Origin of the sequence: Chryseobacterium oncorhynchi, from assembly GCF_002899895.1 — a bacterium.
Classification (GTDB): domain Bacteria; phylum Bacteroidota; class Bacteroidia; order Flavobacteriales; family Weeksellaceae; genus Chryseobacterium; species Chryseobacterium oncorhynchi.
Window position 1 is genome coordinate 519,043 of the sequence record NZ_PPEI02000002.1, and the last position, 115,343, is coordinate 634,385.

113 protein-coding genes and 1 riboswitch (2 of these 114 only partly in view) are annotated in these 115,343 nt (G+C 35.2%); of the genes, 52 read left to right on the forward strand and 61 right to left on the reverse strand.

Annotated elements, in window-relative coordinates:
* From C1638_RS07985 to C1638_RS08010, 6 genes are all read left to right on the forward strand, one after another.
* A protein-coding gene (locus C1638_RS07985; RefSeq protein WP_165826512.1) for a helix-turn-helix domain-containing protein crosses the window boundary here: on the forward strand, nt 1–251 show its end. The gene continues 1,477 nt to the left of window position 1, outside the view; only the last 251 of its 1,728 coding nucleotides appear in the window; its start codon lies beyond the left edge, outside the window; its stop codon occupies nt 249–251.
* Between the two features lie 251 nt (nt 252–502).
* The gene (locus C1638_RS22295; protein WP_165826513.1) at nt 503–667 is read left to right on the forward strand and encodes a hypothetical protein; all 165 of its coding nucleotides are present in this window, start codon (nt 503–505) and stop codon (nt 665–667) included.
* Between the two features lie 917 nt (nt 668–1,584).
* Entirely contained in the window at nt 1,585–2,229 is a 645-nt protein-coding gene (locus C1638_RS07995) for a hypothetical protein (protein ID WP_109619855.1), read from the forward strand.
* A gap of 52 nt (nt 2,230–2,281) precedes the next feature.
* Complete coding sequence (locus C1638_RS08000; protein ID WP_165826514.1) at nt 2,282–2,806, forward strand: TlpA family protein disulfide reductase; 525 nt, start codon at nt 2,282–2,284, stop codon at nt 2,804–2,806.
* Nucleotides 2,793–3,155, forward strand: coding sequence for a cysteine peptidase family C39 domain-containing protein (locus tag C1638_RS08005; RefSeq protein WP_109619860.1), 363 nt, complete (start codon nt 2,793–2,795; stop codon nt 3,153–3,155). Before C1638_RS08000 ends, C1638_RS08005 begins: the two co-directional genes overlap by 14 nt.
* A 20-nt stretch (nt 3,156–3,175) precedes the next feature.
* Complete coding sequence (locus C1638_RS08010; RefSeq protein ID WP_109619862.1) at nt 3,176–4,912, forward strand: peptidase domain-containing ABC transporter; 1,737 nt, start codon at nt 3,176–3,178, stop codon at nt 4,910–4,912.
* 65 nt (nt 4,913–4,977) lie between these two features.
* Here the strand turns inward: C1638_RS08010 and C1638_RS08015 are convergent, their stop codons facing one another.
* The 6 genes from C1638_RS08015 to C1638_RS08040 all read right to left on the reverse strand — a co-directional run bounded on the left by C1638_RS08015 (nt 4,978) and on the right by C1638_RS08040 (nt 13,331).
* Nucleotides 4,978–5,682: a class I SAM-dependent methyltransferase gene (locus C1638_RS08015; protein ID WP_109619864.1), complete on the reverse strand. Its 705-nt coding sequence runs from the start codon at nt 5,680–5,682 to the stop codon at nt 4,978–4,980.
* Nucleotides 5,683–5,830: 148 nt separating this feature from the next.
* Nucleotides 5,831–8,044 carry a TonB-dependent receptor gene (locus C1638_RS08020; RefSeq protein WP_109619866.1) on the reverse strand — a complete coding sequence of 738 codons (2,214 nt, stop codon included), beginning with the start codon at nt 8,042–8,044 and terminating at the stop codon, nt 5,831–5,833.
* 189 nt (nt 8,045–8,233) lie between these two features.
* Nucleotides 8,234–9,826 carry an MFS transporter gene (locus C1638_RS08025; protein WP_109619867.1) on the reverse strand — a complete coding sequence of 531 codons (1,593 nt, stop codon included), beginning with the start codon at nt 9,824–9,826 and terminating at the stop codon, nt 8,234–8,236.
* Nucleotides 9,827–9,948: 122 nt separating this feature from the next.
* Complete coding sequence (locus C1638_RS08030) at nt 9,949–11,061, reverse strand: HlyD family secretion protein (protein ID WP_109619869.1); 1,113 nt, start codon at nt 11,059–11,061, stop codon at nt 9,949–9,951.
* Between the two features lie 24 nt (nt 11,062–11,085).
* Nucleotides 11,086–12,396 carry a TolC family protein gene (locus tag C1638_RS08035; protein ID WP_109619872.1) on the reverse strand — a complete coding sequence of 437 codons (1,311 nt, stop codon included), beginning with the start codon at nt 12,394–12,396 and terminating at the stop codon, nt 11,086–11,088.
* 89 nt (nt 12,397–12,485) lie between these two features.
* Nucleotides 12,486–13,331, reverse strand: coding sequence for a helix-turn-helix domain-containing protein (locus tag C1638_RS08040; RefSeq protein ID WP_076354143.1), 846 nt, complete (start codon nt 13,329–13,331; stop codon nt 12,486–12,488).
* A gap of 72 nt (nt 13,332–13,403) precedes the next feature.
* Between C1638_RS08040 and C1638_RS08045 the strand changes: the two genes are divergently transcribed.
* Nucleotides 13,404–13,877, forward strand: coding sequence for an Mpo1 family 2-hydroxy fatty acid dioxygenase (locus C1638_RS08045; protein WP_109619874.1), 474 nt, complete (start codon nt 13,404–13,406; stop codon nt 13,875–13,877).
* On the opposite strand, the gene C1638_RS08050 is transcribed toward C1638_RS08045, so the two are convergent.
* Nucleotides 13,874–14,941: a DUF2891 domain-containing protein gene (locus tag C1638_RS08050; RefSeq protein ID WP_109619876.1), complete on the reverse strand. Its 1,068-nt coding sequence runs from the start codon at nt 14,939–14,941 to the stop codon at nt 13,874–13,876. The genes C1638_RS08045 and C1638_RS08050 overlap by 4 nt on opposite strands.
* Before the next feature lie 137 nt (nt 14,942–15,078).
* Here C1638_RS08050 and C1638_RS08055 point away from each other — a divergent pair, with 137 nt between their 5' ends.
* On the forward strand, nt 15,079–15,954 hold the full coding sequence (locus C1638_RS08055) for a DUF4349 domain-containing protein (protein WP_109619878.1): 876 nt from the start codon (nt 15,079–15,081) through the stop codon (nt 15,952–15,954).
* 138 nt (nt 15,955–16,092) lie between these two features.
* On the opposite strand, the gene C1638_RS08060 is transcribed toward C1638_RS08055, so the two are convergent.
* From C1638_RS08060 to dnaA, 4 genes are all read right to left on the reverse strand, one after another.
* A complete protein-coding gene (locus C1638_RS08060) occupies nt 16,093–17,895 on the reverse strand; it encodes a lytic polysaccharide monooxygenase (protein WP_109619880.1) in 1,803 nt (600 codons plus the stop codon).
* A gap of 489 nt (nt 17,896–18,384) precedes the next feature.
* Entirely contained in the window at nt 18,385–19,083 is a 699-nt protein-coding gene (locus C1638_RS08065; RefSeq protein WP_109619882.1) for an SAM-dependent methyltransferase, read from the reverse strand.
* Nucleotides 19,084–19,101: 18 nt separating this feature from the next.
* Nucleotides 19,102–19,572: a low molecular weight protein-tyrosine-phosphatase gene (locus tag C1638_RS08070; protein WP_109619884.1), complete on the reverse strand. Its 471-nt coding sequence runs from the start codon at nt 19,570–19,572 to the stop codon at nt 19,102–19,104.
* Between the two features lie 111 nt (nt 19,573–19,683).
* On the reverse strand, nt 19,684–21,138 hold the full coding sequence (dnaA, locus tag C1638_RS08075) for a chromosomal replication initiator protein DnaA (RefSeq protein ID WP_109619886.1): 1,455 nt from the start codon (nt 21,136–21,138) through the stop codon (nt 19,684–19,686).
* 136 nt (nt 21,139–21,274) lie between these two features.
* On the opposite strand from dnaA, the gene C1638_RS08080 reads away from it, so the two are divergent.
* From C1638_RS08080 to C1638_RS08100, 5 genes are all read left to right on the forward strand, one after another.
* Nucleotides 21,275–21,682, forward strand: a complete 408-nt coding sequence (locus C1638_RS08080; RefSeq protein ID WP_076354132.1) for an acyl-CoA thioesterase — start codon at nt 21,275–21,277, stop codon at nt 21,680–21,682.
* 144 nt (nt 21,683–21,826) lie between these two features.
* Entirely contained in the window at nt 21,827–22,675 is an 849-nt protein-coding gene (gene pheA, locus C1638_RS08085; protein ID WP_109619888.1) for a prephenate dehydratase, read from the forward strand.
* Between the two features lie 362 nt (nt 22,676–23,037).
* Nucleotides 23,038–23,748 carry a hypothetical protein gene (locus C1638_RS08090; protein WP_109619890.1) on the forward strand — a complete coding sequence of 237 codons (711 nt, stop codon included), beginning with the start codon at nt 23,038–23,040 and terminating at the stop codon, nt 23,746–23,748.
* A 110-nt stretch (nt 23,749–23,858) separates the two neighbouring features.
* Nucleotides 23,859–26,084 (forward strand): DUF2339 domain-containing protein, encoded by a 2,226-nt coding sequence (locus tag C1638_RS08095; protein WP_109619891.1) that lies wholly within the window; start codon nt 23,859–23,861, stop codon nt 26,082–26,084.
* Between the two features lie 113 nt (nt 26,085–26,197).
* Nucleotides 26,198–26,620: a hypothetical protein gene (locus tag C1638_RS08100; protein WP_109619892.1), complete on the forward strand. Its 423-nt coding sequence runs from the start codon at nt 26,198–26,200 to the stop codon at nt 26,618–26,620.
* Between the two features lie 52 nt (nt 26,621–26,672).
* Here the strand turns inward: C1638_RS08100 and C1638_RS08105 are convergent, their stop codons facing one another.
* The gene (locus C1638_RS08105) at nt 26,673–27,950 is read right to left on the reverse strand and encodes a replication-associated recombination protein A (RefSeq protein ID WP_109619893.1); all 1,278 of its coding nucleotides are present in this window, start codon (nt 27,948–27,950) and stop codon (nt 26,673–26,675) included.
* Nucleotides 27,951–28,053: 103 nt separating this feature from the next.
* Here C1638_RS08105 and yidD point away from each other — a divergent pair, with 103 nt between their 5' ends.
* Both yidD and lgt read left to right on the forward strand, forming a co-directional pair.
* Nucleotides 28,054–28,305 (forward strand): membrane protein insertion efficiency factor YidD, encoded by a 252-nt coding sequence (yidD, locus tag C1638_RS08110; RefSeq protein WP_185140415.1) that lies wholly within the window; start codon nt 28,054–28,056, stop codon nt 28,303–28,305.
* 426 nt (nt 28,306–28,731) lie between these two features.
* Nucleotides 28,732–29,598 carry a prolipoprotein diacylglyceryl transferase gene (gene lgt / locus C1638_RS08115; RefSeq protein WP_109620624.1) on the forward strand — a complete coding sequence of 289 codons (867 nt, stop codon included), beginning with the start codon at nt 28,732–28,734 and terminating at the stop codon, nt 29,596–29,598.
* A gap of 109 nt (nt 29,599–29,707) precedes the next feature.
* Here lgt and C1638_RS08120 read toward each other — a convergent pair whose 3' ends face one another.
* Nucleotides 29,708–31,225 (reverse strand): NAD(P)H-hydrate dehydratase, encoded by a 1,518-nt coding sequence (locus C1638_RS08120; protein WP_109619894.1) that lies wholly within the window; start codon nt 31,223–31,225, stop codon nt 29,708–29,710.
* A 234-nt stretch (nt 31,226–31,459) separates the two neighbouring features.
* Between C1638_RS08120 and mscL the strand changes: the two genes are divergently transcribed.
* Entirely contained in the window at nt 31,460–31,840 is a 381-nt protein-coding gene (gene mscL, locus C1638_RS08125) for a large conductance mechanosensitive channel protein MscL (RefSeq protein WP_109619895.1), read from the forward strand.
* A gap of 72 nt (nt 31,841–31,912) precedes the next feature.
* On the opposite strand, the gene C1638_RS08130 is transcribed toward mscL, so the two are convergent.
* Both C1638_RS08130 and C1638_RS08135 read right to left on the reverse strand, forming a co-directional pair.
* Nucleotides 31,913–32,872 (reverse strand): D-2-hydroxyacid dehydrogenase, encoded by a 960-nt coding sequence (locus C1638_RS08130; protein ID WP_109619896.1) that lies wholly within the window; start codon nt 32,870–32,872, stop codon nt 31,913–31,915.
* A gap of 83 nt (nt 32,873–32,955) precedes the next feature.
* Nucleotides 32,956–33,366 (reverse strand): LNS2 domain-containing protein, encoded by a 411-nt coding sequence (locus tag C1638_RS08135; RefSeq protein ID WP_109620625.1) that lies wholly within the window; start codon nt 33,364–33,366, stop codon nt 32,956–32,958.
* 357 nt (nt 33,367–33,723) lie between these two features.
* On the opposite strand from C1638_RS08135, the gene idi reads away from it, so the two are divergent.
* The 3 genes from idi to gcvT are packed head-to-tail and all read left to right on the forward strand — an operon-like array spanning nt 33,724 to nt 35,792.
* Nucleotides 33,724–34,233 (forward strand): isopentenyl-diphosphate Delta-isomerase, encoded by a 510-nt coding sequence (gene idi, locus C1638_RS08140; protein WP_109619898.1) that lies wholly within the window; start codon nt 33,724–33,726, stop codon nt 34,231–34,233.
* Nucleotides 34,234–34,235: 2 nt separating this feature from the next.
* Nucleotides 34,236–34,706, forward strand: coding sequence for a hypothetical protein (locus tag C1638_RS08145; protein WP_109619900.1), 471 nt, complete (start codon nt 34,236–34,238; stop codon nt 34,704–34,706).
* Nucleotides 34,707–34,715: 9 nt separating this feature from the next.
* Nucleotides 34,716–35,792: a glycine cleavage system aminomethyltransferase GcvT gene (gene gcvT / locus C1638_RS08150; RefSeq protein ID WP_109619902.1), complete on the forward strand. Its 1,077-nt coding sequence runs from the start codon at nt 34,716–34,718 to the stop codon at nt 35,790–35,792.
* A 61-nt stretch (nt 35,793–35,853) separates the two neighbouring features.
* On the opposite strand, the gene C1638_RS08155 is transcribed toward gcvT, so the two are convergent.
* Both C1638_RS08155 and C1638_RS08160 read right to left on the reverse strand, forming a co-directional pair.
* Nucleotides 35,854–36,042 carry a hypothetical protein gene (locus tag C1638_RS08155; RefSeq protein ID WP_076354106.1) on the reverse strand — a complete coding sequence of 63 codons (189 nt, stop codon included), beginning with the start codon at nt 36,040–36,042 and terminating at the stop codon, nt 35,854–35,856.
* 111 nt (nt 36,043–36,153) lie between these two features.
* On the reverse strand, nt 36,154–36,510 hold the full coding sequence (locus tag C1638_RS08160) for an arsenate reductase family protein (RefSeq protein WP_109619904.1): 357 nt from the start codon (nt 36,508–36,510) through the stop codon (nt 36,154–36,156).
* Nucleotides 36,511–36,630: 120 nt separating this feature from the next.
* On the opposite strand from C1638_RS08160, the gene C1638_RS08165 reads away from it, so the two are divergent.
* From C1638_RS08165 to C1638_RS08180, 4 genes are all read left to right on the forward strand, one after another.
* The gene (locus tag C1638_RS08165) at nt 36,631–37,098 is read left to right on the forward strand and encodes an acyl-CoA thioesterase (protein ID WP_076354102.1); all 468 of its coding nucleotides are present in this window, start codon (nt 36,631–36,633) and stop codon (nt 37,096–37,098) included.
* Between the two features lie 103 nt (nt 37,099–37,201).
* A riboswitch (Fluoride riboswitch) is annotated at nt 37,202–37,269 on the forward strand.
* A 31-nt stretch (nt 37,270–37,300) separates the two neighbouring features.
* Nucleotides 37,301–38,608, forward strand: coding sequence for a voltage-gated chloride channel family protein (locus C1638_RS08170; RefSeq protein ID WP_185140416.1), 1,308 nt, complete (start codon nt 37,301–37,303; stop codon nt 38,606–38,608).
* A 120-nt stretch (nt 38,609–38,728) separates the two neighbouring features.
* Complete coding sequence (locus C1638_RS08175; RefSeq protein WP_109619906.1) at nt 38,729–39,604, forward strand: LysR substrate-binding domain-containing protein; 876 nt, start codon at nt 38,729–38,731, stop codon at nt 39,602–39,604.
* Nucleotides 39,605–39,816: 212 nt separating this feature from the next.
* Nucleotides 39,817–40,752 (forward strand): YeiH family protein, encoded by a 936-nt coding sequence (locus C1638_RS08180; protein WP_109619908.1) that lies wholly within the window; start codon nt 39,817–39,819, stop codon nt 40,750–40,752.
* An 80-nt stretch (nt 40,753–40,832) separates the two neighbouring features.
* On the opposite strand, the gene C1638_RS08185 is transcribed toward C1638_RS08180, so the two are convergent.
* From C1638_RS08185 to C1638_RS08220, 8 genes are all read right to left on the reverse strand, one after another.
* Nucleotides 40,833–41,015 carry a hypothetical protein gene (locus C1638_RS08185; protein ID WP_076354094.1) on the reverse strand — a complete coding sequence of 61 codons (183 nt, stop codon included), beginning with the start codon at nt 41,013–41,015 and terminating at the stop codon, nt 40,833–40,835.
* 169 nt (nt 41,016–41,184) lie between these two features.
* Complete coding sequence (locus C1638_RS08190) at nt 41,185–42,426, reverse strand: MFS transporter (protein ID WP_109619910.1); 1,242 nt, start codon at nt 42,424–42,426, stop codon at nt 41,185–41,187.
* 73 nt (nt 42,427–42,499) lie between these two features.
* Nucleotides 42,500–44,065, reverse strand: coding sequence for a ribonuclease Y (gene rny, locus C1638_RS08195; protein ID WP_185140417.1), 1,566 nt, complete (start codon nt 44,063–44,065; stop codon nt 42,500–42,502).
* Nucleotides 44,066–44,295: 230 nt separating this feature from the next.
* Nucleotides 44,296–44,583, reverse strand: a complete 288-nt coding sequence (locus C1638_RS08200) for a cell division protein ZapA (protein ID WP_109619914.1) — start codon at nt 44,581–44,583, stop codon at nt 44,296–44,298.
* Nucleotides 44,583–44,885, reverse strand: coding sequence for a hypothetical protein (locus C1638_RS08205; protein ID WP_106916342.1), 303 nt, complete (start codon nt 44,883–44,885; stop codon nt 44,583–44,585). The genes C1638_RS08200 and C1638_RS08205 overlap by 1 nt, the downstream gene beginning before the upstream one ends.
* A 138-nt stretch (nt 44,886–45,023) precedes the next feature.
* Entirely contained in the window at nt 45,024–45,806 is a 783-nt protein-coding gene (gene porT, locus C1638_RS08210) for a type IX secretion/gliding motility protein PorT/SprT (protein WP_109619916.1), read from the reverse strand.
* A gap of 3 nt (nt 45,807–45,809) precedes the next feature.
* On the reverse strand, nt 45,810–46,541 hold the full coding sequence (gene ubiE, locus C1638_RS08215) for a bifunctional demethylmenaquinone methyltransferase/2-methoxy-6-polyprenyl-1,4-benzoquinol methylase UbiE (RefSeq protein ID WP_076354082.1): 732 nt from the start codon (nt 46,539–46,541) through the stop codon (nt 45,810–45,812).
* Nucleotides 46,542–46,544: 3 nt separating this feature from the next.
* The gene (locus C1638_RS08220) at nt 46,545–47,114 is read right to left on the reverse strand and encodes a hypothetical protein (RefSeq protein ID WP_109619918.1); all 570 of its coding nucleotides are present in this window, start codon (nt 47,112–47,114) and stop codon (nt 46,545–46,547) included.
* A gap of 101 nt (nt 47,115–47,215) precedes the next feature.
* On the opposite strand from C1638_RS08220, the gene C1638_RS08225 reads away from it, so the two are divergent.
* Both C1638_RS08225 and C1638_RS08230 read left to right on the forward strand, forming a co-directional pair.
* Entirely contained in the window at nt 47,216–48,283 is a 1,068-nt protein-coding gene (locus tag C1638_RS08225) for a 3-oxoacyl-ACP synthase III family protein (protein WP_109619919.1), read from the forward strand.
* Nucleotides 48,284–48,352: 69 nt separating this feature from the next.
* Nucleotides 48,353–49,558, forward strand: coding sequence for a metallophosphoesterase (locus C1638_RS08230; RefSeq protein ID WP_109619921.1), 1,206 nt, complete (start codon nt 48,353–48,355; stop codon nt 49,556–49,558).
* Between the two features lie 113 nt (nt 49,559–49,671).
* On the opposite strand, the gene C1638_RS08235 is transcribed toward C1638_RS08230, so the two are convergent.
* Together C1638_RS08235 and C1638_RS08240 are read right to left on the reverse strand one after the other, a co-directional pair.
* A complete protein-coding gene (locus C1638_RS08235; protein WP_109619923.1) occupies nt 49,672–50,424 on the reverse strand; it encodes a polysaccharide deacetylase family protein in 753 nt (250 codons plus the stop codon).
* 84 nt (nt 50,425–50,508) lie between these two features.
* Nucleotides 50,509–51,474: an NAD-dependent epimerase/dehydratase family protein gene (locus tag C1638_RS08240; protein ID WP_109619925.1), complete on the reverse strand. Its 966-nt coding sequence runs from the start codon at nt 51,472–51,474 to the stop codon at nt 50,509–50,511.
* Nucleotides 51,475–51,683: 209 nt separating this feature from the next.
* Here C1638_RS08240 and ggt point away from each other — a divergent pair, with 209 nt between their 5' ends.
* A complete protein-coding gene (gene ggt / locus C1638_RS08245; protein ID WP_109619927.1) occupies nt 51,684–53,372 on the forward strand; it encodes a gamma-glutamyltransferase in 1,689 nt (562 codons plus the stop codon).
* A 163-nt stretch (nt 53,373–53,535) separates the two neighbouring features.
* Nucleotides 53,536–54,816 (forward strand): dicarboxylate/amino acid:cation symporter, encoded by a 1,281-nt coding sequence (locus C1638_RS08250; protein WP_109619928.1) that lies wholly within the window; start codon nt 53,536–53,538, stop codon nt 54,814–54,816.
* A gap of 145 nt (nt 54,817–54,961) precedes the next feature.
* Here C1638_RS08250 and C1638_RS08255 read toward each other — a convergent pair whose 3' ends face one another.
* From C1638_RS08255 to C1638_RS08285, 7 genes are all read right to left on the reverse strand, one after another.
* Nucleotides 54,962–55,813, reverse strand: coding sequence for a diacylglycerol/lipid kinase family protein (locus C1638_RS08255; protein ID WP_109619930.1), 852 nt, complete (start codon nt 55,811–55,813; stop codon nt 54,962–54,964).
* Between the two features lie 44 nt (nt 55,814–55,857).
* Nucleotides 55,858–56,685 (reverse strand): RsiV family protein, encoded by an 828-nt coding sequence (locus C1638_RS08260; protein WP_109619932.1) that lies wholly within the window; start codon nt 56,683–56,685, stop codon nt 55,858–55,860.
* Nucleotides 56,686–56,782: 97 nt separating this feature from the next.
* Nucleotides 56,783–58,723, reverse strand: coding sequence for a transglutaminase-like domain-containing protein (locus tag C1638_RS08265; protein WP_109619934.1), 1,941 nt, complete (start codon nt 58,721–58,723; stop codon nt 56,783–56,785).
* Between the two features lie 2 nt (nt 58,724–58,725).
* A complete protein-coding gene (locus C1638_RS08270; protein ID WP_109619937.1) occupies nt 58,726–60,618 on the reverse strand; it encodes a DUF3857 domain-containing transglutaminase family protein in 1,893 nt (630 codons plus the stop codon).
* Nucleotides 60,619–60,938: 320 nt separating this feature from the next.
* Nucleotides 60,939–61,361 (reverse strand): DUF5684 domain-containing protein, encoded by a 423-nt coding sequence (locus C1638_RS08275; RefSeq protein ID WP_076354059.1) that lies wholly within the window; start codon nt 61,359–61,361, stop codon nt 60,939–60,941.
* An 83-nt stretch (nt 61,362–61,444) separates the two neighbouring features.
* Complete coding sequence (gene gyrB, locus C1638_RS08280; protein WP_109619939.1) at nt 61,445–63,379, reverse strand: DNA topoisomerase (ATP-hydrolyzing) subunit B; 1,935 nt, start codon at nt 63,377–63,379, stop codon at nt 61,445–61,447.
* A gap of 157 nt (nt 63,380–63,536) precedes the next feature.
* Nucleotides 63,537–64,937: a T9SS type A sorting domain-containing protein gene (locus tag C1638_RS08285; RefSeq protein WP_109619941.1), complete on the reverse strand. Its 1,401-nt coding sequence runs from the start codon at nt 64,935–64,937 to the stop codon at nt 63,537–63,539.
* Nucleotides 64,938–65,267: 330 nt separating this feature from the next.
* Here C1638_RS08285 and C1638_RS08290 point away from each other — a divergent pair, with 330 nt between their 5' ends.
* Genes C1638_RS08290 through C1638_RS08300 form a run of 3 tightly spaced genes read left to right on the forward strand, consistent with a single transcriptional unit; the run spans nt 65,268 to nt 68,131 of the window.
* On the forward strand, nt 65,268–66,611 hold the full coding sequence (locus C1638_RS08290) for a cytochrome ubiquinol oxidase subunit I (RefSeq protein ID WP_109619943.1): 1,344 nt from the start codon (nt 65,268–65,270) through the stop codon (nt 66,609–66,611).
* Nucleotides 66,608–67,612 carry a cytochrome d ubiquinol oxidase subunit II gene (locus tag C1638_RS08295; protein ID WP_109619944.1) on the forward strand — a complete coding sequence of 335 codons (1,005 nt, stop codon included), beginning with the start codon at nt 66,608–66,610 and terminating at the stop codon, nt 67,610–67,612. The genes C1638_RS08290 and C1638_RS08295 overlap by 4 nt, the downstream gene beginning before the upstream one ends.
* A gap of 6 nt (nt 67,613–67,618) precedes the next feature.
* Nucleotides 67,619–68,131 carry a ClbS/DfsB family four-helix bundle protein gene (locus C1638_RS08300; RefSeq protein WP_109619946.1) on the forward strand — a complete coding sequence of 171 codons (513 nt, stop codon included), beginning with the start codon at nt 67,619–67,621 and terminating at the stop codon, nt 68,129–68,131.
* Nucleotides 68,132–68,201: 70 nt separating this feature from the next.
* On the opposite strand, the gene lysS is transcribed toward C1638_RS08300, so the two are convergent.
* The 4 genes from lysS to C1638_RS08320 all read right to left on the reverse strand — a co-directional run bounded on the left by lysS (nt 68,202) and on the right by C1638_RS08320 (nt 71,660).
* Complete coding sequence (lysS, locus tag C1638_RS08305) at nt 68,202–69,899, reverse strand: lysine--tRNA ligase (RefSeq protein ID WP_109619948.1); 1,698 nt, start codon at nt 69,897–69,899, stop codon at nt 68,202–68,204.
* A 238-nt stretch (nt 69,900–70,137) separates the two neighbouring features.
* On the reverse strand, nt 70,138–71,064 hold the full coding sequence (gene rlmF / locus C1638_RS08310) for a 23S rRNA (adenine(1618)-N(6))-methyltransferase RlmF (RefSeq protein ID WP_109619950.1): 927 nt from the start codon (nt 71,062–71,064) through the stop codon (nt 70,138–70,140).
* A 3-nt stretch (nt 71,065–71,067) separates the two neighbouring features.
* Nucleotides 71,068–71,439, reverse strand: coding sequence for a c-type cytochrome (locus C1638_RS08315; protein ID WP_109619952.1), 372 nt, complete (start codon nt 71,437–71,439; stop codon nt 71,068–71,070).
* A complete protein-coding gene (locus C1638_RS08320; RefSeq protein ID WP_109619954.1) occupies nt 71,439–71,660 on the reverse strand; it encodes a hypothetical protein in 222 nt (73 codons plus the stop codon). Before C1638_RS08320 ends, C1638_RS08315 begins: the two co-directional genes overlap by 1 nt.
* A gap of 135 nt (nt 71,661–71,795) precedes the next feature.
* Between C1638_RS08320 and C1638_RS08325 the strand changes: the two genes are divergently transcribed.
* The 12 genes from C1638_RS08325 (at nt 71,796) to C1638_RS08380 (ending at nt 82,284) form a co-directional block, all read left to right on the forward strand.
* Nucleotides 71,796–72,437 (forward strand): hypothetical protein, encoded by a 642-nt coding sequence (locus C1638_RS08325; RefSeq protein WP_109619956.1) that lies wholly within the window; start codon nt 71,796–71,798, stop codon nt 72,435–72,437.
* A gap of 251 nt (nt 72,438–72,688) precedes the next feature.
* Nucleotides 72,689–74,113: an anthranilate synthase component I family protein gene (locus C1638_RS08330; RefSeq protein ID WP_109619958.1), complete on the forward strand. Its 1,425-nt coding sequence runs from the start codon at nt 72,689–72,691 to the stop codon at nt 74,111–74,113.
* A gap of 44 nt (nt 74,114–74,157) precedes the next feature.
* Nucleotides 74,158–74,766: an anthranilate synthase component II gene (locus C1638_RS08335; RefSeq protein ID WP_109619960.1), complete on the forward strand. Its 609-nt coding sequence runs from the start codon at nt 74,158–74,160 to the stop codon at nt 74,764–74,766.
* A 102-nt stretch (nt 74,767–74,868) separates the two neighbouring features.
* Nucleotides 74,869–75,855: an anthranilate phosphoribosyltransferase gene (gene trpD, locus C1638_RS08340; protein WP_109620630.1), complete on the forward strand. Its 987-nt coding sequence runs from the start codon at nt 74,869–74,871 to the stop codon at nt 75,853–75,855.
* Nucleotides 75,856–75,894: 39 nt separating this feature from the next.
* Nucleotides 75,895–76,668 carry an indole-3-glycerol phosphate synthase TrpC gene (trpC, locus tag C1638_RS08345; RefSeq protein WP_109619963.1) on the forward strand — a complete coding sequence of 258 codons (774 nt, stop codon included), beginning with the start codon at nt 75,895–75,897 and terminating at the stop codon, nt 76,666–76,668.
* A gap of 61 nt (nt 76,669–76,729) precedes the next feature.
* Nucleotides 76,730–77,440, forward strand: coding sequence for a phosphoribosylanthranilate isomerase (locus C1638_RS08350; protein ID WP_109619964.1), 711 nt, complete (start codon nt 76,730–76,732; stop codon nt 77,438–77,440).
* An 11-nt stretch (nt 77,441–77,451) separates the two neighbouring features.
* Nucleotides 77,452–77,997 (forward strand): GNAT family N-acetyltransferase, encoded by a 546-nt coding sequence (locus C1638_RS08355; protein ID WP_109619966.1) that lies wholly within the window; start codon nt 77,452–77,454, stop codon nt 77,995–77,997.
* A gap of 4 nt (nt 77,998–78,001) precedes the next feature.
* Nucleotides 78,002–79,180, forward strand: coding sequence for a tryptophan synthase subunit beta (gene trpB, locus C1638_RS08360; protein ID WP_109619968.1), 1,179 nt, complete (start codon nt 78,002–78,004; stop codon nt 79,178–79,180).
* A gap of 84 nt (nt 79,181–79,264) precedes the next feature.
* A complete protein-coding gene (gene trpA, locus C1638_RS08365) occupies nt 79,265–79,999 on the forward strand; it encodes a tryptophan synthase subunit alpha (protein WP_109619970.1) in 735 nt (244 codons plus the stop codon).
* Nucleotides 80,000–80,030: 31 nt separating this feature from the next.
* Nucleotides 80,031–80,759 carry a lipoyl(octanoyl) transferase LipB gene (lipB, locus tag C1638_RS08370; protein WP_076354021.1) on the forward strand — a complete coding sequence of 243 codons (729 nt, stop codon included), beginning with the start codon at nt 80,031–80,033 and terminating at the stop codon, nt 80,757–80,759.
* 193 nt (nt 80,760–80,952) lie between these two features.
* On the forward strand, nt 80,953–81,903 hold the full coding sequence (locus tag C1638_RS08375; protein WP_123838360.1) for a protein-glutamine glutaminase: 951 nt from the start codon (nt 80,953–80,955) through the stop codon (nt 81,901–81,903).
* Nucleotides 81,904–81,972: 69 nt separating this feature from the next.
* On the forward strand, nt 81,973–82,284 hold the full coding sequence (locus tag C1638_RS08380) for a hypothetical protein (protein WP_109619974.1): 312 nt from the start codon (nt 81,973–81,975) through the stop codon (nt 82,282–82,284).
* Between the two features lie 31 nt (nt 82,285–82,315).
* Here the strand turns inward: C1638_RS08380 and C1638_RS08385 are convergent, their stop codons facing one another.
* Nucleotides 82,316–83,068, reverse strand: coding sequence for an SDR family oxidoreductase (locus C1638_RS08385; protein WP_109619975.1), 753 nt, complete (start codon nt 83,066–83,068; stop codon nt 82,316–82,318).
* 298 nt (nt 83,069–83,366) lie between these two features.
* Between C1638_RS08385 and C1638_RS08390 the strand changes: the two genes are divergently transcribed.
* The 3 genes from C1638_RS08390 to C1638_RS08400 are packed head-to-tail and all read left to right on the forward strand — an operon-like array spanning nt 83,367 to nt 84,889.
* Nucleotides 83,367–83,999, forward strand: coding sequence for an NAD(P)H-dependent oxidoreductase (locus C1638_RS08390; RefSeq protein WP_109619977.1), 633 nt, complete (start codon nt 83,367–83,369; stop codon nt 83,997–83,999).
* 29 nt (nt 84,000–84,028) lie between these two features.
* On the forward strand, nt 84,029–84,463 hold the full coding sequence (locus tag C1638_RS08395; RefSeq protein WP_109619979.1) for a MarR family winged helix-turn-helix transcriptional regulator: 435 nt from the start codon (nt 84,029–84,031) through the stop codon (nt 84,461–84,463).
* On the forward strand, nt 84,464–84,889 hold the full coding sequence (locus C1638_RS08400; RefSeq protein WP_076553953.1) for an organic hydroperoxide resistance protein: 426 nt from the start codon (nt 84,464–84,466) through the stop codon (nt 84,887–84,889).
* Nucleotides 84,890–84,971: 82 nt separating this feature from the next.
* On the opposite strand, the gene C1638_RS08405 is transcribed toward C1638_RS08400, so the two are convergent.
* The 9 genes from C1638_RS08405 to C1638_RS08445 all read right to left on the reverse strand — a co-directional run bounded on the left by C1638_RS08405 (nt 84,972) and on the right by C1638_RS08445 (nt 94,424).
* Nucleotides 84,972–85,601, reverse strand: coding sequence for a peptide deformylase (locus C1638_RS08405; RefSeq protein WP_109619981.1), 630 nt, complete (start codon nt 85,599–85,601; stop codon nt 84,972–84,974).
* A 176-nt stretch (nt 85,602–85,777) separates the two neighbouring features.
* Complete coding sequence (locus C1638_RS08410) at nt 85,778–86,650, reverse strand: ChaN family lipoprotein (RefSeq protein WP_109619983.1); 873 nt, start codon at nt 86,648–86,650, stop codon at nt 85,778–85,780.
* 128 nt (nt 86,651–86,778) lie between these two features.
* A complete protein-coding gene (locus C1638_RS08415) occupies nt 86,779–87,807 on the reverse strand; it encodes a hemin-degrading factor (RefSeq protein WP_109619985.1) in 1,029 nt (342 codons plus the stop codon).
* A 4-nt stretch (nt 87,808–87,811) separates the two neighbouring features.
* Nucleotides 87,812–88,462 (reverse strand): class I SAM-dependent methyltransferase, encoded by a 651-nt coding sequence (locus C1638_RS08420; protein WP_109619987.1) that lies wholly within the window; start codon nt 88,460–88,462, stop codon nt 87,812–87,814.
* A gap of 2 nt (nt 88,463–88,464) precedes the next feature.
* Nucleotides 88,465–89,238: a heme ABC transporter ATP-binding protein gene (locus C1638_RS08425; protein ID WP_109619989.1), complete on the reverse strand. Its 774-nt coding sequence runs from the start codon at nt 89,236–89,238 to the stop codon at nt 88,465–88,467.
* Entirely contained in the window at nt 89,238–90,278 is a 1,041-nt protein-coding gene (locus C1638_RS08430) for a FecCD family ABC transporter permease (RefSeq protein ID WP_109619991.1), read from the reverse strand. Before C1638_RS08430 ends, C1638_RS08425 begins: the two co-directional genes overlap by 1 nt.
* On the reverse strand, nt 90,262–91,140 hold the full coding sequence (locus C1638_RS08435) for a heme/hemin ABC transporter substrate-binding protein (RefSeq protein ID WP_109619993.1): 879 nt from the start codon (nt 91,138–91,140) through the stop codon (nt 90,262–90,264). Before C1638_RS08435 ends, C1638_RS08430 begins: the two co-directional genes overlap by 17 nt.
* A gap of 22 nt (nt 91,141–91,162) precedes the next feature.
* A complete protein-coding gene (locus C1638_RS08440) occupies nt 91,163–92,296 on the reverse strand; it encodes an HmuY family protein (RefSeq protein WP_109619995.1) in 1,134 nt (377 codons plus the stop codon).
* A 13-nt stretch (nt 92,297–92,309) separates the two neighbouring features.
* Complete coding sequence (locus C1638_RS08445; RefSeq protein WP_109619997.1) at nt 92,310–94,424, reverse strand: TonB-dependent receptor plug domain-containing protein; 2,115 nt, start codon at nt 94,422–94,424, stop codon at nt 92,310–92,312.
* A 96-nt stretch (nt 94,425–94,520) separates the two neighbouring features.
* On the opposite strand from C1638_RS08445, the gene C1638_RS08450 reads away from it, so the two are divergent.
* Both C1638_RS08450 and C1638_RS08455 read left to right on the forward strand, forming a co-directional pair.
* Complete coding sequence (locus tag C1638_RS08450) at nt 94,521–95,333, forward strand: T9SS type A sorting domain-containing protein (protein ID WP_109619999.1); 813 nt, start codon at nt 94,521–94,523, stop codon at nt 95,331–95,333.
* A gap of 187 nt (nt 95,334–95,520) precedes the next feature.
* Nucleotides 95,521–96,837, forward strand: a complete 1,317-nt coding sequence (locus C1638_RS08455; protein ID WP_109620001.1) for a T9SS type A sorting domain-containing protein — start codon at nt 95,521–95,523, stop codon at nt 96,835–96,837.
* A gap of 118 nt (nt 96,838–96,955) precedes the next feature.
* On the opposite strand, the gene C1638_RS08460 is transcribed toward C1638_RS08455, so the two are convergent.
* From C1638_RS08460 to C1638_RS08470, 4 genes are all read right to left on the reverse strand, one after another.
* Nucleotides 96,956–97,246, reverse strand: coding sequence for a putative quinol monooxygenase (locus C1638_RS08460; protein WP_109620003.1), 291 nt, complete (start codon nt 97,244–97,246; stop codon nt 96,956–96,958).
* Between the two features lie 88 nt (nt 97,247–97,334).
* The gene (locus tag C1638_RS08465; protein ID WP_109620005.1) at nt 97,335–98,222 is read right to left on the reverse strand and encodes a sulfite exporter TauE/SafE family protein; all 888 of its coding nucleotides are present in this window, start codon (nt 98,220–98,222) and stop codon (nt 97,335–97,337) included.
* A 1-nt stretch (nt 98,223) separates the two neighbouring features.
* Nucleotides 98,224–98,346: a hypothetical protein gene (locus C1638_RS22685; RefSeq protein ID WP_262509804.1), complete on the reverse strand. Its 123-nt coding sequence runs from the start codon at nt 98,344–98,346 to the stop codon at nt 98,224–98,226.
* An 88-nt stretch (nt 98,347–98,434) separates the two neighbouring features.
* Nucleotides 98,435–98,842 carry an RrF2 family transcriptional regulator gene (locus C1638_RS08470; protein WP_109620007.1) on the reverse strand — a complete coding sequence of 136 codons (408 nt, stop codon included), beginning with the start codon at nt 98,840–98,842 and terminating at the stop codon, nt 98,435–98,437.
* Between the two features lie 143 nt (nt 98,843–98,985).
* On the opposite strand from C1638_RS08470, the gene C1638_RS08475 reads away from it, so the two are divergent.
* The 3 genes from C1638_RS08475 (at nt 98,986) to C1638_RS08485 (ending at nt 101,034) form a co-directional block, all read left to right on the forward strand.
* Nucleotides 98,986–99,414 (forward strand): DUF4268 domain-containing protein, encoded by a 429-nt coding sequence (locus C1638_RS08475; protein ID WP_109620008.1) that lies wholly within the window; start codon nt 98,986–98,988, stop codon nt 99,412–99,414.
* Between the two features lie 112 nt (nt 99,415–99,526).
* On the forward strand, nt 99,527–100,165 hold the full coding sequence (locus C1638_RS08480; protein ID WP_109620011.1) for a hypothetical protein: 639 nt from the start codon (nt 99,527–99,529) through the stop codon (nt 100,163–100,165).
* A 53-nt stretch (nt 100,166–100,218) separates the two neighbouring features.
* The gene (locus tag C1638_RS08485) at nt 100,219–101,034 is read left to right on the forward strand and encodes a DUF2314 domain-containing protein (RefSeq protein WP_109620013.1); all 816 of its coding nucleotides are present in this window, start codon (nt 100,219–100,221) and stop codon (nt 101,032–101,034) included.
* A gap of 116 nt (nt 101,035–101,150) precedes the next feature.
* On the opposite strand, the gene gldG is transcribed toward C1638_RS08485, so the two are convergent.
* From gldG to kbl, 4 genes are all read right to left on the reverse strand, one after another.
* Nucleotides 101,151–102,821: a gliding motility-associated ABC transporter substrate-binding protein GldG gene (gene gldG, locus C1638_RS08490; RefSeq protein ID WP_109620015.1), complete on the reverse strand. Its 1,671-nt coding sequence runs from the start codon at nt 102,819–102,821 to the stop codon at nt 101,151–101,153.
* A 4-nt stretch (nt 102,822–102,825) separates the two neighbouring features.
* Complete coding sequence (locus C1638_RS08495; RefSeq protein WP_109620017.1) at nt 102,826–103,554, reverse strand: ABC transporter permease subunit; 729 nt, start codon at nt 103,552–103,554, stop codon at nt 102,826–102,828.
* Between the two features lie 60 nt (nt 103,555–103,614).
* On the reverse strand, nt 103,615–104,166 hold the full coding sequence (locus tag C1638_RS08500) for a CopD family protein (RefSeq protein WP_109620019.1): 552 nt from the start codon (nt 104,164–104,166) through the stop codon (nt 103,615–103,617).
* Nucleotides 104,167–104,337: 171 nt separating this feature from the next.
* On the reverse strand, nt 104,338–105,534 hold the full coding sequence (kbl, locus tag C1638_RS08505) for a glycine C-acetyltransferase (protein ID WP_109620020.1): 1,197 nt from the start codon (nt 105,532–105,534) through the stop codon (nt 104,338–104,340).
* A gap of 158 nt (nt 105,535–105,692) precedes the next feature.
* Here kbl and C1638_RS08510 point away from each other — a divergent pair, with 158 nt between their 5' ends.
* A complete protein-coding gene (locus C1638_RS08510) occupies nt 105,693–106,571 on the forward strand; it encodes a cupin-like domain-containing protein (RefSeq protein ID WP_109620022.1) in 879 nt (292 codons plus the stop codon).
* Nucleotides 106,572–106,605: 34 nt separating this feature from the next.
* Here C1638_RS08510 and C1638_RS08515 read toward each other — a convergent pair whose 3' ends face one another.
* From C1638_RS08515 to priA, 3 genes are all read right to left on the reverse strand, one after another.
* On the reverse strand, nt 106,606–108,537 hold the full coding sequence (locus C1638_RS08515) for a M1 family metallopeptidase (protein ID WP_109620024.1): 1,932 nt from the start codon (nt 108,535–108,537) through the stop codon (nt 106,606–106,608).
* Nucleotides 108,538–108,624: 87 nt separating this feature from the next.
* Nucleotides 108,625–110,094, reverse strand: coding sequence for a D-alanyl-D-alanine carboxypeptidase/D-alanyl-D-alanine endopeptidase (dacB, locus tag C1638_RS08520; RefSeq protein WP_109620026.1), 1,470 nt, complete (start codon nt 110,092–110,094; stop codon nt 108,625–108,627).
* A gap of 160 nt (nt 110,095–110,254) precedes the next feature.
* Nucleotides 110,255–112,702, reverse strand: a complete 2,448-nt coding sequence (gene priA, locus C1638_RS08525) for a replication restart helicase PriA (protein WP_109620028.1) — start codon at nt 112,700–112,702, stop codon at nt 110,255–110,257.
* Nucleotides 112,703–112,804: 102 nt separating this feature from the next.
* Between priA and C1638_RS08530 the strand changes: the two genes are divergently transcribed.
* Nucleotides 112,805–113,554, forward strand: coding sequence for a sulfite exporter TauE/SafE family protein (locus C1638_RS08530; RefSeq protein ID WP_109620030.1), 750 nt, complete (start codon nt 112,805–112,807; stop codon nt 113,552–113,554).
* 10 nt (nt 113,555–113,564) lie between these two features.
* On the opposite strand, the gene C1638_RS08535 is transcribed toward C1638_RS08530, so the two are convergent.
* Together C1638_RS08535 and C1638_RS08540 are read right to left on the reverse strand one after the other, a co-directional pair.
* Nucleotides 113,565–114,473 carry an AEC family transporter gene (locus C1638_RS08535; RefSeq protein ID WP_109620032.1) on the reverse strand — a complete coding sequence of 303 codons (909 nt, stop codon included), beginning with the start codon at nt 114,471–114,473 and terminating at the stop codon, nt 113,565–113,567.
* Between the two features lie 137 nt (nt 114,474–114,610).
* A protein-coding gene (locus tag C1638_RS08540) for a beta-mannosidase (RefSeq protein WP_109620632.1) crosses the window boundary here: on the reverse strand, nt 114,611–115,343 show its end. Its footprint extends 1,748 nt past the window's final position; only the last 733 of its 2,481 coding nucleotides appear in the window; its start codon lies off the right edge, out of view; the stop codon is at nt 114,611–114,613.

The following is a 115,343-nucleotide window of genomic DNA, read 5'->3' on the forward strand; positions in this document are numbered from 1 at the left end:
CAGAGGTGATCAATACTCAAAAAGGAAAGAATTTTGCAGCTTATCTCAATGACCTTCGTATAGATTATGTACTAAACAGACTGATAAAAGATAAAAAGTTTCGTTCATACAAAGTAGTGGCTGTCGCAGAAGAATTAGGATATAATAATGAGCAGTCTTTTTCTTTGGCCTTTAAGAAAAAGACAGGCACCACTCTTTCTATATACATTAAAGAAATTGAGAAGCAAATAGTTTCAAAAAAATACAAATAACTAACTAATATTCAATACTTTAAACATCTTATTTTTATAAATACATAACCTTAAATTTACAAATTTAGAGTTCATTTACTTTTTTCATATCCTCCTCTTCTCTAAGTTTGCTTCAGATAAAACACAAAGATTTATTTTTTTGTATGTGTATAGTACAATAAAATGTAAATAAAAATGCTGATCAGCAAAAAAGCCCATGTCAGGGATTGTATGACAAAATTAGTTTTATTAAATTTAAAATATTAAACAAAATGAAAAAATTAAATGTTTCACAAATGGAAAATCTTCAAGGTGGTGCAAATCATTGCTTTAGAAATGGAGTAAAAAGTATATTAGCGGCAGGAGTTGGTGCTTTAGCTGGGTCAATTGGTGCTGCTGCGGCTTTCCTAAGTGTTGTTGACGCAGATTGTTTATAACATATAAAAAACATAAAAATGATAAAAAACCCTATTACCATAGCTTACATATCTATAATATTGATATTGTTTTTATTGATTGATAGTAAATTTTCACATTTCCTTACAGTGAATGAGAGTGTTGGATTAATGGGCTTTACGTGTGTACTTCTTTCATATTTAATATTACAATTAAAAAAAAATGAAAAAACTTAGCATCAAAAATTTAGAAAATATTAACGGTGGTATTAAGTGCTGGTATGTTGGCGCTGTAATGGCAACCTTAAATCCAGTACTAATATATGATATGTATATAGTATTTGGTTCAAGCGCAGTAAACAGTTGCGTTGGATAATTATTAAATTTTGAAGAGAGGTTTAAAAACCTCTCTTCTCCAAAATATCATAGTGCTTGTATTTATTTTGTTACTGTTATTTTTAACAAGATATATGGAAGTTATTGATCATAATCTCACCATTAACAGCGAAAGCTCATGTCAGGGATTTTATAATAAAATTAGTTTTTATTAAAAATAAAAATCTTATATATTGTATTCCATGCAATCTTTTTTCTTGTGGAATATTTGCTTTTTTCAGAAATACTCCACAAAAAAAGTGATGCTTCTTATTTTATGATTCTAGCAGTTATCTTTCCCTGTATTCTTAATTTCATTTCCAAAATTGAAAGAGACAGGTTTTGAGACACATAAGTTTATAACTTATATGTTCAATTTGCTAAAAAGAAAATAAATTTCTAATATCAAACTTTCAATTAAAAATCCCTCAACAGTTATAGAATTTGTTGAAGAAAACATATGTTATTCAGTATCTATAAAATAATACTATTAAATTTTAATTTATAATATTTTATAATTCTATAGTAAGTTTTAGCTTTTGTCTTAAGTAAAAATTTATTTTCAATCTTACATTGTTTTAATTATGAAAAACTTTATATTTTTCGTAGGTATTGTCTTGTGCTATTTTTTGCTTAGCTATTTAGACAGAAATTTCATTACAACCAGTTCAAAAATACTTGATTTTCTATCAAAAGATTACCCTAGCGAAGTTGTACAAAGTTATATGGAAAGTCAAAGAAAATGGTGGTGGGTAAGCTATGTAACAATACCTATATTTATTGGTATTAAAGTTCTATTAGTGGCCTTCTGTCTTAATTTCATAAAACTTCTTGACTTACCCGGTTTAGAAGATATAAAATATTCAGATTTTGTTTTCCTCTCTCTCATGGCAGAAGTTGTATTTATTACTGCTGGATTTTATAAGTTTATCAATTTTTACTGGATAGAAACAGATTATACATTAGAAAACTTACAAACCTACTATCCTATTTCTCTCCTTAATTATCGGGACTATATTTCAACAGATAAATGGTTGGCCTATCCTTTACAATTAGTGAATCTATTCGAGTTATTCTATTGGGGAATTCTGGCATGGGGGATTTGGGAGTTTTCTGATAAAAAAACTAGTTTTCCAAAATCTTTTGGTCTTACAGCACTGACCTATGGCGTTGGCTTATTATTTTGGACAGGAATTGTTTCGTTTCTTATATTAAATGTACAATATTAATTATTATACTTTCTATCTTTTTTTATTGAACATTTTAAATGCACAAAGAAAAATGAAAAAGAAAAACTTAAAATTTTTAGCCATAATTATCCCTTTATTATCAATAGGAGTTATGGCCTATTTACTCTTCATCTTTCAAAAAAAGAAAGAAAAACTAGAAACCTTAAAGAATGTTCCTACATTTAGTCTTAAAACTATTGATGGAATTATCTTTACCCAACAAAATCTAGCTACAGATAGGATTAAAGTTATCTTATATTTTAGCCCTACGTGTCATTATTGTCAGTCTGAAGCAAAAGAATTATCCAACGTATATCATCAATATGAAAATATTCAGTGGATATGGATCGCCAGCGAGCCTCTACATGATATAAAACAGTTTGCTCATCATTACCAACTTGATAATAAATATAATATTTTTTGGTGTCATGATGACATGGCTAAACTCTACCAAAAGCTAAGTATGAAGAGTGTACCTTATTTTTTGGTATATGATAAAAACAACCATCTTATTAAAAGAAACTCCGGGGCAGTAAAACTGGAAAAACTTATAAACACAATTGATGAAAGAGAATAAGCTCATAAAAAAAACATTTTCATTACAAAAAGATCTAACGGATTGTGGTATTGGCTGTCTCCAATCTTTAATGCGATATTATGGAGGAGATATTTCATTGGAGACACTTCGCGAAAAAAGCGGTACCTCTAAAACAGGAACTACGCTATTAGGGTTACATCAATGTGCTAACTCAATCGGTTTTGATGCAGAAGGATGTGAGGCTAATCTTAATGCACTTATAGAACATGGAGAACCCGTTATTTTACATACTATTATAGATCAAAATTTGAACATTATGTTATATGCTATTTTTACAATATTCATGGAAATCATCAATTTCTTATCGGCGATCCTGCCAAAGGGCTAGAATATTGGACAAAAGAATACTTGGAAAAAGTATGGCAGTCTAAGACCTGTCTTACCTTAAAACCTAATGTTCAGTTTCAGAAAAAAACTCAAACTAATTTAGAAAAAAGAAAATGGCTTAAAAATCTTATCCGAGAAGATCAGGAAGCTATTTATACCATTATTTTTCTTGGGATTATTTTTAGTTTATTAGGTATGTCAATGTCTATATTTTCACAGAAACTAATTGATGACATTTTACCCAAGAAAAAAATTTCGCTCCTTATTTTAAGTATTTCGTTTTTAGGATTTGTATTATTTGCTAGAGTCTCTATTCAGGCCTTAAGGGAATTATATATTATCAAACAGAGCAAAACTTTTAATGTGAGAATCAATAAAAAATTTTATTCTTCATTGCTTCATCTTCCAAAAATATTTTTCGACAGTAGAAAGATTGGAGATTTTGTAGCAAGACTAAATGACATACAGAGAATACAAACTGTTATAAAACAATTAATTACCAATACAACAGTAGACATATTAGGGGTGATCATCTCAATAAGTTTTCTTCTATTTTATTCTTGGAAACTTGCTTTAGTTTGTATTATTATTTCACCATTAATTTTTTATATCATCTTTAGTTTTAATAAAAAAATTATTGAATCTCAAAGAAACGTAATGCAATTTTATAGCGTTAACGAGGCTAGCTATATAGATAGCATCAGAGGAATAGAAGTTATTAAAGGGTTTTCTAAACAAGATTTGTTCATTAACAAAAATGAGACTATTTTTAGTTCTTTTCAATCTAAAATTTTTGAACAGGGAAAACTTAGCCTTAAAATTACATTATATTCTGGATTAGCTGTGGTTGTTTTTCTCTTATTAATTCTAGGATTTTCATCTTATAGCGTTTTAAACAATGACATTAAGACAGGGGAATTAATGGCAATTATAGGAATCTCAAGTTCATTACTTTTGTCCATTACCAATTTAGCTCTAGTTACTATTCCCTTACAGGAAGCCAAAGTAGCTTTTGATAGAATGTTTGAATATTCATCACTGGAAAAAGAAAAAATGGAGGGAATAGGAATTACTGAGATTAAATCTATTAATATTCAGAATATTGATTTCAGGTTCAATGGTAGAAAAAAAATACTCAATACAGCTTCCTTTTCCCTACATCAAGGAACTGTAACATGTCTTCTTGGGGAGAGCGGAAGTGGCAAAACAACATTGACAGAGATACTGCAAAAAAATTATCTCCCGGAAAATGGTGAAATTATCATTAATAATGATATTGCTTTAAAAGATATTTCACTGAAAGACTGGCGTAATCTAATAGGTATTGTTCCGCAGAACATTCAGTTATTCAATGGTACTATCTTGGAAAATATAATTCTGAGTGAACGAGCAGATGAAAATCAATTACAAAAACTGTTTTTATTAGGTTTCGATAAATTCGTTAATTCTTTGCCTCAAGGTTTTCTAACACTAGCAGGAGAAGAAGGTATTAATTTATCTGGTGGACAAAAACAATTGATAGGTTGGATGAGAGCTCTATATCATAATCCGCAATTTTTGATCCTAGATGAACCTACTTCATCCTTAGATCAAGAAAACAGAAAGTTCATTTATGATTTGATACAAAAAATGAAAAATGAAAAACTTATTTTTATAATCAGCCATCATTTGGAAGATATAAAAACTATTTCGGATGAAATTTTATTATTAGAGGATACTCAAATTCACCCAATAAGTGAACTTATTTATGATAAATAAATTTAATATGTAATCGATGAGATTACTTCATCTTATACTCGTTATACTCGTAACGAGAGTAATCCTTATTTCTTAGTCAGTTTTGCCAGATAAGCATCCTCATCCTTGAGTATTCTTTGTATTGTAAACCCATTATTTTCAGCGGCATTCTTCAAAGTATTAAAATCAAGATACAGCCATGTAATGGGATCTTCAGACTCGCCTTTATAATGAACTACATACTCCAGTTCTCCATAATAACCACCGGCAGGAATATATACTCCCCCATCCTTATCGCGATCAAACATATAAAGAATATCTGTACTGTCAATTAAAATTTGACCATTTTCATTCAATAATGTTCCTAGTTTTTGAAGATAAGTATCAATTTTAGAAAGCCCCTCAAAGATTCCGGTACCGTTCATTAACAATAAGATGGTATCAAATGTTTCTCCTGAAAAGTTCAGAATGTTTTCACAAACAGCTCTTTTGATTCCTCTCAACTGACAAACTTCAATAGATTTCGGGGAAATATCCAGTGCCAGAACGTCAAGATTTCTATCATTTTGAAGGTACAATGCATGAGAACCCGCTCCTGCTCCAATATCCAATACTTTTCCATTGGAGAGCTCCAGAGCCTTTTGCTCAATATTATTCATGTCTTCAAAATCTCTGAATAAATACTCAACCGGAAGTTCATCCAGTTCAGAAATTGAGGTTTCAGTCTGCAGATCTTCAGGATTTTCGTTGTGATAGTAATCCCAGATTGCTCTGCCCATTAAATCTTTCATAGCGGCAAAGATACGGCTTCAATTGCTAAAGTTCAAAGTTTTGGATTTGGAGTTTATTAAATATAAAATCCGGTTCTAATTAATATCAGAAACCGGATTTGTAGAAAGTATTGAATTCAGATTAAGGCTTTACCCTAACCTTATTTTTTTAAAATTCAAAGGTATAAGACAGGTTGAATGTTCTGCCTCTTCCTTTGTAGTTAAACAATTCAGGAATTCCATAACTGGAGTATAAAACCTGTGAACGCTTGCTCCAGATCGTTTGGTAATCTGTGTTGAATAAATTCTGAATACCAAGATTGAATTTCCCCCAATTGAATCTATATCCCATCATAAGGTCTGAAGTATTATATCCTTCAACCACGTTATTAAGCTCATCTTTTTGTTTGAAGTTCTGCAATGACTGGAATCTAAACGACCAGTTTTTCACATTGTAGCCAATATAAGTAACCAATTTTGATGGCGAAGCACTGGAAATATCCTGTTTCTGCCATTCTCCTTTGTTATCTACCTCAGACTTGATTAAAAGTCCGCTTGCTCCGAAGTAAATACCATTGTTTAGAGAATAGGAGATCTCAGCCTCGATTCCCATATTTCTTAATTTTAAATCGTTGACAAGGATCTGGAATGTCTTTCTGTCCACTGTAACGGTCTTGTCTGAAGTACTTAAAAATCCGGCAACCTGCGCTCTTAACCCGCCTTTGTTCACACGGTATCCCATTTCAAACTGATTGGTCTTGATGGCTTGTAAAGGTTGTTCTTTTACATTAATACTTGAAACAACATCCCAATTCCCTCCATTCAATGCATATTTTCCGATTCCATAGAATTTAGCAGGATCTGCCAAGCTTGCTCCTTGCGAAAACGTTCCCCAAACTTGATGTTGTTCATTGATTTTATATAGTAATCCGGCATTGGCCAATGTTACATTATAGGAACTTTCACCTCCGGGAATTGCAGATGCAGACTTTCCGTATCCCATTGCTACTTGTGTTTGCTGCTCGGATCCTACAAAATCATCCATTTTTACATTCATATGCTGATAACGCACCCCGGCATTAAGCTGTAATTTAGGGAGAATGTTATATTTTGCCTGAGCATATCCTGCATAGCTTTGTGAATGGTTGGTAGGATATCTGCCTAATCTGTATTGTGTTTCATTAATTAACCCGCCACTGGACATTGTTTTACCAATATTATAAACAGATTGATTTCCTTCAAATCTTTCAAAATCGATGTCTGCTCCATAGGTAACGTTAAGTCCTCTCCAAGATTTTGATAATAAAGCTTTTATTCCTGAATAATAGGTATCTTGTTGTGAGGAAGACATGTACGCAATTTTGTCTGTAGCGTTGATAGCTACATTCCCAGGAAAAGGATAAAATCCAAGTTTTTCTCCTCGTGTGGCAAATTGAACATATAAATCCTGTCCGCCAAGAATTCCGTTTCCGTTATAGGTAACTGTTCCCATATAACGTTCTGTTCCTACATTTTTATCGGAAGAAAAGCCATCTCTCATTTCCAGCAGGCTTCCTTTTTTTGTAGTGAAAGCGCTTAGGTTTTCTCCTAAATACAAGCTTTTGTCCCCATTAAACTTGGAGTTGTAATATTGAAGTGAAGCTGTTATTTTATGTTTATTGTTAAACTGATATCCTCCAGTCGCCAAAATGTCGATAGATTGGTTATACTGAAGATCGGTTTGTGTAATATCTGTAAAAAGTTGTTTCTGATCGGCTCCGTATACTCCACCATTTTGTTGGTAGGCTACTCCCAATCTTCCGAAGAATTTCTCTCCTTTTCCTGCAATAGATTGCGCTGCACGGAAATCATGGTCATCTTTTCCCATAAAACCTGTACGTACTCCAAGTTCGGTTTCTCCGCTGATTCCTTTTTTGGACGGTGCTTTTGTAATGATATTGATGATACCACCGGTTGCATTTCCACCGTAGATAGAACTTGCCCCTGAAAGTACTTCTATTCTTTCAATATTAAAGGGATCAATGGCGTCCAACTGACGGCTGATGGCACGGATACTGTTCAATGAAACCCCGTCAATCATTACCAAGGCTGAACGTCCTCTCATATTTTGTCCATAATTGGTTCTTCCCTGAGGACCGATATCCATACTTGGAATAAGAATGGATAACATTTCCTTGATGGGAACTCCACTTTTGGCTTGTTCTTGAATTTTTTCTTTCTGTACTACCCAAACCGTACCTGGAATTTCAGAGATTTTTGTTGGTTTTCTAGATGCCACGATGACAACATCATCAATACCTTTAGAGGCTATAGAGTCTTTTGCTGTTTGGGAAAAGAATAATCCCGATGCCAACAGACCTATGAATGCGTACTGCTTTTTCATTCTTTCAAATCAAAGTTTTATAATCCGGCAAAGATAATTCTTATTTAGAAGCAATAAAAATAAGAAAAGATGAATTTTTTCAGTTTTTTAACAAAAAATTATGGTAAGTATAGCTTAGTACTGACCACAAAACGTAAAATCCCGGTCTAAGAAAGATCCAGGATTTTACTAGTGAAAAACAAGGTATTTTTACATCGCAGGCCCAGCTGCGTCTTTTATTTCTTCTAATAATTTTTTTCGTTCGCGAAGTCTTCTTCTTGCAATAACAGATTTACCGCCAAGAACTCTTACAAATCTGAAATATTTGAATCGTTTTGCTCCAAAATGGTGAGTGATCACATAAAGCAATACTCCAAAACCTGCCAGAATAATATATCCGAATATCTTTTTACTGGCTATAATAATTGCATTCAGCTGAATGGCTTTCATATTGGCAGCAACATTTTGGGGAGAGACGGTCATTCCGTCCATATAAACCGCAAGATCTCCTATGGCAATCACCTGAAAATGGTATTGAAACCATGAATATATTGCAGAAAAGATCCCAACCGCCAAAAAGGTTCTCCATACCAATACCAATCCGATTGCAGCAAGCATGTCATTCATTTCAAGCTTATCCAGTGTATAAAACCATACTGAAATAAACAGGGAACACATTCCGTACCCTTTCAGAAACATGGGTAAATACCAGTTTTCATAATTGAATTCCAGAACCATGGAAAAATACATGATAATTGCATATCCCATCATGGCAGAAAATCCTGAAAATATGTACATCTTCAAAGGTTTTTCTTTTTTAAACCAGAAGATTGCAATGGCTCCTGCTATAATAATCCCAGGAATCATCAGCATACTCAACCAGGCATTCGTTAATAGATCATATCCTAAAACCCCTACTGCAAAAGTATTCTGAAGTGTAGCGGTTCCCAAGAACATCCCCAACCAGAATAGCATAAACAACCCGTGCAGCACATTATTCCTTGTAAAAATCTTAAACGAAAGATAAGGTCTCTTTAATGTTAATTGGCGGATGGTAAGCAATGCAAAACTTACAAATGCCGCAATGCTGGCACTGATAATATTCTTTGAGTTCAGCCAGTCCTGCTGTCTTCCGAAAGAATATACATAGGCAGAAAACATAAATGCAGAAATGAAAAGTATGATACTCAGCCAATCAATATAGTGTAAAGGAACTTTCAGCGCAAAATATTTATCGTGCATAAAAATCCAATGTATAAGAGCCAGAATAAAACATAGAACAGACGTCAGTATGTAAAATTGCTGCCAGTTATAAAGAAGAGCAAATTCTGCTGAATAATAAACGGCTACTTGGTTCATTACGAGTACGAATGTATAGAATACTCCATAGAACATTCCACGGTTTCCGATCATCATCATAAGCGGTAAAAACAGTTCTATAGTTACCATCATCTTCATGAACCCGATAAGCAGGGAGCTAAATACAAAGATCATGGGTTGTAAAGTGGTTGCATTGATGTAGCTTAACAATCCTAAAATTACCAGTAAAGCCACCATTTTATCCCTCACCTTGAATCTCATCTTCATTCTGATGACAATTGGCATACAGGCACCCATCCCGATTGTAGTAGCATAGTTTGCCCACATAAAATATTCTGTCATTGCGCCGGTACCACTCACCAGATAACTGATATTTCCCGTATACACACCACCCAAAGGCATTACCACCGCAAGCAGTAATACAATCAGCAGAAGCTGTACGGGTTTTGGCACCCAATCGCTATATAATCCTTTGTTGTACATGTTTTTTTAGATAATAGATTAGAGATAACAGATTTCAGATAACAGACTCTACATCATCATTTTATAATCAATCCTTTACATTAAGCCTGAAATCTGATGTCTGAAATCTAGTATCTTTTGACTTAGTTAATATTCACATTCATGTTCATCCCGGCACTCAGTTTATCCAGATTTTCCTTTTTATTGGAAGCTGTAAACTCAATTCTTACGGGAATTCTTTGCTGTACCTTGATGAAGTTTCCTGTTGAATTATCCGTTGGTACGCTTGAATATCTTGATCCTGTTGCTGCAGAAATAGCTGTTACTACCCCCTCAAATTTCTGTCCTCCTAAAGCATCTGCTGTCATCGTTATTTTTTCTCCTACTTTAATATGAGGCATCTGGCTTTCCAGGAAGTTAGCTGTCACCCATTTCTGACCATTTAGAACAATGGTAGCTACTTGTTGTCCCGGTTGAATCAATTGTCCTTCAGAAATAGTTCTTCTCCCCATTATCCCATCGTAAGGAGCGGTAATTACTGTATAAGAAAGATTGATTTTTGCCATATCCAAGGCAGATTTTGTTCTGTTAATCTCAGCATCATTAATTCCTAATCTGCTTTTTACTTCTGTAGTGGAAAGATTAGCCGATTGCTTTTGATTTACCAACGTTTCGTAAGCTGCCTTTTGAGCATCATATTCTGTTTTTACCTGATCATATTGTTGCCTTGTTACCGCCTCTGCAGTCAAAAGATTTTTATATCGGTTTAAGTTTTGTTCAGCATTCCAAAGCCTTGCTTTTGCTCCTGCAATATTAGATTGCATCACATTGATATTATTGGAAACCGTATTCACAGAAGAGCTTGTAGCAGACTTTTGAGCCATTGCATTTTGATAAGCTGCTTCAGCCTGTCCCAATTGAGTTAAAATCTCACGATTATCAAGAATAACCAAGGTATCGCCCTTTTTTACTCTTTGGTGTTCTATGAATTTTATGTCTTTAATATAAGCAGAAACTCTTGTGTTGATAGGATTGATAAATTCTTCTACCTGTGCCGCTTCTGTGTATGTTTTATTTCCGATGTGGAAGTATTCACGTATTAACCAAAACAATCCAAAGCCAATCACCAGAAAAACGATAATATTGGAAATGATTGCTCTTATTTTGTTGGTCTTATTCTGCTTCTTTTTGCCGTCTCCGCTTGGTCTTGCCGGAGTTGGTGTTGTATTTTGAGTTGTTTGTTCCTTGTTTTCCATTGTGTTGATTTTCAGTTTTAAAAATTAAAGAGTTCCTGTAGATTTCAAAAGGTTATAGTATTGATACAAAACATTGATCTCTGCATTGGCATAATCCAGCTCTGACTGCAGTTTCTGGTTCTGGGCATCAATCATTTCTGCCTGTACAGCCAATTGATTAAGATATTTGGCTTCAGTAATTTTGTAGTTTTCCTCAGCCAGCCTTTTAGAATCGTCCAGGATATCTGCCTGCTGAATTGCTTCCTGATATTTTGTATAGGCTGCATTCACTCCCATATCTACATTCTGCTGTACCAGAGTCATAGCATCACTCGCCTGATTCTTTTGCAGCTCACCCAGCTTTACTTTTTCCTTTGTTTTATACAGGTTATCTATATTATAACTAAGAGAAACACCTGTCTGCCATCCTCCTGAATACATATCTAAGACAGGGTTTCTCGTAGTAATTGGTCTTTGTAAAGTATATCCACCGAATCCCGCTACCGTTGGCATATTATCGGTTCTTATAATTTCAATGTTCTTATCAGCAACATCTATGTTTTTTTGAGCAGACTTCAACATTGGATTGCTATCATGAGCAAGACTCACATAATAATCCATTCCGATTCCGGCTTCTTTATTGTCCAAATTTTCAGTAGGGACAATTTCCGTATCAGAAGATAAACCTAACGCAATATTTAAATTATAATTAAGGATTTTTTTATTGTTTGAAAGAGTCAGAATACCCTGATCCAGATTTTTAAGGGCCAGTTCCCCACGAATTACTTCGTTTCTGGTTACCATTCCTTGCTGATAGAACTTCTGGATATTCTTCAGACGTTCCTGAGCTAACTTTTTGTTATTCTGAAAAACCTCTTCCTGATTGATAATCTTGTATACATCCAGATAATTTGAAATCACTAAAAATTTCACATCCTGTTTGTTTTTCTCCAGATCCAACTCAGAAAGCTGTTCACGAAGTCCTGCCATTTCAATAGATCTGTTCACCAATCCTCCCTTAAAGATCAGTTGTGTTGCCTGTACGGCATAAGAACTTCCGTAATGTGGCATCGGAACCTTTGTAGAATTTGAAAAGTCTTTATCAATTGCTACGGCATCACCTAAATAGAATTGACTTGTAGAAGCTGTGATAGTAGGCAGCTTCTGAAGCTTTACAACATTGGTGCTCTGCTTTGCAATATCAATATTTTGAGCCGAAACTTTCAGCTGCTGATGATTTTGGACAGCCAATTCGGCCACCTCACCTGCCGTCATCTGTTTAATCTGTTGTGAAAAAAACAGCGCAGGAAAAGCTGCTATCAAAACTGATAGTGCTGTTTTTATTTGCTTTGTCATTTTACCTTGTTTTACAGATGCAAAGTTAGGAGAACAACAAAATCAATCAAATGTTTGATTATTGGAAAAAGATGTTCAAATGTAGGATTTTAGCTTTCAAACTGATGCCTGTATTGTCTAGGACTTACTTCCAGATGTTTTTTAAAAAAGTGAGAAAACGCATACTGATCACTAAAACCAAGGATTGAAGAAATCTCTGAAACCGGCTTACTAGATGAGTTTAAAAGCACTTTTGCCTCATTAATTACAATTAAAGCAATAATATGGCTCGCTGTTTTCCCTGTCACTTCCTTTACAACCGAAGAAAGATGTCTGGTTGTAATCGATTGCCGTTCGGCATAGAACTCCACGGTTCTTTCTGTAAGATGATATTCGGAAAGATCAGTAAGGAATACAAAAACAATCTCTTCCTGTCTAGACATCTGATTCATAGAATTATTGTCTTCCTTGGAGATGATTCCCGCCATCTGATAGCAGAAAACGGAAAAAAGATGTTCTACCATTTCCTTTTTGTACAGCATCTCAGTTTCAGAGTCAAGAATATATTTCAGGAAATTAACACTTTTCCAGACTACTTCCATTTCTTCTTCAGGAAAAGGAACTCCTCTATTCATCTGTTGTCTGAAATAACGATAAGTAATTAATCTGTTGAATTTTAAGGATAAAGCGGAGATGAATTCTCTTTTATAGGAAACCATTCTAGACTGAAAATCATCACTCACCGCCACGACTTCATAAATTGTCTGCGGGTCAGTTACCATAAACATATTGGCAGAAACCTCAAGATCACTAAAGTGCTGACGAAGCTTTATGGTACCGGATTTTATAAAAATAAATGCTGGATTATCAGGACGGAAAGGCTTATCGACAGCTATTCTCTCGAAAATATTACGTTGCGTAAAAATTTCAACTCCGAATTTTTCTAAGGCAGACATATCACAAATGTAAGCAATCTTATCACCGATTACAAAATTTTATTATTTTAGCAGATATCCAATTCCTCCATTATGAGAAAGGTTGATTTATTATTTGTAGAATATAGTAAAAGCCATAGAAACCCCACCAATAAGTTCATTCATTGGATTTGTGTTCCTTTGATTTTCTGTACCATTCTTGGCTTTATTTCCCTTATCCCATCACCCCATTTCTGTCTATCCTACTTCGGATGTATCAGTATTGTGAGTTTAATTGCCATTATCCTGATCAGTTTGTTTTACATCAGACTCTCCTTGTTAATTGCTTTAGTGATGGTTATTATAATGCTTTTGATGGAACATTTCATCTATCTTACCAATATCCATCTTGGTAAACAATCATGGATCGCTTATCTAAGTGTTTTTGTGATGACCTGGATCTTCCAGTTCATCGGACATAAAATAGAAGGAAAGAAACCGTCATTTCTTAAAGATCTTCAGTTCCTTTTAATAGGCCCCATATGGCTTTTGGGCTTTATTCTCAAAAAAATAGGGATCAGGTATTAATCTTCCAAAGCATACACGGCAAAACTGGCTAACCAGTGGTCGCCACCATAGTTCCCTTGAAATAATAGAGGAAGTCCATTGGCTAAAAATACATCTGCTGTTTTCTGAAAGTCTTTTTTCAACGGATGATTAGCAGGAAGCGCTTTTGCTATCCCTTTCATACACCAGGCTTTTGAAAAGGATAATCCTACAAGGTGAACCGTCTGATAATCGCTTAAGTCACTTACCACAGGTATTTGTTCTATATTCTCCAGACTTCTTTTTTCGTAAAAATTATTCAGCCATAGTACAAATTCCTTTTGGGGAAGAACTCTTCGCATGAGGTCTGCAATTTCAAGACTTGGCGAAAAGAAATCTGATCCATCCGGTTCCAGATATGCAGGTGTTTTCTGATCTTTCAGGAAAAAATACTTGGCTTTTTCCATTAGCTGATTTTCAAACTCATTATCTTTATTTGCTCTTGCCCAATCGAGGGCAAAGGCCATTGCGAAAGCTGTATTGGGATGAACACCGGTTCTATTTGGATAGGTTTGTTTCGGAAGATAACTCTTCCATGATGTAAGGATTCGATCAGTCAACGGCTTCAAATTCTGATGCCATATTTTAGCTTTCGGATGATCCCATCGGATAAGTTCTTCATCCAGCTTTAATATCCACGCCCAGCCATAAGTTCTTTCAAATGTACCTGTCAGTTGATATTTTGTGAAATAATCTGCTTCTGTTTGAAGTTTTTCTTTTTGAAACGATTCATCGAGAATTTTTTCAATCTCCTTTGCATTTAGCAAATTGGGTTTTGTCTTCAAAAGTCTGGCCAGCATCCAATGTCCATGAACAGAACTATGCCAATCGAAACAACCATAAAAGCTTGGATGGAGATCTTTAGGCGTTAAAGAAACTTCCCCGGCATTATTGATAATATGCGCTGTTTTGTTCGGGTATTCCTGATTGATACAATGAAGTGGTTTATCTACCAATTTTAGGGCCATATCATCCGTAAGCTTCGGAACTTCCTGGGCATATATCAGAAATGGTGAAAACAAGAATGCTAAAAGAGTTTTTCTCATGTATTAAAAATAGAAAATAATGTAAGCTCTTTCCAACTTTTATTGAAATTAAAGCATCTTTATTATATAAACCAAAATTGTTTTAAAAATTTAACACATTAAAGCATACTTTTTGATAACATTCATAAAAACTGTTCATGAAAAATCTATTTTTGTTACTATTCTGCCTTTCTTTGAGCAATTGCAGTAAATCCGGTTCAAATAAACATTCTGTAAATGCAGAAATCATTGATATTATTCCCGAAAGTAAAGCTAGCTCCTCGTACCAGATTCGTCCACCTAGCGCTATTTCAGAAAAACTTGAAAAGGATACTAAAAGTTCTGATGCGCCCAGAAAAACAGATACAATCTCCAGAAAGATTATTAAAAATGGAGATATGAGAATTCAGATTGGAGATATTAAAAAAGCACAAACACAGGTTAATGACATCCTAAAAAGCAATAAAGCCTATATCCAAAATGAAGAGTTTAAAAATACAGATGTAGATGAAAATCTGGATCTTACCATTCGGGTTCCTCACAAAAATTTTGATGCGCTTGTTAATTCCTTTTCCAATGGCGTGGGTTCTGTCTTATCAAAAAACATTTCCTCTGATGATGTAACGGAGGAATATACAGATGTTTCCATTAAACTAGCCAACAAGAGAATTTATCTTGAAAAATATCGTGATATGCTCAGAAATGCAGCTACTACAAAAGATATGCTTGAGATTCAGGAAAACATCCGGGAGCTGGAAGATGAAATTGATGTATCTGAGGGCAGGCTCCGATTTATTGATGATCGAGTGAATTACAGCACTTTAAATTTGAGTCTGTATAAAGAAAAAGTGAGAAGCTCAGCTACTTCAAAGGTTGGTTTTGGAAGTCGTTTTGTAGATTCTCTAACTGAGGGCTGGAACAGTTTTGTAGGTTTTCTACTGGGAATGGTTTCATTATGGCCTTTCTTTTTGCTTATTCCAATCATTATCGTTCTTTGGAGAAAATGGAGATCAAAGAAAAAAGATAAAAATTGATCTGTTAAAAATCAATAACAATGCAATAATCCTGTTAGCAGCTATTAAATATTTTTCAAAAAAGAGAATTTAAAAATAGCTAAAACAATAAAAAGCCACCTTATCCTAAAGGTGGCTTTTATTTTCTATATTCTTTTATTATTTTCTAATGGTTTTGGTGATACTGCTGCCATCTTTATAAAGGATTTTCACAAAATAGATTCCAGACTGAAGGCGGTTGATATCCATATTGTTCTTTCCTGGATTCATAAAAGTCATTAACTGAAGTCCGTGAGGAGTAATAACATCTACTCTACTAATTTTACCATAGTAGCTTTCAGGTACAAAATTGATCATATGCCCGGATATGGTCACTGAAAGATCATTCTCTTTATTTACAAGAGCTAATGTTTTACAGCTCTGACTTTCATTACAATCGCTTACAATTTTCCAAACAGCATTACTTGCTGGTGCTTCTCCCGGATTAGCATACCATTTGTTTTCCCAGATTTTACAAGCATGGAATACTTTTGTTCCTACTGTTGGATAAGTTTTTGCAGGGTTATATTCTTGTGCTCCACAATAGATCATCGGACCGCTTGATTCACAACCAGGTCCTTCTGTGCATGCACTTACTTCTTCCCATACCATGTTGGTTCCCGGCATTTCTCCCGGATTCGCATACCATTTATTTTTCCATATTTTGCAAGAATAAAAAACTTTTACTCCAGCTGTAGGATATGCATTGACAGCATTATACTGCTCTGCTCCGCAATAGGATTGACCATTCCCTGATGTAACTTTCTTCGTTCTGACTTTTAATTCATTACTCATATCAGAGAGCTGATTGTTCATGGCAACAGATTTAACTGTATAAAGATATTCTGTGTCCTGCGCCAAACCTGTTCGTAAAAAGCTTGTTTGTACCGTTTCTCCTACCTTGATTCCATTTTCAAAAATCTGGTAATTTTTAATTCCCTGGGAGTGGGTAGAAGCCATCCACATGAGTGAAACTGAGTTTTCAGTAACCGCCATTGAGTGGAGGTTGGATGGTGCCGTAGGTTTTTCAAGTGTCCCCTCAGTGTTTGTTTTCACATTGAGTGGCGTGCTTTTTCCTGAAGTAAGCCCAGAAGAACCTTTCGCCTGTACCTCATATGTATAAACCGTATTAGCAGTTAAACCAGTGTCTTCAAATGACGCTCCGCTTACCTGCTGAATATTTTGTCCATTGCGGAAAATATTGTAAGATACAGCATCTGACTGCGGAGTCCAGCTTATTTTAGCAGAAGAACTGGTTACTCCAAACTGTGTTAATCCTGTAGGAGTCGCAGGTGCCGAAACTCCTGTTCCGGAGGTTACGTTAACGTCAATCACATTATAGAATGCATTGACGGTATCTGCTACATCCCAAACTGCTAAAATTATATGATAACCTGTACGGTTAGCAGGAACAGTAATCTGATGAGAAACATTATCTTGTGGTGGTGTCCCATTATGTGCAACAGTACCAATGAGTTCAAGATCCTGACGGGAAAGAGGTTTATTGGGGTCCCAGCCTTGCTTTGTCATGTAATAATGCCATTTTGCAGTCGCGTGATACGCCGAGTATTTCCAGATAAAGGCATTCACACCTGTGGTGATATTGGTTTTCTTCCAACGATCAGCAGTTTGGAGATCCAGTGTAGTGTCTCCTCCTATACTTCCATTAGCGGAAGCAATCTTTCCATCTGCCGGACCCAATGCAGGAAAGCCTTTTGGTGCTTCCAGAGATCCGGGTTCATTAATAATGGATCCATAGATGCTAAATGCTGTAGAATAACCGAGTGTAGCCTTATCCAGACTTCCTTGATATCCTCGTGAGGCCGGACTCATTACATATCCGTGTGCAGACAAATGAATTAAAGAAGGTACCAGTATGGCCAGGATCAGCAATACCGGAAAAAAAATTTTGCGTGTCATCATATTTAAATTTTTGGTGTTGATTTTATCAGATCAATTGTACATACAACTGAATTTTTAAACTATTGTATTCTAAATAATTAAAGAAACACAAAGGATATTAGCTGAAATACATAAAAAAAACAAATTATAAAATATTTAATAAAAATTCAATTAAACAATATATATATGTTAATATTTAAATTTAAAACAAACAATAACAATTCATAACATATTATTATTAACATATATATATCACCATTTAAAACATAAATATATAAAAATTAAATAAATTAATCACATATTATTGAAATAAAATTAATACGAATCAACGCTAAACAGAATGAAAATAGAAAATGAAAGCATAAGCACTCTTAGTTCTATGATTTTTAAGGAATTAAAGAAATATCTTTTTTAAAGACAAAAAAAAAGGCTGGGAGAATTGATCATTCTCTCAGCCTTTATATCTTAAAGACTTTTATCTTCAAAGTTTATAATCTAATGGAGTAAAACTTATTTCCCTAGCACAAATACGGCAGGAATTTTATGAAGTTCCAGCTTTTGTTTTTGCCAGTCTTTTATGGTTTTTGTACTGATAAACTCATGTTCCGGGTCATTGATATTGGCAGCAATACACAGCTTTGTATTAGGTGATAAAAACTTTGTAAGGTCTTCAAAAAGTGCATTATTTCTGTAAGGAGTTTCCATAAAAATCTGTGAATAGCCGGTCTTCTGAACCATTCCTTCCAGATGTTGGATTTGTTTCTTTTTCTCACCTTTATCAATGGGAAGATACCCATGAAATGTAAATTCCTGTCCGTTAAATCCACTGGAAATCAATGCTAAAATAATAGATGATGGTCCTGAAATAGGAATTACTCTAATGTTTTTTTCGTGGCACCACTTTACAATTAAATTCCCTGGATCTGCAATACACGGCAAGCCTGCCTCTGACAGCAACCCGAAGTCCTGCCCTTTCATCATCAGCTCCTGAGCTTCTTTAATATCAGCATTCTCTGTATATTTATCCAACAGGAATAGTTTCAGATCTGCCTGTTTCTTTTCCGGAGCAAAGAATTTAACCACTTTTCTGGCTGTTTTTTCATTTTCTACAAAGAAGTAATCAGTTTGCATGATATAATCCTTTATAACAGGTGAAAAATGAGTGATAGAAGTATTTTCAGATAGGTAAGCTGGAAGTAAAAAAAGCATAGGAAGTTAATTAAAAATTTATGAATTTAAATGATGAGTTTGATTGGTCAGATGGGCTGCTATTTGATGACAACCTGCATCCAATAACTGAAAAACTTTTTCGAAGTCTTCCATTCCACCCCAATACGGATCTGGAACTTCAGTATTTTTATATTCTCCGGCGGCCTCTAAAAACAACGATATTTTTTTTCGTTCTTCTTCATTTTTAGCCTTGGAAATAACATCTTTGTATACACTGGCATCCATGCAATAGATTTGATCAAAAATCTCAAAATCGGCTCTTGTAATAGGTCTTGACTTCTGCTTGGAAATATCAATATTATGATTAGCAGCAGTTTTAACAGCTCTTTTATCAGGATGCTCTCCTTCGTGCATGGAAATAGTTCCGGCAGAGTCTACCAAAAAATCCTGTGGGAGTTTTGCTTTCATTATTCCCTCTGCTAAAGGGCTTCTGCATATATTACCCAGACAGACCATCAAAATTTTCATAATTCTATAATTGAAAGGGGTTAAAAGATATTCTATTGTATGTGACAAAACTAAATAAAAAATGAAGAATACAACGATTCTCCATTTTAAATTATTTTGGTTTAAGAATGATTACTGTTTGATTCTTTCAGTAAGATCCTTAACGTATTTCTTAATTTCTTTATCAATTTTTGAAACATCCTTGATGGTATCACAAGCATACATTACTGTTGAGTGATCCTTACCTCCCATTTCTTCACCGATCTTAGTAAATGTAGAATTGGTGAATGCTTTTGAGAAATACATCGCCAACTGTCTTGGTAATGCGATCTCTCTTTTTCTTGTCTTGGAAAGAAGCTGTTCTTTTTTGATTCCAAAATAGTCGCACACTACTTCCTGAATGTAAGGAATGTTGATTACTTTCTTTTGGTTGGCAGCAATTCTGCTGATAGTTTCCTTTAATAGTTCAAGACTTAAGTCTCTCTTATATACTGTAGAATATGCAATTACCGAGTTGATTACCCCGATTAGCTCTCTTACGTTAGTTTTTGCTTCTGCAGCAAGGAAATCAAGCATGTCTCCCGGAAGAACAATTCCGTCTCTGCTTAACTTATCTTCAATGATTTGTCTTCTTGTAGATAAATCCGGAGATTTTATTTCTGCAGAAAGTCCCCATTTGAAACGGGAAACAATTCTATCCTGAATATCCATGATATCTGCCGGAGCTTTATCTGAAGTTAAGATGATCTGCTTTCCATTCTGATGCAGGTGATCGAAAATATGGAAAAAGCTATCCTGAGTTGCAGATTTTCCTGATAAGAACTGAATATCATCTATAATCAGTACATCTACCATTTGATAGAAGTTTGCAAATTCTGTTTGCTTATGAGCTTTTGCAGCTGAAATAAACTGTTGGATGAATTTTTCTGAAGATAGGTAAAGTACTACTTTGTCCGGAAACTGGTTCTTTACTTCAAGACCAACTGCCTGACCTAAGTGAGTTTTTCCAACTCCATAACCTCCGTATAAAAATAATGGGTTAAATGCTGTAGCTCCTGGTCTTTTAGCAATGGATCTTGCCACAGTAGCTGCAAATTTATTGCTTTCTCCTTCTACATAACTATCAAATGAATAATCTGGTTTCAGATTAGAATCAATATTTACTTTTCTTATTCCAGGGACCACGAAAGGGTTTACAATATTTGCTGAAAATCCTTGTGGCATTGTTTCTTGCGTTTTTGGAGTAGGAACACTTTGTCCCTTCATATTCATGGTAACCGGTTTTTCCTCACCTTTTGGTCTGTTTTCCATTACGGAATACCATAGTTTAACTCCTTTTCCTACATTTTTCTTCAGGGCAGCAGAAAGCAAGGACAAGTAATTATCCTCAATGTATTCCTTGTAAAAATCGCTCGGTACGATAAGTGTAAGGTTATTAGCTACTAACGAAAGTGGCTGTACCTTATCAAATAACATATCGAAAGATTTTTCAAGTTTCTTCAGGTCAGAATTATCTTCAGCTGCGTTCAAGTTATCACGCATAAACTGAAGGCACTTCTGCCATATCATCATTAAATTGTCATCCATTTTTATGCCCTGATTATTCTTTGTTTGTACTGTTTTTTAGAAGGAAGACAAAGGTCCAATATTTTCTTTTCAAAAAAAAATATTGCAGGTATTGATTATTTAAAAATATATTTGTATGTATAATTTAACACCTAAAATGATACACACAACACACTCAATACGAGTACGTTACGCAGAAACAGATCCTATGAAATATGTATACTACGGTAACTATGCTGAATACTTCGAAGTTGGCCGAGTTGAGCTCTTCCGAAGCATAGGAATTTCATACGATGAAATTGAAAACCAAGGAATTTGGTTACCTGTTTCGGAGTACAAAATTAAGTATATCCGACCAGCTTTGTATGATCAAAAATTAGAAATTCATACTTATGTAAAAAAAATTCCGGGGGTAAGAATCGATTTTGAATATGAAATTTACAATGAAGAGCATATCAAAATTACAGAGGCTTCCACTACTCTCTTCTTTCTGGATGCAAAAACAAACAAGGTGATTAAGTGTCCGGATTTTCTGATGGAACTTATTGAAGCCAATTGGAAGTAGCGATGTAACAGGTTGCTGGTTGTAGGGAAAACTATAATTTCTATTATATACAACCATAAATTCTGGACCTTAAACATGATCTATTTGTGATTTAATTCGCACCTTTGTACCTTTATTTTTTAATCATACCTTATATTAATATTTATGAAGATTGCATTTTTGGGGCCTCATGCCAGCTTTACCCAGCTTGCTACTGCACAGCTTTTTCCTAATGATGAGCTATTACCACAAGCCAGCATTCTGGATTGTTTCAATGCAGTGGAAAACGGAGATGTAGCAAAGGCTGTTGTACCCTTGGAAAATTCCATAGAAGGAACTGTTTCCATGACGCTGGATTATTTGTATAAGACACCGTCTATTAAGATTGAGGCAGAAGCAGTAATGCCCATTGCCCACCACCTTATGATTCATCCGGAAAATTCGATTGAGAATATAGAGAGAATTTATTCTCATCCTCAGGCATTAGCCCAGAGCTTTCACTTTCTTGATACACATTATAAGAATATCCCAAAACAGGACTTTTCTTCTACAGCAGCGGCCGCTAAATACGTTTCTGAAAACAAGGATATTAAGATTGCAGCCGTAGCCAATCAGTACGCTGCCAATTTATATGGATTGAAGATCATTAACCGCAACATACAAGATTTTGAGCAGAATCATACCCGATTTATCATCATATCAAAACTACAGAATAAGTACGAAAATGAGACCTTACAGACTCTTGGGGAAAAATCCGGCATGCTCGTTACCCTTCCCGAGGACCACCCTGGAGGCCTTCATCAGGTTTTATCCGTTTTTGCATGGAGAAAAATGAACCTCAGTAAGATTGAATCAAGAACTTTAAAGACAGGATTAGGAAACTACTTTTTCTTTATTAATGTAGAAGGTTCTTGGAATGATATCCTGCACGGGAATGCTCTTAAAGAACTTGAATCCATCAATGCAGATGTTGACTTCCTTGGAAATTATAAAGAATTTCTGCTAGAAAGCTAAAAATAGTTGCATAAATCTACATAATAAAAACACTGTTATTTAAAATAGCAGTGTTTTTTTGTGCTTATTTTGATCCAAAATGCAAAAAATACAAGAATAAATACCTCATCAACAACGTCTTATATTTCATCAAAAATAACCCACATAAAAGTGAGATTTATTTTTTTTAACACCCTTAAATCCATCTATTTATCAGCAATAAGTCATTGATAATTCGTAAATAAATTATGTAATAATATTTATCAAAATATAAACATACGTTTAAGAATATCATATCATAATTGATTAAAAAATAAAAATTTCACAATGTTGGGTATAATTTTTATTGTATATTTGTTAGCAACTAAATAAAAATCTTGATCATGAAAACTAAAATTTACAGCTTAGTATTAGCTTGTGCCACCTTGCCCCTATTTTCACAAGTTGGTATCAACACAGACTCTCCCACAAAAACCTTAGATGTTAACGGAACATTGAGAGTTCGGGATACCCCTGCAGCAGCTACAGTAACTGGATACAATATTTTAGCTCAGGATACAGGGTCCCAAGAAGTCTTTTCAATGGATCCGCAATTATTGATTGCCGCTTCTAATGTTAACCCAAGTATTTATGCGGCTAAGAAAACCACAGGAATCACTCTTTTAAGTCTTGGAATTCTCCCATCATCTTTCCAGCCTGTCAACTTTTTAGTAACAGACCGAAATATAGGTAGTGCTGCCTTATTTACAAATGCTGATGGTTCTTACAATATACCCTCTGCAGGAGTATATGCTGTTGGCTTTGCATTCAGATATGGATCAGGATTACAGGCATCTTTACTATCCGGAGCTCCAGGGATCGGAGTATTAAGAACAAGAGCAGGAGTATCTACCCTAATAGACACTCGTCCTTTTAGCGGTATCAATCTTGCCTTGGCAATCAATCTTACCCTTTCTGATTCAAGCATTAACTCCTTATATTCATTCCAGGCAAATGATAAAGTTTCTTTCGGCCTTACAGATTCCGGGGTTATTAATGCCGGATTATTAGGATCGAGTATTGCTTCATTCTACATCTATAAAGTATCAAATTAATATAAACATATTGTTAGTTATCTATACCGTTAGCCCATTACAACAACTGTAATGGGCTAATTTTTTGACACCTCAATTCAAATTTCTTTATATTTGATAAAAACTATATAATGAATGAATACTTTGCTGTTATACTAATTGTAGTTATTGCCATTGTCTTCAATAACCTGAACACGAAGATCCGAAAACTTGAAAAAGAAATATCAGATCTCAATTCCAAGGTCAATAAAACAACATTACAATCTGAAATAACTCCAGAAGTAACTCCGACTGAAGAAATCATCATTCCTCAACAAATACATCCACAGGAATCTCCTAGGGAGAATATAAAACCTCATGAGAATAAGAATTTACCTCCCACTGAACAAAAGGATTGGCTAAGTCCGGTATTTGAATTCTTAAAGCAGAATATTCTTACCATTATTGGTATTTTCACACTTGTATTAGGAATAGGCTACTTTGTAAAATATGCTATTGATAAAAACTGGATAGGAGAAACAGCAAGAGCCGGAATAGGTTTCTGTACAGCAGCCGGAATAATACTCATCGGACATTTTCTCCGAAAAAATTATAAAACATTTGCATCTATTATAACGGGAGGCGGAATTGCCATTTTATATTTCACCGCCACTATAACTTTTAGGGAGTATCATTTGTTCTCCCAAAATACAGCTTTCATTATCACTTCAGTGATTACAGCTATCTCCATTATTTTATCTTATTACTATAAAAGTGAGGTACTGATTATTATTTCATTGATTGGTGGTTTTACAGCACCATTGATGATCAGCACAGGACAAAGTAACTACCCTTTCCTATTCATTTATCTTACGCTTTTAAATATAGGAATGCTTTCAATAACTTTTCTTCAACATTGGAAAAGCGTGGGATGGACAGCTTATGTCTTCACCACAATTTATCTTTTTTATTGGACTGAAGAAAAACCACAGCTGTTAAGTGTTACTTTTTATATGATCAGTTATGTCATTTTCTACGTATTTGCTCTGCTTGACTATTTCAGAAAAAAGGAACTCTCCACTCTGGATATTTTAATGCTTGTTTTGATTAATTGTTCAAGTGTTATGGGACTTTATTACATCTTTGATCAATTACAATACGAACCTGTCATTATTTTCCCTATTATTTTTGCATTGTTAAATGCAGCTCTTTTCTTTAGGGAACATACAAGAAAAAGTACAGGAACTCCTTATTCTGTTTTTGCTGGAATAACAGTTAGTTTGGTTACTATAGCCATTGCTCTGCAGTTTAAGACCCACCTCATCACAAGTATCTGGGCTATAGAAAGTACATTACTTCTTTTTATTTGGAAAAAAACTGGTCACAAAATCTTCAAAATCTGTTTTCATCTGCTTTTCCCATTAATCATCTTTGCCCAAATCGTTACCTGGGGAGAATATTTCAATGCAGAAAGCCTGAACATAATATTTAACCCTGTATTTTTAACAAGTTTGGTGACTATCACTTCAACGGTAATTAATTTATACTTATTAAGAAATACGGAGAAAGAAACAGAAAAAAGTGACTTTTTTGAAGACCTTACCGCTATAGTTAGCTATGGAGTAATTTACATAGCATTGCTTCTTGAGATCACCTACCATATGCATGATATGCCATGGGGACCTATTAGTAATGTAGGTCTACTATTCACCATTTATTATATTTTTGTCTTATTGATGTTGAGAAAACAGCTGAAAATCAGCAATGATATCCAAACGGGTCTCATGATTATTCTTTGCTTTTTGATGATGATCAATATTTCCGTTTCCACATCGGAAGTAGTTGAGGATATTCTTTCAAAAGAACTTCAACCAGGCTTTTATTTACTACACTTACTTCAGTGGATACCTCTTATGTATGTGTTTTTTAAAATTATCCCCAACACAGAGTTTCACAAATCGAAAATTTCTTACTGGATCATTTCATTGGCACTCATTACTTCGGTAAGCTGTGAACTTCATCACTTCTATGTTTTGACTGTTTCTCAAGATGTCATGAGCTCTTATACAGCAAAAAGACATTTCAACATTCTTTATTTACCCATTATATGGACCATTCTTGCCAGTGTATTTATTTATTTCGGACTTAAAAAAGACATTCAGGAATACAGTAAGATAGGATTTGCACTTGTAGGAATTATGGTTTTAAAACTTTACGGTTATGATGTATGGCAAATGGATAACATTTCAAGAATCAGCGCATTTATTGTATTGGGACTCATATTATTATTAAGTTCATTTACATTTCAACGTCTTAAGAATATCATCAAAAACATGGTTGACAAAAAAGATAAAAATGAAGAAAATACAGACCTATAATGAACACAAAAGCTCTTATCTATAAATAAAATTTAAAACATCTTAAGATCTGATTCACATTTTATAAAAAATAACTATATTTATCACGTTTTTAACAGTTATATATTCCGATTATGAAAAAATTACTCTATTCTTTTTTAATACTGTCATCTGCAACCTTATTTGCACAGAAAAAGCTTGCTGTTGCTGATAATACTATTGGAACAGTAGATCTGTTCAATTCAAAAAAATCCCTTATGCAGGTTTCAAAGGTGTACAACAGTGCAGCAAGTCTTCCTGCAGCCTTGAAAAAATACAGCTCTGTATTCACCAATGGGGTTACTGAATATAAATTCAAAAACGGACATAACGTATTAGATATAATGACACTGGCTGAAATCAACAAGCAGCATGGTATTGCCGAGGACAATCTTGTTTTCATTGACGGATATGAGTTTAAAGATTCAGCAACTAAGATCTTCCCTGAGATTGTCGCAAAATCAGAGAAAAAAGATTACAACGGCCAAACAACATACTACATTTACACAACGAAGTAATTTTTAAACAATACAAAAAAAGGATACTATAAAACAGTATCCTTTTTTTATTTTAATATTTATTATTCCACTTCTTCTTCAGCTCTTCATAGATTTTCTTTTCAGTGGCGTTATTTCCGGGTTCATATAACTTCACATTCCTGATCTCCTGCGGCAGAAAATCCTGATCTACAAAATTCCCCTCATAGGAATGGGCGTATTTATATTCCTTACCATAATCAAGGTCTTTCATCAACTTTGTAGGAGCATTTCTTAAATGAAGCGGCACAGGTAAGTTCCCAGTCTGCTTTACCAAGGCCAAAGCCTCATTGATAGCCATGTACGCCGAATTACTTTTAGGAGACACCGCCAGATAGACTGCGGTTTCGCTCAATATGATCCTTGCCTCTGGATTTCCGATTACATTTACAGCCTGAAAGCAATTATTGGCAATCACCAATGCATTAGGATTTGCCAGCCCTACATCTTCTGCTGCCAGAATAAGCATTCTTCTTGCGATGAACTTAATATCCTCTCCTCCCGCAATCATTCTTGCCAGCCAATACACCGCTCCGTTAGGATCACTTCCACGCATGGATTTAATAAAGGCTGAGATAATATCATAATGTTGTTCTCCATTTTTGTCATAGAGAGCCATTGTTTCCTGAAGGACTTCCAGAACATCTGAATTGATAATTTCCTTGGTATCCGAATTTTTATATTGATTTAAAACCAGTTCTACAGAATTAATCAGCTTTCTGGCATCACCACCGGAATATTGAATTAAAGCTTCTTTTTCAAGAATTTTGAAATCAGTTCCCTCTTCTTTATTATATCTTTCAGAGGAAATATCAATAAGTTCTTCCAGTTTTTCATAGCTCAACGCCTTTAGAACGTACACCTGACTTCTTGAAAGCAGAGCTGAAACCACTTCAAAACTTGGATTTTCTGTGGTTGCTCCTATTAAAACAATCCATCCTTTTTCTACAGCATGCAATAAAGAGTCTTGCTGAGATTTATTAAATCGGTGAATTTCATCAATAAATAAAATTGGAGATTTTCCGGAAAACAAATTCTGCTTCTTTGCATCTTCAATTACATCACGAACATCTTTCACTCCTGAAGAAACCGCCGATAGCTTATAAAACTTCCTGCCCGATTGTTCAGAAATGATTTCTGCCAGAGTAGTTTTTCCTGTTCCCGGAGGTCCCCAGAAAATAAGGGAGTTCAGGGAATTGTTCTCGATCATCTTCCTGATCGTCCCTTTTTCGCCGGTAAGATGTTCCTGCCCCAATACATCCTCTAATGTTTTGGGTCTTAATATTTCGGCTAATGGAATATTTTGATTCAAGGTATTCTTATTTTTTTAAGATCAATATTTCAGATTTCTACGCTCTGAAACTTCTAACAAAATTAAACTAATTTTCATTTTTTTACCCTATTTTTGCATTGTTTTGAAACTTACATTCAATAAAATCATTACATTTCCATTGGTAATTTTGATAAAATTTTACCAGTGGTTCATCTCGCCCCTACTTCCTAAAAATTGCCGTTACGAACCCACCTGCTCTCATTATATGATAGAGTCATTACAGGTTCATGGTGTATTTAAGGGGTTCTGGCTGGGATTCAAAAGAATTTTAAGTTGCCATCCTTGGGGAGGAAGCGGCTATGATCCTGTTCCACCCAAGCATAAAAATCAATAAACGAACTATTAAATCAATAGAAAAATGAGTAATATTTTTTTCAGAATTTACCTAGTAATATTTGCATTGATTACCCAATGTCTTTTTGCGCAGGAATACCCTGGAGGTTTATCTGACGGAGCTTTAGATATCAACGGAAGCAATGTTCCCGTAAAAATCTATTCCACTACAGAACTGGGAGACCTTAATGCTTTTCCTGACAGGGCTATCAACAATAATGTTCTGGTTATCCTTAATGATTCTAATTTTGAGCCTGCTTACTATAATTACAGCGCTTCTACTCTAGCAAGATTCAAGGATTCAAAGTACCAGTTTTTCGACAAGAACTTTAAATTAATTGATTCTCCAGTCACTAAGGACAATATTACGACTTTCAAATATGCTGTAAAATCTGGAAAACCAATCGCTGCTTCAGATAAAGTGGAACTGGAAACATCTTTTAAAATCTGGGATCCGTCAAAAGGACTCCAGCTTGGATCTTTCACGCTGCACTTCTATAGTTTAATGTTTGTTTTTGCATTTGGATTGGGTTATATCTTAATGACCAGAATCTTTAAATTTGATAATGTTAATCAAAAATATTTGGAACCTCTTTTCACTTGGACGTTAATAGGAACGATCCTTGGGGCAAGACTTGGCCACGTTATTTTCTATCAGCCAGAGTTATTTAAAGAAGACTTCTGGAGTGTATTTCTACCCATCAGCACAAAAAATGGATTGAAATTCACTGGGTTCTCAGGACTGGCAAGTCACGGAGCCACTATTGCAATTATTTTTACCACTCTTTATTATTCATTTAAGGTGATCAAGAAAAATCCTTTCTGGGTATATGACAGATTGGGTATTGTAGTTGCCTTGGGAGGTGCATTTGTAAGAATGGGGAATTTCTTCAATTCTGAGATTGTTGGGAAACCTGCTGATCCAAACTCTCCGCTTGCATTACTTTTCCCTCAACAAAGCAGTGAATATGGTCTTACCGTTCCTCGTTACCCAAGTCAGTTATTTGAAGCTGTTGGCTATGTTCTTCTTTTCATCCTACTATGGACACTGTATAGAAAGACAAATAAAAAATATCAACAAGGATGGTTATTTGGATTGTTCTTTATCATCCTTTGGGCTATCAGATTCTTTGTTGAATTCCTGAAAGAGCCTCAAGGTGATGAGTTCATTCAGATTGGAGGTCTTAACACAGGACAGGTTCTTTCTATTCCATTTATGATTGCAGGAGTTATTATTATGATAATCTCTAAGAAATTTAAAATTACAGAGGCAGAAAACGAAAAACCGGAATAGGTTAGAAAAATAAAATCGCAGAAAAACGAAAAGGCAAATTTACAGATATGTGAATTTGCCTTTTTTATTTTAAGTTTTCCAAATATGATTTACTTCAATAAGTCTCTTTTTACAATTTCTTATTTGTCTTTGCATTTAATTCTGCAAAAACGTTTCCTAATTCATCAATAACATCCGTAGGAAGCATAGATTCTTTTGAATACTTTTCTGCAGCAAGATCCGCTGCTTTTCCATGCAGCCAAACTCCTAACATACAGGTATCCTCTACTGAATATCCCTGCGCTAAAAGTGAGGTAAGAATTCCGGTAAGAACGTCTCCGCTTCCCCCTTTTGCAAGGCCCGCATTTCCGGTAATGTTATAGAAAACTTTTCCGTTAGGAGTAATAATCTGGGTATGATGATCTTTTAATACGATATAAATAGTAAGCTCTTTCGCTTTTTCTACGGCCAATTTTAACCTTTTAAAAGAATTCTCTGTTTTACCAAATAACCTTTCAAATTCTTTTGGATGAGGAGTAATAATTGATTTCTCCGGAATGAAAACAAGATTCTCTTCATTCTCAGAAATAATATTCAATGCATCTGCATCCAATACCAATGAAGTGGAATAATTTTTCAAAAAACTCAAAAAGCCTTTTCGTGTATCTTCATGGGTTCCCAGCCCAGGACCAATTCCGACAGTCATGCCCTTATCAAAGTCAAAATGATCAACCCATAATTCTCCTCCTTTCACAAACATAGCTTCCGGACATGAGGTTTGTAATATCTCGTATCCACACTGAGGAGCAAGAGTAAAAGTAAGTCCGCTTCCCGTTTTCAAAGCTGCTTTTGTTGCCAATACTGCAGCTCCTATTTTACCATAACTTCCGCCAACAACAAGAGCTTTTCCATAATTCCCCTTATGCGCAAAGTCATTTCTGGGTTTAAAAATGGATTCAGCAAAATCATCATCTATTACAAAATAGTTGGTTCTTTCGGCCTCTTCGTATTCTCTGTGTAAGCCAATATTTAAAACCTTTATTTTTCCTGCATATTTTCCTGTTTCAGGATGAAGAAAGCTTCGTTTCCAACATTGAAAACTCAGCGTATAATCTGTTTTCAAAATAACAGAATCTTCATGAAGCAATCCATCAGTTGGTAATCCGGAGGGAATATCTATGGATACTTTTATGTTATCTTTTGTATTTAATAGCTCTACAAGCTCTTTATATTCTCCATCCAAAGGTCTGGATAGTCCTGTTCCAAAAAGCGCATCAATAATGATTGTCTTATCATCAAAGCTATATGACTCAATCTGGTTAAAATTTCGGACAGAAATCCCCGATATATCAGCCAATCGCTTTAGATTTACCAAAGCATTTTCTGAAAACTTCCCTTTGAGCTCCTTTACAAATACGTCTACATCAAAGCCTTTCAGATAAAGCATTCTTGCTACAGCCAGTCCATCTCCTCCATTGTTTCCATTACCACAAAACACAACCATTTTTTTATGATTCTTACAATGCTCGGAAATCCAGTTCGCAACCGACATCGAAGCTCTTTCCATGAGCTGAATAGAAGAAATAGGTTCTTGGGAAATGGTAAACTGGTCCCAGCTGCGAATTTGTTCTGCGGTAAAGATTTTCATAGGTAAATCTAACTTTTAAGCAAATTACAAAAGATTTTTCATTACGATAGCACCTCTACAATAAAAATAGAGAGACTTCATTAATGAAATAAATTATGAATACAAATTCACTATTTTCATTAAAATATATGATGCGAAAATCAACTTTTCTAAAACAAAAACTTATAAAAAGTAATGTTTTTTACATTTTTTAATTATATTTTTGTGTGTATACTAATAAAAAAAATATAAATTATGGGATTTGTTAAAGAATTTAAAGACTTTGCCTTTAAAGGAAATGTTCTCGATTTAGCTGTCGGTGTAATCATTGGTGCAGCGTTTGGTAAAATTGTTTCGTCTTTAGTGGAAGATGTAATCACTCCTTTGATATTGAATCCGGCATTAAAAGCAGCTGGAGCAGAAAATATCGCTAAACTGACCTGGAACGGTGTTGCCTATGGAAATTTCCTTTCTGCATTAATCAGCTTCCTGTGTATTGCTATGGTTCTTTTCTGGATCATTAAAGGAGCTAATAAGATCAACAAAAAAGATGCTCCGGCTCCAGCTGGACCTACTGATGATCAAAAATTATTGACAGAAATCAGAGATTTATTGAAAAGTAAAAACAATATATAATTTGTTATTCATCAACGTAAATAAAAAAGCACCTTAATAAAGGTGCTTTTGTTTTTTATCTTCAATTTCCAATTACTGGATCTGTAGAATACTTGAAATCTGCTCTGCCAAGGAAAGTCCTATTCTATCCTGAGCTTCAAGAGTAGAAGCACCAGTATGCGGCGTTAAGGAGATTTTTGAATGGGTAAGAATTTCCTTAGATGGTGTGGGTTCATTAATGAAAACGTCCAATCCTGCGAACTTCACTTTACCAGAATCCAATGCTTCTATTAAAGCTACTTCATCAATTACTCCTCCTCTGGAACAGTTAACAATAGCTACTCCATCTTTCATGATCTCAAACTCATTCTTAGCAATCATATACCCGTCTTTCTGAGCCGGAACGTGAAGAGTAATAAAGTCTGAATGCTTTAGAACATCTTGTAGAGATTCTGTCTCTATATCAACATTGATAAACTGATTGTTATAGAATTTCACTTTAATACTTGCTCTTCCAACATTATTATCTGCAGCAACCACTCTCATCCCCAATCCAAGAGCAATTCTTGCCACCTCTTGTCCTATTCTTCCCATACCGATAATACCGATGGTCTTACCTCTCAATTCAATACCGGCAGTATATGCTTTTTTCAATCCTGCAAATTCTGTATCTCCTACTACAGGCATCTTTCTGTTGGAATCCTGAAGAAACCTTGCTCCTGAAAATAGGTGAGCAAAAACAAGTTCAGCAACTGATTCTGAAGAAGCCGCAGGGGTATTAATGACATGAATACCCTTTTCTCTAGCATAATCCACATCAATATTATCCATTCCTACACCACCTCTTCCGATGATATCAATGGATGGGCAACCGTCTATAATATCTTTTCTTACCTGTGTAGCACTTCTTACCAATAAAGTACGGATCTTGTGCTCGTTAATATAATCCACCAAAAATTCCTGTGGAACTTTTGCTGTAATAACCTCAAACCCTTTCTCTGTTAATGCATCAATTCCAGATTGGTCTAGGCCGTCATTTGCTAAAACTTTCATAAATACAACTATATTTAAAATTGAAAAGATTTAAAAATTAAAGGAAAAGCTCCATTCAATTTTTAAATCTTTTATTATATTTTTTATTCTCCGTCTTCTTTGAAAACTTCAATAGTCACTTGTTTTTCTACCAAGTCTGTAAACCTACCTTTATATCTTGTAGCTCTTACCAAGTGGTTATCTATCCAGTGATAATTTCCACCTCTTGGTTTTCCGCAGAGTACACTGTGGTATTTAAAACCATGCTTATCCAGCCAATCTATGGTGATTTGCTTTAGGTTTTCTGTTCTTGAGGTAAAGAAACAAATCTGATGTCCGTCATCATACCATCTATTAACAGTTTCCAATGCATCCGGATAGGGTTCACAGGTAACCATTCTTTCCGGTTCTTCATTGGGAACGTCATCTGTAATGGTTCCGTCGATATCGATTAAGTAATTTTTAACTCCATCCTTTAGAATAGGACTTATATGCTCTATGTATTCTAATTCCATCATTACAATTTGAGTAACAAAGTTACAGATTTTACAATTATCAGATGTATTAATCTTAGTTTATGTTAAAAATTTACTATAAAAATCGTTATTTAATAAATAATATAAACATTTTATCCATCATTTAGTACAATATGATTAAAATTTTTCATTTGCAAATTTCCTTTTATAGTAAAAATGAGGTTCTTTTTAATGTTCAGATAAAGAATCATTCATTATAGTATATAAAAATTGGTGTAGCTCCCCTAACCTTTTAATTATTTTACGTTATTACCCTTATTTACTTTTCATTATACAAAAGCATGATGTTTATCGAAAAATTTCCAAAATACATTTATTACTCTTACATTTGTAGAAATGGAAGAATTTGTAGTTTTAGTAAATCCTGAGGATGAAGTTTTGGGTTTGATGGAAAAACAGCAGGCTCACATCAATGGCCTTTTACACCGCGCTTTTTCTGTATTTCTATTTAATAGTAAAGGCGAAATGCTTCTTCAAAAAAGAGCTTCTGTAAAATATCATTCTCCCAACCAATGGACCAATGCAGTATGTTCTCATCCGAGAGATGGGGAGACTTATCTGGCAGGCGCTAAACGCAGGCTGAAAGAAGAACTTGGAATTGAAGCAGAACTTTCAGAAAAATTCAGCTTTATCTATAAGGCAGATGTAGGCGGAGGTCTTTGGGAACACGAACTCGACTATGTTTTTATAGGAAATCATGAATCTGATTTTAATTTGAATCAGGAAGAAGTGGAAGAAGTAAGATTCATTTCTCCTCAAGATTTGGATAAGGAGATTTCTGAAAATCCTGAAAACTTTACGGAATGGTTCAAGATCATCCTTGAAGAATATAAACACCATTTTTAACGATGAAAAAAATATTGCTTGTTTCTGCTTTTGTATCGGGAAGTTTGTTTTTTGCGCAAAAGACAAATACCTATGAAAGCCCCAACTATACCATCAATGTTCCGAATGGCTGGAAATCTACTAATGATAGTGATATTGTTAATATTTTTCCTACCAATGAAATTGGAGCTATTACTATTTCCGAATATCATGACCTCAATCTTCCCAAGACCGAAACAAAAAAATTTATTTTGGCTCTTTACAAATCAGAAGATGCAGAAAATAAGGTAAAGGAGAGTAAAAGTAAAAAAGGATATACAGAATATTACTACGAATATTTTGATCAAAAAGATCAACTTTTCTGGATTACCAAGGCCTTTCAAAAAGACAAGGACTTGTTTCTGGTGACCATCAACTGTGGCCAGAAATTCTGGAATGGAAACTATATGACCCTATTCAATGAGACTTTTAATAGTTTTAAAATAAAGAAATAAAAATTAAATATGAAGAAAACAGCCTTGTACGACAAACATGTTTCCTTGGGAGCTAAGATCGTACCTTTTGCAGGTTTTGAAATGCCTGTACAGTATTCAGGAGTAACGGAAGAGCACTTTGCAGTAAGAGAGAAAGCAGGATTATTTGATGTTTCCCACATGGGACAGTTTTTCATCGAAGGTCCGGGTTCTAAAGATCTTTTACAGTATGTAACAACCAATAATGTAGATACTCTTGAAAACGGAAAAGCTCAATATTCATGTCTTCCTAACGAAAACGGAGGAATTGTGGATGATCTTATTGTTTACAAAATGGAGGATGACAAATACTTTGTGGTAGTAAATGCTTCTAATATAGACAAGGACTGGAACCATATTTCAAAATTCAACACATTTGGAGCGAAAATGACCAATGCTTCTGATGATATGTCATTATTGGCTGTTCAGGGTCCTAAGGCGACTGAAATTCTTCAGAAACTTACTGATGTAAATCTTTCTGAAATTCCTTACTATAACTTTACAGTAGGAAGTGTAGCAGGAGTAAATGATGTGATTATTTCAAATACAGGATACACAGGAAGTGGTGGTTTTGAAATCTATTTCAACAACGAAAGTGCTGAAAAACTTTGGGACGAAATAATGAAAGCTGGTGAAGCTGAAGGCATCATTCCTTGTGGATTGGCTTCTAGAGATACTTTAAGACTTGAAAAAGGATTCTGTCTTTACGGAAATGATATCGACGATACTACTTCTCCTATTGAAGCTGGTTTAGGATGGATCACAAAGTTTGATAAGGATTTTGTTTCTAAGGATACTTTTGCTAAGCAGAAAGAAGAAGGGGTGAGCAGAAAATTAGTTGCTTTCGAACTTACAGACAAAGGAGTTCCAAGACATGACTACCCTGTTGTAGATGCTGAAGGAAATGTAATCGGAAAAGTAACTTCCGGAACACAGTCTCCAATGAAAAAGGTTGGTTTAGGTCTTGCGTATGTAGACAAACCTCACTTCAAGTTAGGTTCTGAAATCTTTATTCAAGTAAGAAACAAGAACATTCCTGCAAAAGTAGTTAAGGCTCCTTTTGTATAATCGTTCGAAAATATATAAATGAAAAGAGGCCGGAATTTATTTCCAGCCTCTTTTTTTGTTTTTAATAGCAAATACAGCAGACCTTTCTGTCCGGAGAGCAGGCATCACCTACTCCAGGTGTATTGGATGGTACCCCACCACCAGGCCCGCATAACGTATAGCAGTTAACAATAATAGGTTTTAGCCCTCCGTTAATCTCTTTCAATGCTGATCTGTTAAGATTCTTTGTTTTTAAAAAGTTTTTTGTCATGATTTTATTTTTTGGTAATTATAAAGATAAGTATTTAATAGTTAAACCATTAAAATAAATCACAAGATATAGAAAAAACAATAAATCAAGGAAATATAGAAATCAGGAATTTTATTCATTGATTCCAAAAAATACTCTTAAAGCTTCAACATTATTTTTATCATTTCCAACAAAAATTTCTTTATCTGTAAGGAAAACCGGACGCTTTAGGAATGTATAATGATCTAATAATAGTTCCTTAAAATCCTTTTCCGTTAAAGACTTTATATCTAAACCTCTTAGCTTAATCTGGGTAGACTTTCTACTGAACAACGCATCATACGACTTTGTCATTGTATGCATTTCATCCAATTCCTCTTCGGTGATTGGTTGTTTTTTGATCTCACGAAGTTCCCAGTCTGTAAGGTCAAACTGTGCTAAAATCTTTCTGCAGGTATCACATGTGTTAAGGTAAAATACTTTCTTCATTACTATCTTTAAGTCTGTTATTTGTTAAAATTTGGCTTTATACCCATTTCGTCTTTCAAAAGTAGGATTTAATCTAAAACTTTGGAAATTATTAAATAACTTTATTCAAATTTTATAAAGATGCAGAACAAACCTATTACTTTTCAGTTTATTTCAGAACCATCAGATGTTAACTATGGTGGAAATGTACATGGCGGAAGTGTTATGAAATGGATTGATCAGGCAGGCTATGCGTGTGCCACCACCTGGAGCGGAAATTATTCTGTAACCGTATATGTGGGAGGAATTCGATTTTATGAGCCTATCAAGATAGGTGAAGTGGTAAAAGTGGATGCACAGGTGATCTATACGGGATCTTCCAGTATGCATATTTCCATCAATGTCTTTTCCCGAAACCTAAAGCAGCCTACTTTTGATAAAAAAACACACTGTATCATTGTATTTGTAGCAGTAGATGAGAATGGTAAAAAGCTACCTGTTCCGAAATGGACTCCTGAAACTGAAGAAGAAAGACAAAAAGAACAATATGCTAAGCGCCTAATGGATCTGAGAACACAGATTGAGGATGAAATGAAACCTTTTTTATAAAATTTTAGAGATTAGAGGTGAATATTAAGTGATATATTTCTACTTATTTTCATACAGCTCTTAGATTTTTTTTGAGAAACAGATTCTTCTTTTTATATTTGTAATATCAAAAGGAAATGGTGTTCTTCCTTACCCAACCGCTTTACAAAAGCTGATGACGCCTGATTAATAGATTATTAACCAATAACTAATCAGGATTATTATGTCAAAACATCAATGGACATTGAGTAAAAAAGTAATTTTTCACACTCAGTTTTTCTTCAGAAAATTTCCGGCACTGCCTTATATTTTAAAATGGCTGTTTATTAGTCTTATTATCGGAACATTGGTAGGAACAGCTTCTGCAGGATTTTTACAGTCGTTGGAATGGGCCACCAGTTTCAGAGAAAATCATTTATGGTTAATTGCATTGCTTCCTGTTGCAGGTTTCCTCATTGGACTTTTATACTATTATTTTGGAAAAGATGTAGAGGCAGGAAATAATCTCCTGATTGACAACATTCATGATCCCAAAGAAATTATCCCTTTCAAAATGGCTCCTTTTGTTTATCTGGGAACCATTGCTACCCATCTATTTGGAGGTTCGGCAGGACGTGAGGGAACCGCTCTCCAGATGGCTGGTGCTATTGCAGACCAACTCACGAAGCCCTTTAAGCTTGATAAAAACGAAAGGAAAATATTAATTATCTCAGCAATTGCTGCCGGATTTGGATCTATTTTTGGGACTCCTCTGGCGGGGGCTGTTTTCGGACTAGAGGTCTTTCTGATTGGAAGAATACGCTACAATGCCATATTCCCAGCCTTTGCTTCGGCTATACTTGCAGATTGGGCCACCAACCTTTGGAATGTAAAACACACTCATTATCATATTGATATCATTCCAAAACTAGAGTTCTTACCAATCCTTTATAGTATTTTAGCAGGTATTGCCTTTGGGATTTGTGCAGCTGCATTCAGCAAAACTATTAATTGGGCAGGCTCTCTTTTCAAATCAAAAATTAAATATCCGCCTCTTCGTCCGGTCATTGGGGGAATCATCGTTGCTTTGGCTGTTTTGGCAATGGGCACAACCCGTTATATTGGATTAGGAGTTCCCATCATTGTAGAATCCTTTGAAAAACAACTTCCATTGTATGATTTTGCATTGAAAATGATTTTCACTATCGTTACTCTTTCAGCAGGATTTAAAGGCGGTGAAGTCACTCCCTTATTCTTCATCGGGGCAACCTTGGGGAGTGCATTATCCTTGTTTATTCCGTTACCTTTTGGGTTATTGGCCGGTATGGGTTTTGTAGCCGTATTTGCCGGAGCAACAAATACCCCGTTGGCGTGCATATTGATGGGAATTGAATTATTTGGTGCAGAAAGTGGCGCTTATGTTGCCATTGCATGTGTTGTTTCCTATCTTCTTTCGGGACACAACAGTATTTACACCAAACAGAAAATTGGAGTTGCCAAAAACAGAAGATATGAAAACCAGCAGAATCAATCTGTCTCGGACTTTTTATAAGTTTTATAAAATTATAACCTATCCTCTATTTTTTGAACACTTCCTTTCCAATCCTAATACACTCCGACTCTCAAACGCTAAAATCCCAAATCTTACAACTATAATCCGTATTTTTGCCCCATGTTCGATTACAGGTTAAAAGTTTTCCATACCGTAGCTTCCAGGCTAAGTTTTACTAAAGCTTCTGAGGAGCTTCATATTTCGCAGCCGGCAGTTACAAAACACATTAAAGAAATCGAGGTTCAGCTGGAGACTAAATTATTTGACAGAAAGGGTACTTCCATCCAATTGACACAAAGTGGAAAGATTCTGTATGAATATGCTGAAAAGATCAGAAATATTTACCGTGATCTGGAATTTGAAATCAACCAGATTAATCAACAGCATAAAGGAAAACTTATTATTGGAGCCAGTACTACTGTTGCTCAATACATTCTGCCTGAAATCCTGGCGAAATTCAATGCATACTATAAAGATATTAAAATAGAACTTCTGACCGGAAATACAGAAGCCATTTCCTCCCTTTTAAAAGAAGAAAAGATTGATCTGGGTATTATTGAAGGAGAATCACAGTCTTCTTATTTTGAATACAAAACCTTTAAACCTGATGAAATTGTACTGGCTGCAAAATCGGATCATCTTCTGGCGAACAAAACCTTAAACTTAAAAGATCTTTACCAACTAGATCTTATTTTCCGTGAACAAGGCTCCGGAACGTTAGAATTTATTCAAAACCGTTTAAAGGAAAAGGAAATCAATATCAATGAATTGAATACCGTTATTCAACTGGGAAGCAGTGAAAGCATTAAAAACTACCTTCTTCATTCTGATTGTATGGCTTTTCTTTCTATAAGTACTATTTTGAACGAATTGAAAAACAATATTCTTACGGTTATTGATATTAAAAACTTCAGTATCGAAAGGGATTTTCATTTTATTCTTCCAAAAGGAGAACAGTCTGAGCTAATCAAGCTTTTCCTGAGGTTTGCTGAGTAATTGGTTTGTACAATGTATAAAGTATTCATGTAAAAAGTATTAATGATCCAGCTCCTGCTATAGTTGATTACCTGAAACACATTTTACATTTTACATTTTACATTTTACATTTTACATTAATTATAACTTATAGTTATCAAACATAACAAAATACAATTTACTTTATAATAATATATTGCGGAATTTTGTTCCAGATTTTAAACGTTCGCAATATGAAAGATTTCATTCAAAATGAAGCAACACGAAAAGTAATTTTTATTGGATTAGCCGTCTTATCTTTAACTCCGTTGGTATCATCTCCAATTGCTTTAGTATTAGGTTTTGCTTTAGCTGTTTTTTTGGGAAACCCTTTTGAAAAACACCTTCACCAATATATTCATTTATTACTGCAGATTTCTATTGTTGGCCTCGGTTTCGGGTTAAAACTGGATGAAGCTCTTCATGCCGGAAAAACAGGATTGATGTTGACTGTGGTAAGTATTGCTACGGTAATGCTTTTAGGATACATTTTAGGGAAAGTATTTAAACTTGAAAGACCCCTTTCCTATCTTCTTTCTGCGGGTACTGCCATTTGTGGCGGAAGTGCCATTGCTGCTGTTTCTCCTATTATTAAACCCAGTACAAAACAAATCTCCTTGGCATTGGCCATTGTTTTTACGTTAAACTCCATTGCTTTATTCGTTTATCCGGCTATTGGGCACTTGCTGAATCTTTCACAGGAGCAGTTTGGGCTTTGGTGCGCCGTTGGAATTCATGATACAAGCTCTGTAGTAGGCGCAGCTAGTAAATATGGAGATGAAGCCTTAAAAATTGCCACTACCGTGAAATTAGCCCGTGCTTTATGGATCATACCCATTTCCCTGATTACCATGTTCGTTTTTAAGAGTAAGGACTCAAAAATAAAAATACCGTGGTTCATAGGATACTTCATATTGGCGATTCTATTGAATACCTATTTCCCTTTTATGGATAGCTTCAGCACTATGATCACTTCAGTAGCTAAATCCGGCCTGAATCTGACCTTATTTTTCATTGGCTCTACTCTTTCTCTACAAACCCTAAAAACAATCGGTTTTAAGCCCTTATTAACAGCTATATTACTTTGGGTAACCATCAGTGTAGGAAGTTTACTTTACATTATTCATTAAAAACAACAGAACCCTCTTGAAAATCAAAAGGGTTCTGCCTATTAAATGTGGAAATGTTTATTTCGTATTGAAATAATTTCTTAAACTTCACCGCAAGTATAAACCTGAGGACAAGCTATATACTGAGGACAATATTTAGGTCCAACTACAGTTCCTGAGCAGCTGCATCCGCAAAGAGATAAATCCGGATTTCCGCTTATCCCTCCTGCAATATTCTTCAAGTCTTCTTTTCTTAATTTTTTAGCATTCTTAATAATGTTCATGGGTCTTTGTTTTGATTAAACAATATAGTTTTAGTTCGTACTCAAAGTTAAACAAATATCAATTATAAGCAACATATTTTTTAATAAAACTTAATATATTATTGATTTTAATATAATTACCATACTATAAATAAGAAATATATTATTTTAAATTATTAAACAAATTAAATTATTCAATAAATTCAAGGTCCTTATCATGGGTTTCCGAGATCGTAAGGGACGAATAAAACGCAAGTCCAAATACGACCACCCCAACAATGGCAGCACTTATAATCACAGAAAAATTAACTTTAAGAAGATCAAAGGCAAGGATCATCACCGGTACCAATCCTCTTACCATATTGGGAACAGTTGTGGTTGCTGTATTTCTGATATTTGTTCCGAACTGCTCTGCTGCAAGGGTGACAAACATCGCCCAATATCCTGTTCCCAGTCCCAGCCAGACACAGAACAGGTAATATTTTGTTTCTGTATCTGTATTTCCAAACAACATGAATGCAACCCCAATAATGGTGAAAACCAACATATAAAATATTGCCATTTTCCGCGATTTTAAGGCGTGAGAAATAAAACCACTCATCAAATCACCAACAGAGATCCCCACATATGCCCACATAATTGCTTTTCCGGGACTGAGATCCTTTATTCCGAATTCAGGGGCAAATTGATTAGCCAAAACAGCCAGAATCCCTATACAGTACCATGTAGGTAATCCTACTGCAATACATTTTAAGTATCTTACCAACCTGTCTTTATTCGTGAAAAAGGATAGAAAATTTCCTTTGGAGACGTTTTTATGTTCAATATTCTTATATATTCCTGATTCTGAAACGCTTATTCTTAAAATAAGCAACATAATCCCCATAATCCCTCCAATAATGTAGGAGATATTCCATCCTCCAGCTAATTCTACTGTAAGTTGGGCAACGACAGCTCCCATCAATCCAAAACCCGCTACCACGGAGGTTCCAATAGCTCTTAAATTCTTCGGCAGACTTTCAGAAACAAGTGTAATTCCGGCTCCTAGCTCTCCGGCTAAACCTATTCCTGCAATAAATCTTAAGCCAGCATATTGATACACTAAATGCTCTTTTGGAAAATAAGGTAAAAAACCACAGGCGATATTGGCAAGGGAATACACTAAAATAGAACCAAAGAGCACAGAAAGTCTGCCTTTTTTATCCCCGAAAATACCCCAGAAGACTCCTCCAATAAGAAGACCCACCATCTGACAATTCAGAATAAAGGTTCCATCTGCATCCGGATTAAGCCCTAAGGCTTTTAAACTGGGGATCCTTACAATTCCAAATAAGAGGAGATCATAGATGTCTACAAAATAGCCTAAGGCTGAAATAATAACGGGAATCGAAAAAATGTACTTCAGTTTTGAAGATAGGGACAGTTCTTGCATTGTTAAATTTTGATAAAAATAAAAAACCTTTCAATTTCTTGAAAGGTTTTTATAAAATATCTTGATCTGATTATTATCTTGCAATATTCACAGCTCTCGTTTCTCTGATTACTGTTACTTTTACCTGTCCTGGGTAGGTCAGTTCATTCTGGATCTTTTCAGAGATATCGTAAGATAGTTGAGAAGCTACTTCATCATTTACTTTTCCACTTTCTACCATTACTCTTAGTTCTCTACCTGCTTGGATTGCATATGCACTTGATACTCCATCGAAGCTTAATGCTGCAGACTCAAGGTCTTTCAATCTCTGGATGTAAGATTCCAATACTTGTCTTCTTGCTCCAGGTCTTGCTCCTGAAATAGCATCGGCTACCTGAATGATTGGAGATAATAACGACTTCATTTCAATTTCGTCGTGGTGAGCTCCAATTGCGTTTACAACTTCTGGGTTTTCACCGTATTTCTCAGCCCATTGCATTCCTAATAAAGCGTGTGGTAATTCAGATTCCTGCTCAGGAACTTTACCAATATCGTGTAATAGACCTGCTCTTTTAGCTAATTTTACGTTTAAGCCTAATTCAGCAGCCATTGTTGCAGCGATGTTTGCTACTTCTCTTGAGTGCTGTAGTAAGTTTTGTCCGTATGAAGAACGGTACTTCATTCTACCAACGATCTTAATTAACTCTGGGTGTAATCCGTGGATTCCAAGGTCAATAATCGTTCTTTTTCCTACTTCAATAATCTCCTCTTCAATTTGCTTTCTTGTTTTTTCTACTACTTCCTCGATTCTTGCCGGGTGGATTCTACCATCCGTAACCAATCTGTGAAGGGATAGTCTTGCAATTTCTCTTCTTACCGGATCAAAACATGAAAGAAGAATAGCTTCCGGAGTATCATCCACGATGATCTCAACTCCTGTTACCGCTTCTAATGCACGGATATTTCTACCTTCTCTACCGATAATTCTACCTTTTACTTCGTCAGATTCAATATTGAATACTGATACTGAGTTTTCGATAGCCTGCTCTGTCCCGATTCTTTGGATCGTTTGGATAACAATTTTTCTGGCTTCGTTTTTAGCATTCATCTGAGCTTCCTCCATGATGCCCTGAACGTGCGCCTGTGCTCTTGTCTTCGCTTCAGCTTTCATGGTTTCTACCAATTCTGCTTTAGCTTCTTCAGCTGTGTAATTAGAGATCTTTTCAAGTATTTCTACTTTCTTAGCAGTAGCTATATCTAATTCCTGCTGTTTTCTGTCTAGAATCTCGTTCTTCTTCGCGTAATCTGCAATCTGTCTGTCTAAATCCTTTTCAAGTTTTCCTGTCTTGCTAAGATCGTCATTCAGTTTGTGCTCCTTGTCTTTTGTTCTTTTTTCAGCTTCCTGCATCTTTTTCTCACGAGATTGGATGTCTGAATCATGCTGAGATTTTAGTTCAAGGAATTTTTCCTTAGCTTGAAGATTCTTTTCTTTCTTTATGGATTCAGCTTGTACGTTAGCTTTTTCTATAAGGTTTTCGGCATTTTTAGTTGCATCATCTATGATAAATTTTGCCTTAGTATTCAGTGAGCTTCTGGAAAAAAACATTCCCACGACAGCCCCGATTACTAAACAAACAACACCGACTATAACTTCTATCATAATTTATATTGAGTTTTAATTGTATTCATATCCTTTAAATAAAAAAAGCCCACAATAATCCAGGGATTGAGAGTAAACTCCTAATCAACACGATTTGAACTGATTTCCACTGTCTGTAATCCGGAAGACCGGCACGCCATTCGATGGACATTTGTTCGGTAATTGCTTAGCGTTGAGTTTACCTTTAATGTGTTAGAATCATTGTAGGCAGTTTGTTCAGGAAAAAAAATCTATTTCCCGATTTCATTCAACGATTGATTGATTTGTTTTAATCTTTCGTTGCTCGAATTAATATTTTTCTCGTAGTTAAGAGACACTACTTCTGCATTAGTTCCCAATTTAAGGGCACACATGGCCAAAGCATCTTGTTTATCTCTTACATCGAAGTTCTGTTCAAAATCTTTAATCATACTTTCGATCTGCTTCCCTACTTTACGCAAAGTTTCTTCCTCTGCTGCCGGTACGTTCAGCGGATATACTCTTCCTGCAATGTTGACGGTTATTCTCCTTACCTCCATTATAATCCACTGTTTTGAAGCTGTGCAATACAGAAATCTATTTCTTTTACCAATCTGTTGATGTGATTTTTCATTAACCTATTGTGTTCAGGATTCCCTGATATTGCTGAATAAAGTTTTATATTTTTTTGTTCTTCTGCTAATACCTGATTTCTTCTCCTCTCCTCATCATACTTCTTCTTCAAGTCTTCATGCTCAATACTTAATTCTGATAAATTTTCAGTAAGACTTTTGTAATTCTTTTGAAGAGTCAAAATCTTCCTCTCTAATTCTGAAAAATTGTTTTCTAAATCTTGAAGCATTTCAGGTTTGTATATTCTAACTAGAAGCAAAAATAAAAAAATAATAACACTAACAAAAATAAAACGTCCTATATTTTGTAATCTCAACAAAAAAGGAGATGCAGATGCACCTCCTATGTATTTTCAATGTGATATTTTTTATTCAAATTTCAATACAAACATAATTGCTCTTGTCTGTAATGTAGAAACGGCAGATGCCCAATAAGGAGGTGTAGTTGCATTATCAGCCACTTTTTCATTATTCATGAAGAATGTTCCTCTTACCCCAGGAGTCAGTTTAAACTTATTGAAGTAAAACTGGATTCCCATTTCTGCAGACCAAGCAAAGTTATGCGTTGTGGATCTGAAGATCTGCTGCATGTTATCATCAGTAGACCCTGAGTTGGATTGTAGGTTCACTATATAATTTACCCCAGCTGCAACGTATGGTCTTGAATTATACCATCTTCGCCCGTGAAGCTCCAAAAGTACCGGAATATCAACCAATGTAGACTTAATTTCTCTTACTTTATCTTTATCTGTTAAAGGAAAAGGCATAAACGGAGCATTAGTTAATGATCCACCTGCATAAATATCATTGGATTGAGTATTAAAAGTCAACTGTCTTTGTGCAAACTGTAGACCTGGTTCTATCCTTACATCCAGATAGTCATTCAGTCTCCATTTTGCAATAAGCCCAGCACCGAAACTGTAACTTTCCTTAGAGGAAACAAGGTTTTCGTTTTCATTCATCCCGTATCTTGGATGCAATACAATTCGGTAGTCTAGTCTATTCCCGTTCAAATAAAACCCCCAACTGAATTTCTGCTCGTCGAAATCTTCCAACTTGTCCATTCTGTTTCGGGTTCTAAATTGCGCGTTTGCAAAAACGGCAACATTTACTGAGGTCAAAACCAGTGCTTTTAATAGAAATTTATTCATAGGTTACTTTGTTGCTTTATAAATTGTGGCTATACCTAAACTTAATTTTTTATATTCAACTTTCTTAAATCCCGTATCTAAAAGAATTTGCTTCATCTTCTCCCCGAAAGGAAAAGCATTTACAGAATCCGGAAGGTATGTATACGCCCTATTATCTTTAGAAACCAATCTGCCTATGGCAGGTAATATATTTTTGAAATAAAACATATAAAATGGTCCTAAAAAACCCTCAACCTTTGAAAACTCCAGTATATAAACACTCTTGTTATCTTTAACTACTCTTCTTAACTCTGCTAAACCTTTGGTAAGGTTCTCAAAATTCCTCACTCCAAATGCAACGGAAACAGCATCAAATCTATTGTCCTCGAAAGGTAAATTTTCTGCATCCCCTTTTTGCATGGAAATTTTGCCGTCTAATTTAAGTTTTTTTATTTTAATAACGCCAACATTCAGCATTTGTTGTGATAAATCTAAACCAACTACTTTTGAACCGGTTCCTTTTTCAATAGTAATTGCCAGATCTCCCGTTCCTGTAGCCACATCCAGCACTTCCTGCGGATTATCATTTTTCATCCATTTTACCAGTTTGTTTCTCCACAAAATATCAATTTTCATGGATAAAACTCTGTTTAAAAGGTCATACTTCGGTGCAATATTGTCGAACATATCCTCTACCTGGCTCTTCTTTGTAGCCTCCGAATTGTAGGGAGTAACTTTAGTGATATCTTTTGTCAAAACTTAAAACTTGTAATATTCTTTGTAATAATTTAGGTAATCCTGCTTTCTGAAGATCTTTGATCTCGACTCCACTTTCTGGATGTTCTTGATCAATTTATCATAATCTTCATCTACATTGTAATAAAATTCTTCTGTGTAAAGCTTATTGAAACGCTTTGCTCCTCCGAGGTATTCCTTTCCGTCTATGACAGTCTTATCAAGCGCCATCAATAACGAATCTTTTTTAAGGTTATACCCGTAGTACTGGTCATTCACATAGTAATCCTTATGTGCGATATTAAGTAGACCACGAAGCTTATTTACTTCAAATGCCGAATCATAAAGCATTTTTTTATTTTGGTCGAAAACCTGAATAGAGTTTTTTCCCTTATTCAAATCCACATGCACATACTGTCCCCCTGAAATAATTCCTTCAGAACCGTTATTGATCTTAAAGTAATACGTATTGGGGGTAGGATTATCTACAACATAATAATTCTTCTTGGCTAAAAAAAGGAAGTAGATCCCAAAGGCACCGATAAACGCCACAGCTGCAATGAGTAAGCCTTTTAAGGACGAGTTGTTTTTCATAGATTGTAAAGTACAATTTTTGCAAATTTAATAATATTTTTAATTCTCGGTTATTAATATTAATTATTAACTTTGCATCTTTAAAAAAATCATATAAACGAATGCCGAATACGATCATTATTGGCTCTGGATGTTATATCCCGAACAGAGTTATTGGTAGAGATTACTTCATGAATTCCGAGTTTTATACTGAAGACGGAGTGAAAATTGAAAAACCTGTGGAAGAAACCATTGCGAAGTTTGTAGAAATTACAGAAATCGAAAACAGGAGGTTCATTGAAGAGGGTCTTTCCAATTCACAGATCGGTTATGAAGCCGCAAAAATTGCCCTTGAGGATGCAAAAGTAGACGGCGAAGAACTGGATTATATTATTTATGCGAGTAATTTCGGGGAAGTTACTGAGAATGGATATGCTGACTTCATGCCGACAATGGCAGCGAGAGTAAAGAATAAATTAGGAATCAAAAACAGAAAATGCGTAACATACGATATGCTTTTCGGATGTCCTGGATGGGTAGAAGCTATGATATTAGCTGACAATCTAATTAAAGCCAAGGTTGCAAAAACAGTTTTAGTGATCGGAGGAGAAACTTTAAGCCGCGTAACGGATCCATATGACAGAAACAGAATGATTTTTGCTGATGGTGCAGGTGCTGTAGTAGTAAAGGCAACAGACGAGGAAAATGTAGGAATCATTGCCCACAATACAATTTGTGATAATGGTCCGGAATTAAACTATCTTGAAAATCAACCTTCTATCAATAAGGAAGCAGATCAAAAACGTCTTTATGTAAGAATGTTAGGTAGAAAAATCTACGAATACGCTCTTAAAAACGTTCCTGTTGCAATCAAGGATACGATTACAGACGCCGGTCTTTCTATTGAAGACATCGATAAAATCTTAATTCACCAAGCAAACGCTAAGATGGATTATGCTATGATTGAAAGACTTCACAGACTTTATGACATCAAGGAATATGATCATTCGATCTCTCCTATGACAATCCAAGACCTTGGAAATACGTCTGTTGCAACCATTCCAACAATGTATGATTTAATAATTAAAGGAAAAATGGAGGGTCAATCGTTTAAAGATAAAGGTAACATTGTAATGACTTCGGTAGGTGCCGGAATGAACATCAATGCTATCGTTTATAGATTTCCTTAAAATATTTTAAACAATAAAAAATATAAAAGCACAGGGAAGTTATTCTTTGTGCTTTTTTTGAATAAGAACATGCAAAAAAATCTTTTAATTATTGCCGGAATCTTCCTATTTTTGGAGGTTTACATTTATCAAGCCATAAGAACACTTACAGATAATTTTTGGATAAGAGTTGGCTACTGGGTAGTGTCTTTAATTGTTTATGGAATTTTCGCCTACGAAGTCACTCATTATCAGAGATCAGACCAAAGCATGATGAAAGCCCAAATCATGATTTCCTTATTTTTGATATTTATTCTTCCTAAAATCTTTGTGGTTTTATTTTTATTGATTGATGATTTATTCAGATTAGGGGGCTATTTCGTTAATATGGCCGGTCCCAAGGAAACATTTTTCCCCGAGAGAAGAAAATTCCTGAGCCTTGTAGGGCTTGGAATGAGCGGAGTTCTTTCCGCCCTCTTCATAGATGGAATTACGTTCGGGAAATACAGGCATAAAGTAAGAAAAGTAAAGGTGAAATTCCCCAATCTTCCGAAAAGCTTTAAAGGATATAAAATCATTCAGATTTCAGATGTTCACAGTGGAAGTTTTGCAGATCCAAGCAAGCTACAACACGCTATAGATCTCATCAACGAGCAAAAACCTGATCTTGTTCTATTTACAGGTGACATGGTAAACAATGTCGCGGATGAATTCAAGCCTTTTATTCCTTTATTTTCACAAATTAAGGCTAAAGATGGCAAGTTTGCGGTTTTAGGAAACCACGATTATGGCGATTATGTAACCTGGGAATCACCTGCTGCAAAAAAAGAAAATCTTGACACGTTGATTGGTTATGAAAAGCAAGCAGGATTTGACATGCTGAGAAATGAAAACAGAGTTATTGAGAAGAATGGAGAAAAATTATACATTCTCGGTGTTGAAAACTGGGGACTAAAACCTTTTCCACAATTTGGAAAAATTGATGAGGCTTTAAAAAACGTGCCGGAATCTGCAACAAAAATCCTAATGAGCCATGACCCTACCCATTTTGATTATGTAGTAAAAAAACACCCAGGAAATATCCATTTAACCCTTTCAGGCCACACCCACGGAATGCAGTTTGGCTTGGATCTTAAAAATATAAAATGGTCTCCTGTTCAATATCGTTACCCGAAATGGGCAGATTTATATGAAAGTGAGGGTAGATTACTGTATGTAAACAGAGGCTTTGGAGTATTGGGATATCCCGGAAGAGTTGGGGTATTGCCTGAAATCACTCTTTTTGAATTGAGCTAGTTTTAAAATTCAAAGTTTAAAGTTCAGGATGTAAAGTTTAAGGTTTAAAAATTGAAGATCTGATACTACAAGAAATTGTTCCCTTCTGCAACCTAACAACTACTACCTGCAACCTAAAAAATATAATCTTTCATACGGGAGGTAGCCATATCTTTCTCATTGATAAAACTAAGGAGGGCATCTAATTTGTCCTCCATTTTTTTGCCCGAAAATAAGCTTCTGTAAAACGGAATATCAAAACGGTATTTCTTGAAGTCCGTAAACTGCCAGGCATTAAGGTAGATCAAAACAAATTCTTCATTCTGCAATGTTTCCAGTACCATGTTCTGGTAGTACTTCATTGGCAAAATCTGAAAAACAAAATCATTGTAGGGTAATTGACTATAAGGAGAGATACTTTCCGGAACAATACTCAGTCCATCTTCTTCTGTAATTTCAGTATCTCTTTTAAGACGCTTGAAAGGAAAAAGAATATTAGCATTATCAATATTGGAGACATAATTAAATTCCATCAGCTTCAGATTCTCCTGTGGAATCTTAATGTCTTTTTGACGAATTCCTCTGATTTGTTTTTCCAGAAGATCCTGAATATTCTTCTTGGCGTCTTCAATTTCTGCAAGATTTGAATCTCTATTATAAAAGGCAATTTCATGCCCTTTGGATGAAATTGCCTTTATAAGATTCTGGAGTTTTTCAGTAAGAGAAACCTCCACAAAAAAGCTCGCTTTTGTATCATGAATATCTAAAATTCTAAGAATAGCTTTTGTATTCTCTTCTATGATTTTCAATCTTTCTTCATTAGTAATTGGTGAGCCAATTTTTGGTTCAGCTTCAATATTTGTAATGTTGAAAGTCAATAATATCATTTAAATTATATTTTAGATAAAAGTTATAATAAATTAAAAATCAGATGTTAAAGCAACAATTAGTTAAAGTATCACTTTACATTATTAATGCTTAGCTAATTTTACTTTTAGATTCTTGATCATGTCTTTCGTCATTTCAGAAATTCCGAAATCATAAGTCAATCCCCAGTCTTTTTTAGCTACAGAATCATCAATAGATGCCGGCCATGAATCTGCAATGGCTTGTCTGAAATCTGGATTATAATCAACAGCAAAATCAGGAATTTCTTTCTTAATTTCTGCAGCCAATTCTTTTGGAGTAAACGACATTCCCCCTAAATTATAAGAAGAACGAACCGTTAAACTTTCCTTTGGAGCATCCATTAATTTCAAGGTTGCATTAATCGCATCATCCATATACAACATTGGCATTCCAGTATCTTCAGAAATGAAGCTTGTATATTTTCCTTCTTCAATTGCTTTGTAGAAAATTTCAACAGCGTAGTCGGTAGTACCTCCACCTGCAGGAGTTTTCCATGAGATCAATCCAGGATATCTGATACTTCTTACATCTACTCCATATTTATCAAAGTAGTATTCGCACCACTTCTCCCCTGCCATTTTAGAGATCCCATAAACAGTGGTTGGGTTCAAAACTACATCTTGTCCAACATCATGTTTAGGAATTCCTTTTCCAAACACAGCAATTGAGCTTGGCCAGAAGATCTTTTTAAGAAGCCCTTCCTTAGCCATTTCACAAAAATGAAGAAGAGGTTCAAGATTCAATTTCCAAGCGAAAATAGGTTGCTTTTCCGAAGTTCCGGATAAAAGCGATGCCAAGTGATACACTGTAGTAATCTCGTAATCATGAATCACCTGTCTTACCAATTGTGTATTGGTAACATCCATTCTTTCATAGTGTCCGGCAGAGGTAATTCCCTCCTGCCATCTGTCCAGTCCTGAAGCCACTACATTTTCCGCTCCGTGGATCTCCACAAGTCTATTCGTAAGTTCCGTGCCAATTTGTCCCAAGGCACCTGTAATAAGTATTCTTTCCGTATAGGATTCCATTTTTCAGATTTTTTTAGAATTGTACAAAAGTAAAAAAAACATGTTAACCATAATAAAAAAGGTGTATTTAAAAATGCATCTTGAATCTCTGTAAAAATTCTAAACAATTTTTACAGAGATTTGGTATATTTTCTTCTTTCAAAGATTATAAGATCATCTGCAAATGGTTTGCATAAATTTCTATAATTTTGTTTCAAAGAAACAATCATATGAAGAAGATTTTAATTGCTTCGGTCTTATTAATGAGTCAACTTGGCTGGGCTCAGTTTACAGACTTCAATATTGTAAAAGAAGTACAGGTAAAGAATAAAGGTGTTGTAGTATCTGCTCACCCATTAGCCAGTGAAGCAGGCGCTAAAATACTTAAAATGGGAGGAAATGCCTATGACGCCGTTACCGCTACACAATATGCGTTAGCTGTTGTATACCCACAAGCCGGAAATATTGGTGGTGGTGGTTTTTTAGTAGGTGTTAAAAATAATGGTGAAAAGTTTACACTAGATTACAGAGAAACAGCTCCTAAAAAAGCTTCCAGAGACATGTATCTTGATAAAAAAGGAAAAGCAGATACAGATTTATCTCAAAATGGAAGACTGTCAGTGGGGATCCCCGGAAGTATTGCCGGCTTCTTTGCTACCCTGAAGTACTGTAAACTCCCTATGGAAAAGATCATTCAACCTGCTATTGATCTTGCAGAGCAAGGATTTGCTATCACGAACAAGGAAGCAGATATGCTGAACAACAACAAAGAAAAATTCCAGAAACATAATAAATCTTCTATTGTTTTTGTAAAAGATACCCCTTGGAAAGCCGGTGATATTTTAGTTCAGAAAGATTTAGCAGGAACTTTAAAACTAATCCAGAAATTAGGTGCAAAAGGGTTTTATGAAGGAAAAACAGCTGATCTTCTGGTTGCAGAAATGAAAAGAGGAAACGGAATCATCACTTTGGAAGACCTTAAAAACTATAAAGTTGCAGAAAGAAAAGCTTTGGAATTTGAATACAAAGGAAATAACGTTGTTTCAATGCCTTTACCCTCAAGTGGCGGACTTCTTTTGGCTCAAATGCTGAGAATGGCTAGTTTTGAAAACCTTGAAAAATACCAACAAAACTCTACAAAGGCTGTTCAGATAATGGCTGAGGCAGAAAGACGAGCATTTGCAGACAGAGCAGAATATATGGGAGATCCAGATTTTATTCAGGATAAAACATCTTACCTTATTTCAGATGAATACCTGAAAAATAGATGGAAAAGCTTTAGCTTCGACAAAGCCACTCCAAGTGCAGAAGTTGGCAAAATCATACCACAACCAAAGGAATCTACACAGACTACCCATATTTCCGTACTTGATAAGGATGGGAATGCTGCTTCTGTAACGACTACTCTTAACGGTTATTACGGAAGCAAGGTATTGGTTTCCGGAGCCGGTTTCTTTTTAAATAATGAAATGGATGATTTCTCCATAAAACCAGGTATTCCAAATATGTTTGGAGCGGTAGGCGGTGAGGCAAATTCTATCCAACCTAATAAAAGAATGCTCTCTTCCATGACACCAACAATCCTGCTTAAAAACGGGAAACCTTATATGGTAGTAGGAACTCCGGGAGGAACTACGATTCCAACTTCGGTATATCAATCTATTGTAAATGTGGTAGATTTTAAATTAAACGCCAATATTTCCGTGAATGCTCCTAAATTTCACCACCAGTGGCTTCCGGAAACCATAACAGTAGAAAATAACTTTCCTGAAAGCACCATTGCTGAGCTGAAAAGTAAAAACTATGTCATTGAAAAAACAAAATACATCGGAAAAACAGAAATAATTGTCATTGACGAGAATGGAAATATCCATGCAGTAGCAGACGGCCGTGGAGATGACTCCGTTGCTGTGGAATAGTTTCTATTATCATATATAATCATACAAGTTCGGCTTCATTTAAAATGAAGCCGAACTTTTTATATCCCATCAACATTAACACAGTGTATTTTCAATGACTTTTGTCATGTTTCTAGATAAATTTTCTTATTTTTCGGCCTTAAAAAAATAAAACGACTGTTCTTTGAAAGCAAAAAAAATATACAATCAGCTTTATTTTCAGGTTATTATAGCAATAGTTGCAGGTATTATTCTGGGAAGATTCTATCCTGAATTAGGAGAAAAAATGAAACCTTTAGGCGATGGCTTTATCAAATTGGTAAAGATGATCATTGCTCCGGTCATTTTCATCACCCTTACTTTAGGAATTGCTCATATGACCGATCTTAAAAAGGTAGGAAGAATTGCAATAAAGGCAATGATCTATTTTTTTACATTCTCTACCCTAGCCCTTATTATCGGTTTGTTTGTAGGAAATATCTTACAACCTGGTCGCGGTTTAAATATTGATCCGGCCACTCTTTCAGGAGATGTAGCCCAATATCAGGAGAAAGCCCATGAATCTACCCTTACAGGATTTATCATGAATATCATTCCTGAAACTCTTTTCAGCCCTTTGGTTGGCGATAATATTCTTCAGGTTCTTCTTGTGGCTATTTTAATGGGTGTTGCATTGGTTTTAACGAAGGAAAAAAGCCAAAAAGTAACTGATTTCCTGCAAGATCTGTCTACCCCTATATTCAAGATTGTTCATATGCTGATGAAACTTGCCCCAATAGGCGCTTTTGGGGCTATGGCTTTTACCATAGGAAAATATGGACTTCATTCTGTATTGAATCTTATTTTTTTAGTAGGCACATTCTACATTACTTCTTTCCTTTTTGTGGCATTGGTTCTAGGAGCCGTGGCTTGGTATAACGGATTTAATATTTTTAAACTACTGGTTTACCTTAAGGAGGAGCTTCTTTTGGTTTTGGGAACCAGTTCTTCAGAATCTGCGCTTCCGGGAATCATGGAAAAGCTGGAAAAAGCAGGCTGCTCACGAGCAATAGTTGGCTTGGTAGTTCCTACCGGATATTCTTTTAATCTGGATGGAACTAATATTTATATGACTCTTGCTTCTCTATTCATAGCCCAGGCACTTAATATTCATCTTCCTATTGAAAAGCAACTGATGCTTCTTTTGGTGGCGATGTTAAGTTCAAAAGGTGCTGCTGGTGTTACGGGTGCCGGGTTTGTGACTTTAGCGGCTACTTTGGCTGTTGTTCCGGAAATCCCTATTGCAGGAATGACATTAATTCTTGGGATTGATAAGTTTATGAGTGAATGCAGAGCTCTTACGAATGTTATTGGAAACTCTGTGGCTACAGTAGTGGTTGCTAATTGGGAAAAACAGCTTGATAAAGAGCAGTTTCATTATTGTCTGAACCACCCGCATGAGATTGAAAAAGAGCTGGAAGTGTGATTTTTGCAGGTGCCAGATGATAGGTAACAGGGATTAGGTTGTTGCTAATGGGGAGGAATGTTTCATAAGTGAATCATGAATTTCTTGCTATAATGTACACTCCACACCAAACATTCCTATATTCAAACTTTTGCTCTTTGAAGTTTTAAACCAGAATATTCAGGCTGGCAGGCTGTACCTTAACATGAATGGGTGATTCTATCTTATTAAATTCCCCATCAAGATGCCAATTTTTAGTATTCACCTTGAATGATATTTCTGAAACCGGAAGATAGGTAACATATTCATCATCCTTTAGTCTTTTAGTAAACATTCTGAAAGCAAACAAAGCAGAATAAGTAAGAGGAAACTTTTTAACAAGTACCATATCCACCAGGCCATCACTTTTACTAGCTTTAGGTGCGATATAGGCATTATTTCCGAATTGGCGGGTATTGGCAATGTTCAGCATAAGGTATCTGCCATTATACTGCTGGTGTTCCTTATCAAGAAAAGTCACCTTGATCGGTCTATAGTTAAAGAACGTTTTTAGAGAAACCTTGATATAGTTTTTGAAACCACGACTGGTCTTTTCAAACTCTTTAACCACCTTACCGTCGAACCCTGTTCCTGAAACATTGATGGAAAGTCTGTCATTCACCGTAAAAGTGTCAATTTTTCTGGATTGTTTTGCCTTTATTTTCTCTAAAAGCTCATCCAGGTTTTTATTGAAACGTGTTTCGTTGGAGAATCCATTACCGGAACCTGCCGGAAAAATAGCCAGAATCTTATCTGTAGAGATCAAATTTTTGGCAATGGTAGAAATGGTACCGTCGCCCCCAATGGCTACAAAGATATCCACCTCATCAAAATGGGTTTTGATGAATTCATCTGTTCCCGGAATAGATTCGGAGACATAATACAGAGGATTATCAACCTTATTTTTAAGTTCATTCAGAAACGGCTGATAATTCTTTTTGGCCGAAAAAGGATTGATGATAAAAGCTACTTTTTCCATTACCGCAAAAATAGAAAATGCTTCCTGAAACCGGAAGCATTAATTTACTTAATTTTCATTCTTTCTTTAAATTCTGCATTTATTGTGCCATTTAGCTCTTCCCAGGAAATAGGAATGGTAATATCTCCGGCTGCAAAAGCTGCAATTTCATATGGACTGTAATGAAAATACAGATTTTTTTCATCAAAATAGAAGTTCTCTGATGTAGGAATCTTTTCAACCAACAGCATTTCTGAATTTTTCACTCCTCCGTTCTCATCCATTGTTCCACTACTGATCTTATCGAGATTCTTCATTAGCATGGCTTCAAGATTGTTTTCAGGCATTGAAGTAATATCCTTTAATTCCAGTTTTTTATTTTTCTTAAGGTCAAAAACTCTTTCTGAAAATCCATATTCATCATGGGCACCACCTATGTATGCGCTTGTTGTATATTGAATATGCATATAACCATTGATATTCGACTTAAGGTTCATATAAGAATTTGAGTACCATTCCTGAGCGTAGGTCATGTCTGAATACCAATCTTTATTATCATTTTTCATGGTATTGAAATAGCTGTTTTTTTTATTTTCAAGATATGTCTGCAGACCTGCCTTTGAAAAATCCTTTATTTTTTCATTCTGGAAATAAATACTATCCAAAAGTGCTTTATCTTTTAAGGTAGGAAATACCAATAATTTTGAAGTAAAAGCCAGCTTTAATGAATCGATAACTTTTGTAGAATCTTTTACAATAACGGAGTCTACAAGAAATTCATTAGATTTTTTTTCTTCTGATTTCACTATTGGTGTTACTGCAGCATCCTTTTTATTGCAGGCAGAAAAAACAAAGAATGAAGAAAGTGCCAGAACGGCAATGGTATTTTTCATAATTTTAATTTTTGCTATTGAATACAAAAACCATTCAAAAGATGAATGGTTTTTTAGAAAATTATTCTTTTTATAAAATAAAGTTAAAATCTGCTTGTTATGATTTTTTCACTAAGCTGATCACTTGGTTTTCCTGTTTTGATGCTACCCCCCAGATTTGCTTGAATGCAGGGTAATATTCTTTAGGATAATCTGCACTGGAAATTTTTGTAGTACTGGTAACTTCCAGTTTATTTCCTTTTTGTTCAATTGCGTAGCTATACTCTATTTCTTTATCTTCGGTAACAATCTTTTTATTCTTCGGCATTTCTTCAATCACATATCCTGCCGGAATTTCAAGAATTACTTTTTTAACCTTTGTAGTAGGAGATCCAAAATCAATAGGATATTTTCTGGTTTCTGTCTGATCAAACTCATTGGATGTTTTGCTTAAAAACAACATTGGGTTGATGATCATTTTCTTTCCTATTCTATCAATTAAATTTGAAGAAGAGAATTTCATTGTACTTTCAAACTCTCCATTTTCTAAAACTTTTGAATCAATTCCGGTGAAATCTATTGAAAAGTTTTCTTTGTATTGTTTTTTATATTTTTCAGCGTTTTCGTCATAGCTGTCCTTTACATACATGGCATAAGCACCTGTATCTTTATCAGAATAGGATCCTGAAATACTCCCATCATCATTGATCTTTGCATCAACAGTCAGGTAAGTATTGCTTGACTTCATATTGGTCATCTGAATCTGTGAAACATTATTTTTAGCTAATAAAACTCCATACTGATTCCAATCTTTCAAAGGTAGTTCATCCATGGAAGACTGCTTAGAAGTAGCGTCATAGATATGAAGCTGTTTATTGATCTCTACTGAAGCTAATACCAAATTCGTTTTTGTAAGGTTTGGAGACACCATATTGATTAAACCATTATCTACAGTAGAAATGATTAACGGATCAGACTTAATCCCTGCTTCACGGAAAAGCATAACAAGAAACAGGTTAATATCAGCAGCGTTACCTAATTTGGTTTCCAAAAGCTTCTTAATTCCATTATCAGTATAAATTCCTCTGTCTTTGTTCCAGGTAAATGTTTTCTGAACATATGAAAGAATTGCATTGGCTTTTTCAAAATCAGTTTTCATTTCTAAAACTCCTGCCGGCATGTTCTCTTTTGCCAACCTCGTTTTTTTCAATTCACCGCCAAAATCTTCATTCTCATCCAGTCTTTTACTAATCTGATCCCATGAAGATGAATAAAGTCTAAGTTCTCTAAAATGGGTAGAGTGAAGCTCAGCACTAATTTTTGTTCGGAAGTTTCTGTCGTTTCTTACATGTTTCTCTGTTTTGAAGCCTTTTACATTTTCAAAACCAAATCTATAGGTCTTGTACTGGGTACCATATAGAGTTCTGTCTGCAACTTCTCTATGTTTTGGAAGCAGCTCTCCACTATAGTTTATATTGTAGGCAATATTGGCTGGAGAATCCAGAACGTATTCTGTATAAAGAGATGGGGTATCTAATTCTATTAGGATCTCAGGAACTAAATACAGAAATGCAAATGGAGATAGTACTTCATATTGATACTCTAATATTGAGCCATCTTTTACATTAGGAAAGGCAAATTTATTTACGGTAACATACTTGCTTTCTTTACTTTTATATTTTGAGCTTTTCTCTACTTTTACCGGAACTGCTTTTCCATCTTCAAGATTGTATGTGAATGCCTTAAACTTATTTAGGGTTTCCAAATCACTTCCACTCTGGCGAAGAGGAACTTCTACGTTCAACCAATCTTCAGCTTTATCTTTATTGTAGATCTTAACTCTATACACATATTCTTTGTGCAGATCTCCTGTAGATGCATCTATTCTGTAATGAACAGATTTATACAGAATTTCAGCGGGAGCATTCTCATCTAATAATGATTTTGCTTTGGATAAATCTGCATCGGAAAATTTGGGAGGGTTTAAGAACTCATGTTTTTGTGCCTTTACAAAAGCCAAATTTGCTGAGCAAATAAGGACTAATACTACTTTTTTCATCTTTATATTTTAGTAATTAAAATTTTTGAATTGTCCATGTTTATAGTTTTTTTTCTGAAGCCTACATATTCATTGTATTTTTCCTTTGGATAGGTTCCTTTATTGACCTGTATTTTCCTCAACACCTTTAGTTCTTCTCCATTTTTAACAAAGCTTAGTTTATAATACCCAAATTCTGAATTGATCGTAATGTCATTAGGAGTTTCATCAATCTTATATCCTTTAGGAATGGTAAACGCTATTTCATACTCATCTTCAAAAGACTGTCCGATCTCAAAAGGAAGCGTACGGTTCTCTTCTGTTTTATAAATATTGTCCGAGTAAATTGGAACAGCTCTGAATATAAGGCTGCTTCCTGCACTTTTACAATAATTATTGGTTTTAAAATCTACATCATAAGTAATAATAGCCTTATCTCTATCATTGATAAGGTTCTTCATTTCAACTTTCTCAAAGTTTAAAACATCAAATCTTCTTTTCAATGCATCACTTTTTTCCTTTGGATTTAGACTTACAAACCCAAGATTGTAATCATATTGGTTTCCGGTATAAGAAAAGCTTCCCTCTCCTGTAATTGCGTTGTCTTCACCAATCTTTATCTTAAGTTTCTGATTTTCTTTGTTTTGTTCAGCGGTATAAGTAGGGGTATTTATCAGTTCTATTCCTGTTTTCTGTACGGAAATTACGTTTCTGTCCGTTGTAGAATATCCCAAGTGATTAAATGCGGTCTGCTGTGAGGTATTTTCAAGCCAGATATTTCCTTTTTCGGTTGGAACCATTAAAATAGCATGATTTCCGCCCATCGTTGGAAATTCCGGATCATAAGATACCTGTGAAGAACTAGAATTAATTACACAATAGTAAGATGGTATTCCTGCTTCATTTAGAAGGGTTTTCATATAATTGGTAAGACCTTTACAGTCTCCATATCCTTTTTGATGTACTTCTTCCGGCATCATTGGCAACCAGCCTCCAATTCCTAATCCAACATATATATACCTGGTTTTATTCTGCATATACTGATAGATCTTCTTTACTTTTTCTTCCACAGATCCCTGAAGCTGCAAGGCTGCAACTTCTGCTTTAATGGAGGGCGTAGATACTGAAGCGGGTTCTACAAGGTTATTGTAATACCATGTTCCAAAATCTGTCCAATTATTCAAAGTTCCTTGTCTTCCTGCCAGATTGAATTTCGTCAGAGCAAAATTTACACTCGGTAATATTTTAACAGGCTGCGGAATCAAAGGAGCATCATCAATTGCGGGCACATTCTTGTAGGAATATGTTTTATCATTTCCGTTGCCGCTTTCTATCACTGAAGTATAGTTGTATTTTGATGGATAAATCTTCGTACGCAGATCAATTCCCGATGTATTAATGATTTTCATTTGCGCATCTTCCAAAGAGGTATTAGTAGAGTAAAATGGCACAAAATCAGGAATAAAAACAGTGTTCTTGTTTTCTGACTGATATGAAAAATCAATTGTATAAGGATATTGAGCAGGTGTATATGAAAACACCAAAATTCTGTTATCAGAATAAAATACCCCTTGTCTGTTATTGGCATAGTCACCAAAATCAGATTTGGAATAGCTTTTTATTTTCTTTCCAGACTCATCATATATGGTCACCTTTATATCTGAAATACTCCTTGACTTATCATAAGGAATATAGGCTACAGCTTTATCATCACCATCTTTATTAAGAACAGTAGTTACCGTATTATACTGGTATTTTATTTCATCAATTTTATTGATCTGGACAGTTGTGAAATCTTTTCGGATAACAATATTTGCATTTTTCTTTAAATCTTCGGGAATTGAAGATACAGGATAGGTTTGAGCAAAGTAAATTGAGGCTGTGGATAAAGCCCCCAGAAATAATATTTTCATCATAGTTATTAAAATTACACAAAAATAATAAAATCTTAATAATTGTTAATAATAACTTAAAAAAAATTAAAAATGCATTAAAAATCAAATAATTAAATACAATAAAAATGAAATTTCACAACTTAAAATCTCATTTTATAGATTATTATTAAAGATGTAAAGGCCTAAATAATCTTGTGATGCAATCAAAAAGTATGACTGCCTTAAATGATATTATTATTTTATGATTTAAAGTAAAAACATCTAGAATATGAAACACTATTCTATTAAAATAAAAAAAGGCTCCGTGTTTGGAGCCTTCTATTTTTTAACCTTTTAGTTTTTTAATCATTTGGAATATTCTTACTATTGAAAGTATCACTTCCAAGTCCTAATACCGGAATAAAAATAAATCCTAGGAAAAACAAAAGAATTGTGTAAAGAGGAGTTTCTTTTGAAAAGCCTTTGGCCAATCTATCGTTTATAACCCACGATGCATATAAGTTTACAAAAGGAATACAGAATAAGATGATCCACCAAATTGGTTTCTTTACAATATCCAGCAATACAATGATATTATAAATTGGAACAAAGGCAGCCCAAGCATCTTCCCTGCCAGCTTTTTTGAATATTTTATACATACAATACCCATAAAATAGGTAGAATATAAGACTCATGAACATAGTCCCAATCCCTAATCCTGCAGCAGCGGCTCCAGAAACTGCATCTGCCCCACTATAGGGGTCTGTTTGTAAAAGAGTTAACATATTATTATATTTTTTTGGTTACCCCCAAATATAAAAAAAGCTCCTAAATATTAGGAGCTTTTTTTATATATTTTTAAAAATGATTATGCATCAATTTTTGCATACTTTGCATTTTTCTCAATAAATTCTCTTCTTGGTGGAACCTCATCACCCATCAACATTGAGAAAACACTGTCTGCTTCCACAGCATTGTCAATAGTTACCTGCTTCAAGATTCTGTGTTCAGGGTTAAGTGTTGTTTCCCAAAGCTGTTCAGGGTTCATTTCCCCAAGACCTTTGTAACGTTGTACTTCAACACCTTTTCCATCCGGAGACATTTCTAATGTAAACTCTTCACGTTCTTTTTCGTTATAAGCATACACTTTTTTGTTTCCTCTCTTTAATAAATATAAAGGCGGCTGAGCAATATAGATATATCCATTCTCAATAAGTTCTTTCATATATCTGAAGAAGAATGTAAGAATCAGGGTAGAAATGTGAGACCCATCAATATCAGCATCGGTCATGATTACAACCTTATGATATCTAAGCTTAACCATGTTCAATGCTTTGCTGTCTTCTTCTGTACCTACAGAAACACCAAGAGCTGTATATATATTTCTGATCTCTTCATTATCATATACTTTATGAAGCATAGATTTTTCTACGTTCAAGATCTTACCTCTTAATGGAAGAATAGCCTGGAAGTGTCTGTCACGCCCTTGCTTAGCCGTTCCACCTGCGGAATCTCCCTCCACAAGGAATAATTCAGATTCTGCCGGATCTTTGGATGAACAGTCAGATAGCTTTCCAGGAAGACCAGAACCTCCCATCGGAGATTTTCTCTGAACCATTTCACGAGCTTTCTTTGCTGCTTGTCTTGCTTTTGCTGCTAGAACAACTTTTTGAACAATAATCTTAGCTTCATTAGGATTCTCTTCCAAGAAGTTAGTAAGCATCTCTCCTACAATCTTATCAACAGCACCAGAAACTTCAGAATTTCCTAATTTCGTTTTGGTCTGTCCTTCAAACTGAGGTTCCATTACTTTTACAGAAATTACAGCTGTTAATCCCTCACGGAAGTCATCACCCGTAATTTCTACTTTTTCTTTCGCAGGAAGTCCCAATTCATCTGCATATTTCTTTAAAGTTCTAGTTAAAGCTCTTCTGAAACCTGCAAGGTGGGTACCACCCTCATGAGTATTGATGTTATTTACGTAAGAGTGAAGATTTTCGTTAAAAGAAGTATTGTAACGCATTGCTACTTCTACAGGAATATCGTCTCTTTCACCTTCCATAAAGATTACGTGCTCCATAATAGACTCACGGTTTCCGTCAATGTAGGCAACAAATTCTTTTAATCCTCCTTCAGAGTGAAAAACTTCAGTTCTGAAAGAACCGTCTTCCAACTTTTCTCTTTCGTCTGTAAGAGTAACTGTAATCCCTTTATTAAGGTAAGAAAGTTCTCTTAAACGATTTGCTAACGTATCATAATTATAAACTAATTCTGTAAAAATGGTATCATCGGGCTGGAAGAACTGTTTTGTTCCTCTTTTGTCGCTATTACCAATTTCTTCAACTCCTGTTTGAGCTTTACCTTTTGAATATATCTGCTGGTAAACGTTTCCGTCTCTGTAAACAGTAGTGATCATTTCGTTGGAAAGTGCATTTACACACGAAACTCCTACTCCGTGAAGACCTCCTGAAACCTTATAAGAATCTTTATCGAACTTACCTCCGGCTCCAATCTTTGTCATTACAACCTCAAGAGCAGATTTTTGCTCTTTCTCATGGAAATCAACGGGAATACCTCTACCATTGTCACTTACCTCAATTCCGTTTCCTTCTTTAATGGCAACAAAGATAGTATCGCAGTATCCTGCCAACGCTTCGTCAATAGAGTTATCTACTACTTCATAAACCAAATGGTGAAGACCTCTTGTCCCTACATCACCAATGTACATTGAAGGGCGCATACGAACGTGCTCCATTCCTTCTAATGCCTGAATACTACTAGCTGTATATTGTTTTTGACTCATATTAAATATTAAAATCTTGCTATATGCAAAGACTTACAAATATCGTGATTTTTTTCGAGGTATGAAAGTTAAAAAATGTCAAAAAAAGGAATATTATAAGCATAAAAAAGCAGACCGAAGCCTGCTTGTACTTATGGATATTTTATATAGTTCAGAATCAATTTTTTATTGCTTTTTTAGAAATAATTTTGTTTGAATCCGTCGTCAACTTAATGATATACACCCCTTTATTCAAATTAGAAGTATTTAACTGATTTTTATCTTTTGCTGTTAAAACCAAATGACCAACCTCATCAAAGATTTCAATCTGTTTTATTTTCTCCTTTGAATGAAAACTCAGTTCGTTCGAGAAAGGATTGTTGAAGTTGATTGGAGTTTCTTTTGTTACCTCCTTTGTATTTAAAGTATCCTCACTAATGATATATCTGGTTATGGTAGACTGGGTAAACAAATACAAATAATTTCCTTTCACTTCAATACTTATATGATTATTATCTTTTGAAATATTGGAGTCAAAAACATTGGCATAATTAATTAGGATACGATTTCCTTTAGCAGAATAACCTACAAGGCCAACTGTTGTATTAATATCACTTCCCGGCACTCTTATTGTTACAGGAACAAAAACGTTACCATTGTAATCATCAATTCCCATTGTGAATAAATAATACAACTCTTTACCTTGATAAGTCTGAGGAAGATTCAACATCCCAGAATTTCCAAAGGTAACGTCAATATTCCCATCAACCTTTGTTTTAGAAATAATGTAATGGACATTATTACCTATAGGCTTCTCAAGCATCGTAAAGACTTCAAAATTACTGGTTACCGCTTCTGGGCCAAAAAGAAAATATGCTGGTTGATTGGAATATACAGAATATCCATTGTTTCCATAGGATGTATCTAGACTTCCTGTATGAATGTTTATTTTTCTTCTTCCTCCTGAATTCTCGAAGAAATAATTATCATCAATTCTTTCATTAATAATTGGAGCGTATGATGTTCCAGTAATATTTACAACACCATTATTTCCATATGAAGGATCAATAATTCCATTAGCATTATATTTTGTAAAATTGTCCTGATTTCTAACCAATATTTTACCATCAGAAAGATAAGATGCTGTTAGATATTTAGTTCCAGAAAAGTTATGTCCTATTACCAATTCACCATTATTTCCAAATGAAGTATCAGGAACACCTGCCAGTGAGTATTTATATAATTTACCATCAATTTCGGGGTACACAGTATTGTTATCTGCATATAGAATAGAAACATCAATATCTTGTGTTGGTAAATGTATGGTACTTAGCAAATTCCCATTGGCATCATAAGTCATAAAATTCACATTAAAGTTCCCGGTAAAATCCGTAGGACAAATGACAACATGGTTATCAGGAGTAATATACCGAGTATTCCATGAAAGGTTGTTATAATTATTTCCCGTAAAATCTATTGTTCCAAAGTTTCCATAGGATAGATCTTTCGTTAAAGTAATTTGAGAATTTCCAAAAGTATAGACACAGAAAGCCATTACAATAGCCAAAGTCTTTTTCATGATATTAATTTTTCATGCAAAAATAAACATTTTTCTTAGAGGTTGTAAAAACCTAAGAAGAGAAGTATATTTTATCAAACAGGGTTAAAGCAGACCGAAATCTGGTTATATCTGAGGACAAACAGGCTAGATCTCTCATTAAAGCAATTTGAGAACTTCCAAAAATTTGGATAAAGGAAACTACCGCAAGTGTTAAATTTGTGATAGGTATTGTTTTTTCACTCTTAAAAAAGACCAAAGTTAAAACCTATTCTTAAAATTTCTGCTGTTTTAAATCATGCTCAACATCAATAATTTATCCGTAAATTTATTTACTCAAAAGTTGATATTATGGATGATTTTATTGCTGCCCGCGCGCAGATGGCCCTCTCTTTGGGGTTTCATATCATTTTCTCCTGCGTGGGTATGGTGATGCCTTTCTTAATGGCATTTGCCCACTGGAAGTACTTAAAGACCAATAATGAAGTATATAAAGGATTAACAAAGGCTTGGAGCAAAGGGGTGGCTATCTTATTTGCTACAGGAGCTGTTTCCGGAACAATGCTTTCTTTCGAATTGGGGCTTTTATGGCCCGGATTTATGAAACACGCAGGTCCTATATTCGGGATGCCATTTTCCTTGGAAGGAACTGCATTTTTCATTGAAGCGATTGCCATTGGATTCTTTTTATATGGATGGGATAAATTCAATAAATGGTTTCATTGGTTCTGTGGTTTTCTTGTAGGAGTAAGCGGACTTGCATCTGGAATTTTAGTAGTTGCCGCCAATGCATGGATGAACTCTCCTACCGGTTTTGATTATATCAATGGACAATACCTAAATATAGACCCTATTAAAGCCATGTTTAATGATGCTTGGTTTCCGCAGGCTCTTCACATGACAGTAGCTGCATTTTGTGCTACAGGATTTGCTGTCGCCGGAGTTCATGCTTTCTTGATTATGAGAAAAAAGAATATTGAATTTCATACCAAAGCTTTTAGAATTGCAGTAGGCTTTGCCCTTATCGGAGCCTTTGGAGCACCTTTAAGCGGTGATATTGCAGCAAAATCTGTTGCAGAAAGACAACCCATTAAGCTAGCAGCTATGGAAGCCCACTTTGAAACGGAAAAAGGAGCAGCTTTCGTTATCGGAGGAATTCCTGATGAAGAAAAGGAAGAAATAAAGTATGCCGTTAAGATCCCTAAAGTATTAAGCTTTCTTGTCAGCAATGATTTCAATGCTGAAGTAAAAGGGCTAAAAGATTTCCCAAGGGATGAATGGCCACCAATTGCCGTTACTCATTATGCTTTTCAGATTATGATCTTCTTTGGTGTAGTGATGATTTGTATCGGAGCAATCTATTTATATGCTTTCTTCTTCAAAAAAGAATGGCTTACTAAAAACTGGCTTTTAAAAACATTTTTAATTGCAACTCCTTTTGGATATATTGCTCTGGAAGCAGGATGGACAGTTACTGAAGTAGGAAGACAGCCGTGGATTATTTATGGTATCATGAGAACAATAGATGCTGTAACGCCAATGCCGGGAATACAGTATTCATTCTATTTCTTCACAGCCATTTTCATTTCATTATCGCTTATTCTTATCTTCCTTTTAAAAAGACAGATACAAATGGTTCCGAAGCTTTATGATCCTACAGACGCACAGTTTAACGATAAAAATAAAAAATCATGATCTATATTGTAATAGGTTTTCTCTGGCTTTCTATCTGTCTTTATGTTATTTTGGGCGGAGCCGACTTTGGGGCTGGTATTGTAGAACTTTTTACTCACAAAAAAGCCCGTCATAAAACAGAGGAAATCATGTATGAATCCATTGCTCCTGTATGGGAGGCCAATCATATGTGGTTAATCATCGCGATTGTTATTCTTTTTGTGGGTTTCCCTGAAATTTATACTACAATGTCTACGTATCTGCATATTCCTTTAGTACTGATGCTCCTTGGTATTATTGCAAGAGGTACGGCCTTTACATTTAGACATTACGATGCGGTAAAGGATAATTGGCAGGTGTTATATACCCAGATATTTTACTACGCCAGCCTTTTAACACCTTTTTTCTTAGGGTTAATAGCAGCGGCAACGGTTTCACAATCTATTAATCCTGATGCTACCACTTTCCTTGACCTCTATATTTATAGCTGGCTGAATTGGTTCGGTGTTTCTGTAGGTTTATTTACAGTAGCCCTTTGTGCTTATCTTGCCTCTATTTTTTCGTTAAGAGAAACTCGTGATAAAGCTGATTTGCTTTTAATGATTAGAAAATCTAAGCAAACCATGATCTTCGTAGTTATTACCGGACTTCTTGTATTTTTAACAGCATATATTTCAGATATCCCACTTCTAAAGTGGATATTCTCAAAACCTCTGGGCATTATGTCTATTGCTTTTGCTACTATTGCTTTATTGCTTATTCTTAGGGCTATGAACGTACAGAAACTACTTCCTGTACGTGCGCTTGCCGGTTTCCAAATTGTAATGATTCTGGTGGCAGCAACCTATCAGCATAATCCGGACATTATTTTATTAGGAAACGGACAACATCTTTCACTTTTAGAACATATGGCTCCTCCAAAAACAATTTCTGCCTTGGGATGGGCACTGATGCTAGGTTCATTATTTATTCTTCCGTTTTTATTTTATTTAATGGCTTCATTCAGTAAATTGAGAAAATAGAACAGCATGCAAAGCTATAAGGATAAGACTGAACTTATTGAAGAGCTCAAGAAAAGACATCTTCTGTATGATAAAGAATTTGACGAAATCAAGGAAAATGAAAAGAATGTGATAAAGCCAGGGGTTGACAAAACACCATCGCAAAATATATCCTATCAGATTGGTTGGACACACCTATTGCTTCAATGGGAATCTGATGAAAAGAAAGGAATTGAAGTAAAAACACCCACTCCTGAATACAAATGGAATAATTTAAAAGGGTTGTACGAGTCTTTTTATCAGCAATATGGTACTTATAGCCTGCATGAGCAAAGAGAAATACTCCGGAATCAGGTCGATGAAATTATAGAATGGATTGAAAAGCTTGATGATAAAACCTTATTTGTTGCAGAGCAAAGAAAATGGGCTACAACACCCGCGAAATGGCCGGTCTGGAAGTGGATCCACATCAATACGGTTGCTCCTTTTAAAAATTTCAGAACTCAGCTACGGAAATGGAAAAAAGAAAGTCAAGACTAATAAAAAAGCAAATTATATAAAATAAAAATACCTCCAAATTTGGAGGTATTTTTATTTTATATAATCTTAATTATGCCAGTTTCATCAAAAGATTTTCATCAATCTTTTCAACTTTCACAAGATTATTTTTTGTTAAAGTCTTGGAAGCTTTATCCCATTTTTTACCGGATAACTGGCTTCTTTCTTTTACTTCAGCTAAAGACATTGCGTCTTCCTGAGAATTAAGAATCTCAAGGATTACTTTTTCATCCTCTCCTAACTCAATTTGAGGAACCGCTTTTTCAGGTCTCATCTGAGGGAAGAATAATACTTCCTGAATGGATGCATTGTTCGTTAAGAACATGATCAGTCTATCCATACCAATACCTAATCCTGATGTTGGAGGCATACCGTATTCAAGAGCTCTTAAGAAGTCCTGATCGATGAACATTGCTTCATCATCACCTCTTTCAGATAAAGCCATCTGTGCTTCAAAACGCTCTCTCTGATCAATTGGATCATTAAGCTCTGAATAAGCATTTGCGATTTCTTTTCCGCAAACCATTAATTCAAAACGCTCTGTTAAACCTTCCTTGCTTCTATGTTTTTTAGTCAACGGAGACATTTCGATCGGATAATCTGTAATGAACGTTGGCTGAATGAAGTTTCCTTCACATTTCTCACCAAAGATTTCATCAATTAATTTTCCTTTACCCATTGTTTCATTCACCTCAATTCCAATAGACTTAGCGAAATCGTATAATTCTTTCTCCGTTTTTCCTGTAATATCAAAACCTGTGAATTTCAGGATCGCTTCCGTCATGGAAACTCTTGGATACGGAGCTTTGAAATCTACATTATGCTCTCCAAATGTAGCTGTTGTAGTTCCGTTTACCTGAATAGCACAGAATTCCAATAATTTCTCAGTGAAATCCATCATCCAGTTGTAATCTTTGTAAGCTACATAGATTTCCATTGCCGTAAATTCCGGGTTGTGCGTCCTGTCCATTCCTTCATTTCTGAAGTTTTTAGAGAACTCATATACCCCATCAAAACCACCTACGATCAATCTTTTAAGATATAATTCGTTCGCAATTCTTAAATATAATGGAATATCCAATGCATTGTGATGCGTGATAAAAGGTTTTGCTGCTGCTCCTCCAGGAATTGATTGTAGAATAGGTGTTTCTACTTCAAAATATCCTGCATCATTAAAGAAAGTTCTCATGGCGTTGAACAATTTTGTTCTCTTCACAAAAATTTCTTTTACCTGTGGATTTACCGTTAAATCTACATAACGTTGTCTGTATCTTAATTCAGGATCTGTAAACCCATCATGTACAACCCCGTTTTCATCCGTTTTAGCTTGAGGAAGTGGACGTAAAGCCTTAGTAAGAAGCGTAAAGTTCTTTACTAAAACGGTCATCTCTCCTACCTGAGTGGTAAACAAATCTCCTTCAATACCAATAATATCACCGATATCTAAAAGGTGTTTGTAGACTTCATTGTATAAAGTTTTATCGTCTCCTGTACAGATTTCGTCTCTGTTGAAATATACCTGAATTTTACCTGTAGAATCCTGCAACTCAGCAAAAGAAGCTTTTCCCTGAATTCTGCGGGACATTAATCTACCAGCGATCTTCACCTGTTTATTTTCAGAAAAGTCCTGTTTTATAGATTCTGTAGTATCTGTAATCGTATACTCATCCGCAGGGAACGCATTAATCCCCATTTCAGTAAGCTTATTCAGCTTTTCTCTTCTAATGATTTCTTGTTCTGATAATTGCATTTCTTATTTTTCTAAAAGCGTACAAATTTAGGCATTTTTGCGTTGACCATCAATGAGTTTTTTCAGAAATTTTTAAATGCGAATCATGAATTGTGAATTTGCTTCACAACGAATTGAATATTATTATCTTTTATTGACTATTGGTTTATGTAATGAAATTGACTATTTACAGAAAAATGAATATTCATTTTCTTTCGTAATTAACTGGTAACAAAAAACTTGTTAACGATTACCCCTCTCAAAACCATCCTCTTCTGTCCTGTTGAGGAATAAATGTCCAGGCGAGCATTCTGCTTATTTTTTGCCCCTGAGCCATATCAATAGTCTTGAAATCTACTGCTTTTACCTTTTTTAAAAGTGAATTCAGCTTAGGCAGATTATCTTTTTTGGAAACCAAGCATGTAAACCAAAGAACCTTGGACGAATACAATGCACTCTCATTAATCATCTTGGTGATGAAAGCCAGTTCACCACCCTCACACCATAACTCTGACTGCTTACCGCCAAAATTAAGCAATGGCTGTTTGGATTTTGTTTTCTTAAGATTTTTTGTTTTCCTAATATTCCCTTTCATCGCAGCTTCCTCAGAATCATGAAAAGGAGGATTACACATGGAAAACGTAAACCGATCTTCCCCCTCAATAATATTTTTAAATATACAATCAGAGTCTGGTTGATGTTTTAATCGAATAACAGATGAAAGATCTAAATTTTGATTTAAAATATGCTGAGCATTCTTCAGTGAGTCCTGATTGATGTCTGTACCCAACATTTTCCAGCCATAGGATTTATGAGCAATTAAAGGATAAACAAGATTAGCTCCTACTCCTATATCCAATCCTTTCACAGAAGCTCCAGTCGGAATTTCTTTTTGTTGGTCGGCTAAAAGGTCAGCAATATAATGTACATAATCTGCCCTTCCCGGAATGGGAGGACACAAGTTGGTATCAGGAATATCCCAATCCTTAACATTATAAAAGTGTAGAAGTAAAGCTTTGTTAAGAAGTTTAACCGCCTTAGGAATGCTGAAATTAATCGTTCTTGTCTGATAAGCATTCTCAAAGACATAGTGCTTCAGTTCTGGCACACAAGAAATGAGCTGATCAAAATCATAGGGATTACGATGCAGATTTCTTGTATGCAGACTGGATTTTTCGGTGGACATATTTTATTTCTTCTGACTTAAAATATATTCTACCATTTTTTTTGCATCTTCTTTAGATACCTGTGGGTGGGCCGCCATAGGGACACTTCCCCAAACTCCACTTCCGCCCTCTATAATCTTGGAAGCAAGCAGATCTATATCTTTTTCAGAATATTTAGTCGCTATTTCCTTATAAGATGGTCCTATCATTCTCTCATTAACAGAGTGACATCCCGAGCAGTCCAATGTTTCCATGATTTGATCACCTGAAAGATTAGATTTTGCCGGAGCTGACACTGGTGCAGCGTCAGATGATGCAACTTCTGTTGTATTTTCTTTTTTAGAACAGGAAATGATCATAAGACCTAAAGTTCCTGCCAAAAGCAATTTTTTCATTATTTTTTTGCTGTAGAATCTGTTTTAGCAGCTTCAGGAGCAGGTGTAGCCGGAGTTGTAGCAGCTGCAGCAGCAGCAGGTTTAGCCGTAGAATCTACAACGGTAGTTGTTTCTGGTTCTTCAAGCATTGTGTTGCTATCCTGTAAAGAGTGATCTACTTTTTTTGAGCAGCTTGCTAATAATAAACCTCCAATAAATGCGATTGCTAATACTTTTTTCATTTTTTTCTAATTTGGAAGCAAAAATATAAAAAATAAGCTTTTAAAACGATGACATCTCCCCACTTTAGATATATTTTTTTAGAAATTTAATGAATTCGTAATCGTTATATAAGGTGATATATTTAAATTTAACCTATGGTTTTAATTTCAAAAATTCTGTTTTTCACCAGCCATCATGGTTTTTATACTGTGATATTGCTCTTCATATTCTTTGGATTGCTCTTTTATGTAACAAAAAAAGCATTATTTCTGATTCCTATTATTCCTTTGGCCATTTTAAATGGAGTTTGCGGTCAATTTTTAAACGCCTGGTTTCTCAATACATATGGTGTTGAAAGCACAGCTATTATTACTTCCGATATCGAAACCAATTCCACATTAAACGAAAGCTATATTCATGATTATGAAGCTATTGTAAAGAAACAAGACGGAAAATATACGACTACTTTTTTTTCAACGACTACTGCAGCAATCTATCCTATCAGAAATTCAATTAGAATTCCTAGTCAAAAAGATCTTCCTATAAAATATATTCCCGGATATGAAAAAAATATTGTCATTCTTTATGATCAATCCAGAGAAGGAAAAATTTTATTAGAAAATGAAAAACTTGCTCCTGTCAATTCTGCAAAAATCAAGTATGAAGCAGACAAAAGCAACAAGGAATTTATTGAGGAATACATCTCAGCTTTAGAAGATTATACAAATTCTTATAATGATGAAAGTTCTAGACTAAAGATTGAAGAACTCAGAAAAGAACTCAGGCAGTTGAAGTAGTATATTTCAAAATAAGTTTTTATTTTTTTTGAATTTTTTGTTTTTTGTATTAAAAAAATTTCTAAATTTGTCCCATGTTTAATAATAGCAACAATATTTGGTGGTGGCTTTCAAACTCTTCGTCGGGTCTGAAGTTATTGTCATGTTGTTAACCCAACAGCAGATACAAACAAACAATATACAAGGCTTTGACGGATTCCGTTAAAGCCTTTTTTTTATTCCTAAATCTTACAAAAAAAATACAACAGCAGATGTTTACTCAAAAAATCAAAATAAAAACAGTTTCGAAAAAGACTCTTGGAGATCTTCATACTCCTATGAATATTTATCTTAAAATCAGAGATAAATTCAGGGATACGATTCTTCTGGAAAGTTCAGATTCTAAAAGTATTGACAACAATTTTTCCTTTATTGCCATCAATGCCGTTGCAGGAATCGAAGTAAAAAATCTACATGAATTTGAAATTAAACTCCCTGATTCTGCTCCGGTAAAGCAACTTATCAATGAGCGTAGTATCATCGATATATTTGAAAGCTTCCGTACCATTTTTGATTGCGAAAAGACCGATGATCCCATTGAACAGACTGCTCAAAGTCTTTTTGGATATACAAGCTTTGAAGCGGTACAGTTTTTTGAAAGCATCAACTTGAAGCCACAAAGCCCAGAAGTAGAAATCCCTATTCTCAGATACAGATTATATCAATATGTAATTGCTATCAACCACTTCAATGATGAAATGTATATTATTGAAAACCAAATGAACGGTGTAAAATCTGAGTTACATCTTTTAGAAAACCTCATCAAAAATCAAAATACTCCGGTTTATCCTTTTGAAAAGAACGGGCAGGAAACGTCCAACATTACCAATGAAGACTATCTTGAACTGGTAAAAACAGCTCAGAAACATTGCATGAGAGGTGATGTATTTCAACTTGTACTAAGCAGAAGGTTTGAACAGAAATTCAAAGGAGATGAATTCAATGTTTACAGAGCCTTAAGAAATATCAATCCCTCTCCTTACCTATTCTATTTTGATTACGGAAACTATAAATTATTCGGATCAAGCCCAGAAAGCCAGTTGATCATTAAAGATAATAAAGCCATTATTCATCCTATTGCGGGAACTTCTAAAAGAACAGGAAATTTGGATATCGATCTTCAGGCTATTGAAGAATTAAAAAAAGATCCAAAGGAAAATGCAGAACACACCATGTTGGTAGACTTAGCCCGCAATGATCTTGGAAAGCTGGGGAAAAATGTAACCGTTACCAAGCTTAAAGAAATTCAACTTTTCTCTCATGTTATTCATATGGTAAGTGAAGTAACAGCAGATCTACCGGAGCAAATTAATCCTCTGGAAATGATTTCAGCCACTTTCCCTCAGGGAACGTTAAGTGGAGCACCTAAGCATAAAGCGCTTCAACTGATCAACCAATATGAGAAAGATTCCCGCGGTTATTATGGAGGATGTATTGGGATTGTTGGTTTAAATGGAACCTGTAATCAGGCCATTATGATCAGAACCTTTTTAAGTAAAAACAATACACTTTATTATCAGGCAGGAGCTGGTCTCGTTGCAAAATCAGTCCCTGAAAACGAATTGCAGGAGGTCAACAATAAACTGAATGCCCTGAAAAAAGCAGTAGAAAAAGCAGAAAAGATCGTTCAGGATTAATAAAAACAATGTCCAACCTCAGTAACTAGCAAAAAATAAAAGAAATGAACAACAATATAACATCAGCAACAGAAAACCAGCCATCAAAAGTTCTTGTTTTTGATAATTATGACAGTTTCACCTATAATTTGGTTCAGATCATTGAAAGAATTTTGAATCAGAAAGTAGATGTAGTAAGAAATGATCAAATTACATTGGAAGAAATCGGGAAATATGACAAGATTATTCTTTCTCCCGGCCCGGGAATTCCGGAAGAAGCAGGAATTTTACTGGATCTGATTAAAGAATATGCTCCTACCAAGAGTATTTTGGGGGTATGCTTAGGTCAGCAGGCCATTGCAGAAGCATTTGGCGGAAGTCTTATCAACCTTTCAGAAATTTTTCACGGAGTAGCAACCACTACTGAACTGGTAAAAGAAGATACTAAGCTTTTCAAAGATCTGGCATCAGGGTTAGAAGTTGGAAGGTATCACAGCTGGGCAGTGAACCCAGATACTTTTCCTGAAGAACTGGAAATTACCGCAGTTGATAAAGACGGAATGATCATGGCTTTACAGCATAAAACTTACGATGTGCACGGAGTACAGTTTCATCCTGAGAGTATTTTGACTCCAGAGGGAGAAGTAATTATCCGAAACTTTTTAAATCATTAGAATAGGCCGGAAGCTGTTATCTCAGCTTGTCGAGAAATTTAACAAAGCGTATTTAATATGAAAACAACAATACAAAATCCCTCAACCATAAAAACTCCTCAAATGAAAGAAATACTGCAATACCTGTTTAATCATAACACTTTGTCGAAATCCGAAGCAAAGGCTATGATGATTGAAATTGCTCAGAATAAATTCAATGCCGCGGAAGTAACTGCATTCATCAGTGTTTTTCTGATGCGAAATATTACATTAAAAGAATTGGAAGGTTTTAGAGAAGCCTTATTACAGATGGCAGTTCCTGTAGATATTGACGCAAGCGATGCCATTGATATTGTAGGAACGGGAGGTGATGGAAAGAACACAATCAATATATCAACGTTGGCCAGCTTTGTGGTGGCCGGAGCCGGGCAGAAAGTAACAAAACATGGAAATTATGGAGCTTCAACTACCACAGGGTCTTCCAATGTACTGGAAGAACTCGGTTATCAGTTCAAAAACACATCAGAACAATTAAATGCAGATCTTGAGAGAGCTAATATCTGCTTCCTGCATGCTCCCTACTTCCACCCCGCCCTTCAATCGGTTGGATTATTGAGAAAATCCTTAGGATTAAGAACATTTTTTAATCTTTTAGGGCCATTGGTAAACCCTGCAAAGCCTCAATATTCAATGATTGGGGTATATAATCTGGAAATTGCAAGGATCTATCAATATCTTCTGCAAAAAGAAGAACAGGAATTTATCCTTGTGCATGGACTGGATGGTTATGATGAGATCAGTTTAACCCATGACAGTAAAATTATTACTAAGAATGGAGAAGAAATTCACTCTGCAGAGGACCTTGGTTTCAATCCTGTAACCCTTGAAGATATTAAAGCAGGAGATACCATTCAGGAGACGGCAAAAATCTTCATGAATATTCTGGAAGGAAAAGGAACTGAACAACAAAATGCCGTGATTTTGGCCAATGCAGCTGTGGCACTTCACCATACCCGCAAATTCGGTTCCTATGATGATTGTCTTCTTTTAGCCAAAGAAAGTTTGAAAAACGGAAAAGCATTAAGAACTTTTGAGCTCCTTATTAAATAAAAAACCAATAGTTTCTAACTTCTAATCTCTACTCCCAACATGACCATACTAGATAAAATTATTGAAAGAAAAAAAGAAGAAATAACGATTTCAAAATCCAAAATTTCTATTGATGAATTGAAAAACTCAGAGTTTTTTGGGAGAAAGAGTCATTCCCTGAAAGAATCCATCAAGAATAGAAATGGCATCATTGCTGAATTTAAAAGACAATCTCCATCAAAGGGAATCATCAATAATAATGTTGCTCCTTTAGATGTTGCTTCTGCCTATGAACAATTTGGGGCAAGTGGAATTTCCATCTTAACGGATAAGGATTTTTTCGGAGGAAGCTTTGATGATATTTTAAACGTAAGAAATCAGATCAATATTCCAGTTCTGCGAAAAGATTTTATGATTGATGAATATCAATTTTATGAGGCAAAAAGTATGGGTGCAGATGTCATTTTACTGATCGCATCTTGTCTTTCTCCAAATCAAGTTCAGGAGTTTACAGAACTGGCTCATGAATTGGATCTGGAAGTTTTACTTGAAATTCATACCGAAGAAGAGCTGAAACATTTTAACTCAAAAATTGATTTAGTGGGAATTAACAACAGGAACTTAAAAGACTTCAAGGTTGATTTACAGCATTCTGTTCAACTCAAAGACCAACTTCCAAAAGATACCTTATCTATTGCGGAAAGCGGAATTTATACTCTTGAAGATTTTAAATATTTAAAAGAAAAAGGGTTTGACGGGTTCCTGATGGGAGAATATTTTATGAGGAATACAGATCCTGCAAAGGCATTTGAAGAGTTCTCTCTGACAATTTAAAAATGATATTTCCCTAACCTAAATATTCAACCCTATCAACAATCAAAACTCAATACAAACAATGAATCAGCAACCGGCAACCAACAATATCTTTCCTGTCCTCAAAGTCTGTGGCTTAACGAGGTCCGAACAGATTCACGAATTGATAAATATGAAAGTAGATTTTCTTGGTTTTATCTTTTATAAAAAGTCTCCAAGATATGTGCTGAATCATTTGAGCTTGGATGATATTTCAAAATTTAATCATTCCGGCAAAGTTGGGGTTTTTGTGAACGAAAGTATTGAGCGAATTATTGAAATCGTTGAAAAAGGAAAACTCAACTTTATCCAATTACATGGTGATGAAAACGAAGAATTTATTCTTGATATAAGAAAGAAACTAAGTCCTGAAGTTAAAATCATCAAGGTCATAAGAATTGGAAATGATACAATTGAAAACAAAAATAAAATAGAACAAACTTTCAGCAAGCAATCAAAAGATTCCTTGCAGCCTATCAGCTATTACCTGTTTGATACAGACAGCAAAGCATTTGGAGGAACAGGCCAACAGTTTGACTGGAATTTATTGAATGAATTTGAAATCCCTCTACCCTATTTTTTAAGTGGTGGCATTTCAGAAGAGAATATTGCAAACATTGAATCTTTACATCAAAAACCTTTTGCCATAGACATCAATTCAAAGTTTGAAATAGAACCCGGTGATAAGGATATAGACAGAATTAGAAAATTTAGTTCCAAAATTTATAGGATTCCCAACGGGACGATTTATTAACTTTGATTAATATGAAATACCAAATAAAAACACCTGACGAATTAACAGAAAATGAAATAGAACATATTCTTCAGCTTTGGGAAGTATCGGAGTGGAATACAATGAAACCAGACTATTTCCGTAGCTTTTTTAAAGATTCAGAATTTCATTTGCTATTGGATACCAATGAAGCAATATTGGCCATTATTCGGGTTAATTTTGATTTTACCCTGAAGATTGAGGGAGAAGAATATACTTTCGCGGAAGTTGTAGGATTCGTTGCAACACACAGAAAAAAAGGCTATGGCTCCGAATTAATTCAATATTTCACTGAGAATGTGAGGAAAAGAAATATGGAAACCATTGGCTTTTGTCATTCCGAGCTTCGCTCGTTTTATGAAAAATGTGAGATCGAAATTCTCTATGATAAGGCCAAAATGATAATGGAAAATACAGGTTCCGAATGGGTCAATTCTGATGACGATGATATTTTAATTTTCAAAGTATCAGACGAAAGGAGAAAATTACTCAGTCAGCTGAACACAAAAAATAACGCTTATTTAATTATTAAAGAATAAAGAAATGAATTATAAAAACCCCGATGAAAACGGATATTATGGAGAATTTGGCGGTGCTTTTATCCCTGAAATGCTCTATCCGAATGTAGACGAATTACAAAAAAACTACCTTGAAATCATAGAATCTGAAGACTTTCAGAGCGAATATCAGGATTTGCTTACAAACTATGTAGGAAGGGCTACTCCACTTTATTTTGCAAAAAATCTGAGTGAAAAATATAACACCAAGATTTATTTAAAAAGAGAAGACCTTAACCATACCGGAGCTCACAAAATCAATAATGCCCTAGGACAGGTTCTACTGGCAAAGCGTCTTGGAAAAACAAGGATCATTGCTGAAACCGGTGCCGGACAACATGGCGTAGCCACTGCAACAGCCTGCGCACTGCTTGGCCTTGAATGTATTGTATACATGGGAGAAATTGATATCCAGAGACAGGCTCCGAATGTAGCAAGAATGAAAATGCTGGGTGCAGAAGTTATAGCTGCTACTTCAGGCTCAAAAACATTGAAAGATGCAGTAAATGAGGCGTTAAGAGACTGGATCAACAATCCTGTGACCACTCACTATGTAATTGGAAGTGTGGTTGGTCCCCATCCTTTCCCTGATCTTGTGGCAAGGTTTCAAAGTGTCATTTCAAAGGAAATCAAGGAACAACTTAAAGAAAAAATCGGAAGAGAAAATCCGGATTATGTTATTGCCTGTGTAGGAGGAGGAAGCAATGCAGCAGGAACATTCTATCACTTTGTAAATGAAAAAGAGGTAAAAATCATTGCTGCAGAGGCCGGCGGTCTGGGAGTTGATTCCGGTAAATCAGCAGCTACTACATTTCTGGGAACCTTGGGAGTACTTCACGGAAGCAAAAGCCTTGTGATGCAGACTGCAGACGGGCAGGTTATTGAACCTCATTCCATTTCCGCAGGACTTGATTATCCGGGTATCGGGCCTTTTCATGCCCATCTATTTAAAGAAAACAGAGCAGAATTTTTCAGTATTAATGATGATGAAGCCTTAAAATGTGCCTTTGAATTAACAAAACTGGAAGGAATTATCCCCGCTCTGGAAAGTTCTCATGCTCTGGCAGTTTTAGACAAAAAGCAATTTAATGAAGATGATGTTGTAGTCATTTGCCTGAGTGGCCGTGGAGATAAGGACATGGAAACGTATTTGAAAAATCTGTAAAATGTAGAAATATTGATGTAAAATGACTTCAATACTCAAAGCTAGGTCATGAATACATTTTACATTCATACAATAAAGAAAAACATGAAAAAACTAAACATATATTTCACTGCGGGAATTCCACAACTGGAAGATACGGCAGACATTATAAAACTAATTCAGGATTCAGGAGCAGACATGATTGAGATTGGAATGCCCTACTCTGATCCCGTAGCAGACGGACCTGTTATTCAAAAAGCTCATGAGTTGGCCTTACAAAATAGCATGACCATTGAAAAGCTTCTTTCTCAGTTAAAAACAATAAAAAACGAGATTAGAATTCCAATTATTTTGATGGGATATATCAACCCTGTTTTAAGTTTTGGATTTGAAAAATTTTGTGAAGAATGTTCAGAAAGTGGAGTTTCCGGCCTGATACTTCCCGATCTCCCTCCTATTGAATTTGAGAAAAACTATGAGCATATTTTAAAACAACACAACCTCAATTTTACATTTTTAGTCACTCCGGAAACTTCAGACGAAAGAATACAGTATCTTGATTCCTTAAGCTCCGGATTTCTATATGCAGTAAGTTCTTCCTCTACCACAGGAAATGAGAATGCCGTATTGAAGAATGAAAATTATTTGAATAGATTAGCAGCCCTTCCATTAAAAAACCCTGTAATGATTGGTTTCGGAATAAAATCAAAAGAAGATTTTGAAAATGTAACAGAAAAAGCAGATGGCGGAATCATAGGAACGGCTTTTGTAAACATTTTACTTCAGGATAAAGATTGGAAGAAAAGTGCCATAGATTTTATCCATTCCATAAAAGCTTAAAATTCACTAAATTTGTATGTCAAAAATTGAAATGAATACAAATCAGAATAAAGCAGTAGAATTTGAAGATTTAGGAATCAAAGAATATCAACCCGCCTGGGATTATCAGGAGCAACTGATGAAAGCTATTATTGATACCAAAATAAAGAACAGAGATCTTCCATCAGAACAGCATATTACAACATCTAACCATCTCCTTTTGGTAGAACACCCACACGTTTATACATTGGGAAAGAGCGGACATGAGGAAAATATGCTTGCCGGCATTGATAAATTGAAAGAGATTGAAGCCACCTATGTGAAAACCAATCGTGGTGGTGACATTACCTATCATGGGTATGGCCAGATCGTTGGATATCCTGTTTTAGATCTTGAAAACTTCTTTACCGATATTCATCTTTATATGAGAAATCTGGAAGAGGTAATTATCAGAACCATTGGGGAATTCGGTCTTAAAGGAGAACGTTCCCAGGGAGAAACCGGTGTTTGGCTGGATGTTGGAAAACCTTATGCCAGAAAGATCTGTGCTATGGGTGTAAAAGCTTCAAGATGGGTAACGCTTCATGGTTTTGCATTGAATGTAAATACAGATATGCGTTATTTTGAATACATCATTCCATGTGGGATCAAAGATAAGCAGGTTACTTCATTACAAAGAGAACTTGAGAGAGAATTGACTCCTGAAGAAGTGGAAAGTGTAAAGACTAATATCAGAAAACACTTTGCCGATGTTTTTCAGGCTGAACTGATCTACAAATAAATTTAAATTTTAAATATCATAATCCCTATGTAGTCCATACATAGGGATTTTTTTATGAATGATTTTCAAATATTAATTATTTTTTGAAGAAATTACTTGCATATCATTGAATTTTTCATAATTTTATTATCACTAAATAGTGAATAAATAAAACACTGTTTAGAAAAACCATTAACACCAAAATATAAGAACTATGAAAAAATTTTTGCTATCCATGATGGTATTTGTGGCAGCGCTGTCATTTAATGCCTGTTCAGATTCTAACGCGAATCAGGAAACTGTAAATCCGCAATCTAAAGAAATTGTAATGAAAGAGTTCGGAAAAACTGTTCCAACAGGACTTGATAAAGAAGATGGAAAATATAAAGTTTCCTTTATCCTTTCAGCTCAGCCTTATGAAATTAAAGACACTAAGGAAAACGAAGCTTACATTTCCATGATCAGCCAGGCTGTAAAAAATGAAACCCCGGTTCAGATTTTCCTTAAAGCTAATTCTAATGAAATTGCGAAAGTAGAAAAGGCTACAGCAGAGGATGTAAGATACTTTAAGTCTGTTTTAACTAAAGAAGAGAGAGGAGTAACTAATAGATTAGCAAGTGTTATTCCTGATCTGGCTACTTTGAACAGTTTATTTACTCAAATTAAAAACCAGTCTTGTGGAACCTCTACCGCATCATCTCCTTGTATTACATTCAGATACCCTGTTGATGGATGCTATGCAAGAGCGCACAAAATGAGACAGATCTTAAACAATGCCGGATATGAGTGTGAAAAACAATTTGTATATGGTAATTTAAGAGCTTCTACCGGTACTTGTTGTGTATCATGGGTATATCACGTGGCTATCCTTGTAAGCTTTAAAAATGCATCCGGCGTGATTGAAAAAAGAATTATTGACCCTTCTCTAAATTCAACAGGTCCTATTACGGATACTGCATGGAGAGCTGCATGCACCAACTCAACTTGCGGATCTACTTCTGTTTCATCATTTACTAATACAGCAGGAAATGTTTACTACAGAAGCCCATCAGGATCTTTATTATATGATAACAATCTGGTGAATACCAATTGTACATTGACAGCATTCTCAGCTCTTTCGGGCTGTTCTGCTCCGGTACCTAGTACAGCACATTGCGGATTCTAACTAACTTTTTATAGAGCTCCTGCATTTATTTATATATTGCAGGAGCTTTTTACTCACTAATTTATTATTATGAAAGTCTGGACCTATTTATTATTACTGTTTACCATGATTACATCCTGTTCTTCTCACTCTGAATCCCAGAAATTAACCTGGTATAATAATGCAACCATCAACAATATTCTTGAAGATCCGGATAAACCGGAAGAGGTTGTACGAGTGGCCATTGGCATAAGTGCTCAGGTCTTTTACCTGTCCAAGAAATCTTCTGACTATAAAGTGTTGATGGAAAAGGTTAATCTAAGTTTTAAAAAGGGTAACATCTACAATATAGGTGTTGAGAATAATACCAATATCATCAAGCAGATGAATGAAGTCAAATAATCTTTGAATTCTTTTTTCAAGAGGTGCAGTCTTATCTGATTACAGAAATACCTGCATCCACTTTTATCTCCGCCCCATGAATATAGGAAGCTTCTTCTGATGCAAGAAACAGAACTACATTGGCAATCTCTGATGGTTCTCCTTGCCTTTTGAAAGGTATTGTTGGAATAATATCCTGAACAGCTCCCTCTATTTGCTCCGGAGTCAGCCCTGTATTGTTAAAAATATTGGTTTTGATATGTCCCGGACTTACTCCATTCACTCTAATTCCTCGTTCTGTAAGTTCAACAGCAAATGTTTTGATGAACGATTGTACTGCAGACTTTGCCGCAGAATACACCGAAAAATTATGCATTGCAATATCCGTTGCTACAGAAGTATTAAAAATAACGGAACTTCCTTTTTTCATCAGAGGTAATATCTGCTGAACCGTAAAAAAAGGTCCTTTTACCAATACATGAAAGAGTTCATCAAATTGTTCTTCTTCAACATTTTCTATGGGTGCAAATTTTCCGTACCCTGCATTCACAAAGAGAACATCAACATTCTCTGTGTATTTTCTTACTTCTTCCCGCAGCTTCATGAGATCCTTTGTATTTCCGGCATTTGATACAATTCCGAAAGCATTCCTGCCTAGTTTTTCCAGAGCGCTATTTATTGTTTGTTGGCTTCTTCCGGTAATAATGGCAACTCCACCCTGCTTGATGAACTCTTCTGCTGTGGCCAATCCCATTCCGTTGGTTCCACCTGTAATTAAAGCTGTTTTGTTTTTAAATTTCTGCATTGCTTTTAGTTTAAAATTCTAATGCAAAGATTGGAATACCTAAGGAAGGAAAAAATCCGAATCTTGTGGAAAAACTAAAGAATACAATCATAAACTGGTAAAAATTTAAGTATACACTTTTTGTTGTTTACATATACATGCAGAAATATTTTATAAAATAAATAATCATTATTAATAAAATCTTTCAAAATCAAATTGCACACAATTTAATTGGCTTTATATTTGCATATATAATTTCACAAAGTAATACTTGGAAATAGATTATCATCAAGTAATTTTAATTTAAAATAAAAAGAAAATGTCATTATTAGAAGACCTTAATTGGAGACACGCAGTAAAAGCATATGATCCTGCAAAAAAAGTATCACAAGAAGACTTACATACAATTCTGGAAGCAACAAGGCTTGCCCCTACATCATCAGGTTTACAACCTTTCCGTGTTATTGTAGTGGAAAATCAGGAGTTAAAAGATAAAATGGTTGCCGGAGCTTTAAATCCGGAAGTGATGAGAGATTCATCCCACGTTTTGGTTTTTGCTGCATGGGACAGCTATTCTAATGAAAAAATAGACAAAGTATATGATCATCATACTGACGTAAGAGATCTTCCAAGAGGACGTTTCGGAAGTTACACGGATAAAATCAAAGAAATGTACGGAGCACAAACTCCAGAAGAGCATTTTGCTCACACAGCCCGTCAGACTTATATTGCACTAGGAATTGCTTTAGCACAAGCTGCTGAGCTTAAAATAGACAGTACTCCTGCTGAAGGATTTAGCAATGCTGTAGTGGATGAAGTACTTGGATTGAAAGAGTTAGGACTGAAAAGTGTAAGCCTTTTATACCTTGGATACCGTGACGAAGCTAATGACTGGCTGGCTTCTATGAAAAAAGTCCGTGTCCCAATGGATGAGTTTATCATTAAAAAGTAATACCTTCATCGAATCTTTCGTATCAACTTATGGAAAATTCTAAAACACCTAAACTAGCCAACCAAATCTGTTTCCCGTTATATGTCATTGCCAAGGAAATCACAGGGCTTTACCGTCCTTTTCTTGATGAGCTTGATATTACCTATCCTCAATACCTTGTCATGATGATATTGTGGGAAAATGACGGGCTTCCGGTAAACCATATCGGAGAAAAACTGTTTCTGGACAGTGGAACTTTGACTCCTCTTCTTAAAAGACTGGAGACTAAAGGATTTATCCTAAGAAAACGAAAAAAAGAGGACGAAAGAGTGGTTGAAGTATTTTTGGCAGAGGCTGGAAAAGAATTACAGAAAAAGGCCTGTGCAATTCCGGGGAAAATTCAGGAAAGACTTGGTATACAACCGGAAGAACTGTTGGAACTTAAAGAAACTGTTCTAAGAATATTAAACAAAATAGAAAAATAAATGAAAACGTTATATACAACAAAAGTAACCGCTACAGGAGGAAGAAACGGTCATGTTAAAAGTGAAAATGGAGTTTTAGACCTTGAAGTAAAAATGCCTAAGGCGTTAGGAGGAGCTAATGATGACTTTACTAATCCCGAAATGCTTTTTGCAGCCGGATATTCTGCTTGCTTTGATAGTGCTTTGAACAGAGTAATCAGCTTGGGTAAAGTACAAACCGGTGAAACAACTGTTACAGCACAGGTAAGCATAGGCCAGATTGAAAACGGAGGTTTCGGATTGGCAGTGGAACTGGATGTAAATATTCCTGGGGTTTCTATTGAGGAAGCACAATCTTTAACGGAGAAAGCTCATCAGATTTGCCCATATTCTAATGCAACCCGAAATAATATTGAGGTGAAGCTTTCTGTAACGAATAATGATTAATCCAATTTTTTATAATCATAGTAATGAAATGAGCTGTTTTGAATTCAAAACAGCTCATTTTTATTTTAAGTCATTGACTTACTTATCTTTTATTCAGATCACTTTTTTGATAAGCATCTACCTTTTTATAGGCATTATTCTTTTCTTTTTCTTTTTTATCGGAGATTAAAATTCCGAAAAGATGGTCAATCTCATGCTGAAAAATAACTGCAGTAAACCCCTCCACTATTTCCGAATATCTCTGGCCTTTCAAATCCACATATTCTAATTGAATAACTTTGCTTCTGTAAAACTGATCTCTAAAATCGGGAATAGACAGATCTCCCTCCGGGCCAAGATTCTGCAAATCTGATCTCCAGACAATTACCGGATTGATAAAATATTCTAAAGGATTTCCTTCTTTATCAAAACGCTGTACCCAAATTATTTTTCTGTTGATTCCCACCTGCGGGGCAGCAATTCCTACTCCACCATCGGTTGACAGAAGAGATCCTTTCATTCTTTTTACAAGAACAGTGGTATTAGGATCAACCGGATCAATCTCTGTAGAAAGACTCAGTAATGTTTTATGCTGATGAGCATCTGTTGTTTGATAGATGGGTAAAGCGGTATTTACATCTCCCTGATTGATAATTGATAGTTCATCAGAGGTAAGTTTTTGTGCGTTGAATAATCCTATAAAAAAGATAAACAGAACGGATAATTTTCTCATATGAATTGAATGTAGTACAAAGGTAAAAATTGTAAGATAAACATCAGCATTTCTTCGTGTTAATTAGGCTTCGGCTAAAGCTTTTGGAATTTTTTTGGCATAAAAAAACGGGCTAAAGCCCGTTTCTATTGAATATGATATTTTTCTGTCTAATAATTATACCGATAAATCAACATTTAAAAAGTCTTTGTCATATCACTTGGGATAACCAGATTAAATTCTGTGGGAATATAATCCTTTGCAGGAACTTTCAATTCCAGATTTTCAGATTCAAAAACGGAGATCACTGCCATTTTCAGATTTGGATTTTTCTGCTTGATATACCAGTAAGTTCCTCCAAATTCTTTACTGTGATAATTGCCATTATAATGGATAAATGTCTTTCCAGATTGAATATTTTTCAGGATAGACTCTGCCATGGTTGCATCTTTTGTTGCCTGTGCCGAGATAAAGTTCATCACTTTTGTTCCCTCAGCATGATCTCCCATCATGGCTTTCATTTCCTGGTAACCTGGAGTGTCTAATGTCACTTTAATCGGTAATTGAGCAATGTATGTCTTTTCCTTTTCGGTTAACTTATTTAAGGATTCAAGGCCTTCTTTAGCTGTTTGGGAAGCATATCTTCTTGGGATATTCGTTGCTATGAAATTCAGTTTTTTGTTTTTAGCAAAATCTACCAAAGGCTTATAGTCTGTGGCATAGTTATTCCACAAACGGGCAGAATCTTTCAATGTCTTGGCATCAAATTTTCCGCTTAAATATTGGTTTAGCTGAGACTGATTATCTCTTTCAAACATTTCTGCTCCTAAGATAAGCTGTCCGTTTTTCTTTTCATACAAAGCTTCTGTAATTTTAAGCTGAAGCCAGTGATTGATGGAACTGTTATGATTTTCTCCAAAGAAAACGACATCATAATCAGCCAGTTCTTTAACTAATTTCTCGGTCTTTATTTCTTTCCCTTTCTGATCATAAAATTGATATGCCTTAAGATTCTGTGCATGTAATGAACAGAAACCTGTAAGCAAAATCGCTATGAGAATATTTTTCATACTATATATTTAATCACAAATTAATTAATTTTCAGTAAAAAGGTGAGTTCTTATTTTCACTTTTCTACCATAAAAAAGACCGCTTTGAGCTTTGCAGACAAAACGGTCTCATAAAAATCATCTAATTATTAATTATCTAGTGCTGCCACTAAATCTTTCCATTCCTGAAGTTCAGGGATTCCAGGTTTTCTTTTTCCAAAGAACTGAACGATGAAATCACCTTCCTTGTTGAATACTTCAATAGCTGTAACTTCTCCGTCTTCAGTTGGTTTTTTAACGATCCATGCTTCTGCAATCTTCGTTACATCCAAGTGTAGGTTGAAGTCAGGATCCATTACATTGAACCACTGCTGGTGCCAAAGTGTTTTCTTTACGTTTCCTGTGTGGATCTGAATAATCCCTCTGTTTCCAACGAAAACCATGATAGGGGTATTCTTTTCAGAAGCATCTTCAAGGATATTAACTACTTTAGCGTTATCTATTTTCTTAGCAAATCCTTCCGGAGCCAATCTTAATGCCTGAGTTCTGCTTACACCATATTTTCTGGTCATCATAAAGAAATCGTGAGTATCCTTTAATTCTGTCCATGCTTTTTTGAATCCTTCAACATCTATTTCAGTGTCTGCTTTTTCTGCTTGTTTTGCAGCTACTGCTTCTACAACAAATGCCTGATTCTGGTCTTCTGCTTTAAATTTTTCTACGATAGCATCAAAAGCTGCTTCATCACTATTTTTTGTAAGGTAGATTTTGTGCAAAGCCAAACCGTCTTTTCCGAAGAACTGAAGGCTTTTTTTATCTCCTTCTACTACTGCAAAAGCAAATTTCCAATGGTTAAGAAAAATTCTAAGATCAATATCTTCACCTACAAAAAGTTGTGCATGCGGGCTGCTGAAGTCTCCGTTCTGATAAATCCCTTTTCTTTCATGAACACATTCATCATTACGGGTAAGAGCCATTACTTTTCCCAATTGCTCTGCTTCAGTCAGAATTCCTGGAAAGTCCGGATTCAAAACTGTTACTTCTTCTCCTATGCTGGTCACCAATAGTTCAGCTTCGCTTACTCCTAATTGAGCAGCAGCATTTCTTATTCTTACATGAGGGTTTTCTGCTTTCAGAGCGTCCCATTTTTCCTTTAAATCATTAACTAATGTGCTCATTATTTTATTTTTTTATTGTTAAAATTGTATAGATTCTTTGTATTGTTTCGTTTCCTGTTTTACTTTTTATCTCTTCTTCTTTTTCGGAAGTTTTCATTCTTTTAAAATGGCTTTTGGAAACAAGTTCTTCCATTTCATCATTGTTGTACAGCGTAAAATCATAGGCTGTAAATGGTAGTTTTTCCATGAAGTCTCTTTGCCCGAATGTAAGTACGAATGTTCCGTTGTCTTTCAAAACCCTATAGATCTCATTTAAAAACTCGACAGGATTTTCCCAGAAATAGACGGTATTGACTGTAAATATTTTATCAAAGGTCTGATCACCAAAAGGAAGTTTTTTTCCTTCATACAAAACAAAGTCTGCTTTAGTTTGAAATTCTTTATTCAACTTTTTGGCTTCGTTGTGCATGGTTTCGGAGATGTCTACTCCTGTATATTTCAGATCCTGAGCCAGACTTAAAAGACTTTTCAGATGGCCGGCATTTCCATGTCCTATTTCAAGAATATGCTGATTATCTTCTATCAGAAGTGTTCTGATACTTTCCAGCGTCATACCGATGTTTGTGGCGTTCATCATTTCACCGATTTCTATGCCTTTTTCTCCCTGAGGATTGGCAAGATTCTGTGCGAGGATTTTGAGTTCTTCTTTTTCCATGGTTATCCAAAAATGATCATTGGGTTATTGGTAATGGGGTGTTCACAGATGGTACAGGGAAAGTTATAGGCTTTACTTATAATGTCTGCAGTAAAAACTTCCTCCGGGCTTCCATAGGCGGCCACCTTTCCTGATTTCATTAATAAGATCTTGTCTGCAAATTGTGCTGCAAGATTAAGGTCATGTAAAACAACAATAGCACTATTGGCTTTTTTGGTGAAATTCTTAATAATTTCCAGTGCTTTATACTGATGTTTTATATCCAGATTATTCAACGGTTCATCCAGAAAAACCAGCTTGTGGGCTATTTTATTCTGTAGCTGAGCCATTACTCTTGACAGATGAACGCGTTGTTTTTCTCCTCCTGACAGTGTGTTATAATCTCTGTCTTTCAGATGAAAAATATCCGTTTCATACATCATATTGTTCATGGCTTCCAGATCTTCCTTTCCGGGCTGTGCATCAAAGTAGGGATATCTTCCCATCATGACAACATCTTTTACCTGTAAGGGAATTTCATTGGAATTATGCTGAGAAAACTTAGATTTATGCTGAGATAATTCTTTTACTTCCCAATCTGCAATAGGTTTTTCTTTAAATAAAATATTGGACTTTCCTTCCTTTACTTCATTGGCCAAAATACTTAAAAGACTTGACTTCCCTGCTCCGTTAGGTCCTACGATTGCTAAAAACTCTCCATACTCTAAAGAGACATCTACACTATCAAGAATTTTAAAATCCCTGTGGAGATAATTGATCTGATGTGCTTTTATCATTAGAGTGATTTTTTGAATTTAATTAAAATAGCAATAAAAATAGGTCCTCCGATTAAAGAGGTTAAAATACCAATCGGCAATTCTGACGGAGCCACAATGCTTCTACTGATGGTATCTGCAATCAAAAGTAAAATACTTCCCAAAACTGCTGACAATGGCAAAATAAAAACATAGTTTGATTTAAATAAAAGTCTTAAAATATAAGGTACAATAAGACCTATAAAACCAATGGTTCCTGAAAATGCCACACAGGTTCCTATCATTAAGGAAGTGATAATTACAATCTGCTTTTTCAGACGTTCCACATTTATTCCTAAGTGTTGAGCATCTCTTTCACCCAGCATCATGGCATTCAATGCCTTTCCTTTTGGGAGTAAGACAATATAGGAAATAATGATAACTACTGTTAACACGATATTTTTTGTCCATGTTGCGGCTGCCAGACTTCCCATATTCCAGAATGAAAGATCTCTTAGCTGTTCATCCTTTGAGATATAAATCAGAAATCCTGTAATTGAAAATCCGATAGATGTAATGGCTACACCGCTTAACAGCATCATGACCACATTTGTTTTTCCTGCACTTGTAGAAATTCTGTATACAAGCATCATTGCCATTAAGGCACCCAGAAAAGCTGAAATACCCACCAGTGAAAACTGTATAATCTCCGGCAGATATTGTTTAAAATAGCCTCCCAAGACAATTGCAAATGCGGCTAATAGTGTTGCTCCTGATGTTAATCCTATCGCTTCACCTGTTGCCAGTGGATTTTTAAATAACCCTTGCAATGTAGTTCCGGAAACGGCAAGCATACTTCCTATCAAAATTGCCATAATAATCCTGGATGTTCTTACCTCCCAGATTACATATTTGTCACTTAACGATAAATTCGGGTCTCCTTTTATAAATTGGCCTAAAACCGTGAACGGTGATACACCATTGAAATCATACACGCCAATATTGAGTGCCACAATTGCCAGAATAACCAACAATATGGCACTTATGCTGAGATAAAAGTATAGTTTACTTTGTGTTTTCAATTAAAAGTTTGTTTAATCCTACTGCTGCTTCTCCTAGTCTCGGTCCAAAACCTGAAACTAACCCTCCATCCATTGCGATGATCTTTTTATTTTTTCCGGCGTTGGTTTGGGAAACTCCCGGCATTTTAAGCGCTCCTTCGTTTCCTCCTGCTCCCTGTAATCCTGTTTCAAAGAAGAACAATACATCAGGGTTAGCTTTTACAACCGCCTCCGGAGTTAATGGTTTGAAATCCTCAAAGTCAGTTACTGCATTTTCTGCTCCTGCAAGGTTGATTAATGATGCCATTGGTGTATTTTTACCGGCAACCATAAGCATATTTCCTCTGGCATAGATGAACAATACCTTTGGTTTTTTAGTTAATGGCTGTACTTGCTTCAGATCAGCATCTATTTTATCATTTAATTTTTGATAGTCTGTATTTCCGATAGCTTTTGCTACGCTTTCAATCAGTTTTTTAGTTCCTTCAACGGTATATTCCTGCTTGAAAACCTCAGTTTTGATTCCTGAAGTTTTGATCTTTCCTAATAATTCAGGGTTGATGTCTTTGTCAGAAGCAAGAATCAAAGTAGGGCTTACTGCCATAATCGGCTCAATGGTCATTGATCTTACGTGGCCTAAATCTTTAGCTGTAGCTTTTAAGCTTTCAGGATAAGTACTGGTAACATCAGTTCCAACAATTTCTTTTTCGTGACCCAAAGCGCTTACAATTTCAGTAATACCACCGTTTAGGGTTACAATTTTATTATTGGTTTTTGGAGCTTCAGAAGTAATTTCTGTAGTATTTTCTTTTTTAGCACCTTCTTCTTTTTTGCACGAATACACTGCTACAAGAACAGAAGCTGCAAGGATAAATTTCTTCATGATATACTATTATTTGATTTATTTATAATGGATCGAATGCAAAGCCTGTAAAGCCACGCTCTCCTTTTAAACTCTTCATAGAACTGAATTTCAGTTTAAAATAAAAGCCATTTGTATCTTTTAGAATAAAGAAACGGTTTGCATATACAAATGGAACAGGATTATCCGGTGTACCAGTAGTGGTTCTCCATTTATCTCCAATGGCTCTATGATCATTGAACACAAATTTGCTTGCGTCCACATCCTTTAATTTAAATGCAGCATAGGCCTGCTCAAGGTTACCCGTAACATTTACCTGATAGGCTCCCACTCCGTCAAGAGTATTGGTGGTTATAAAGTCTGCATAAAAGTAACTACCGGCACTGCTTCCAGGTCCCATAAATACTTCATTTGTAAATGTTGTAAAGGCTATATCCCAGCTTTTTTTCTTAGGCTGAATCTTTGCAGGAGTACCTGTTTTAAGATTGAAAAAAGCAAAATTATATTCAGGATCTTTTGTTATAATATGTTCCTTAACCCCTTCACTTCCGGCATTAAGATCTGCGTAACGAATTTTATACCCGTTAGCAGCTCTTAGAATCTGTACTTTCATCCATCCTCTAGGATCACCTGATAATGAAACAGAACCCGCACCGATATTATTAGCAGAAGGAATCTCTCTTCCTAGATTAACTAAATAAATAGGATTTTCAGCATCATTTGCCTTTATGGCTTCAATTCCTGAAGTTTGAGTTAAGAATTGACCATTCGGGTTATCGATGTACTTCATATTCTCAGAGTCAAATGTTCCTACCTGAGCAATGTCTTTTAAACTTTCTACGTCTCCTTCTTTCACCTTGCTGATATCCGTAGCATTAGGTATTTTGATGACAGTCATTGCCAGTGATCCGTTTATAATTACCCTGAAATCATCACCGCTATAAAATCCAAGATCCCAATCTGTTCTCTTATTAATGGTTTTTCTGGGCTCATTCTCATCTTTAACCATATCACTCAGGTCAATCCACACCTGATTAGGTTCAGTAGCTCCTCCTATGGGTACATTCACTGAAGAACCTGTAATAGGTGGTGCAGGAACCCTGTCCTCATCAGCAGAAACACAAGACTGTGCCGCTAACATTACGGAAAGAATAGAAAATATTTTTAAATATTTCATAGTAACTTATTATTTAAAATTGAAACGTTAATCTGGCAAAATAGCTTCTGCCATAATATAAATTCACAATACCTGTAGGAGCTGTGGTAGCATGAGCATCTGCCTTCATTGCGGTAGAATTGATACTGGTAACATCAAAGATGTTTTTTACTCCCGCAGAAAGCTCCACATGGTCTTTCCAGAAAGGCTGGCTTACAATAAAGTCCATCATATGGAAGCCGTCAGTTTTCCCAAGTTTGAAACCATTTGCTTCATTTTCAAACACATATAATCTTCCCGGACCTGTATATTTATAATAAAGGGCAAATGAAGTTCCCGGGTTTTGCAGTTTATAGTTAACGGTAGCCCCCGCCTGTGCCTGGAACTGATAATCAGTAGGTGAAGTGTGATACATTGATTTCATCGCAACTGAGGTTCCTCCCAATGCCCCTCTTAAGCCAATGGCCAGCTGGTCTTTTTTGAAATCTACATTTGCTGAAAACAACATATTTCTATATTTGTCCATATTTCTAAACTGGTAGGTAGAAGGATCTTTTATAAGAAGCATTTCTATCTTGTCTCGTACATCAAGATATAATCCACTTACGCTGTATGCAATCTTCCAATCATTTCCTGTGGTAAAATTCTGATCCCAGAATGCCCCTGTGGAGAATCCTTTTTCAGGGCTCAGATCAGGATTCCCCTGAATATCATGGTTAAGGTTTACAAAAAACGTATAAAGCTCTTCATAGGTAGGAAAACGGTTTGCTGTACCAGCTACCAACCTTAAGTTGGAGTTCTCAGAAGTTTTGTATCTCGCAGAAAGAGAGTAATTAAACTGATTATTGAATTTTTCGCTTACAGAAAGTCTGGCTCCCGGTCTTACAGAGAACTTATCAGAAATATTCCATTCTGCTGAAATGAAGTTTGAATACGTGAAAAGTGTTCTTTTGATAGCATCTGTAAAAAATTTACCGGCAATTAATGAAGCATAACCATCCGTGTAGTCTAACTCATACCCCAATTGAAAATCAAAAGTTTTATTATCAAGGAAATTACTGAACATTCCTCTTGAATACATGACATTTGTTTTATAATAAGACAGCTCCTCATCTTTGTTGATGATAGATCTGTTAGGAATGTCATAATTATAATCCTGAAACTTTCTATCCTGACTTTGGTAAGAAAAATCTCCCATATACTGGATATGTCCCAGATTGGTCTGGATATTAAACTGATGTATCCATCGGTTCGTATTATATTTTCTATCTACACTTCTGTATAAAGCGCCGCCATTTCCATCATTAAGAGGATCTACATTCACTTCAGGGTTGTAGAAATTAAATTTCTCATTCAAATAGGAAAGCTTATAGTAGAAAGAGGTTTTATTCTTTGAATATCGAATCAAAGCAGAAGCATCGTACTGGTCTTTAGGGTTCCATTCATATCCTCTTTTCAGATCACGTTCTAAATATTTATAACCCATTTTATTTCCTTCATACCCCATAAACTGGTTATGGTTGAAGTTAATATTAGCAAACCAGTTATCATCAATATTATAGTCTACGTTTACATTCTGGATGTGTCTTCCGTTTCCTTTTTTCTTAATATCGTAGTTATTCCTTACGGTCTCTTCCTGAAGTGAGGCTCTTACACTTATCTTTTTCGAGCTCCCTTTCTTCGTAATGATATTGATAACTCCGGCAAGTGCTCCATTTCCATATTCTACCCCCATACTTCCTTTTACAATCTCGATTCTCTCGATATTATTCAATGACAGTTTGGTAAGGTCAATATTACTTCCTAACCCTGTATCTCCTACTACAGGAATATTATCGATCAGGATTTTAACATAGCTGCCATCCAACCCCATCATACTGGCTGTTGAGTTTCCTGAACGGGTATCTGGCGTGATTTGTATATTAAGACTTTGATTCAAAACATCCGCAACATTGGTAGCAGCCATGTTTTTGATCTGCTGTGCATCTATTACTTCAACCTTATAGATAGATTTGCTGATAGATCGTTGCATGTATTGTCCTGTAATGACAACTTCTTCAATTTTCTTTTGATTAAGAGAATCCTTTGTTTGTGCATTCATCCAAAAGGCAATGGATAATGATAGAATGGAAAGCACTTTCTTCTGCATAAGGCTTTAAAATTTTCGACAAATATAAAACTTTATTTAGAATCATTAAAAATAAATATATACTTTTGTGTAATAATTCTAAATAAATATAACAGCATGAAACTAAAATTACTTTTAGGAGCGTTGATTTTTACAGCGTTTACAGCTAAGGCACAAGTTCCAACCATCAATGAAAACTTCAATAACTTCACTGCCGGGAACACCACTTTCCCTCAGTTTGGATGGTCTGCAGTAGTAGCCCCTATGGTTGCCAATACGGCACCATTTCCTGTTCCGCCAAGAATGTTGGTTACCAATACTGCTAATAAAGCTGTTCAATCCTATTCTGGAACTAATCCTTCAGATTCATCTTATTTGATATCTCCTCAGATCCAGGCTCCTGCGGGAGACAAAACATTAAAGTTTACGACTACATTAATAACTCCTTCTCCTGGCCCTGCAAACATTCAGATAGGACTGGCATCTAATCCAGCAGACATGTCAACCTTTGTTCCTGTAGGAGATCCCATTACGGTAACTACTATTGGAGCTATCCTGAATATAAGTGTTCCAATTCCTGCATCTACTTCATCTTATATCGTTTTTAAATTTACGCCTACAGCCATGCACGTAGCAGTACAAGTTGATGATGTAGTCTACGATACAACGGCTTCACTAGCAGTTAATGATAAGGCGTTTTCAAAAAATGAAGTTAGATTCGCTGTTAATGCAGACAATACATCTCTTGATTTTGTAGCGAAAAAAGATCCTAAAAACATTCAAATCTATTCTTCTGCAGGTCAGAAAGTAGCGGAAGGAAAATTGAACGGACAAAAATTTAATATCAATGGACTTCAGACTGGTGTTTACTTAATAGCTATCGAAACGGCTGAGGGAAAAACAATTCAATCGAAATTCATCAAAAAATAAGGTTTATTAGACTATTATTTGCCTTTAATAAAGCCGAGAGGAGCATTCCTTTCGGCTTATTTATGCTTCATATCTCAGGATAATTCCAATAAAACACGATAAAAATCATGTTTTTATTTAGAATGATTAAAAATAATTATATATTTTTGTGGAATCATTCTAAATAAGGATTTGAAAAAAATAAGTTATGAGAACAAAATTACTTTTATCTTCTTTGCTTGCTCTTACTGTTCAACAAACAGTATTGGCGCAAACAGATGCTAACGGATATACAACAGCTAATCTGACTATGGGAAATAGCTACCAGAACCGTGTATTTTTTGACTTTGCTTCAAATAATATCGTAGCAAAGCCGGCTAGCACATGGGATGTCGCTTTTTACAGAAACTCAATATATGCTTTTGGTTCAAGAATTAATGATGCCCTTGGTATTGAAGTATACACTGCATCTGTTAATATGGCTGACTGGGATAACATCAGCCTTAGCAATGAAGCATCTTGGGGAGAACCTCTTTATAACCCGGATCAGACGACTGATTTAAGTCAGGGAGCTTTTGAACAAGGTCCTGTTACGGGTCCTAATCCTAATACTCCTTCAACAGGTTGGGGAGTGTATAATCCAAATACGCATCATATTGTTGGGAAAGCCATCTTTGTTTTAAAATACCCGTCAGACCAATATATCAAGTTTGCCATTGAAGATGCCTATGGAGGATATACTTTTAAGTATTCTAAGTGGAACGGTTCTTCTTGGGGCCCAACGGAGACGAGAACTGTGTCTAACGGAACAGATGATGCTTATTTCAACTATTTCTCTTTTACATCCGGAACAACAGTGCCTAATCAGGAACCATCCAGAAGCGCATGGAATCTGATGTTTACTAGATACTACACAGATTATCCTTATGTAGATCCACAAGGGAATCCGCAAACAATGAAATACAAGATGGCAGGAGTTATTCAAAACTCGAATATTTCTGTAGCAAAAGTAAGACCTGAGGTGCAGGAAACAGCAACATCTAATATTCCTGCAAATTCTGCATTCTCTACAAACATCACTACTATTGGTCACTCTTGGAAGCCTACAATGGGAGTTCATTCTGATGCTGTTTATTATGTAAAACAAGGATCAGATTATTACAGAATGTATTTTATTTCTAATGGAGGTACTCAGACCGGTAATATGTATTTTAAATACAAAAAAATCACAGCTACGCTGGGAATTACTGAGGTAGGTAAAAAGGCATCTTTTGGAGTATACCCCAACCCTACTACCGCTGATAAAAGAGTTACAATTCTTTTTGATGTAAAGGAAAAAACAAATAATAAAGGTAGTGTAGAAGTGTATGACCTTACAGGAAAAAAGGTACATTCTGCAGAGCTAAGCAATCAAGCCGGATTCTATAGACAGGATATGAATTTATCTCATCTTCCTTCAGGAAATTATCTGGTAAAAATTACTTACGGAGGCAATTCGGAGACGAAAAAGCTTATTGTAAAATAAAATATTTTATTTCTAATACTTTCTATTTTTTCTAATAAAAGGGCGATTTCAGAATATTGAAATCGCCTTTTGTATTTTATAGATTAAGAGAAACTTTGATAGTATTACGCTCTTTTTTCTAATAGATCTTGAAACCTTTATAAACCTGAGCAGAACTTTCCATGATCTTGGAAGCATCCTTACGGAAATCAAGCAAATGATCCTGTCCGTTATGCCTGTTGTGATGTTCAATACTTTCCCAAAGCTCAATTAGGAAGAAAGTTCCTTTGTTGTCTTTATCCTCAACAAGGTCATACTGCAGGCAGCCTTCTTCTTTTCTGGTTTCTTTTACAAGATTCTGAAACAGCTCTACTGCTTCCATCAAATAATTTTCATTAAACTTAAAAAGTGCAATGATATGTAAATTCATGTTTTAATATTTAGTGATGTAAAAGTAGAATATTTTCGAAGTCAAATATATTTTTATCTCCTTTATTTTTCAATGTCAATCAATATTTTTAGCTGAATACTGATTTATAAATAGTTATAGAACTCATTACAATTACCAAAATTCCTATCACCAGAAACATTTTCTTCACAGGAAGCTTTGCCGTAAGCATAGCAGAAAAAGGCGCTGTAATAATTCCACCGATTAATAGCCCAAGAATAATGTTCCAATGCTGAATTCCAAGGGTAAGAAAAAAGGTAATAGCAGCGGTAAGAGTCAGGATAAATTTGGCTACTGTAGAACTGCCGACTGCAAATCTTGGCGTAAAGGCATTTTTTATCAATGTTCCTGTTACGAGCGGGCCCCATCCTCCTCCTGCAAAGGAATCTATGAAACCTCCAATCACTCCAAGTCTGGTAAGATTTGTTTTTCTTTTAAGAGCTTTACTTTGCTTTTCTTTAAAAGCGTTGGATAGAATTTGAATTCCCAGATATAGGGTATAAAATGCAATAATGGTCTTGGTAATCTTAGCGTAGTATTCTCCCAGATAAGTTAAACTTATAGCTCCAATCACAGCACCAATAACCGCCGGAATAGCAAGTCTTTTTACCAGACTTTTACTTACATTTTTAAGTTTAATATGGCTTATACTTCCTGCTGCTGTTGTAAAACTTTCGGCAGAATGAATACTTGCACTTACAATATGTGGTGGAATATTCAGTAACAAAAGTGTCGTTGTACAAATTACTCCATATCCCATTCCCATTGATCCGGCAACAATTTCGGCAAAAACACCTACCAGAAGCATCCAATAAAAGATATAATTATCCTTGGCCAGAATATCGAAAAGCTCATCCAAATACCCCAATTCGTACATTGAAAAAAAAGTAATCAGCAAAAATGCAATGGTTACAAAAAGTACATTGAGCCTTATTTGAATTTTCCGTGAAATAACCATGCTAAAAAATTGTTAGTTTAACTGCTTCTCTATTATTACAGGCGTCTTTAGCCAGAACAGCAGTACCACTCCACCCCTTTCCTTTAGCCTGTTTCACAATATTTGTATCTTCGTTTGGAATCATAGTTTGTTCATTTGAAGTTCTACAAATATCCAATAAAAATATTATCCTACCAAATAAGTAGACTAACAATTCAAAAAAAAGGATCAGGTCAGTCGACCAGATCCATTAAAGTTTTTTTCTCAAGAATATTCAGTGAGGCATCCCGAACTTCGATCAACACGTCATGCAATCCGCAATGATCTTCATTACAGTCCTCACACTTTTCATAAAAGTTAAGGCTTACGCAGGGAAGCATTGCAATAGGGCCGTTTACAAGACGAATAATTTTCGCTAGTTTTACATTTTCAGGCTTTTCCTTTAAAAAATATCCTCCTCCTTTTCCTTTTTTACTGTCAAGAATTTCTGCTTTTTTCAGTTCAAGCAAAATATTTTCTAAAAACTTTAAAGGTATCTTTTTATGTTCCGCAATTTCGGAAATAAGAATTGGCCCTTCATTTCTCTTTTCTACAAGATATGAAAGTGCCTTAAACGCATATTGAGATTTTTTTGAAAGCATCACAGCAAAAGTAAGAAAATTGTTTAATATGTTTAAGTGAAAAGGCAAAATTGCAAAAAAATGAACTGGTAAATTAACGTTTTCACCCTTTTATAGCCTCTTAGTTTTTGCCTTTTTGCTATTAAATCATTAAGTTTGCCTCTATGTTCAGTAAACAAGAAGCACAGCAATTAAAAAAGGAGTTTTGGACAGCTTTCGGAAAATCATTCCCTAGAAAATGGCTCCTGTATGACACTAAAGTCAAGGATATGGCCTTTAAATTTTCCGCAGACAATAAAAAAGCAGAAGTTTCCCTTGATATCGAAATGAAAGATGAAATTTTCCGAAATGCTTATTATGAGAAAATATGGTCTCTGGAAGATATTTTAAAAGACTTTATCGGAGATTTCCAAAAAGATGAATTTTATACTCTTGAAAATGGAAAAGTAATCAGCAGAATCTGGATAGAGACGCATGGGGTTTCAGTTTTCAACAGAAACACATGGCAAGAAATTTTTGAATTCTTTGTTGACAAAATGGACGGCTTTGAAAGATTCTATTACGAATATGAGGATTTTATAAAGGACATCTAATATACTTATGAAATAAATACCGTTTTACACTTTAGGTTAAGATAAAAAAGAAAACCTATCTTTGTCTCCTACCACTTAAACTAATAGATGAAACTAAATAACATGATTAAAAATGAGAAAAGTGTACAAAAACATTTTTGGGGAAGTCATCTCCAAAAGCAATGCCGTAAAGCTTAATGAATATCATCTGTACTATTATGATGGTGACTCTGATGTACTGAAAGAGATTGAATTTATCAATGATGACAGTATATACAATATCAATTACTTCCTAGGTGACAGCGAAAATGAAGACGAAGTTATTAATTATCTGAAAGAAAAATCCGACTTCTTTGACATCGAAAAGAGAGAATCTGCTGACGGATTTATTATTTCCACCAATAAACTTTACTCTTTGTCTGTAGATGAAAAACCTCTGATTTCCAAGACTGTTTTTAAGACAGATGATCCTGAAAACTTTATCTGTTCACAAGTTATTGATAATGAAACACAGGAGCCCCAACTTGAAAGAACAATAAAATGTTGGTACACTACGGATGAAAACGGCGAAAAATATGCAGCCATAGAATGCAGCTATCAAGAAGATGGCAATCTGGAACTCGCCATTGATAAAACATCTGATCCTGATAACGAGCAAAACTGGGCACATTATGAATTTGAGACGTTTCAGAAACTTCAGGAACAACGCTCAACAGACCTAAGCTACTATAAAACAGCTGCATTACTTCCTAAGGAAGCTTACCAAAATTAGACCTTAGAAGTACTATCTTAATTATTTACATCCAACACACCACAAACTAGTATATGGAAGAGAACCCAACTTTTTTTGCAGATGGAAATGATCCGGAAATGATCAAAGCCTTTAAAAAAGCACAGGAAACGTTTAAATATTTCTGGAGAGAACAATCTTGGGAATATAGAAGAATTATCCCCGGATTGAATGTTTCATGCGTAAAAGCAGCGTTTTCCGAAAAAGATGAAGCAGGAGAAACAATTGTTGAACATATGTGGATCAACGACATTAATTTTGATGGGGACACTGTAAAAGGCTACCTGATTAATGAGCCTAATGACCTTAAAAGTGTACAAGTTGGAGACTATTTTGAAATTCCTTTAACTGATATCAGTGACTGGCTTTTTGCGATTACACCAAGTGTACAGAAACCTAAGGGGCTTTCTAAATTATTTTCTTCTTCCACAGAACCTCTTCCGAAAACCTACGGCGGATTCAGTATCCAAAAGATGCGTTCAGATATGTCTAATGCGGAAAGAAAAGATCATGATAATGCATGGCAAATGGACTTCGGAGACTTTAATGATATTCTGGTCGTTAATAATCAGAAAGAAGAACCTGAAAACCTGATTGAACACCCGATGAGTAAAAACATGAAAGAAAAATTTGTCGAGTTTTTACAACAAAATCCTGATGATATTCAACATATAGATGAAGATGGCCTCACTCTTCTTCATAAGGAAACGATTGCCGGAAATTTAACTACTGTAAAAGTTATTTTAGAGTCTGGAGCTGATAAAAATGTTCAATCAAAAGCTGGTAAAACAGCCTTGGATTATGCCAGACAACTGAAATGGGAACATATTATTCCAGTCCTGGAAAATTAAGATACAAGACTTTAACGTCAAATAAAAATAGGCTGCATTCATTCACGAAGCAGCCTATTTTTATCATTATTTTCTGAAATAAAAAAAGAGAAGCATTTTGCTTCTCTTTCTATTTTCTATCCAAATTTCTTCTTTCTTAACCAGAAGAATAAACCTCCAATAAGGCCAATAACAGCCAGAGGAAGCAGTAAGTTCAGCCACTGCCAGTTGGTTTTTTCTTCTTCTATTCTATGTCTGTCTAGAAGTCTTTCTTCGATATTTCTATTTCTTAATTCCATCAGATTGCTATCATCCAACAGATAATCCAAAGCATTTCTAAGGAACTGTTCGTTTCCGAATTGCTCATTAGTCAGCATATCTGCTCCCAAAGGAAGTGGTTTTCCTTTAATTACTTTATTTCTTCCTATATCCCCATCTGCAATCACGATCATTTTATTTTCAGGGCTTTCTGCCTTAAAGCCAGGGTAAGATTTTCTTTCAATTCTTGATGCATAAGCAGAATTAAATTTCCCCTCCAGTGCTACCGCAAATATCTTTGGGGTACTTGGTTTTTCCATTTGTCCAAGACTGTCTACGCTGGCAATTTCCTTTAGATCAACATAGTTGGGCACCTGCTTCAACAATGTTCTTTCACTGGATTCAAAAAGCACCTTGGTCTTGATATTCTTTCTTCCTCCCAAAGTATCTATGGAAGTCGGAAATTCAAATTTTACAGGGTTAATATTTTTGGTAATCGGATTATTATTTTCAGCAATTCCCAGAGGAAAGTAAGGCCAAGGAAGACTTGTAAACTGAGGATTTCCACTCACCTCTCCTGTTACCAGCTTCAGCAAGGCAAATTTCTTTACATCTTTTACCAATGCAGTATTGATTCTTACTCCATAATTGAAGAAGAAATCTGTCATATTAACATCAATTGGAAAAGGCATCACCTTTTTAGACCTTGTTAATGTATCCATTTCAGCATTCACCGCATCAATCATCCAGAGTGTTTTCCCGCCATTCATAATATATTGGTCAAGAATTACTTTTTCATTATCTGTAAAAGCTTTTCTTGGCTTTGCAATGACTAAGGCACTCATCTGTTTCAATAAAGGAAGATCTTCAAGACTAAGCTCTGTTTGATTTTTAGGAATAATGGGGCCTGCATCATAATTTTCCATCGCCAATTGTACAAATCCCTGGAATTCATCAGGGCTTAATTCATCCTGATTAACCAAAATTCCTACTTTTTTTCTTTTATCGGCAGCAATATTTTTAATGTTTGAAACAAGGCTGTATTCTAATCCTTCAATCGATCTTGTAAGTTGCTGATCAGCGTCTATACCTGTTTGCTGAACAATTAAAGGAATGGAAACTCCTGTTTTATTATATTTAATAACAGCATACGGAAAAATAGTAATCTGTGAGAATTTTCCATCCTTGGAATCTGGAAGGTATGATGGCTGCATTCCCATTGCTGCCAAGCTATCTGCCGGTATTTTAGACTTCAACGGATCGATGAATTTAAAATCAATTTTTGAATTAATTTTTCGGAATTCTTCCAGCATAAACTTTGTTTCTCCCTGAAGCTGCTTAAAGCTTGCCGGAAAGTCTCCTTCAAGGTAAACTTCAACAGTTAAAGGCTTCTTAACAGATTCCAATACCTTAATGGTACTCTCAGAAAGGGTGTATCTTTTTTCCTTTGTCAGATCCAGTCTGATCCCTGAATAGGTCAGAATAATAACTAAAGGAATAATAGCAAATAAGAAAATTCCAAATGGAGATTTAGCATTGATCTTCTTCATAATTCTACTTCTTTTTGTTAATAAAATGATTAGACAATACTAATGAAGCGCCAATCACCAGAATAAAATAAGCAACATCTTTTACATCTACAAGGCCTCTTGTAAAGCCTAGAAAATGTTGATAGAAACCTATATTCTGAAGAATAAAGTCTGCTCCTCCTAATAATTTATAGCTCGCTAGTTGCTCAATTCCAAAATACATAATAAAGCACATGAAAACACCCAACAGATAAGCCATGATCTGGTTTTGTGATAATGAAGAGGCTAAAATTCCTACTCCTGAAAAAGCAGCAATCAGAATAATTAGTCCGATATAACTTCCGAAAGTCATTCCGAGGTCAATATTACCCTCAGGAACTCCTAAAACATATATGGTATAGAGATAAATCAGTGACGGAATCAGGCATAAAACCCCAACAATCCATACTGAAAGAAACTTTCCCGTTACAAGATCTGAAACCTTTAATGGCTGTGAAAAAAGCCAGTTCAGTGTCCCCGTTTGCTGTTCTTCGGCGAAAGTCTTCATTGAAAGTGCCGGAATGATAAACATCAACAGCCACGGAACTAAAACAAAATAACTTTGCAGCGATGCTGCCCCGATCTCAAAAATATTAGAATCGTTGTCGAAAAAGAACAGGAAAAGAGTCGTGATCAAACTGAATGCGGCAATGATTACCCATGCGCTCCAGTTTCCAAAGTAACTCCAAAGTTCTTTCTTTAAAATTGCAATCATAGTTTTTTAGTAGAATGTAATAAGTAGGAATGCATTAGGGCACATGTCCTACTTTCACAATTATTTCTTTTTTTTATTCTTATTAACAAGTTTTACGGTCATCATGATCAGAAATACAAGAACGAAAAATCCTGTAATTAATTGCCACCAATATGTAATTGCCATAGATTTTAAAATCACGGTAAATACAACAAGAAACAAAATGAATGTAGCAATTTCGTTAGCTTGTCTCAATTTAATGTTGGCAGTTTCTAAAGTATTTCCGTTAAGCGCTTTTAAATGAAGCACTTTCTTCCAGCACCAGTAATGATAAACGGCAAGACCGATCAGGAATGTTAGTTTTAAATGAAACCAACCCATCTTCATTAATCCCGGATTCAAAAAGATCATGACCAATCCGCATACCGCCATAATGACTCCGGCAGGAACGGTAATAATATTCCACAGCCTACGAGCCATAAAAGTATACTGCTCCCTCAAAATTTTCTTTTTTTCGTCCGGAAATTCATCGGTATCTTTATAGTAAACGAATATTCTTACGAGATAGAAAATCCCCGCAAAATAGCTTACCATAAAAATAATGTGCAGCGCTTTGATTATTGTATAAAGCATTCAGAAAAATTAACAGCAAAGATAAGCTTATTATGTAATTGTTAAAAATATTTTTCTTTTGATCAGGAAAATATAATTAAACTGTATTTATATAGAAAACACTTCGGCTCGGGGCAGCAATGCTGCCCCGAGCCGAAGATTATATTTTATTGATCGTATTCAACTCAAAAATTAAGAGATCACACCCAATTCTTTTCCTACCTTTTCAAAAGCAGCAATAGCTTTATCAAGATGCGCTTTGGTATGAGCTGCAGATAATTGAACTCTGATTCTCGCCTTTCCTTTTGGTACTACTGGATAGAAGAATCCAATAACATAGATTCCCTCATCCATTAATTTTTCAGCCATTTTCTGAGAAAGTGGCGCATCATAAAGCATTACAGGAACAATGGCAGCGTCTCCTTCAGGGATATCAAAACCTTTAGCTTTCATCTCTGTTCTGAAGTATTCTGCATTTTCCATTACCTTATCACGTAATGAAGTATCATCTGAAATCATGTCCAACACCTTCAAAGCAGCACCTACAATCCCAGGAGCCAATGAGTTGGAGAATAAGTAAGGACGAGAACGTTGTCTCAACATATCGATGATTTCTTTTTTACCAGACGTAAATCCTCCTAAAGCACCACCAAGAGCTTTTCCTAATGTAGATGTAATAATATCTACTCTACCCATTACTTCGTTAGCTTCATGAGTTCCACGACCTGTTTTTCCGATAAATCCGGTTGCGTGAGAATCATCCACCATTACCAAAGCATCATATTTATCTGCAAGATCACAAACACCTTTCAGATCAGCAACAATACCATCCATTGAGAAAACTCCGTCAGTAACAATAATTTTGAAACGGTGATTCTTTTCTGAAGCAGTAATCAATTGAGCCTCAAGATCAGCCATATTATTGTTTTTGTAACGGTATCTTGCAGCTTTACAAAGACGAACTCCGTCAATGATGGAAGCATGATTCAGTTCATCTGAAATAATCGCATCCTCTTCAGTAAACAATGGTTCAAAAACCCCACCGTTTGCATCAAATGCAGCGGCATAAAGAATAGTATCCTCAAGACCAAGAAAATCTGCAATCTTTGTCTCTAATTCCTTATGAATATCCTGTGTTCCACAGATAAAACGTACAGATGACATTCCATATCCGTGGGATTCAATCATATCCTGAGAAGCTTTCATTACCTCCGGATTATTGGATAATCCTAAGTAATTATTAGCACAAAAGTTCAAAAGCTTCTTTCCGTTAGCTTCAATTTCTGCACTTTGTTGAGAAGTGATGATTCTTTCTTTTTTGAAAAGTCCATCATTTTCAATATTTTGAAGTTCGTTCTGTAAATGTTGTAGGTATTTTTCAGAAATCATTTTTAGTAATTTTTTAGATGTGCTAATTTACTAAAAAGGCAGTAAAATAAAACCTTTTATAGCCTTAATTCTAAAATTTGATATAAGATTGAGTTTTTAACATTATTAGTCTACAAAATTAGTAGGATAATATTTATATTTGTTTTAAAATTAAGAATATGCGATTGATTCCGGTACAGAAAATAAAGAAAATAGTTTCAAGAACCTTTATAAATGAATATATGAAGCCCAAGGTTCCTGTTATTCTTGAAGATTTTGTAGATCCTGAAAGTCCGGCCTTTAAAAAATGGAATTATGAATATTTTAAAGAAATAGCAGGAAATCATCAGGTAGATATATATGGCAGTGAACTAGATTCCATGGACAGAGTAGCAAGTGAGCCTATTATGCAGACTTCATTTTCAGAATATCTGGATTTGATAGATTCTACTCCCACTGAGCACCGCCTTTTTTTATTTAATTTACTAAGCATTAAACCCGAACTTAAGAATGATATTTTTTACAATGATGTTACCAATGGCAAAATATTGAAATGGCTCCCCTTTATGTTCTTTGGCGGAGAAGGTTCTGCTACCCGAAATCATATTGACATTGATATGTCCCATGTTTTTATCACTCAATTTCAAGGAATAAAAAAAGTATGGCTGTTTCCGCGTGAACAATCTAGTTTTATGTACAAACTGCCTTACAACTTCCATAGTTTGACTCATATTAAAAATCCTGACTTCAGAGAGTATCCCGCGCTCCTCTACTTAGATGGTTATGAAGCCATTCTTCAACCTGGTGAAACTCTTTACATTCCAGCCGGATGGTGGCATTATATACAGTATGAAACCGGAGGCTACTCCATATCTGTCCGGGCACTTCCCTCAAGTTTTATTGAAAAATGGAATGGCTTTAAAAATTTGATTATTATAAGGAATTTCGACAATGCAATGCGCTATGTCTTTAAGGAAAAATGGTTCAGATATAAAGTGAAAATCGCCAAAGAAAGAGGGGCAAGAGCTGCCAGAAAACAAAGAAGCTTTCAAATTTGAAAGCTTCTTTTTATATGATTAAATTAAATATATTTTAATGCTTAATAAATTTAATGTGTTTTTCATTGACAGTGAAGATATAAGTACCCGGTACCAATTCTGCAATTCCTATTGTCTTACCAGGTTGATAGATGTCTTTTCTGATCAACTTTCCATCTATAGCATGAATGATGTAATCTGTTGCTTTATCAACTCCATTAAGGTAAAGTTCATTTTTTGCAGGATTAGGATATAAACCAAATTTTTCTTTCTCTACAGAAGAAACACTCAGATTATTATCTTGAATCACCGTGGAATTCTTTTGCAGAATCTGATATTCATAATTAAACTGAATACTTGAAATCGGGAAAGTAATGGCTTCTGTAAAATTTTGATTGTTTGAAGTGTTATTCAACACCAAATAAGCCGTTTGCCCTCCTGTTCCACTCACTTTAATGGGTAAAGGCAGTTCAAAAAAACTTACAGATGGCATACTTTGCGTCTGGGAAACGTTTAACAGCACTTGATTCCCAAGCTGTCTCCATTTTATGTTGTAAATAGGATACCCCTCTCCATACACCCAGTCATTAAAAAATTCCGTGAAATCTTTTCCAGTAGACTGAAGCAGTGACGTGCTAAAGTCTGAAGTTCGTACATAATTATAAGCCAAAGCCGGTCTTCCGTGATAATCCTTAATAGCCTGATAAAAAGCAGTATCCCCCAAAATCCATTTCAACATTCTTAACACATACCCTCCTTTAGCATAAGAAAGTCTGCTGTCGAAAATTCTGTTGACGTTGGTAAGGCTTGCATCAGGAACATACACCGTTCCTCCCGCTGCTCCTGTAATATAGCTGGTCTGATTGGCCAAATAACTCATAAACTCGGTGTTGGTCATCAGCAGTTTTTCATTGGTTACATGCTCTCCAAAGGTTGCAAATCCCTCATTCAGCCAGATGTCATTCCAAGCACCACAGGTTACTTTATCTCCAAACCATTGGTGGGCAAGCTCGTGAGCAATAAGACTTTTACCCCAACCACTCATAGAAGACATTGTTTGATGCTCCATTCCTCCTCCATTAAGGTATTCCATATGTCCATATTTTTCATCACGGAAAGGATAAGGGCCAAAATATGTCTCATAGGTATTCATAACCTGCTTCGTCCATTCAATATTGGATACCAGCGTAGAGTTCGCTGCTGTTGCGGGATAAACATAGTTCACAAACGGGAATGGCGGGTTCCCGATGGTGCTGTTTAGCTTTGTATAATTAGTGATTCCCAGTGCAATCAGATAAGCAGGAGTAGGATACATCGTTCTCCAGAAAGTAAGCTTCTGCGATGTTGCAGGAAGATTTGTTTCAGACATCAATTTACCGTTTGCTGCCACGTTGTATTGTGATGGGGTTGTAATTTTAAAATCAACTCTTTCAATCTTATCATTGAGACTTTGCTTGGTAGGAAACCAATCCTGCGCCCCATAAGGCTCATTTAAAGTAGAAAAAACAGGTGTCCCTCCCTGAGTTCCCGTCATCACAGTATTGTAATACGGATCCGGAGTTCCGGAATAATGAATAGTTAAAGAATCTAATGTATTAGCTGCAATGGAAGCCGGAAAATCTATTTTAATTTCCTTGCTAGGCAGCTGCTGAAAAGGAATGCTATTTCCATGATATTGTACCTGAGAAACTGATAACAGATTGGTAAGGTCAAAATAAATACTTCCCATATTCTGACTAGGTTTAAAATGAGAAGTTACTGAACCGGAAATATTTTTAACGGTTGGGTTTAAAGTAACATCCATTCTTTGATACCGAAGATCATAGTTGAGTGTATTCGGATTGACATTTCCTACAGCCATTCTGTTGGCAAAGGATTTCTTTTCCTTTTTTATCAATCCTTTCATTTCAATATTCTGGTCCTGCGTTTGTGCATAAAACTGTTGAGATACCAGAAAACCCAACATCAGGAGGTAAACTTTTTTCATAGATGAAAATATTATAGAATTCAAATATAAAAAAAACCTTTTAATCATTGATTAAAAGGCCTTTATAATATATAAAATAAATACTTTTTAAAGTTCCAGAGCCGGTTCCAGAATTTTTTCCATTCTTTTCTTCACCATATCCACTGATCCGGAATAGTTATTTACCATTAACGAAAACACTAATGTTTTACCGGAATTGGTTTTCAAATATCCTGCTAATGTCTTCACTTTATTTAAAGTTCCGGTTTTAGCAAAAACCTGTCCATTCCCCTCTCCGATAAACATTCTTTTCAATGTTCCGGATTGTCCTCCAATTGGAAGAGAAGTTAAATATGATCTGTAATATTTTTCATCCATCAAGGAAGTCAGAAATTTAACCTGAGAAATTGGAGTTACGTTATTACTTCTTGAAAGCCCGCTTCCATCCATATAATTGAGTCCTATCATATCAAAACCTGCATCTTTTAAGTGATCTGTCACTACAATTCTACCTGATTCTGAAGTCTGATCTCCCATTTTCTGGAATCCTACTGTTTTTAATAACGCTTCCGCCAATGAATTATCACTATGTTGGTTGGTATAGTATATAATATCACTTAAGGTTGGAGACTTGTAAGCTGAGATCATTTTTCTGTTTTCAGGAACAGCATCTGTCATTTTAGGAGTTACTTTTCCTGTAACAGAAATTCCGCTTTTCACCAGTGTTGTTCTGAATGAATTAGCCAAATAAGCTGGTGCGTCTGGAATTTTTGTTGTTAAAATACCGTCTCCCTCATACTTTTCAGCATATACCATCTGATGGGCATAAGGCGAAACATAGAAGAATTTCTTTTCTGTAGAGAAACCTCCTTTCTTTACGATCAGTTTTTCATTAGCCGGGTTAATTCCTCGGGTTGTACCTGCAGGCAGATAGTAATTATTGTTTTCTAGCCATACAACATTTTCCGGAAGCATTGAAATATTGCCTTTGAAAAGCGCTGTCTGAATAATAATATCACCATTCACCTTTTTGATTCCCTCACGTGAAACTCCACCTATGAAATCTGAGATAATGTCTCTGTAAGATCCTGCTCCTGCCTTATTTGTTCCTAGGGACGGATCACCACTTCCTATAACATACAGGTTTCCATTTAAAACGCCATTCTCATCAACAGTTCCTGAATACTCCAGCTGAGTCATCCAGCGATAGTTTTCACCCAAAAGGTTTAAAGCTGTTTCTGTAGTTAAAAGCTTTGTAGTGGAAGCCGGGACCAACGGAGTGCTCTCATTGTACGAAGAAATCACTTTCTTCGTTTTCGGGTCATACACTACGAATCCCCAGGTTGCATTTTTCAGCACGGGATCCGCCATCATTGTGTTTACATTAATATCTACAAGTTCTTTAGCAGACAATACAGTCTTCTCCACCATTGTGCTGACAGGTGACGGCAGGTTTAAGCTGCTTTTCTGATTGTCATAATTTTGGGAGTAAAGAACAGTAGAAACGGTAGATTGAGCCATGAAAAAACCAGAAGCCAATACCGCTGCGCTTGAAATATATTTTCTGAAATTTACCATCTATCTTCTTTTTGTTCTATAGTTTGACGCTATAAAAAATGATAAGTTAAATCATTCAATTAAAGAGCCAAACACTTAATCAACGTCCAAAAGTAGAAATTATTGTTATATAACGGACCATAGCCGTCTTATAAAAGAGTGTAAAGTTTGTTAAAAATTGTTAAAAATCAACAAAAACGTCTTTTTTAATGCTTTGATAAGCAGTGATTTCATCAAATTCTTTCAAACTTATTAAAACCAACCCCTTATACCTTTCATAGTTTTTCCCGCGGGGTAACTTTAATAGAATTTGGAATTGATATAAATTATTTAGCCTGGCAATTTGTGCCCTTTCCGGACCTAAAATACAATCTTCAGGAAGGTATTTTCGAAGAATTGAGCCTAAAAACTGAGAAGCACGATCTACTTTATCATCTCTTCTGTGCTTCAGTTCAATCATAATCAGCTTAGTAAACGGCGGATAATTAAACTTCTGGCGTTCTGTAAGGATATACTTATAGATCTTTGCAGGGTTATTCATTTTGATCAACTGAAATACAGAATGATCAGGATTATAGGTCTGAATCAGGATTCTTCCTTTTCCGGAAACTCTTCCAGCTCTTCCGGAAACCTGCGTTATTAATTGATAGGCTCTTTCCTCAGCTCTGAAGTCCTGTACATATAATAAGGAATCAGCCTTAGGAATGGCTACCAATTCTATATGGTCAAAATCCAGCCCTTTGGAAATCATCTGCGTACCCACCACAATATCTGTTTCTCCATCCTCAATCTTTTCATACAGCTTTTCGTAGGCAAATTTCTTACGCATGGAATCTACATCCATCCTATCCACTTCATTTTCAGGGAATATTTTGGAAACTTCCTCGTGAATTTGCTCTACGCCTACTCCTCTTTCGTTGAGTTTTTCAGAATTACATTTTGGGCAGGTTTTTGGTTTTGAGGCTCTTTGTCCGCAGTAATGACATTTCATTTCATTGGCAGCCTTATGGTAGGTCATTACCACATCACAATTGGAGCAGTAGTTGACGTAGCCACACGTTTCACATTCTATAACGTTGGCATAGCCACGTCTGTTATGGAGAACGATTGCCTGATTTTTTTCATCAACCGTTTTCTTAATCTCATCAATCAGTCTTAAGGAAAAGTTCCCGGAAACCTTTTTAGATTCCTGAGCTTCTTTGAAATTGATCAGTTCATATTCCGGTAGATTAACATTCCCAAACCTTGCATCCAGAAAGATGTATTTCATTTTATCTTTTCTGGCTCTGTAATAACTTTCAACAGATGGGGTTGCAGATCCTAGAATTACTCCTGCTTCATATAAACCACCCAGAACCAAAGCAGCATCCTTGGCATTAAAGTACGGGGAAACTTCTCTTGGTTTATAAGCAGAATCATGTTCTTCATCCACTACGATCAATCCAAGGTTTTGATAAGGCAAAAACAAGGCATTTCTGGTTCCGACAAGGATACGGATATCATTCTGCTTAATTCTTCTCCATACTTCTACCCTTTCAAAATCAGTTAGTTTTTGATGATAGAAACCTAGCTGCCTGCCATATTTTTTTTCTAATCTTTGGGTAATTTGCTTGGTTAACGAAATTTCAGGAAGCAGAAACAAAACATTTTGTCCGTTTCTAACACATTCCTCTATTTTCTCTAAATAAATATGGGTTTTTCCGGATGATGTTACTCCATGAAGTAAAACATTCTTTTTTTCTTCAAAGGCTTCATCAATTTCGGATTTTGCTATTTTTTGCTGCTCAGAAAGTTCCTCAAGCTCTTCAATTTCTCCTTCATAGCTTTCAATCCTGTCTTTCTGCATATAATATTCCTCCACAAGACCTTTATCTGCCAATGCCTTGAAATGGGAACTCCCAAAATAACCATCTTCAAACAGCTCCGCCTTTTTAATATGAAGATCAGGCTTTTCAGTTTGCTTTTCCAAAATAAGAAGAAACAAATCTTTCTGCTTAGGGGCTTTATTTAGTTTTAAAAGAATTTCCGTAAGGTTCTGATTATTCAGAACATCTCCGTTAATTTTTACGTAGGCAACTTCTTTTGCCTTATATTTTTCAGCAATTTTCTCGTCAATCTCAATATATTGCAGATCAATGAGTGAATTGATGGTTTTAATAATTTCTTTCTTAGGAATAAATGCCTCAATATCTGTGAGGTTTACCAGCTGCCTTACTTCTAATGCCTGAACCAGGTACATTTCATTGACATCGAGGTTTTCAAAATCAACAACAATTCCCGGTCTTAATTTTAAATAGGTTTCACTTTCCAGCTTTAGAGAAGATGGAAAAGCAAGTCTGTAAATTTCTCCAAGATTGCATAAATAATATTCTGAAAGCCAGTTCCAGAAACTAATCTGCTCTTCCGGGAGTATTGGTTTTTCATCCAGAATACTGATAACTTCTTTGGCCACAAAATTCTCCGGAGCCAGATCATGAAGTTCAAAAACAATTCCTGTATAGATCTTTTTACCCCCAAATGGTACCAAAACCCGCATTCCCAGCTGAATTTCAGACATTAGTTCTTCAGGAACCTTATAGGTAAAGGATCCTTTTAAATTCAACGGTAAAACAATCTGAGTGTATTGCAAGGGAAATATTTAAAGTGTAAAATTAAATTTTTCTTTAGAGAACTGCAATCTTTTATTAATGATTGCCTTTTTTTGACCTAACTTTATTTACGATTCTTTTTCATGGAAAACTATATTTTATTATTTTTAATTGGACTTATTGCGGGAGCACTTAATGCAGCGGCAGGAGGTGGATCTTTCATTACTTTTCCGGCATTCATTTATGCAGGAGTTCCTCCTATTCAGGCCAATGCCTCAAGTACAGTAGCATTGTTTCCCGGTAGTCTGGCCAGCGCATGGAAATTCAGAGAATATATTAAGCCTTTTCCTGATATCTCAATAAAAGCAATGCTTATTCTTACTTTATTAGGTGGGTGTGCAGGTGGATTACTGCTTTTATATACTCCGTCAGATGGTTTCAATTTAATTGTTCCATGGCTTCTTTTATTAGGCTCACTTGCTTTTGCCTTTGGAAAACAAATGGGCAATTGGCTTAGACAAAAAATACATATTGGCTCTGGATTGGTATTAGGAGCTCAATTTATTTTAGGAATATACGGTGGTTATTTTGGCGGAGCAGTAGGAATTATGATGATGGCAGTATGGTCATTATTTGGATTATCAGATATTAAAGTGATTAATGCTAATAAAACTCTTTTTACAGGAATAGCGAATGCTGCTGCTGTTATTCTATTTATTTCAGCAGGCAAAATATATTGGCCAGAAACATGTACCATGATGACAGCAACAATTTTAGGGGGTTATTTTGGAGCACATTTTACTAAAAAAATTGATCCTGTGAAGCTAAGAACCGGAATTGTAGTTTTCAATTTTATAATTACTACTGTTTTCTTTATCAAAACCTATATTTAGATAAATTTATCTAAAAAACAATTTCTATTATTTTATACCAAACAGCAGTAGTCAAAAATCCAACAATAATACTGAATCCAATGATAAGATTGGTGAGTTTTGTATTTAACCTAAACTGTTCTGCAATGATACTTGAAGTGACTAATGTAGGCATTGCTGCTTCAAATACAGTAATTTTTGCTACATCTCCTTTTATTCCAAATAATAAAGCCATTCCTAAGACAATTGCCGGTGCCAAAATCAATTTATAAAGCATGGAAGCAGACATCTGCGGAATCAATTTTTTCCAGCCGTTAAACTTCAATTGTAATCCTACTGAAAATAATGCCAACGGGCTTACTGTGGCTGCAAGCTTATCAAAAAATGGTTCTGCAAAAGTAAAATCTATGAATTGAGATAATACCAAAGCCGAGATACAGCCAATTAACGGTGGAAATGTGATCAAGCGCTTAAGAATAAATAATGCGCTTACTTTTCCGGACTTACTTCCCCCTTTTACAGCGGCAATAATTCCTAATGTTGAAAGGGCAAAGAACATGGTTTGGTCACATATAATAGCGATACTTAATAAGCCCTCTCCATAAAAGGCACTAATTAGAGGGAATCCGATGAATGACGTATTACTGTACCCACTCGCCAGCTCCAAGGTACTTCTGGAACGCCTTGAATAGCCCCGGCTTTTGCTGTAAAACATCATATAGATGAAACAAAATACAGAGATTAAAAAAGTAGCAGCAATCGGAAAAAGCATTTCCGTTGTCCATTGTACTTTTGGCAGATATTTAAAAGACACTGCCGGTAGAGCAAGATAAAGAATCCAGGTATTGATCCCCTTATGGGCATCCGGGTGGATAGATTTTGTTGCTTTGAATACCATTCCTGCAATAATGCATACTGCAATCAGAACAAAATTTACCATAACTATAAAGAAATATGATGCAAATTTACGGCTGATTTTTGAGTTGGGAATGGAAAATTTCCATTTTTTTGAATAAGCTGTTTACGGAAAATAATAAGATTTATTGTTGAGCTACCACGCAGATTTTGCAGATTTAATTATTCAATCAAAGCATCTATCAGGCTCATTACTTCTACTTTATCAAAAGATTTGGAAAGAGTGATTCTCTTTGAGGTTTTGGGTAACAGATCAAAAAAATTATCACTGAAGTGGGTATCTCCTATCAGATAAATATCTTTTGCCAATACATCTGTAGAGACTTCAATCTCTGTCGTTGATATTTTTTTAATGGTGATATTAGGTTTTAAAAGCTTTAAATCCTTGGGTTTTACAAAAAAGAAAAGTTTCTCCAGCTTTGTTGAGTCATTGTCTGAAGTGACCTTTAGAAAAGCTTTTGATAAGTCAAATTTGGAAAGTTCAGATTTATTAATGCTAAAAATATTCTCACTGATATTCCTATCAATTTTTTTGATCTTATTGGATTTCCAAAGTTGTTTTCCCTCAAAATCTATCAACTCAAATTTTGCATTTACCGTTATCTCTTTTAATAAATCATTGATTATATAAATATCATAAGTCTTATTTTTTTCTGCCATTGAAAGCAATACAGGTTCAAAACTTCTTTTTACCTGATAATGAAAGGCTTTCCAGTTTCCTAAATAATCTATGGAAGACCATGAAACCACTGGCCAGCAGTCATTAAGCTGCCAATATAAGGTTCCCATATTGTAAGGTTTTGCACGGCGGTGAGCCTCCATTGCTATTTGCATTCCTCTTGCCTGTAAGAGTTGTGAAACGTAGTTATACTTCACAAAGTCTTTCGGAATTTTA

What these genes read in the sequence shown, in the direction of transcription:
- C1638_RS22295 (WP_165826513.1), top strand. Translation starts at nt 503, where the DNA reads ATGAAAAAATTAAATGTTTCACAAATGGAAAATCTTCAAGGTGGTGCA.
- C1638_RS07995 (WP_109619855.1), top strand. Translation starts at nt 1,585, where the DNA reads ATGAAAAACTTTATATTTTTCGTAGGTATTGTCTTGTGCTATTTTTTG.
- C1638_RS08000 (WP_165826514.1), top strand. Translation starts at nt 2,282, where the DNA reads ATGAAAAAGAAAAACTTAAAATTTTTAGCCATAATTATCCCTTTATTA.
- C1638_RS08005 (WP_109619860.1), top strand. Translation starts at nt 2,793, where the DNA reads ATGAAAGAGAATAAGCTCATAAAAAAAACATTTTCATTACAAAAAGAT.
- C1638_RS08015 (WP_109619864.1), bottom strand. Translation starts at nt 5,682, where the DNA reads ATGAAAGATTTAATGGGCAGAGCAATCTGGGATTACTATCACAACGAA.
- C1638_RS08020 (WP_109619866.1), bottom strand. Translation starts at nt 8,044, where the DNA reads ATGAAAAAGCAGTACGCATTCATAGGTCTGTTGGCATCGGGATTATTC.
- C1638_RS08025 (WP_109619867.1), bottom strand. Translation starts at nt 9,826, where the DNA reads ATGTACAACAAAGGATTATATAGCGATTGGGTGCCAAAACCCGTACAG.
- C1638_RS08030 (WP_109619869.1), bottom strand. Translation starts at nt 11,061, where the DNA reads ATGGAAAACAAGGAACAAACAACTCAAAATACAACACCAACTCCGGCA.
- C1638_RS08035 (WP_109619872.1), bottom strand. Translation starts at nt 12,396, where the DNA reads ATGACAAAGCAAATAAAAACAGCACTATCAGTTTTGATAGCAGCTTTT.
- C1638_RS08040 (WP_076354143.1), bottom strand. Translation starts at nt 13,331, where the DNA reads ATGTCTGCCTTAGAAAAATTCGGAGTTGAAATTTTTACGCAACGTAAT.
- C1638_RS08045 (WP_109619874.1), top strand. Translation starts at nt 13,404, where the DNA reads ATGAGAAAGGTTGATTTATTATTTGTAGAATATAGTAAAAGCCATAGA.
- C1638_RS08050 (WP_109619876.1), bottom strand. Translation starts at nt 14,941, where the DNA reads ATGAGAAAAACTCTTTTAGCATTCTTGTTTTCACCATTTCTGATATAT.
- C1638_RS08055 (WP_109619878.1), top strand. Translation starts at nt 15,079, where the DNA reads ATGAAAAATCTATTTTTGTTACTATTCTGCCTTTCTTTGAGCAATTGC.
- C1638_RS08060 (WP_109619880.1), bottom strand. Translation starts at nt 17,895, where the DNA reads ATGATGACACGCAAAATTTTTTTTCCGGTATTGCTGATCCTGGCCATA.
- C1638_RS08065 (WP_109619882.1), bottom strand. Translation starts at nt 19,083, where the DNA reads ATGCTTTTTTTACTTCCAGCTTACCTATCTGAAAATACTTCTATCACT.
- C1638_RS08070 (WP_109619884.1), bottom strand. Translation starts at nt 19,572, where the DNA reads ATGAAAATTTTGATGGTCTGTCTGGGTAATATATGCAGAAGCCCTTTA.
- dnaA (WP_109619886.1), bottom strand. Translation starts at nt 21,138, where the DNA reads ATGGATGACAATTTAATGATGATATGGCAGAAGTGCCTTCAGTTTATG.
- C1638_RS08080 (WP_076354132.1), top strand. Translation starts at nt 21,275, where the DNA reads ATGATACACACAACACACTCAATACGAGTACGTTACGCAGAAACAGAT.
- pheA (WP_109619888.1), top strand. Translation starts at nt 21,827, where the DNA reads ATGAAGATTGCATTTTTGGGGCCTCATGCCAGCTTTACCCAGCTTGCT.
- C1638_RS08090 (WP_109619890.1), top strand. Translation starts at nt 23,038, where the DNA reads ATGAAAACTAAAATTTACAGCTTAGTATTAGCTTGTGCCACCTTGCCC.
- C1638_RS08095 (WP_109619891.1), top strand. Translation starts at nt 23,859, where the DNA reads ATGAATGAATACTTTGCTGTTATACTAATTGTAGTTATTGCCATTGTC.
- C1638_RS08100 (WP_109619892.1), top strand. Translation starts at nt 26,198, where the DNA reads ATGAAAAAATTACTCTATTCTTTTTTAATACTGTCATCTGCAACCTTA.
- C1638_RS08120 (WP_109619894.1), bottom strand. Translation starts at nt 31,225, where the DNA reads ATGAAAATCTTTACCGCAGAACAAATTCGCAGCTGGGACCAGTTTACC.
- mscL (WP_109619895.1), top strand. Translation starts at nt 31,460, where the DNA reads ATGGGATTTGTTAAAGAATTTAAAGACTTTGCCTTTAAAGGAAATGTT.
- C1638_RS08130 (WP_109619896.1), bottom strand. Translation starts at nt 32,872, where the DNA reads ATGAAAGTTTTAGCAAATGACGGCCTAGACCAATCTGGAATTGATGCA.
- C1638_RS08135 (WP_109620625.1), bottom strand. Translation starts at nt 33,366, where the DNA reads ATGGAATTAGAATACATAGAGCATATAAGTCCTATTCTAAAGGATGGA.
- idi (WP_109619898.1), top strand. Translation starts at nt 33,724, where the DNA reads ATGGAAGAATTTGTAGTTTTAGTAAATCCTGAGGATGAAGTTTTGGGT.
- C1638_RS08145 (WP_109619900.1), top strand. Translation starts at nt 34,236, where the DNA reads ATGAAAAAAATATTGCTTGTTTCTGCTTTTGTATCGGGAAGTTTGTTT.
- gcvT (WP_109619902.1), top strand. Translation starts at nt 34,716, where the DNA reads ATGAAGAAAACAGCCTTGTACGACAAACATGTTTCCTTGGGAGCTAAG.
- C1638_RS08155 (WP_076354106.1), bottom strand. Translation starts at nt 36,042, where the DNA reads ATGACAAAAAACTTTTTAAAAACAAAGAATCTTAACAGATCAGCATTG.
- C1638_RS08160 (WP_109619904.1), bottom strand. Translation starts at nt 36,510, where the DNA reads ATGAAGAAAGTATTTTACCTTAACACATGTGATACCTGCAGAAAGATT.
- C1638_RS08165 (WP_076354102.1), top strand. Translation starts at nt 36,631, where the DNA reads ATGCAGAACAAACCTATTACTTTTCAGTTTATTTCAGAACCATCAGAT.
- C1638_RS08170 (WP_185140416.1), top strand. Translation starts at nt 37,301, where the DNA reads ATGTCAAAACATCAATGGACATTGAGTAAAAAAGTAATTTTTCACACT.
- C1638_RS08175 (WP_109619906.1), top strand. Translation starts at nt 38,729, where the DNA reads ATGTTCGATTACAGGTTAAAAGTTTTCCATACCGTAGCTTCCAGGCTA.
- C1638_RS08180 (WP_109619908.1), top strand. Translation starts at nt 39,817, where the DNA reads ATGAAAGATTTCATTCAAAATGAAGCAACACGAAAAGTAATTTTTATT.
- C1638_RS08185 (WP_076354094.1), bottom strand. Translation starts at nt 41,015, where the DNA reads ATGAACATTATTAAGAATGCTAAAAAATTAAGAAAAGAAGACTTGAAG.
- C1638_RS08190 (WP_109619910.1), bottom strand. Translation starts at nt 42,426, where the DNA reads ATGCAAGAACTGTCCCTATCTTCAAAACTGAAGTACATTTTTTCGATT.
- rny (WP_185140417.1), bottom strand. Translation starts at nt 44,065, where the DNA reads ATGATAGAAGTTATAGTCGGTGTTGTTTGTTTAGTAATCGGGGCTGTC.
- C1638_RS08200 (WP_109619914.1), bottom strand. Translation starts at nt 44,583, where the DNA reads ATGGAGGTAAGGAGAATAACCGTCAACATTGCAGGAAGAGTATATCCG.
- C1638_RS08205 (WP_106916342.1), bottom strand. Translation starts at nt 44,885, where the DNA reads ATGCTTCAAGATTTAGAAAACAATTTTTCAGAATTAGAGAGGAAGATT.
- porT (WP_109619916.1), bottom strand. Translation starts at nt 45,806, where the DNA reads ATGAATAAATTTCTATTAAAAGCACTGGTTTTGACCTCAGTAAATGTT.
- C1638_RS08220 (WP_109619918.1), bottom strand. Translation starts at nt 47,114, where the DNA reads ATGAAAAACAACTCGTCCTTAAAAGGCTTACTCATTGCAGCTGTGGCG.
- C1638_RS08225 (WP_109619919.1), top strand. Translation starts at nt 47,216, where the DNA reads ATGCCGAATACGATCATTATTGGCTCTGGATGTTATATCCCGAACAGA.
- C1638_RS08230 (WP_109619921.1), top strand. Translation starts at nt 48,353, where the DNA reads ATGCAAAAAAATCTTTTAATTATTGCCGGAATCTTCCTATTTTTGGAG.
- C1638_RS08235 (WP_109619923.1), bottom strand. Translation starts at nt 50,424, where the DNA reads ATGATATTATTGACTTTCAACATTACAAATATTGAAGCTGAACCAAAA.
- C1638_RS08240 (WP_109619925.1), bottom strand. Translation starts at nt 51,474, where the DNA reads ATGGAATCCTATACGGAAAGAATACTTATTACAGGTGCCTTGGGACAA.
- ggt (WP_109619927.1), top strand. Translation starts at nt 51,684, where the DNA reads ATGAAGAAGATTTTAATTGCTTCGGTCTTATTAATGAGTCAACTTGGC.
- C1638_RS08255 (WP_109619930.1), bottom strand. Translation starts at nt 55,813, where the DNA reads ATGGAAAAAGTAGCTTTTATCATCAATCCTTTTTCGGCCAAAAAGAAT.
- C1638_RS08260 (WP_109619932.1), bottom strand. Translation starts at nt 56,685, where the DNA reads ATGAAAAATACCATTGCCGTTCTGGCACTTTCTTCATTCTTTGTTTTT.
- C1638_RS08265 (WP_109619934.1), bottom strand. Translation starts at nt 58,723, where the DNA reads ATGAAAAAAGTAGTATTAGTCCTTATTTGCTCAGCAAATTTGGCTTTT.
- C1638_RS08270 (WP_109619937.1), bottom strand. Translation starts at nt 60,618, where the DNA reads ATGATGAAAATATTATTTCTGGGGGCTTTATCCACAGCCTCAATTTAC.
- C1638_RS08275 (WP_076354059.1), bottom strand. Translation starts at nt 61,361, where the DNA reads ATGTTAACTCTTTTACAAACAGACCCCTATAGTGGGGCAGATGCAGTT.
- gyrB (WP_109619939.1), bottom strand. Translation starts at nt 63,379, where the DNA reads ATGAGTCAAAAACAATATACAGCTAGTAGTATTCAGGCATTAGAAGGA.
- C1638_RS08285 (WP_109619941.1), bottom strand. Translation starts at nt 64,937, where the DNA reads ATGAAAAAGACTTTGGCTATTGTAATGGCTTTCTGTGTCTATACTTTT.
- C1638_RS08290 (WP_109619943.1), top strand. Translation starts at nt 65,268, where the DNA reads ATGGATGATTTTATTGCTGCCCGCGCGCAGATGGCCCTCTCTTTGGGG.
- C1638_RS08295 (WP_109619944.1), top strand. Translation starts at nt 66,608, where the DNA reads ATGATCTATATTGTAATAGGTTTTCTCTGGCTTTCTATCTGTCTTTAT.
- C1638_RS08300 (WP_109619946.1), top strand. Translation starts at nt 67,619, where the DNA reads ATGCAAAGCTATAAGGATAAGACTGAACTTATTGAAGAGCTCAAGAAA.
- lysS (WP_109619948.1), bottom strand. Translation starts at nt 69,899, where the DNA reads ATGCAATTATCAGAACAAGAAATCATTAGAAGAGAAAAGCTGAATAAG.
- rlmF (WP_109619950.1), bottom strand. Translation starts at nt 71,064, where the DNA reads ATGTCCACCGAAAAATCCAGTCTGCATACAAGAAATCTGCATCGTAAT.
- C1638_RS08315 (WP_109619952.1), bottom strand. Translation starts at nt 71,439, where the DNA reads ATGAAAAAATTGCTTTTGGCAGGAACTTTAGGTCTTATGATCATTTCC.
- C1638_RS08320 (WP_109619954.1), bottom strand. Translation starts at nt 71,660, where the DNA reads ATGAAAAAAGTATTAGCAATCGCATTTATTGGAGGTTTATTATTAGCA.
- C1638_RS08325 (WP_109619956.1), top strand. Translation starts at nt 71,796, where the DNA reads ATGGTTTTAATTTCAAAAATTCTGTTTTTCACCAGCCATCATGGTTTT.
- C1638_RS08330 (WP_109619958.1), top strand. Translation starts at nt 72,689, where the DNA reads ATGTTTACTCAAAAAATCAAAATAAAAACAGTTTCGAAAAAGACTCTT.
- C1638_RS08335 (WP_109619960.1), top strand. Translation starts at nt 74,158, where the DNA reads ATGAACAACAATATAACATCAGCAACAGAAAACCAGCCATCAAAAGTT.
- trpD (WP_109620630.1), top strand. Translation starts at nt 74,869, where the DNA reads ATGAAAGAAATACTGCAATACCTGTTTAATCATAACACTTTGTCGAAA.
- trpC (WP_109619963.1), top strand. Translation starts at nt 75,895, where the DNA reads ATGACCATACTAGATAAAATTATTGAAAGAAAAAAAGAAGAAATAACG.
- C1638_RS08350 (WP_109619964.1), top strand. Translation starts at nt 76,730, where the DNA reads ATGAATCAGCAACCGGCAACCAACAATATCTTTCCTGTCCTCAAAGTC.
- C1638_RS08355 (WP_109619966.1), top strand. Translation starts at nt 77,452, where the DNA reads ATGAAATACCAAATAAAAACACCTGACGAATTAACAGAAAATGAAATA.
- trpB (WP_109619968.1), top strand. Translation starts at nt 78,002, where the DNA reads ATGAATTATAAAAACCCCGATGAAAACGGATATTATGGAGAATTTGGC.
- trpA (WP_109619970.1), top strand. Translation starts at nt 79,265, where the DNA reads ATGAAAAAACTAAACATATATTTCACTGCGGGAATTCCACAACTGGAA.
- lipB (WP_076354021.1), top strand. Translation starts at nt 80,031, where the DNA reads ATGAATACAAATCAGAATAAAGCAGTAGAATTTGAAGATTTAGGAATC.
- C1638_RS08375 (WP_123838360.1), top strand. Translation starts at nt 80,953, where the DNA reads ATGAAAAAATTTTTGCTATCCATGATGGTATTTGTGGCAGCGCTGTCA.
- C1638_RS08380 (WP_109619974.1), top strand. Translation starts at nt 81,973, where the DNA reads ATGAAAGTCTGGACCTATTTATTATTACTGTTTACCATGATTACATCC.
- C1638_RS08385 (WP_109619975.1), bottom strand. Translation starts at nt 83,068, where the DNA reads ATGCAGAAATTTAAAAACAAAACAGCTTTAATTACAGGTGGAACCAAC.
- C1638_RS08390 (WP_109619977.1), top strand. Translation starts at nt 83,367, where the DNA reads ATGTCATTATTAGAAGACCTTAATTGGAGACACGCAGTAAAAGCATAT.
- C1638_RS08395 (WP_109619979.1), top strand. Translation starts at nt 84,029, where the DNA reads ATGGAAAATTCTAAAACACCTAAACTAGCCAACCAAATCTGTTTCCCG.
- C1638_RS08400 (WP_076553953.1), top strand. Translation starts at nt 84,464, where the DNA reads ATGAAAACGTTATATACAACAAAAGTAACCGCTACAGGAGGAAGAAAC.
- C1638_RS08405 (WP_109619981.1), bottom strand. Translation starts at nt 85,601, where the DNA reads ATGAGAAAATTATCCGTTCTGTTTATCTTTTTTATAGGATTATTCAAC.
- C1638_RS08410 (WP_109619983.1), bottom strand. Translation starts at nt 86,650, where the DNA reads ATGAAAAATATTCTCATAGCGATTTTGCTTACAGGTTTCTGTTCATTA.
- C1638_RS08415 (WP_109619985.1), bottom strand. Translation starts at nt 87,807, where the DNA reads ATGAGCACATTAGTTAATGATTTAAAGGAAAAATGGGACGCTCTGAAA.
- C1638_RS08420 (WP_109619987.1), bottom strand. Translation starts at nt 88,462, where the DNA reads ATGGAAAAAGAAGAACTCAAAATCCTCGCACAGAATCTTGCCAATCCT.
- C1638_RS08425 (WP_109619989.1), bottom strand. Translation starts at nt 89,238, where the DNA reads ATGATAAAAGCACATCAGATCAATTATCTCCACAGGGATTTTAAAATT.
- C1638_RS08435 (WP_109619993.1), bottom strand. Translation starts at nt 91,140, where the DNA reads ATGAAGAAATTTATCCTTGCAGCTTCTGTTCTTGTAGCAGTGTATTCG.
- C1638_RS08440 (WP_109619995.1), bottom strand. Translation starts at nt 92,296, where the DNA reads ATGAAATATTTAAAAATATTTTCTATTCTTTCCGTAATGTTAGCGGCA.
- C1638_RS08445 (WP_109619997.1), bottom strand. Translation starts at nt 94,424, where the DNA reads ATGCAGAAGAAAGTGCTTTCCATTCTATCATTATCCATTGCCTTTTGG.
- C1638_RS08450 (WP_109619999.1), top strand. Translation starts at nt 94,521, where the DNA reads ATGAAACTAAAATTACTTTTAGGAGCGTTGATTTTTACAGCGTTTACA.
- C1638_RS08455 (WP_109620001.1), top strand. Translation starts at nt 95,521, where the DNA reads ATGAGAACAAAATTACTTTTATCTTCTTTGCTTGCTCTTACTGTTCAA.
- C1638_RS08460 (WP_109620003.1), bottom strand. Translation starts at nt 97,246, where the DNA reads ATGAATTTACATATCATTGCACTTTTTAAGTTTAATGAAAATTATTTG.
- C1638_RS08465 (WP_109620005.1), bottom strand. Translation starts at nt 98,222, where the DNA reads ATGGTTATTTCACGGAAAATTCAAATAAGGCTCAATGTACTTTTTGTA.
- C1638_RS22685 (WP_262509804.1), bottom strand. Translation starts at nt 98,346, where the DNA reads ATGATTCCAAACGAAGATACAAATATTGTGAAACAGGCTAAAGGAAAG.
- C1638_RS08470 (WP_109620007.1), bottom strand. Translation starts at nt 98,842, where the DNA reads ATGCTTTCAAAAAAATCTCAATATGCGTTTAAGGCACTTTCATATCTT.
- C1638_RS08475 (WP_109620008.1), top strand. Translation starts at nt 98,986, where the DNA reads ATGTTCAGTAAACAAGAAGCACAGCAATTAAAAAAGGAGTTTTGGACA.
- C1638_RS08480 (WP_109620011.1), top strand. Translation starts at nt 99,527, where the DNA reads ATGAGAAAAGTGTACAAAAACATTTTTGGGGAAGTCATCTCCAAAAGC.
- C1638_RS08485 (WP_109620013.1), top strand. Translation starts at nt 100,219, where the DNA reads ATGGAAGAGAACCCAACTTTTTTTGCAGATGGAAATGATCCGGAAATG.
- gldG (WP_109620015.1), bottom strand. Translation starts at nt 102,821, where the DNA reads ATGAAGAAGATCAATGCTAAATCTCCATTTGGAATTTTCTTATTTGCT.
- C1638_RS08495 (WP_109620017.1), bottom strand. Translation starts at nt 103,554, where the DNA reads ATGATTGCAATTTTAAAGAAAGAACTTTGGAGTTACTTTGGAAACTGG.
- C1638_RS08500 (WP_109620019.1), bottom strand. Translation starts at nt 104,166, where the DNA reads ATGCTTTATACAATAATCAAAGCGCTGCACATTATTTTTATGGTAAGC.
- kbl (WP_109620020.1), bottom strand. Translation starts at nt 105,534, where the DNA reads ATGATTTCTGAAAAATACCTACAACATTTACAGAACGAACTTCAAAAT.
- C1638_RS08510 (WP_109620022.1), top strand. Translation starts at nt 105,693, where the DNA reads ATGCGATTGATTCCGGTACAGAAAATAAAGAAAATAGTTTCAAGAACC.
- C1638_RS08515 (WP_109620024.1), bottom strand. Translation starts at nt 108,537, where the DNA reads ATGAAAAAAGTTTACCTCCTGATGTTGGGTTTTCTGGTATCTCAACAG.
- dacB (WP_109620026.1), bottom strand. Translation starts at nt 110,094, where the DNA reads ATGGTAAATTTCAGAAAATATATTTCAAGCGCAGCGGTATTGGCTTCT.
- C1638_RS08530 (WP_109620030.1), top strand. Translation starts at nt 112,805, where the DNA reads ATGGAAAACTATATTTTATTATTTTTAATTGGACTTATTGCGGGAGCA.
- C1638_RS08535 (WP_109620032.1), bottom strand. Translation starts at nt 114,473, where the DNA reads ATGGTAAATTTTGTTCTGATTGCAGTATGCATTATTGCAGGAATGGTA.